Source organism: Geothrix limicola (assembly GCF_030268085.1).
Classification (GTDB): domain Bacteria; phylum Acidobacteriota; class Holophagae; order Holophagales; family Holophagaceae; genus Geothrix; species Geothrix limicola.
In genome coordinates this window covers 1-114029 of record NZ_BSDE01000009.1, presented here as the reverse complement: position 1 = coordinate 114029, position 114029 = coordinate 1, and the positions used below count along the sequence as shown (strand labels likewise).

106 protein-coding genes, 2 tRNA genes, 3 pseudogenes and 1 riboswitch (1 of these 112 running past the window's edge) are annotated in these 114029 nt (G+C 59.4%); of the genes and pseudogenes, 52 read left to right on the top strand and 59 right to left on the bottom strand.

Annotation, left to right across the window (positions count from 1 at the left end; translation table 11 throughout):
• Window positions 1-608, bottom strand: partial view of an FHA domain-containing protein gene (locus tag QSJ34_RS17635; protein ID WP_285577812.1) — the 5' portion only. It extends 424 nt beyond the left edge of the window; 608 of the gene's 1032 nt are visible here — the first part of the coding sequence; it begins with the start codon at window positions 606-608; its stop codon lies off the left edge, out of view.
• A gap of 133 nt (window positions 609-741) precedes the next feature.
• Between QSJ34_RS17635 and QSJ34_RS18650 the strand changes: the two are divergent.
• The 18 genes and pseudogenes from QSJ34_RS18650 to QSJ34_RS17545 form a co-directional block, all read left to right on the top strand.
• Window positions 742-1314: pseudogene (locus QSJ34_RS18650) on the top strand (GTP-binding protein); the annotation flags it as partial.
• Between the two features lie 397 nt (window positions 1315-1711).
• Window positions 1712-3196: a glutamate--tRNA ligase gene (gene gltX / locus QSJ34_RS17625; RefSeq protein ID WP_285577809.1), complete on the top strand. Its 1485-nt coding sequence runs from the start codon at window positions 1712-1714 to the stop codon at window positions 3194-3196.
• A 16-nt stretch (window positions 3197-3212) separates the two neighbouring features.
• Window positions 3213-3557, top strand: a complete 345-nt coding sequence (locus QSJ34_RS17620; protein ID WP_285577808.1) for a hypothetical protein — start codon at window positions 3213-3215, stop codon at window positions 3555-3557.
• Window positions 3558-3854: 297 nt separating this feature from the next.
• Complete coding sequence (gene proC / locus QSJ34_RS17615) at window positions 3855-4670, top strand: pyrroline-5-carboxylate reductase (protein ID WP_285577806.1); 816 nt, start codon at window positions 3855-3857, stop codon at window positions 4668-4670.
• A gap of 184 nt (window positions 4671-4854) precedes the next feature.
• A complete protein-coding gene (locus QSJ34_RS17610; RefSeq protein WP_285577804.1) occupies window positions 4855-6600 on the top strand; it encodes a [Fe-Fe] hydrogenase large subunit C-terminal domain-containing protein in 1746 nt (581 codons plus the stop codon).
• Entirely contained in the window at window positions 6590-7783 is a 1194-nt protein-coding gene (locus QSJ34_RS17605; protein ID WP_285577802.1) for a PP2C family protein-serine/threonine phosphatase, read from the top strand. Before QSJ34_RS17610 ends, QSJ34_RS17605 begins: the two co-directional genes overlap by 11 nt.
• Window positions 7784-7867: 84 nt before the next feature.
• On the top strand, window positions 7868-9589 hold the full coding sequence (locus QSJ34_RS17600; RefSeq protein WP_285577800.1) for a glutamine--tRNA ligase/YqeY domain fusion protein: 1722 nt from the start codon (window positions 7868-7870) through the stop codon (window positions 9587-9589).
• A gap of 273 nt (window positions 9590-9862) precedes the next feature.
• Complete coding sequence (locus QSJ34_RS17595; protein WP_285577798.1) at window positions 9863-12049, top strand: alpha-galactosidase; 2187 nt, start codon at window positions 9863-9865, stop codon at window positions 12047-12049.
• Between the two features lie 193 nt (window positions 12050-12242).
• The gene (nuoH, locus tag QSJ34_RS17590) at window positions 12243-13316 is read left to right on the top strand and encodes an NADH-quinone oxidoreductase subunit NuoH (RefSeq protein WP_285577796.1); all 1074 of its coding nucleotides are present in this window, start codon (window positions 12243-12245) and stop codon (window positions 13314-13316) included.
• Between the two features lie 9 nt (window positions 13317-13325).
• Entirely contained in the window at window positions 13326-13889 is a 564-nt protein-coding gene (locus tag QSJ34_RS17585) for a NuoI/complex I 23 kDa subunit family protein (RefSeq protein ID WP_285577794.1), read from the top strand.
• An 8-nt stretch (window positions 13890-13897) separates the two neighbouring features.
• On the top strand, window positions 13898-14392 hold the full coding sequence (locus QSJ34_RS17580) for an NADH-quinone oxidoreductase subunit J (protein ID WP_285577792.1): 495 nt from the start codon (window positions 13898-13900) through the stop codon (window positions 14390-14392).
• 19 nt (window positions 14393-14411) lie between these two features.
• Window positions 14412-14741, top strand: a complete 330-nt coding sequence (gene nuoK / locus QSJ34_RS17575; RefSeq protein WP_420798881.1) for an NADH-quinone oxidoreductase subunit NuoK — start codon at window positions 14412-14414, stop codon at window positions 14739-14741.
• Window positions 14742-14748: 7 nt separating this feature from the next.
• Window positions 14749-16653, top strand: coding sequence for an NADH-quinone oxidoreductase subunit L (gene nuoL, locus QSJ34_RS17570; protein ID WP_285577788.1), 1905 nt, complete (start codon window positions 14749-14751; stop codon window positions 16651-16653).
• Between the two features lie 8 nt (window positions 16654-16661).
• Window positions 16662-18287 carry a complex I subunit 4 family protein gene (locus QSJ34_RS17565; protein ID WP_285577786.1) on the top strand — a complete coding sequence of 542 codons (1626 nt, stop codon included), beginning with the start codon at window positions 16662-16664 and terminating at the stop codon, window positions 18285-18287.
• Window positions 18284-19783 (top strand): NADH-quinone oxidoreductase subunit N, encoded by a 1500-nt coding sequence (locus tag QSJ34_RS17560; protein WP_285577784.1) that lies wholly within the window; start codon window positions 18284-18286, stop codon window positions 19781-19783. The genes QSJ34_RS17565 and QSJ34_RS17560 overlap by 4 nt, the downstream gene beginning before the upstream one ends.
• Before the next feature lie 109 nt (window positions 19784-19892).
• The gene (locus tag QSJ34_RS17555) at window positions 19893-21458 is read left to right on the top strand and encodes an efflux RND transporter periplasmic adaptor subunit (RefSeq protein ID WP_285577781.1); all 1566 of its coding nucleotides are present in this window, start codon (window positions 19893-19895) and stop codon (window positions 21456-21458) included.
• A 114-nt stretch (window positions 21459-21572) separates the two neighbouring features.
• Window positions 21573-22790 carry an ABC transporter permease gene (locus QSJ34_RS17550; protein ID WP_285577779.1) on the top strand — a complete coding sequence of 406 codons (1218 nt, stop codon included), beginning with the start codon at window positions 21573-21575 and terminating at the stop codon, window positions 22788-22790.
• A gap of 6 nt (window positions 22791-22796) precedes the next feature.
• Window positions 22797-24044, top strand: a complete 1248-nt coding sequence (locus tag QSJ34_RS17545; protein WP_285577777.1) for an MFS transporter — start codon at window positions 22797-22799, stop codon at window positions 24042-24044.
• 51 nt (window positions 24045-24095) lie between these two features.
• Here the strand turns inward: QSJ34_RS17545 and tpx are convergent, their stop codons facing one another.
• Window positions 24096-24593, bottom strand: coding sequence for a thiol peroxidase (tpx, locus tag QSJ34_RS17540; RefSeq protein ID WP_285577775.1), 498 nt, complete (start codon window positions 24591-24593; stop codon window positions 24096-24098).
• 104 nt (window positions 24594-24697) lie between these two features.
• Here tpx and QSJ34_RS17535 point away from each other — a divergent pair, with 104 nt between their 5' ends.
• A complete protein-coding gene (locus QSJ34_RS17535) occupies window positions 24698-25417 on the top strand; it encodes a queuosine precursor transporter (RefSeq protein ID WP_285577773.1) in 720 nt (239 codons plus the stop codon).
• A 46-nt stretch (window positions 25418-25463) separates the two neighbouring features.
• Here the strand turns inward: QSJ34_RS17535 and QSJ34_RS17530 are convergent, their stop codons facing one another.
• The 3 genes from QSJ34_RS17530 to pfp form a co-directional block, all read right to left on the bottom strand.
• Window positions 25464-26303 carry a DoxX family protein gene (locus tag QSJ34_RS17530; protein WP_285577771.1) on the bottom strand — a complete coding sequence of 280 codons (840 nt, stop codon included), beginning with the start codon at window positions 26301-26303 and terminating at the stop codon, window positions 25464-25466.
• A 112-nt stretch (window positions 26304-26415) separates the two neighbouring features.
• Entirely contained in the window at window positions 26416-26961 is a 546-nt protein-coding gene (locus tag QSJ34_RS17525) for a DUF4136 domain-containing protein (protein WP_285577769.1), read from the bottom strand.
• Window positions 26962-27007: 46 nt separating this feature from the next.
• On the bottom strand, window positions 27008-28324 hold the full coding sequence (gene pfp, locus QSJ34_RS17520) for a diphosphate--fructose-6-phosphate 1-phosphotransferase (RefSeq protein ID WP_285577767.1): 1317 nt from the start codon (window positions 28322-28324) through the stop codon (window positions 27008-27010).
• Between the two features lie 171 nt (window positions 28325-28495).
• Here pfp and QSJ34_RS17515 point away from each other — a divergent pair, with 171 nt between their 5' ends.
• The gene (locus QSJ34_RS17515) at window positions 28496-29959 is read left to right on the top strand and encodes an aminotransferase-like domain-containing protein (RefSeq protein WP_285577765.1); all 1464 of its coding nucleotides are present in this window, start codon (window positions 28496-28498) and stop codon (window positions 29957-29959) included.
• A 53-nt stretch (window positions 29960-30012) separates the two neighbouring features.
• On the top strand, window positions 30013-31098 hold the full coding sequence (locus tag QSJ34_RS17510) for a branched-chain amino acid aminotransferase (protein WP_420798880.1): 1086 nt from the start codon (window positions 30013-30015) through the stop codon (window positions 31096-31098).
• Window positions 31099-31164: 66 nt separating this feature from the next.
• On the opposite strand, the gene QSJ34_RS17505 is transcribed toward QSJ34_RS17510, so the two are convergent.
• The 4 genes from QSJ34_RS17505 to QSJ34_RS17490 all read right to left on the bottom strand — a co-directional run bounded on the left by QSJ34_RS17505 (window position 31165) and on the right by QSJ34_RS17490 (window position 33768).
• The gene (locus QSJ34_RS17505) at window positions 31165-32310 is read right to left on the bottom strand and encodes a DUF4382 domain-containing protein (protein ID WP_285577761.1); all 1146 of its coding nucleotides are present in this window, start codon (window positions 32308-32310) and stop codon (window positions 31165-31167) included.
• Window positions 32311-32470: 160 nt separating this feature from the next.
• Window positions 32471-32923: a DUF1569 domain-containing protein gene (locus tag QSJ34_RS17500; RefSeq protein WP_285577759.1), complete on the bottom strand. Its 453-nt coding sequence runs from the start codon at window positions 32921-32923 to the stop codon at window positions 32471-32473.
• Between the two features lie 19 nt (window positions 32924-32942).
• Window positions 32943-33317, bottom strand: a complete 375-nt coding sequence (locus QSJ34_RS17495; RefSeq protein WP_285577757.1) for a YciI family protein — start codon at window positions 33315-33317, stop codon at window positions 32943-32945.
• Between the two features lie 358 nt (window positions 33318-33675).
• Window positions 33676-33768 (bottom strand) — tRNA-Ser (locus tag QSJ34_RS17490).
• An 83-nt stretch (window positions 33769-33851) separates the two neighbouring features.
• Between QSJ34_RS17490 and QSJ34_RS17485 the strand changes: the two genes are divergently transcribed.
• Window positions 33852-33941, top strand: a tRNA-Ser gene (locus QSJ34_RS17485).
• Window positions 33942-34169: 228 nt separating this feature from the next.
• Here the strand turns inward: QSJ34_RS17485 and QSJ34_RS17480 are convergent.
• The gene (locus tag QSJ34_RS17480) at window positions 34170-34460 is read right to left on the bottom strand and encodes a JAB domain-containing protein (protein WP_285577755.1); all 291 of its coding nucleotides are present in this window, start codon (window positions 34458-34460) and stop codon (window positions 34170-34172) included.
• Window positions 34461-34732: 272 nt separating this feature from the next.
• Here QSJ34_RS17480 and QSJ34_RS17475 point away from each other — a divergent pair, with 272 nt between their 5' ends.
• From QSJ34_RS17475 to QSJ34_RS17460, 4 genes are all read left to right on the top strand, one after another.
• Window positions 34733-35761 (top strand): tyrosine-type recombinase/integrase, encoded by a 1029-nt coding sequence (locus QSJ34_RS17475; protein ID WP_285577753.1) that lies wholly within the window; start codon window positions 34733-34735, stop codon window positions 35759-35761.
• Complete coding sequence (locus QSJ34_RS17470) at window positions 35758-37287, top strand: site-specific integrase (protein ID WP_285577751.1); 1530 nt, start codon at window positions 35758-35760, stop codon at window positions 37285-37287. Before QSJ34_RS17475 ends, QSJ34_RS17470 begins: the two co-directional genes overlap by 4 nt.
• Window positions 37288-37538: 251 nt before the next feature.
• Window positions 37539-39290 carry a hypothetical protein gene (locus QSJ34_RS17465; RefSeq protein WP_285577749.1) on the top strand — a complete coding sequence of 584 codons (1752 nt, stop codon included), beginning with the start codon at window positions 37539-37541 and terminating at the stop codon, window positions 39288-39290.
• Window positions 39287-39739, top strand: coding sequence for a hypothetical protein (locus tag QSJ34_RS17460; RefSeq protein ID WP_285577747.1), 453 nt, complete (start codon window positions 39287-39289; stop codon window positions 39737-39739). Before QSJ34_RS17465 ends, QSJ34_RS17460 begins: the two co-directional genes overlap by 4 nt.
• 35 nt (window positions 39740-39774) lie before the next feature.
• On the opposite strand, the gene QSJ34_RS17455 is transcribed toward QSJ34_RS17460, so the two are convergent.
• Window positions 39775-41193, bottom strand: a complete 1419-nt coding sequence (locus QSJ34_RS17455; protein ID WP_285577745.1) for an AlbA family DNA-binding domain-containing protein — start codon at window positions 41191-41193, stop codon at window positions 39775-39777.
• A 293-nt stretch (window positions 41194-41486) separates the two neighbouring features.
• Here QSJ34_RS17455 and QSJ34_RS17450 point away from each other — a divergent pair, with 293 nt between their 5' ends.
• The 4 genes from QSJ34_RS17450 to QSJ34_RS17435 are packed head-to-tail and all read left to right on the top strand — an operon-like array spanning window position 41487 to window position 45908.
• Window positions 41487-42578 carry a patatin-like phospholipase family protein gene (locus tag QSJ34_RS17450; RefSeq protein WP_285577743.1) on the top strand — a complete coding sequence of 364 codons (1092 nt, stop codon included), beginning with the start codon at window positions 41487-41489 and terminating at the stop codon, window positions 42576-42578.
• 10 nt (window positions 42579-42588) lie between these two features.
• Window positions 42589-43611 (top strand): cyclic GMP-AMP synthase DncV-like nucleotidyltransferase, encoded by a 1023-nt coding sequence (locus tag QSJ34_RS17445; protein WP_285577740.1) that lies wholly within the window; start codon window positions 42589-42591, stop codon window positions 43609-43611.
• Window positions 43612-43624: 13 nt separating this feature from the next.
• On the top strand, window positions 43625-45418 hold the full coding sequence (locus QSJ34_RS17440; RefSeq protein ID WP_285577738.1) for a ThiF family adenylyltransferase: 1794 nt from the start codon (window positions 43625-43627) through the stop codon (window positions 45416-45418).
• Complete coding sequence (locus QSJ34_RS17435) at window positions 45411-45908, top strand: Mov34/MPN/PAD-1 family protein (RefSeq protein WP_285577736.1); 498 nt, start codon at window positions 45411-45413, stop codon at window positions 45906-45908. Before QSJ34_RS17440 ends, QSJ34_RS17435 begins: the two co-directional genes overlap by 8 nt.
• A gap of 203 nt (window positions 45909-46111) precedes the next feature.
• Here the strand turns inward: QSJ34_RS17435 and QSJ34_RS17430 are convergent, their stop codons facing one another.
• The 9 genes from QSJ34_RS17430 to QSJ34_RS18640 form a co-directional block, all read right to left on the bottom strand.
• Window positions 46112-46798 carry a hypothetical protein gene (locus tag QSJ34_RS17430; protein ID WP_285577734.1) on the bottom strand — a complete coding sequence of 229 codons (687 nt, stop codon included), beginning with the start codon at window positions 46796-46798 and terminating at the stop codon, window positions 46112-46114.
• 1012 nt (window positions 46799-47810) lie between these two features.
• Window positions 47811-48047 (bottom strand): helix-turn-helix domain-containing protein, encoded by a 237-nt coding sequence (locus QSJ34_RS17425; RefSeq protein ID WP_285577732.1) that lies wholly within the window; start codon window positions 48045-48047, stop codon window positions 47811-47813.
• Window positions 48048-48930: 883 nt separating this feature from the next.
• Entirely contained in the window at window positions 48931-49434 is a 504-nt protein-coding gene (locus QSJ34_RS17420) for a UPF0758 domain-containing protein (RefSeq protein ID WP_285577730.1), read from the bottom strand.
• Window positions 49435-49443: 9 nt separating this feature from the next.
• Window positions 49444-49890 carry a hypothetical protein gene (locus QSJ34_RS17415; RefSeq protein WP_285577729.1) on the bottom strand — a complete coding sequence of 149 codons (447 nt, stop codon included), beginning with the start codon at window positions 49888-49890 and terminating at the stop codon, window positions 49444-49446.
• Complete coding sequence (locus tag QSJ34_RS17410; protein ID WP_285577727.1) at window positions 49890-50393, bottom strand: pilus assembly FimT family protein; 504 nt, start codon at window positions 50391-50393, stop codon at window positions 49890-49892. The genes QSJ34_RS17415 and QSJ34_RS17410 overlap by 1 nt, the downstream gene beginning before the upstream one ends.
• 9 nt (window positions 50394-50402) lie before the next feature.
• On the bottom strand, window positions 50403-50567 hold the full coding sequence (locus QSJ34_RS17405; RefSeq protein ID WP_285577724.1) for a ComEA family DNA-binding protein: 165 nt from the start codon (window positions 50565-50567) through the stop codon (window positions 50403-50405).
• A 264-nt stretch (window positions 50568-50831) separates the two neighbouring features.
• On the bottom strand, window positions 50832-51236 hold the full coding sequence (locus tag QSJ34_RS18645; RefSeq protein ID WP_476620525.1) for a ubiquitination-like system serine protease family protein: 405 nt from the start codon (window positions 51234-51236) through the stop codon (window positions 50832-50834).
• Window positions 51233-52420, bottom strand: coding sequence for a ThiF family adenylyltransferase (locus QSJ34_RS17400; RefSeq protein WP_285577722.1), 1188 nt, complete (start codon window positions 52418-52420; stop codon window positions 51233-51235). Before QSJ34_RS17400 ends, QSJ34_RS18645 begins: the two co-directional genes overlap by 4 nt.
• Window positions 52380-52619, bottom strand: a complete 240-nt coding sequence (locus tag QSJ34_RS18640) for a multiubiquitin domain-containing protein (RefSeq protein WP_420798877.1) — start codon at window positions 52617-52619, stop codon at window positions 52380-52382. Before QSJ34_RS18640 ends, QSJ34_RS17400 begins: the two co-directional genes overlap by 41 nt.
• Before the next feature lie 547 nt (window positions 52620-53166).
• Between QSJ34_RS18640 and QSJ34_RS17395 the strand changes: the two genes are divergently transcribed.
• The 3 genes from QSJ34_RS17395 to QSJ34_RS17385 are packed head-to-tail and all read left to right on the top strand — an operon-like array spanning window position 53167 to window position 57692.
• The gene (locus tag QSJ34_RS17395) at window positions 53167-54093 is read left to right on the top strand and encodes a hypothetical protein (RefSeq protein WP_285577720.1); all 927 of its coding nucleotides are present in this window, start codon (window positions 53167-53169) and stop codon (window positions 54091-54093) included.
• A 45-nt stretch (window positions 54094-54138) separates the two neighbouring features.
• A complete protein-coding gene (locus QSJ34_RS17390) occupies window positions 54139-55938 on the top strand; it encodes an ATP-dependent nuclease (RefSeq protein ID WP_285577718.1) in 1800 nt (599 codons plus the stop codon).
• On the top strand, window positions 55923-57692 hold the full coding sequence (locus tag QSJ34_RS17385) for a UvrD-helicase domain-containing protein (RefSeq protein WP_309568736.1): 1770 nt from the start codon (window positions 55923-55925) through the stop codon (window positions 57690-57692). The genes QSJ34_RS17390 and QSJ34_RS17385 overlap by 16 nt, the downstream gene beginning before the upstream one ends.
• A gap of 30 nt (window positions 57693-57722) precedes the next feature.
• Here QSJ34_RS17385 and QSJ34_RS18635 read toward each other — a convergent pair whose 3' ends face one another.
• From QSJ34_RS18635 to QSJ34_RS18620, 7 genes and pseudogenes are all read right to left on the bottom strand, one after another.
• Window positions 57723-59117 carry a TniQ family protein gene (locus QSJ34_RS18635; RefSeq protein ID WP_420798876.1) on the bottom strand — a complete coding sequence of 465 codons (1395 nt, stop codon included), beginning with the start codon at window positions 59115-59117 and terminating at the stop codon, window positions 57723-57725.
• Window positions 59114-60106 (bottom strand): TniQ family protein, encoded by a 993-nt coding sequence (locus QSJ34_RS18630; protein WP_420798875.1) that lies wholly within the window; start codon window positions 60104-60106, stop codon window positions 59114-59116. The genes QSJ34_RS18635 and QSJ34_RS18630 overlap by 4 nt, the downstream gene beginning before the upstream one ends.
• 1 nt (window position 60107) lies before the next feature.
• Window positions 60108-61034 carry a TniB family NTP-binding protein gene (locus QSJ34_RS17380; protein ID WP_285577714.1) on the bottom strand — a complete coding sequence of 309 codons (927 nt, stop codon included), beginning with the start codon at window positions 61032-61034 and terminating at the stop codon, window positions 60108-60110.
• Between the two features lie 8 nt (window positions 61035-61042).
• Window positions 61043-62473 carry a Mu transposase C-terminal domain-containing protein gene (locus QSJ34_RS17375; RefSeq protein ID WP_285577712.1) on the bottom strand — a complete coding sequence of 477 codons (1431 nt, stop codon included), beginning with the start codon at window positions 62471-62473 and terminating at the stop codon, window positions 61043-61045.
• A 42-nt stretch (window positions 62474-62515) separates the two neighbouring features.
• A pseudogene (locus QSJ34_RS18625) lies at window positions 62516-62686 on the bottom strand (helix-turn-helix domain-containing protein); the annotation flags it as partial.
• Window positions 62687-62912: 226 nt separating this feature from the next.
• Window positions 62913-63536 carry a TnsA endonuclease N-terminal domain-containing protein gene (locus QSJ34_RS17370; RefSeq protein WP_285577710.1) on the bottom strand — a complete coding sequence of 208 codons (624 nt, stop codon included), beginning with the start codon at window positions 63534-63536 and terminating at the stop codon, window positions 62913-62915.
• Window positions 63537-63842: 306 nt separating this feature from the next.
• Window positions 63843-64106, bottom strand: coding sequence for a helix-turn-helix domain-containing protein (locus QSJ34_RS18620; RefSeq protein ID WP_420798878.1), 264 nt, complete (start codon window positions 64104-64106; stop codon window positions 63843-63845).
• Between the two features lie 313 nt (window positions 64107-64419).
• Here QSJ34_RS18620 and QSJ34_RS17365 point away from each other — a divergent pair, with 313 nt between their 5' ends.
• From QSJ34_RS17365 to QSJ34_RS17340, 6 genes are all read left to right on the top strand, one after another.
• Window positions 64420-65361 carry a metallophosphatase domain-containing protein gene (locus tag QSJ34_RS17365; RefSeq protein ID WP_285577709.1) on the top strand — a complete coding sequence of 314 codons (942 nt, stop codon included), beginning with the start codon at window positions 64420-64422 and terminating at the stop codon, window positions 65359-65361.
• 110 nt (window positions 65362-65471) lie between these two features.
• Window positions 65472-66323 carry a RhuM family protein gene (rhuM, locus tag QSJ34_RS17360; protein WP_285577707.1) on the top strand — a complete coding sequence of 284 codons (852 nt, stop codon included), beginning with the start codon at window positions 65472-65474 and terminating at the stop codon, window positions 66321-66323.
• 1168 nt (window positions 66324-67491) lie between these two features.
• Window positions 67492-71310, top strand: a complete 3819-nt coding sequence (locus tag QSJ34_RS17355) for an RHS repeat domain-containing protein (protein WP_285577705.1) — start codon at window positions 67492-67494, stop codon at window positions 71308-71310.
• Window positions 71311-71313: 3 nt separating this feature from the next.
• A complete protein-coding gene (locus tag QSJ34_RS17350) occupies window positions 71314-75462 on the top strand; it encodes an RHS repeat-associated core domain-containing protein (RefSeq protein ID WP_285577702.1) in 4149 nt (1382 codons plus the stop codon).
• Between the two features lie 38 nt (window positions 75463-75500).
• A complete protein-coding gene (locus QSJ34_RS17345) occupies window positions 75501-75992 on the top strand; it encodes a hypothetical protein (protein ID WP_285577701.1) in 492 nt (163 codons plus the stop codon).
• 73 nt (window positions 75993-76065) lie between these two features.
• Entirely contained in the window at window positions 76066-78117 is a 2052-nt protein-coding gene (locus QSJ34_RS17340) for a hypothetical protein (RefSeq protein ID WP_285577699.1), read from the top strand.
• Between the two features lie 66 nt (window positions 78118-78183).
• On the opposite strand, the gene QSJ34_RS17335 is transcribed toward QSJ34_RS17340, so the two are convergent.
• A complete protein-coding gene (locus tag QSJ34_RS17335) occupies window positions 78184-79368 on the bottom strand; it encodes a hypothetical protein (RefSeq protein WP_285577696.1) in 1185 nt (394 codons plus the stop codon).
• A gap of 1028 nt (window positions 79369-80396) precedes the next feature.
• Entirely contained in the window at window positions 80397-80768 is a 372-nt protein-coding gene (locus tag QSJ34_RS17330) for a hypothetical protein (RefSeq protein WP_285577695.1), read from the bottom strand.
• A 461-nt stretch (window positions 80769-81229) separates the two neighbouring features.
• On the opposite strand from QSJ34_RS17330, the gene QSJ34_RS17325 reads away from it, so the two are divergent.
• The 7 genes from QSJ34_RS17325 to QSJ34_RS17295 all read left to right on the top strand — a co-directional run bounded on the left by QSJ34_RS17325 (window position 81230) and on the right by QSJ34_RS17295 (window position 88396).
• A complete protein-coding gene (locus tag QSJ34_RS17325; RefSeq protein WP_285577693.1) occupies window positions 81230-82009 on the top strand; it encodes a recombinase family protein in 780 nt (259 codons plus the stop codon).
• Window positions 81993-84722 carry a toprim domain-containing protein gene (locus QSJ34_RS17320; RefSeq protein WP_285577691.1) on the top strand — a complete coding sequence of 910 codons (2730 nt, stop codon included), beginning with the start codon at window positions 81993-81995 and terminating at the stop codon, window positions 84720-84722. The genes QSJ34_RS17325 and QSJ34_RS17320 overlap by 17 nt, the downstream gene beginning before the upstream one ends.
• Entirely contained in the window at window positions 84719-85759 is a 1041-nt protein-coding gene (gene xerC, locus QSJ34_RS17315; RefSeq protein ID WP_285577688.1) for a site-specific tyrosine recombinase XerC, read from the top strand. The genes QSJ34_RS17320 and xerC overlap by 4 nt, the downstream gene beginning before the upstream one ends.
• Before the next feature lie 364 nt (window positions 85760-86123).
• Window positions 86124-86690, top strand: a complete 567-nt coding sequence (locus QSJ34_RS17310) for a hypothetical protein (protein WP_285577686.1) — start codon at window positions 86124-86126, stop codon at window positions 86688-86690.
• Between the two features lie 147 nt (window positions 86691-86837).
• Complete coding sequence (locus tag QSJ34_RS17305; protein WP_285577685.1) at window positions 86838-87086, top strand: hypothetical protein; 249 nt, start codon at window positions 86838-86840, stop codon at window positions 87084-87086.
• A gap of 191 nt (window positions 87087-87277) precedes the next feature.
• A complete protein-coding gene (locus QSJ34_RS17300) occupies window positions 87278-87997 on the top strand; it encodes an RHS repeat-associated core domain-containing protein (RefSeq protein ID WP_285577684.1) in 720 nt (239 codons plus the stop codon).
• Window positions 87998-88006: 9 nt separating this feature from the next.
• Complete coding sequence (locus tag QSJ34_RS17295; RefSeq protein WP_285577682.1) at window positions 88007-88396, top strand: hypothetical protein; 390 nt, start codon at window positions 88007-88009, stop codon at window positions 88394-88396.
• A 359-nt stretch (window positions 88397-88755) separates the two neighbouring features.
• Here the strand turns inward: QSJ34_RS17295 and QSJ34_RS17290 are convergent, their stop codons facing one another.
• Window positions 88756-89100 carry a ComEA family DNA-binding protein gene (locus tag QSJ34_RS17290; RefSeq protein WP_285577681.1) on the bottom strand — a complete coding sequence of 115 codons (345 nt, stop codon included), beginning with the start codon at window positions 89098-89100 and terminating at the stop codon, window positions 88756-88758.
• Between the two features lie 256 nt (window positions 89101-89356).
• A riboswitch (S-adenosyl-L-homocysteine riboswitch) is annotated at window positions 89357-89444 on the top strand.
• A gap of 60 nt (window positions 89445-89504) precedes the next feature.
• Here QSJ34_RS17290 and ahcY point away from each other — a divergent pair.
• From ahcY to QSJ34_RS17270, 4 genes are all read left to right on the top strand, one after another.
• On the top strand, window positions 89505-90920 hold the full coding sequence (gene ahcY, locus QSJ34_RS17285) for an adenosylhomocysteinase (protein WP_285577678.1): 1416 nt from the start codon (window positions 89505-89507) through the stop codon (window positions 90918-90920).
• Window positions 90921-91015: 95 nt separating this feature from the next.
• A complete protein-coding gene (locus QSJ34_RS17280) occupies window positions 91016-92206 on the top strand; it encodes a S1C family serine protease (RefSeq protein ID WP_285577675.1) in 1191 nt (396 codons plus the stop codon).
• 48 nt (window positions 92207-92254) lie between these two features.
• Window positions 92255-92785 carry a DUF4337 domain-containing protein gene (locus tag QSJ34_RS17275; protein ID WP_285577673.1) on the top strand — a complete coding sequence of 177 codons (531 nt, stop codon included), beginning with the start codon at window positions 92255-92257 and terminating at the stop codon, window positions 92783-92785.
• Window positions 92785-93228 (top strand): NUDIX domain-containing protein, encoded by a 444-nt coding sequence (locus tag QSJ34_RS17270; protein ID WP_285577671.1) that lies wholly within the window; start codon window positions 92785-92787, stop codon window positions 93226-93228. Before QSJ34_RS17275 ends, QSJ34_RS17270 begins: the two co-directional genes overlap by 1 nt.
• Window positions 93229-93259: 31 nt before the next feature.
• Here QSJ34_RS17270 and QSJ34_RS17265 read toward each other — a convergent pair whose 3' ends face one another.
• From QSJ34_RS17265 to QSJ34_RS17255, 3 genes are all read right to left on the bottom strand, one after another.
• A complete protein-coding gene (locus QSJ34_RS17265) occupies window positions 93260-93745 on the bottom strand; it encodes a DUF4199 domain-containing protein (RefSeq protein WP_285577668.1) in 486 nt (161 codons plus the stop codon).
• Between the two features lie 257 nt (window positions 93746-94002).
• Window positions 94003-94746, bottom strand: coding sequence for an SDR family oxidoreductase (locus QSJ34_RS17260; protein ID WP_285577663.1), 744 nt, complete (start codon window positions 94744-94746; stop codon window positions 94003-94005).
• An 85-nt stretch (window positions 94747-94831) separates the two neighbouring features.
• Window positions 94832-95329, bottom strand: a complete 498-nt coding sequence (locus QSJ34_RS17255) for a DinB family protein (RefSeq protein WP_285577661.1) — start codon at window positions 95327-95329, stop codon at window positions 94832-94834.
• Window positions 95330-95440: 111 nt separating this feature from the next.
• On the opposite strand from QSJ34_RS17255, the gene QSJ34_RS17250 reads away from it, so the two are divergent.
• On the top strand, window positions 95441-96352 hold the full coding sequence (locus tag QSJ34_RS17250) for a glutaminase (RefSeq protein ID WP_285577659.1): 912 nt from the start codon (window positions 95441-95443) through the stop codon (window positions 96350-96352).
• A gap of 16 nt (window positions 96353-96368) precedes the next feature.
• Here the strand turns inward: QSJ34_RS17250 and QSJ34_RS17245 are convergent, their stop codons facing one another.
• The 24 genes from QSJ34_RS17245 to QSJ34_RS17135 form a co-directional block, all read right to left on the bottom strand.
• Complete coding sequence (locus tag QSJ34_RS17245; RefSeq protein WP_285577657.1) at window positions 96369-96713, bottom strand: hypothetical protein; 345 nt, start codon at window positions 96711-96713, stop codon at window positions 96369-96371.
• 39 nt (window positions 96714-96752) lie between these two features.
• On the bottom strand, window positions 96753-97214 hold the full coding sequence (locus QSJ34_RS17240) for a hypothetical protein (protein WP_285577655.1): 462 nt from the start codon (window positions 97212-97214) through the stop codon (window positions 96753-96755).
• Window positions 97211-98230, bottom strand: coding sequence for a 23S rRNA (adenine(1618)-N(6))-methyltransferase RlmF (gene rlmF / locus QSJ34_RS17235; RefSeq protein ID WP_285577653.1), 1020 nt, complete (start codon window positions 98228-98230; stop codon window positions 97211-97213). Before rlmF ends, QSJ34_RS17240 begins: the two co-directional genes overlap by 4 nt.
• Window positions 98231-98293: 63 nt before the next feature.
• A complete protein-coding gene (locus tag QSJ34_RS17230; protein WP_285577651.1) occupies window positions 98294-98875 on the bottom strand; it encodes a hypothetical protein in 582 nt (193 codons plus the stop codon).
• A complete protein-coding gene (locus tag QSJ34_RS17225; RefSeq protein WP_285577649.1) occupies window positions 98872-99396 on the bottom strand; it encodes a P-loop NTPase family protein in 525 nt (174 codons plus the stop codon). Before QSJ34_RS17225 ends, QSJ34_RS17230 begins: the two co-directional genes overlap by 4 nt.
• Window positions 99397-99440: 44 nt before the next feature.
• Window positions 99441-99659, bottom strand: coding sequence for a DUF2835 family protein (locus QSJ34_RS17220; protein ID WP_285577647.1), 219 nt, complete (start codon window positions 99657-99659; stop codon window positions 99441-99443).
• 68 nt (window positions 99660-99727) lie between these two features.
• Complete coding sequence (locus QSJ34_RS17215; RefSeq protein ID WP_285577645.1) at window positions 99728-100468, bottom strand: hypothetical protein; 741 nt, start codon at window positions 100466-100468, stop codon at window positions 99728-99730.
• 126 nt (window positions 100469-100594) lie between these two features.
• Window positions 100595-101122: a dihydrofolate reductase family protein gene (locus QSJ34_RS17210; RefSeq protein WP_285577643.1), complete on the bottom strand. Its 528-nt coding sequence runs from the start codon at window positions 101120-101122 to the stop codon at window positions 100595-100597.
• A gap of 39 nt (window positions 101123-101161) precedes the next feature.
• Window positions 101162-101590 carry a DUF3995 domain-containing protein gene (locus QSJ34_RS17205; protein WP_285577641.1) on the bottom strand — a complete coding sequence of 143 codons (429 nt, stop codon included), beginning with the start codon at window positions 101588-101590 and terminating at the stop codon, window positions 101162-101164.
• A gap of 47 nt (window positions 101591-101637) precedes the next feature.
• Window positions 101638-102168 (bottom strand): GNAT family N-acetyltransferase, encoded by a 531-nt coding sequence (locus QSJ34_RS17200; protein ID WP_285577640.1) that lies wholly within the window; start codon window positions 102166-102168, stop codon window positions 101638-101640.
• 40 nt (window positions 102169-102208) lie between these two features.
• On the bottom strand, window positions 102209-102637 hold the full coding sequence (locus QSJ34_RS17195; RefSeq protein WP_285577637.1) for an SRPBCC family protein: 429 nt from the start codon (window positions 102635-102637) through the stop codon (window positions 102209-102211).
• Between the two features lie 233 nt (window positions 102638-102870).
• Complete coding sequence (locus tag QSJ34_RS17190) at window positions 102871-103278, bottom strand: DUF488 domain-containing protein (RefSeq protein WP_285577630.1); 408 nt, start codon at window positions 103276-103278, stop codon at window positions 102871-102873.
• An 83-nt stretch (window positions 103279-103361) separates the two neighbouring features.
• On the bottom strand, window positions 103362-103811 hold the full coding sequence (locus QSJ34_RS17185; RefSeq protein WP_285577628.1) for a cupin domain-containing protein: 450 nt from the start codon (window positions 103809-103811) through the stop codon (window positions 103362-103364).
• Between the two features lie 46 nt (window positions 103812-103857).
• Window positions 103858-104400 (bottom strand): hypothetical protein, encoded by a 543-nt coding sequence (locus QSJ34_RS17180; protein ID WP_285577625.1) that lies wholly within the window; start codon window positions 104398-104400, stop codon window positions 103858-103860.
• 16 nt (window positions 104401-104416) lie between these two features.
• The gene (locus QSJ34_RS17175) at window positions 104417-104905 is read right to left on the bottom strand and encodes a GNAT family N-acetyltransferase (RefSeq protein WP_285577623.1); all 489 of its coding nucleotides are present in this window, start codon (window positions 104903-104905) and stop codon (window positions 104417-104419) included.
• 99 nt (window positions 104906-105004) lie between these two features.
• Window positions 105005-105172 (bottom strand): cupin domain-containing protein, encoded by a 168-nt coding sequence (locus QSJ34_RS17170; protein ID WP_285577621.1) that lies wholly within the window; start codon window positions 105170-105172, stop codon window positions 105005-105007.
• Window positions 105173-105200: 28 nt separating this feature from the next.
• The gene (locus tag QSJ34_RS17165; protein WP_285577619.1) at window positions 105201-105629 is read right to left on the bottom strand and encodes an NUDIX domain-containing protein; all 429 of its coding nucleotides are present in this window, start codon (window positions 105627-105629) and stop codon (window positions 105201-105203) included.
• Between the two features lie 249 nt (window positions 105630-105878).
• Window positions 105879-106310, bottom strand: coding sequence for a 4-fold beta flower protein (locus tag QSJ34_RS18615; protein ID WP_420798873.1), 432 nt, complete (start codon window positions 106308-106310; stop codon window positions 105879-105881).
• 174 nt (window positions 106311-106484) lie between these two features.
• On the bottom strand, window positions 106485-107543 hold the full coding sequence (locus tag QSJ34_RS17160) for a medium chain dehydrogenase/reductase family protein (protein WP_285577617.1): 1059 nt from the start codon (window positions 107541-107543) through the stop codon (window positions 106485-106487).
• Window positions 107544-107648: 105 nt separating this feature from the next.
• Window positions 107649-108182 carry a DinB family protein gene (locus QSJ34_RS17155; protein ID WP_285577615.1) on the bottom strand — a complete coding sequence of 178 codons (534 nt, stop codon included), beginning with the start codon at window positions 108180-108182 and terminating at the stop codon, window positions 107649-107651.
• A gap of 94 nt (window positions 108183-108276) precedes the next feature.
• Window positions 108277-108663 carry a VOC family protein gene (locus tag QSJ34_RS17150; RefSeq protein WP_285577612.1) on the bottom strand — a complete coding sequence of 129 codons (387 nt, stop codon included), beginning with the start codon at window positions 108661-108663 and terminating at the stop codon, window positions 108277-108279.
• Window positions 108664-108737: 74 nt separating this feature from the next.
• Window positions 108738-109127: a DUF302 domain-containing protein gene (locus QSJ34_RS17145; protein ID WP_285577610.1), complete on the bottom strand. Its 390-nt coding sequence runs from the start codon at window positions 109125-109127 to the stop codon at window positions 108738-108740.
• A gap of 264 nt (window positions 109128-109391) precedes the next feature.
• Window positions 109392-110087, bottom strand: coding sequence for a CTP synthase C-terminal region-related (seleno)protein (locus QSJ34_RS17140; protein WP_476620526.1), 696 nt, complete (start codon window positions 110085-110087; stop codon window positions 109392-109394).
• A 367-nt stretch (window positions 110088-110454) separates the two neighbouring features.
• Window positions 110455-111036, bottom strand: a complete 582-nt coding sequence (locus tag QSJ34_RS17135) for a dihydrofolate reductase family protein (protein WP_285577606.1) — start codon at window positions 111034-111036, stop codon at window positions 110455-110457.
• Window positions 111037-111293: 257 nt separating this feature from the next.
• Between QSJ34_RS17135 and QSJ34_RS17130 the strand changes: the two are divergent.
• Window positions 111294-111428 (top strand): annotated as a pseudogene (locus QSJ34_RS17130) (transposase); the annotation flags it as partial.
• Window positions 111429-111603: 175 nt separating this feature from the next.
• Here the strand turns inward: QSJ34_RS17130 and QSJ34_RS17125 are convergent.
• Complete coding sequence (locus QSJ34_RS17125; RefSeq protein ID WP_285577604.1) at window positions 111604-111909, bottom strand: putative quinol monooxygenase; 306 nt, start codon at window positions 111907-111909, stop codon at window positions 111604-111606.
• 1019 nt (window positions 111910-112928) lie between these two features.
• Window positions 112929-113360 (bottom strand): energy transducer TonB, encoded by a 432-nt coding sequence (locus QSJ34_RS17120; protein ID WP_285577602.1) that lies wholly within the window; start codon window positions 113358-113360, stop codon window positions 112929-112931.
• Window positions 113361-114029: the final 669 nt, after the last annotated feature.

Sequence of the window (114029 nt, the reverse complement as noted above, 5' to 3'; positions counted from 1 at the left end):
GGGGGCAGGTAGGCGGCGAGGAAGGCGGGCATGGGGCCGTCGGCCGCGGGCGCTGAGGCCGGCGCGGGCGTCACGGGCTTGGGCGCGGGCGGCGGAGCAACGGGTGGAGTGGCGGGGGGAAGGGGCGGGGTGACGGGCGTGGCGGGTGCGGGGACGGCCACGGGGCCCGTGGCGTTCTGATCCTGCACGGGGAAGGGGCCTTCGCCGCCGCCGGCGGGCTTGCCGACGTGGATGGCCGCCAGGTCCTCGGCGGACATGCGCACGGTGCCCGAGGGGACCGGGGCGTCCTGGATGTTGATGGCCACGGTGGCCGCGACTTCGGGATGGGGATCCTGGAAGGTGAGCTGCACCTGGCCGAGGGTGATGCGGTCGCCGTCGCGCAGGGGCGAGGACTGCACCCGGTTGCCGTTCACGAGCACGCCGTTGCTGCTTTGCAGGTCCTGGATCTCGAAGCCGCCGCCCAGCTTGCGGATCACGCAGTGGTGGCGGCTGATGCTGGGATCGGGCAGCCGGAGGGTGTTGTCCAGCTCGCGCCCCATGTGGACTTCGTTATCGATGATTTCGAATTCTCGGGCGCCTGCGCTTTCGTGGACAAGCAGTTTGGCCATGGAAATCCTCAGGATGTGGGATGGGCGGAAGTGTAGCGCACCGGGGTGGGTGCGAATAGTCCGTGGATCTCGGTTCTTTCTTGACGGGCTGATGCGGACCCGCCACTCTTCCCCCAAGACTTAGGGTGCAGGCATGGTGCTTTTCAACGCGGCCACCAAGGAATTGACGGCCAAGATCGTTTATTACGGCCCTGGCCTGTGTGGGAAGACGACCAACCTCCAGCATGTCTACGACACGCTGCCCGGCGACGGCCGCGGCAAGATGCTCTCCCTGGCCACCCAGACGGACCGCACCCTCTTCTTCGACTTCCTGCCCATCGAACTCGGCACCATCCGCGGGATGAAGACCCGCATCCAGCTCTACACCGTCCCCGGTCAGGTCTTCTATGACGCCACCCGGAAGCTGGTGCTGCGCGGGGCCGATGCCGTCGTCTTCGTGGCCGACTCCCAGGCCCCGGCCCTCGAAAGCAACAAGGAGAGCTTCCAGAACCTCATCAGCAACCTGAAGGACCAGGGGGCCGACCTGGAGAAGATCCCCCACGTGATCCAGTGGAACAAGCGGGACACGCCCAACGCCCTGCCGGTGGACCAGCTGAATCGGGAGATCAACCTCTACGGGGCCCCCACCTTCGAGGCCTGCGCCATGCGGGGCGAAGGGGTCAAGGAGACCCTCACGGGCGTTGCCAAGCTGGTGCTCAAGAGCCTGGCGGAGAAATACGGTGGCGGCGTGGTGGAGGAGCCCCCGGTCCTGCTGGGTGGCGCCCCGCCTCCCCCTCCGGCCCCGTCGGCCGAATCCACCCGGCCCCTGGAGGTCGAGGAGCTGTCCGCCGGTGAACTGCTGGAAGAGATCGAGGAGATCCCCACCGAGCCCGCCCAGCCCGGACAGCCGGCCCATGCCCCCGTGGCCACCCACATGCCCCACAGCAGCGTGGTGGAAGTGCCCGTGGTGCTGGACCGCAGCCTCTTCAGCGGCGATTCGCCCGTGGAGATCCGGCTGAAGCTCTACATCAAGTAGGGCGAAAAACGCCGCGCGTTTTTCGTGATCGCGCGGACGCAGTCCGCGCGCTTGAGGCAAACTGGAGGTTTGGACTCGAGGCCCCACCATGTCCCGCCAGATCGTCACCCGCTTCGCCCCATCCCCCACCGGCATGCTCCACATCGGCGGGGTCCGCACGGCCCTCTTCTGCTGGCTCTTCGCCCGCAAGCACGGGGGACGCTTCATCCTGCGCATCGAGGACACGGACCTCTCCCGCAGCACCGACGACAACATCCGCATCATCGAAGAAGGCATGGCCTGGTGCGGCCTGGACTGGGACGAGGGCCCGGTGGTGGGCGACGCCAGCCAGTGGAAGGGTCCCCACGGCCCCTACCGCCAGATGCAGCGCATGGACCTCTACAAGGCCAAGATCCAGGAGCTGCTGGACAAGAACCTCGCCTACCGCTGCCGCTGCTCCCGCGAGGCCATCGAGGAGCGCCGCAAGACGGTGGAAGCCGCCGGCAAGGTCTTCCAGTACAACCGCGGCCTGGACGCCGGGAAGGGCTGTGCCGCCGCCCACCACGACGCCAGCCAACCCGCCGCCATCCGCTTCCGCATGCCCGAATCCGGCGACATCGTCGTGCCCGACCTCATCAAGGGCGACACGCGATTTCCAGCCGACAGCCTCGATGACTGGATCATCGCCCGCACCGGCGACGGTCCCGGCGAGATCGGCGTGCCCACCTACAACTTCTGCGTGGTGGTCGACGACACGCACATGCAGGTGACCCACGTCATCCGCGGCGACGACCATCTCAACAACACGCCCAAGCAGATCCCCCTCTTCGCGGCCTTCGGCTACGACCTGCCGGCCTTCGCCCACGTGCCCATGATCCTCGGGGCCGACGGCGCCAAGCTGAGCAAGCGCCACGGCGCCACCAGTATCACCGAGTACCAGGCCATGGGCCTGCTGCCCTCCGCCGTGCGCCTGGCCCTGGCGCGTCTCTCGTGGACACCCAAGATCGACGGCAAGGCCGTGGAAAGCGCCGAAGAAGAATTGCTCACGGACGAGCAGATGATCCAGCTCTTCGATCTGGCGGACTGCCAGAAGAGCGCCGCGCGCTTCGACATGGACAAGCTGCAGTGGCTGAACCAGAAGCTCATCCAGCGGTCCACCTGGCAGGAGCTGGAGCCGCATCTGCGCCCCTTCGTCATGGAGGTTTCCAAGGGGGCCTGGGAGGCCAAATCTGACGTCTGGAAGGCCCAGGCCATCCAATGCACGCAAAAGGGCAAGTCGCTCACCGACATGGCCGAGGCCCTGCGCTTCGCCTTCGAGCGGCCCGCCGCCTTCGACGAGAAGGCCGTGGAGAAGTTCATGACGCCCGTCGCCAAGCTTGCCCTCCGCGATCTGGCGGGCCTGACGGACTACAGCCACGAGGGGCTGGAGGCGGGCTTCAACGCCATCCTCGAGCGCCACGGCCTCAAGACCAAGGATCTTGCCCAGGCCCTGCGCGTGGCCCTCTGCGGCAAGCCCGTCAGCCCCGGCATCTATGACACGCTCATGCTCGTGGGCCGGGACGAGGTGCTGGCGCGCCTGGAACGCTGGCTGTGAGGGATAGGCGGCATTGATGGATCTGCAGGAGTTCACCCATCTCACCCTCGCGGTGCTGGAGGACCAGGGCACGGCGGCCTACGCGCCGACCATCCTCGCCGATGAGACCGTCCAGGTGATCCAGGGCATTCCCGAGGGCTTCGACCACCGGAAGGCGCTCCAGGAAACGATCCAGCGCCTCGGCCTCGAGCAATCCGATTTCTACTTCGGCGTGAAATCGGGCCCGGGCGAAGTCACGACCGGCTTCCACACACCCGTCGCCACCCACTTCCAGAAGATTTCCGAACTGCACAAGGGCTTCGTCGTCTCCGACCTGGCCGACTGCGCCTGGTGGACCCTGGGCCAGGGGCGGGACCAGTAGCCACTTCAAAAAAGCTGGAACCGCGAATGGCGCGAATCGCCCTGCGGGCGCGCGAATGAAAGCCGGAAGGTGCTTCCATTGTTTTGTTGTGTTTTTATTCGCGTCCATTCGCGTCATTCGCGGTTTCAACTCTTCTTTTTCTGGGTTCCCGCTATGCTGGTTGCATGATCCGCTTCTCGGCCGTGCACCCGCGCCCTAGCACCTTGCGTGCGGGGGGGAGCTGCAGCCGCTGACCTGGATCCAGGTTTCGACATCCCCCCGCCGCATCCGGCGGGGTTTTTGTTTTAGGGGGCACCCGTGAACCAGCATCCCAAGCTCGCCATCATCGGCTTCGGCACCATGGGCCAGGCCATCTGCGCCGGCCTCGTGGAAGCCTCGGGCTACCCGGCCCAGCAAATCCAGGCCGCCGACTGCCATCCGGCCCACGCGAAGGTCCGCGCCGAGGCACTCGGCATCGGGCTGTCCAAGGATGCCGAGGCCGCCGTCAAGGCCGCCGAGGTGGTGTTGCTCTGCGTGAAGCCGAAGGACCTGAAGGATCTGCTGGCCGGGCTGACGGCGGCGGGGGCTCTGGATCACAAGCCCCTGGTGGTATCGATCGCCGCGGGCACGACGCTCGCCTTCCTCGATGCCCACACACCCGAGGGCACGCCCCTCGTGCGCGCCATGCCCAACACGCCCTGCTCCATCCGCAAGGGCATGACCGTGCTGGCCCCGGGCAAGGGCGTCAGCGAGGCCCAACTGGCCACGGCCCGGGCTCTCTTCGAACCCCTGGGCCGCGTCATGGATCTGGACGAGAAGCACATGGACGCCGTCACCGGCCTCAGCGCCAGCGGCCCGGCCTTCGTCTTCGTCATCCTCGAATCCCTCGCCGAGGGCGGCGTCCAGTGCGGCCTGCCCCGGGCCGTGGCCGTCGAGCTCGCCGCCCAGATGACCCTGGGTGCCGCCTCCATGGTGCTGGAGACGGGCCGCCATCCCGCGGCCCTCAAGGACGAGGTCACCACCCCCGCCGGCTGCACCATCGCCGGCCTGCTGGCCCTCGAAGACGGCCGCATCCGCTCCGTCGTCGCCCGGGGCATCGAACGCGCGACCCAGGTGGCGGCGGGCCTGGGCTGAGGTTTAGCGCCCGTTCGAACGATAGCTGATACAATGGTCGTGATTAATGACCCCAGCGGCGCCGCTGAGTCGGCCGCCCTGCCTGGACGTATCGGAGGATCATCGTGGATCCCTGGGAGCCCCCCGACCTGAACCCCGTCACCGCGGAAGCGACTGGGCCGGGCGGGTCCCGATGAATTCCCAGATGCCGATCTACACCGAGAAGGCCCGCTGCCAGGACTGCTACAAGTGCCTGCGGGCCTGTCCCGTCAAGGCGATCCAGGTGGTGGACGACAGCGCGGCCGTCATGCCGGATCGCTGCATCTACTGCGGCACCTGCGTGAACGTCTGCCCCGTGGGGGCCAAGAAGGTCCGCGACGATCTGGGTCAGGCGCGGCTGCTGCTCAAGCGCAAGGCGAAGGTGGTGGTGAGTCTGGCGCCCTCCTTCCGGGCGGAATTCCCCGACCTGGAGCCGAGCCGGCTCATCCACGCCCTTAAGGAGCTGGGCTTCTGGGCGGTCTCCGAAACGGCCCTGGGCGCGGAGGAAGTATCCGCGGCCTGCGCGCAGGCCCTGGCGAAGGGCGGCCCGGGCGTCTACTTCTCCACGGCCTGTCCCACGGTGGTGGAGCTGATCCGGCGGTACCACTGCGACCAGATCCCCTCGCTCATGGGGCTGATGTCGCCGCTGCTGGCGCATTGCAAGCTGCTCCAGCGGGAATACGGCGAAGAGGTCGGCATCGTCTTCATCGGCCCCTGCATCGCCAAGAAACTGGAGGCCGACGCGCATCCGGACCTGCTCGATGTGGCGCTCACCTTCGCCGACCTTCGCCAGTGGCTGGACGAACGGGGCATCGATGAGACGTCCGAGCCGGTGGGCGAAGCGGATGTCTTCCTGCCCCGGGGAGCGCGGGATGGCGCGCGCTATCCCACGGAGGGCGGCATGAATCAGAGCATCGCTTCCCGCGGGAAGGGCGTCGATGCCACGTTCATGACCTTCTCCGGCATCCCTTCGCTGCAGGCGGCCATCCAGGATCTGCCGGGCCGTGCGATCCCGCAGACCCTCTTCCTGGAACTGCTGGCCTGCCAAGGCGGCTGCGTGAACGGGCCCCAGGCCTCGAAGGCCTGCGGCACCGCCCTGAAGTGGCTGCAGGTGATGAGCCACGCCTCGGAACCCGAAGAACCCCTCCGGGAACCCGCGCTCTCCCTGGCCGCCGTGACCTCGGCCCATCCCGTGCCCCGGTTCAGCCACGCGCCCGAGGCGCTGGCCGGGGCCCTGCTGCGCCTGGGCAAGGCCTGCCCCGAAGACGAACTCAACTGCGGAGGCTGCGGCTATGACCGCTGCCGTCACCTGGCGGAGGCGCTCCTGGAAGGCCGCGGCGAGCCGAACATGTGCGTCTCCCACATGCGGAACCTGGCCATGGACAAGGCCAATGCCCTGATCCGCTCCATGCCCGCGGGCGTGGTGCTCGCGGACGAGCGCCTGGCCATCATCGAATGCAACCGGCGTTTCGCGGAGACCCTGGGCGGGGACGTGCCGGACATCTTCGACGCCAAGCCCGGCCTGGGCGGCGCCGACCTGGCCAGGATCGCCCCGGAGCTGCGGGCCCCCTTCACCAAGGGGCTGGAGCAGACGGTCGACGCGCTGCGCAAGGAAGTGCGCATGGGCGACCGCATCCTGCGGCTCACCGTCTTCACGGTCCAGCCGGGGCGCGTCGTCGGCGGCATCCTCCAGGACATCACCGAACCCGCGGTGCGGCGGGAGCAGGTGCTCCAGCAGGCCCAGGAGGTGATCCGCAAGAACGTCAGCACCGTCCAGCAGATCGCTTTTCTTTTGGGAGAGAACGCGGCGGAGACGGAGATGATGCTCGAATCGCTGTCCTCGTCCTTCCGCCTCGCGCCCTCGCCCCTGGGCGGACCGGCGCCCGACGAGGAAGCCCCCCGTGAGCACTAGTGCACCGCCCTTCGTCATCGAGCTCGATCATGCCCAGGAGAAGAAGACCGGGCAGTCGGCCTGCGGGGACGTCTTCCAGTCCCGGAAGCTGGAGGGCGGGTCGCGGGTGGTTTCGGTGCTGGCGGACGGCCTGGGCAGCGGCATCAAGGCCGCGGTCCTGGCCAACCTCACGGCCACCATGGCGGCGCGCTACGCGGCCGAGGACGCCGACATCGTCCGGGCGGCCCGCACGATCCTGGAAACCCTGCCGGTCTGCAGCGAGCGCAAGATCGCCTACTCCACCTTCACCCTCGTGGACATGGATCGGCGGGGCGAGACGCGCATCGTGGAATACGACAACCCGCCCTTCCTTCTGATCCGCGGGGGGGACGCGCAGGCCGTGCCGTACCAGGAGCACCGCCTGCCGACGCCCACGGCCCGGGACGCGGTCCTCCGGGAGGCGCGGTTCCAGACCCGGCCGGGGGATCGCATCGTCATGTGTTCCGACGGCGTCACCCAGGCCGGCGCGGGCCAACGGTCCACCCCGCTGGGCTGGGGCAGCCCGGCCCTGGCGGCCTTCCTGCATGGACTGCTCAAGCAGCAGCCCGGCATCTCCGCTCGCCAATTGGCCCAGGCCGTGACGAAACAGGCCCTGGCGCTGGATGGGCACGCCGCGAAGGACGATATCAGCTGTGGGGTGATCTACCTCCGCAAGCCGCGGGAGGTGATGCTCTTCACGGGGGCCCCGGTGGACCGGGCCGTGGACAGGGACCTGGCCAAGCTCGCGCGGAGCTTCCCGGGTCGGAAGGTCATCTGCGGCGGCACCACTGCGGCCATCCTCAGCCGCGAGCTGGGACTGCCGCTGCAGATGAACCTGCGGGACCTGGATCCCCATCTGCCGCCGGTCTCCAGCCTGGAGGGTTTCGACCTGGTGACCGAAGGCGCCCTCACGCTGGCCGCCGCCGCCCGGCTGCTGGGGGAGCACGAGCATCCGGAATGGCTCCAGCCCAACGCCGCCACCCTGCTGGCGGGCGTCCTGCTGGACAGCGACGTCATCCACATCGTGGCAGGCACCAAGATCAACGACGCCCTTCAGGACCCCAGCTTCCCCCAGGACCTCGACATCCGGCGCAACATCCTGAAACGCATCCAGCGGGTGCTGAGCGAGAAGTTCCTGAAGGAGGTCCGGGTGCAGTTCGTCTGAGGGAGCTTTCGCTCTGGTTTCAATTGGTTTTGTGGGAGGCGCAAGCGCCGGGGTATCTTAGATGTTTGCCACCTGTGAGCCCCGATGTCCGCTGAACTGCCCACCCCCGAACCCAATCCTGAAACCAGGAGTCTCCACTTCATCGAGGAGATCGTCGAGGCGGACCGCGCTTCGGGCAAGCACGGGGGGCGGCTGCTCACGCGGTTTCCGCCGGAGCCCAACGGCTACCTGCACATCGGCCACGCCAAGAGCATCTGCCTGAATTTCGGCCTGGCGAAGGCCTACGGCGGCGCCACGAACCTGCGCTTCGACGACACCAATCCGGTGAAGGAGGACGTGGAATACGTGGATTCCATCCGCGAGGACGTCCAGTGGCTGGGCTTCCAGTGGAAGGGCGAGCACTACGCCTCGGACTACTTCCAGTTCATGTACGACTACGCCGAGTACCTCATCCAGCAGGGCAAGGCCTATGTCTGCGACCTGAGCGAGGCGGAGATCCGCGAGTACCGCGGCAACTTCCACGTGCCCGGGAAACCGAGTCCCACCCGGGACCGCAGCCCCGAGGAGAACCTGGACCTGTTCCGCCGCATGAAGGCGGGCGAGTTCGAGGACGGCTCGCGCGTCCTGCGCGCCAAGATCGACATGCAGGCCGGCAACATGAACCTGCGCGACCCGCTCATGTACCGCATCCGCCGCGCCCACCACCACCGCACGGGCGACGCCTGGTGCATCTACCCCATGTACGACTACGCCCACGGCGTGTCGGATGCCATCGAAACGATCACCCACTCCATCTGCACGCTCGAATTCTCCGACCACCGGCCGCTCTACGACTGGTTCCTGGAGCAGGACGTCGAAGGGAAATTCTTCCAGCGGCCTCTGCCGCGCCAGATCGAATTCGCCCGCCTCAACCTCACCTACACCGTGATGAGCAAGCGCCGCCTGCTGCAGCTGGTGCAGGACGGCATCGTGAGCGGCTGGGACGATCCGCGCATGCCCACCATCTGCGGGCTGAGGCGCCGGGGCTACACGCCCGAATCCGTGCGGGCCTTCGCCGAAAAGGTGGGCGTGGCCAAGCGCGACATGGTGGCCGACGTGGGTCTGCTGGAGTTCTGCATCCGCGAGGATCTGGAGAAGCGCGCCCCCCGCCGCATGGCCGTGCTGCGCCCGCTCAAGGTCGTCATCACCAACATGAGTGACGCCGACGCCTTCGAGGTGGAGGTGGCCAACCATCCCGAGGATGCGGCGATGGGCACCCGCAAGCTGCCCTTCACGCGGGAGCTCTTCATCGACCAGGACGACTTCCGCGAGGAGGCGCCGAAGAAGTGGTTCCGCCTGGCTCCGGGCGCCGAGGTGCGTCTGCGTGGCGCCTGCCTCGTGACCTGCCGGGAGGTCCTCAAGGACGCCGCCGGAAACGTGGTGGAGCTGCGCTGCGAGTGGGACCCCGCCAGCAAGGGCGGCAACGCGCCGGACGGCCGCAAGGTGAAGGGCACGCTCCACTGGGTGAGCGCCGCCCACGCCGTGAAGGCCGAGGTGCGCCTCTATGAACCGCTCTTCGCGCAGGAAGATCCCATGGATGTGCCCGAAGGGCAGGACTGGAAGGCCCTCCTGAACCCGGGTAGCCTCGAGGTGCTCGCCGAAGCCGCCCTCGAACCCAGCCTCGCGGAAGCCCGCCCCGGCGAGCGCTTCCAGTTCGAGCGCACCGGCTACTTCTCGGTGGATCCGGACAGCCGGCCCGGGAAGCCCGTGTTCAACCGGACGGTGGGGCTGAAGGACAGCTGGAGCAAGATCGAGGCCAAGCAGTAGGTGATTCCCTCCTCGCCGGGTCCCGACTTCGAAGGCTCCGCAGGAGCCTCCTGCGTCACCCGGCGGTCGGGAGGTCGAAGATCGAGGCCAAGCAGTAGGGACGTGAAGCCGCGAATCACCCTCCGGGCACGCGAATGGAAAAGCGGAATTTCCAACCTCAGTTCTCCATTCGCGCCATTCGCGGTTAAAAGCTTTTCATTCAAAGCACCATTCGCGACTGTTTCTCCCGCCCGGACCCGGCTAACCTGTGGCAGCGAGTCGGACGGAGACAAAATGATCGACTACTCAATAAAAACATCTCGATTGCTTTCCAGCCTTGCCTTGGGGCTCATCCTGGGCAGCGCCCGGGTGGCCCTGGGCATGGACTTCCCGGGGCCCAACCCGGGGAAGGCCGTGGCGGCCGAAACGGCGGGCCAATACTTGTCCCTGTCGAACCACGCCCTGTCCGCCTCCTGGGCGATCTTCGGCGGCCGGCTCGTGCCTGCGACCCTCAAGGACAAGCTGTCGGGCCGGGATCTGGAACCCGCGAAGGAAGCCTTCGTGCTGGAGTTCCACGACGGCACCCGCCTGAAGGCGAGCCGCATGAAGGCGTCCAGCTTCAAGGTCCGGACCCTCGCGGCCCAGCCCGGCGCCGTGGGCGAGGCGGGCCGCATCCCCGGCCAGCAGGTATCGGCGGTGCTGATGTCGACCGATGATTCCCTCCGCGTCGAATGGAAGGCCACGCTGCGGGACGGATCGAACTACATCCGGCAAGAGATCCTCATCCAGCCGCTGAAGGGCGACGCCGATCTGGCCAGGCTCGTGATGGTGGATCACTGGCTGCGCGGGGCGGATGTCACGGGGCAGGTGAACGGATCTCCGGTGGTGGCAGGAACGCTGTTCACGGGCTTCGAGCATCCCATGTCCGTGACTCAAATCGAGGCGGGCGGGGCGCCGAAGGTAATCCCCGCCCCGGGCAGCGACGAGGGCTCGCTGGCTTCGGATCAGTACCATGCGGTGGCCGAATCCAAGGGGCTCGAGCCGCGCTGGGGCAAGGCCCATGCCACCAGCTGGCTGGACCTTTCGCTGCCGATCCAGAAGGGGAAGACTTTCCAGGCCTCCTCGGTACTCGGCGTGGTGCCCCAGGGCCAGCTGCGGCGGGGCTTCCTCTACTACGTCGAACGCGAGCGGGCCCACGCCTACCGCACGTTTTTGCACTACAACTCGTGGTACGACATCGGCTATTTCACGCCCTACGACGAAAAGGATTGCCTGAAGGTCGTGAAGGCCTTCGACGCGGAGCTGGTCCAGAAGCGCGGCGTGAAGCTGGATTCCTTCCTCTTCGACGACGGCTGGGACGACACCTCCAAGGGAGGCCAATGGGTCTTCCACAAGGGCTTCCCCCGGGGCTTCACGGCCGTGAAGGAGGCCGCGGAGAAGGCCGGCGCCGAGCCCGGCGTCTGGCTCTCGCCTTGGGGCGGCTACGGTCCGCCCCGCGTGGCGCGGCGCAAGAGCGGCCAGGCTGCGGGCTACGAGGTGGTGTCGGATCCCTGGGAGGCCGATCCCGAGTACGGCCGGCTCTTCGCCCTGTCGGGACCGAAGTACTACGAAAGCTTCCACAAGGCCTGCCTGGAGATGGTGACCAAGTACGGCATCAACCACTTCAAGCTGGATGGCACCGGCAGCATCAACGCCGTCATGCCCGGCAGCCGCTTCGGTAGCGACTTTGAGGCCGCCATCTCGCTGATCCAGGATCTGCGGCAGGCCAAGCCGGGCCTCTTCATCAACCTCACGACGGGCACCTGGCCCTCGCCCTTCTGGCTGCCCATCTGCGATTCCATCTGGCGGGGCGGGGAGGACCACAGCTTCGAGGGCGCCGGTTCGGATCGCGAACGTTGGATCACCTACCGCGATGCCGACACCTTCGAGCGCATCGTGAGCGCCGGGCCGCTCTACCCGCTGAATTCGCTCATGCTCCACGGCATCCTCTACGCCAAGGGCGCCCGCGGCCTCAATGCGGACCCAGGCAAGGCCTTCACCCACGAGGTGCGCAGCTACTTCGGATCGGGCACCCAGCTGCAGGAGATGTACATCTCCCACGAGCTGCTCCAGCCAGAGGACTGGGACGCCCTGGCCGAGGGGGCCAAGTGGTCGCGGGCCAACGCGGCGACCCTGGTGGACACCCACTGGGTCGGTGGGAACCCCCGCAAGCTGGAGGTCTACGGGTGGGCCTCCTGGTCGCCCGAAAAGGGCATCCTGACCCTGCGGAACCCGAGTTCCGAGGCCCAGACCTTCACCCTGGACCTGGCCAAGGCCCTGGAGCTGCCCGAGGGCGCGGCGGACGCCTACGCCGTCAAGGCCGCCTTCAAGCAGCGGGAGCTCAAGGAGCTGGTGGGGGCCCAGAACCCCTACAAGCCCGTGAAGGTTGTGCTGAGGCCCTTCGAGGTGCTGGTCTTCGAGGCTCTGCCCCTTCGGAAGTAGATCCCGGGGGCCCTGGAAGGGTCCCTACTTCGCCGAGGCCCGGATTTTCCGGGCCTCGGCCCGTCTTGGTCCCTGTGACTCAGATCGCATCGGCGGTCCCCGGGAGGTTTCCCGCCGTGTCCGCAAGCCCGCGGCTCTGCTAGTCTCGATGGGTTGGGCCACCCCCGCCGGTGGTCCTGCCGGGAAGCCGCCCATGGATAAGCTCGCGAGCCTGCTTCATATGACCCCCGCCATCTTCTGGATGGTGGCCAAGGTCGTCATCGTCTTTTCAGCCGTCATGCTGCTGGCATCGGTGTGGACCTGGGTCGAGCGCCGGGGTTCGGCGATGATCCAGGACCGCATCGGCCCCAACCGGGCCAAGCTGTTCAACCGCTGGCCCATCCTGGGGCTCTCCCAGCTCCTGGCGGACGGCATCAAGTTCTTCTTCAAGGAAGACCTGGTTCCCACGGACGCCAACAAGAAGCTCTTCTGGCTGGCCCCCTTCCTCGCCTTCGTGCCCGCCCTCATCGGCTTCGCCGTCATTCCCTTCGGCAAGGATTTCGTGAGTGGCGGCATCACCTACCACCTCTCCGTGCTGGATCCCGGCAACGGCATGGGCCTGCTCTACCCGCTGGCCATCGGCGGCGTGGCCGTCTACGGCGTGCTGGTGGCCGCCTGGTCCAGCAACAACAAGTGGTCCATCCTCGGCGGCATGCGGGCCTCGGCGGCCATGGTGAGCTACGAGATCGGCATGAGCCTCGCCGTGCTCACCATCTTCATGACCACGGGCGGCTACGATCCCGCCGAGGTGATCAGCGCACAGGGCGGGGCCCTCTGGCACGTGCTGCCCAACTGGAACATCTTCCACCAGCCCCTGGGTTTCATCGTGTTCTTCACCTGCATGTTCGCCGAAACGAACCGCCTCCCCTTCGACTTCGCCGAAGGCGAAAGCGAGATCGTGGCGGGCTTCAACACCGAATACGGCAGCATGAAGTTCAGCCTGCTGGCCCTCGCCGAATACTCCCACCTGATGACGGCCTCGGCCCTGGTGGCCACGCTCTACTTCGGCGGCTGGCAGGTGCCCTTCATGCCGGATCCGCCGGTGATGCTGTCGATCCTGAGCTTCCTCGTGAAGATGCTGTTCTTCGCCTGGGTCTTCGTCTGGATCCGTTGGACCGTCCCGCGCTTCCGTTATGACCAACTGATGCGTCTGGGCTGGAAGGCCATGCTGCCGATGTCCATGTTCAACCTGGTCTTCCACGCCTGGCGCATGAGCCAGGGCCACTGAGGAGGGGCGATGGGCGTCGTCGTCAAAAAAGTCGAGCTGAGCTGGCTGGACCGCACCTATGTCTGGCCGGTGGCGAAGGGCATGGCCATCACCTTCCGGCACTTCATCAAGCAGCTCTTCACGCCCACGTCGAAGCGCTACACCATCCAGTACCCGGACATGAAGAAGGAGATGCCGGACGGCTACCGCGGCCTGCATGAGCTGAAGCGCTTCGAAGACGGCGCCATCAAGTGCGTGGCCTGCTTCATGTGCCAGGAGGCCTGCCCGGCCCGCTGCATCAGCATCGAGGCCGAGGAGTTCAGCGATCTGAACATCACCCAGGGCTTCGAGGAGAAGCGCCCCGCCAAGTTCAGCATCGACATGCTGCGCTGCATCTACTGCGGCATGTGCGAAGAGGCCTGCCCCAAGGATGCCATCTGGCTCCGCAAGGACTACGAAGTGGCCGCCTACGACCGCCTCTCCATGAACTACGGCAAGTGGGAGCTGATGAACACCTACGCCGAGGCCGATGGCAAGGAGCGCATCAGCCAGGACAACACTCCTTCCGTGCCTCGCCGCACGATCGCGTTGTAGGAGCGGCCATGTTCATGACCTTTGCCCTCATCACGCTCCTGGGCGCGCTCGGGATGCTGCTGCAGAAGAACATCATCGTGGCGGGCCTCTTCATGGTCGCCACCTTCTTCGGCGTGGCCGGCCTCTTTCTGCTGCTGGCCAACCCCGTGGCCGCCGCCCTGCAGATCATCGTCTACAGCGGCGCCATCATGGTGCTCGTGCTCTTCGTGATCATGATGCTGAACAGCCACGAGGAGGAGAAGGCCGAGACCTCCCGGCCCGTCCAGCGCTGGGTCTCCGTGGCGCTCGTCCTGGCCCTGGCCTTCGGCGCCGTGAAGCTCGTGCTGAGCTCCGCCGGAGTGAAGGCCCTGGACCTCCGCGGCGCGGCCATGCCCCAGGCCATGACCCTTCAGAAGGTGGGGACGACGCTCTTCGCCGACCACCTGCTGGGCTTCGAAGTGGCGGGCCTGCTGCTGCTGGCGGCCATGATCGGCGCCGTGGCGCTGACCAAGCGGAACCTGTGAGGAGCCCACGATGACCGGCATGGACGCGATCCTCCCGACCCTCAACGGCGGCCTCCAGGGATACCTGGTGGTGGCCCTTCTCCTGTTCGCCATCGGGCTGGCGGCGGTGCTGCTGCGGCGCACCCTGCTCATGCAGTTCATGGGCGTAGAGCTGATGCTCAACGCGGCCAACGTCGCCCTGCTGGCCTTCGCCCGCTTCCGCGGGGGCGATGCACAGGCCATGGTGTTCTACCTCTTCATCATCGCCGTGGCCGCCTGCGAAGCGGCCGTCGGCCTCGCGCTGGTCATCGGCCTCTACCGCCATCGGGACACCACCGACTCGGACCGCGCCGCCAGCCTGAAGCAGTGAGGATGTGATGAACAAGTATTTCTGGCTCATTCCGATCCTCCCCCTGCTGGGATCACTCTTCAACGGCCTTCTGGGCAAGCGTGCCGGCAAGGGCGTCGTCACCGTCGTGGGCGTGGGCGTCGTCTTCGCCTCCCTGCTGCTGGCCGCCTCCGCCTTCCTGGCCATGAAGGGCATGCCGGACCACCGCCTGATCCTCAACTACGGCGACTGGATGGTCACCGGCTCCATGAGCGTGCCCTTCGGCCTGGCCATCGATCCCCTCAGCGGCACCATGATGCTCGTCATCACGGGCATCGGCTTTCTCATCCACCTCTACTCCGTGGGCTACATGCACGAGGATGAAGGCTACGCGCGGTTCTTCAGCTACCTGAACCTGTTCGTGTTCTTCATGCTCACCCTGGTGATGGGTTCGAGCCTGGTGCTCATGTTCGTGGGTTGGGAAGGCGTGGGCCTCTGCTCCTACCTGCTCATCGGCTACTTCTTCGAAACGGACTTCGCGCCCGATGCCGGCCTCAAGGCTTTCCTCATGAACCGCGTGGGCGACCTGGGCGTGGCCATCGGCATGATGGTGCTCTTCGCCGCCTTCGGCACGCTGACTGTGGCGGACATCCTCGTGCAGGCGGGCCACCTCGCCCCCGAGGTGGGTTTCGGCGTCCTCACCTTCGCCACCCTGATGCTCTTCGTGGGCGCCACGGGCAAGAGCGCCCAGATCCCCCTCTACCTCTGGCTGCCGGACGCCATGGCGGGCCCGACCCCCGTCAGCGCCCTCATCCATGCGGCGACCATGGTGACCAGCGGCATCTACATGATCTGCCGCCTGGCGCCTGTGTTCAGCCTGGCCCCCATCACCATGGACGTGGTGGCCTGGGTGGGCGCGGCCACGGCGCTCTTCGCCGCCACCATCGGCCTCGTGCAGCGCGATATCAAGAAGGTGCTCGCCTACTCCACCGTCTCGCAGCTGGGCTACATGTTCCTGGGTCTCGGCGCCTCGGGTTTCGCCGCGGGCTTCTTTCATGTATTTACCCACGCCTGGTTCAAGGCCCTCCTCTTCCTCGGCGCCGGCAGCGTGATCCACGCCATGCACCACGAGCAGGACCTGTTCAAGATGGGCGGCCTGAAGAAGAAGACCAAGATCACCTTCATCACGATGTTCGCCGGCACCATCGCCATCATGGGCTTCCCGGGCACCTCGGGTTTCTTCAGCAAGGACGAGATCCTCTACCTCGCCTACCTGAAGTCACCGGCCCTCTGGGTGGTGGGCGTCATCGGCGCCTGCTGCACGGCCTTCTACATGTGGCGCCTGATGGCCCTCACCTTCTGGGGCGAGCCGCGGGATCATCACGCCTACGACCATGCCCATGAAAGCCCGCTGACGATGACGCTTCCGCTCATGCTGCTGGCGGTGGGTTCGCTGCTCTGGGGTTTCTGGGGCGTGCCCGAGGCTTTCGGCGGTCACTTCGCCGTGGGCGAATGGCTACGGCCGGCCCTCACCTACGGCCAGACGCACGCGGCCCACGGCCATCATGAAGGCCCCGCCGTCCTGCTCGCCCTGATCTCCACGGGCCTTGGCCTCTTCTTTGGCTTCCTCGGATGGAGGACCTACAAGAATGGCCCCGAGGCGGAACTGGCCTTCGCCGCGAAATTCCCCTTCGTCCACAACCTGCTGCTCAACAAGTACTACGTGGATGAGGGCGTCGAGCTCTACCTCCTGCGGCCCATCCGCTGGTTCGGCAACCTGCTGTGGAAGCTCTTCGACGTGATCATCATCGACGGCGTGGGCGTGAACCTGCCGGGCGCGCTGGCCCGGGTCTTCGGGGATTTCACCGCCCTCTTCCAGACCGGCCGGGTGCGCAACTACGCGCTCAGCATGGCGCTGGGAGCCGCGATCCTCCTCTATGTCTTCCTGAAGTAGGTGGGGCGATGACCTGGCTGAACTCCCATCCCCTCTCCTTCCTGGTCTTCGCGCCGGCGATCCTGGGTCTTCTGATCCTGGCGCTGCCCCACGCGCTGGGCCGGCTTTCCCGCATGCTCGGTTTCATGGGCGCCCTGGCCTTCTTCGCCCTCAGCCTCGCCTGGCTGCTGGGCCACGGCGGCGGTGGCGTGCTTTCGGAGCGCGCGCCCTGGTTCACGCTGGTGGGCCTGCCCGTGGACTACGCGCTGGCGGTGGACGGCCTGAACCTCTGGCTCGTCATCCTCACGACCTTCCTCGTGCCCCTCACCATGCTGGGCACCTGGAACAGCATCAAGGATCGCATCGGCACCTTCGCCGCCATGTTCCTCCTGCTGGAGACGGGCATGCTGGGCGCGTTGATGGCGCAGGATCTCTTCTTCTTCTACCTGTTCTGGGAAGCGATGCTGATCCCGATGTACTTCATGATCGGAGTCTGGGGCGGCGATGAGCGCCGATACGCGGCCAACAAGTTCTTCCTCTACACCCTGAGCGGTTCGCTGCTCTGGCTGGTGGCGCTGCTCTACCTGGCCAACAAGGCCGGCGGCTTCAACCCGCTGCTCATGGGCCAGGCCGCCTCGCTGCTGCCCTTCGGCGTCCAGTGCTGGCTCTTCATCGCCTTCGCCGTGGCCTTCGCCATCAAGGTGCCGCTCTTCCCGCTGCACACCTGGCTGCCGGACGCCCACGTGCAGGCGCCCACGGCCGGCTCGGTCATCCTCGCCGGCGTGCTGCTGAAGCTGGGCGGATACGGCTTTCTCCGCTTCGCCATCCCGATGTTCCCCCAGGCTTCGATGCACTACGCCAAGCCCATCGCCATCCTTAGCGTCATCGCCATCGTCTACGGCGCGCTGGTGGCCATGGTGCAGCGCGACATCAAGAAGCTGGTGGCCTACTCCTCCGTCAGCCACATGGGCTTCGTGATGCTGGGCCTCGCCTCCTTCACGGTGATCGGCACCCAGGGCGCCATGCTCCAGATGCTCAACCACGGCATCAGCACCGGCGCGCTCTTCCTCCTCGTGGGCATGATCTACGACCGGGCCCACACGCGCATGATCGCCGACTTCGGCGGCGTGGCAGTGAAGATGCCCGTGTTCACGGCCTTCTTCTTCATCGTGACGCTGAGCTCCATCGGCCTGCCGCTCACCAACGGGTTCGTCGGCGAGTTCTGGATCCTGAACGGCACTTTCCTCTCCGGCTTCGGCTGGGGCCGCCTCTACGCCTGCCTGGCGACCTCGGGCGTGCTGCTGGGCGCGGTCTACATGCTGTGGATGTTCAAGCGGGTCTTCTGGGGCCCCGAGAACAAGGACGAAGACAGCGGCACCCACCACCTCCACAGCGACCTCAACCTCCGCGAAGTCGCCGTCCTGCTGCCCATCGTCGTGCTCATCATCTGGATGGGCGTCCATCCCAAGACCTTCGTGGCCGTCAGCGAGGCGCCCGTCACGGCCCTGCTGAAGGATGCCAACGCCCCCGCGCCGCGCACCTTCGTGCTGAAGCCCGCCGTGCATGAGGCCGCACCCTCGCATGAAGCCGGGGCCCCGCATGAAGGCGCCCCCGAAGCGTCCATCGAACCCGCCGCCCACGAGGTGCACCGATGAACCTCAGCCCTAGCCAATGGGCGGCCCTGCTGCCGCTGATCATCCCCTCCGTGGGCGCCTGCCTGATCGCGATCATGGCCCTCGACAAGGATCAGGCCACCGCCAAGTGGATCCGCGGCGCGATGTACGGCACGGCCCTGCTGGCCGTGGCCGCCAGCTTCTGGCTGCTGACCGAACTCTGGAAATCCGGCTCCCAGCCCAGCTTCGGGCAGCTTCATCTGGACCGGCTGGCCCAGTTCACCGGCATCTTCGTGCTGGTGGCCGCGGCCCTCACGATCATGCAGAGCTGGGACCACTTCCATCAGGAAGGCTGGGTGAAGGGCGAGACCCTGTGCCTGCTGCTGTTCGCGACGGTGGGCATGATGCTCTTCGCCTCGACCTCGAATTTCGTGCTGCTCTTCCTGGCCCTCGAACTCTTCAGCATCCCGCTCTACGCCCTGGTCGGCACGGTGCGCGCGCGCTCCGAAAGCTCCGAAGGCGGCATGAAGTACTTCCTGACCGGCGCCGTGGCCTCCAGCTGCTTCCTCATGGGTGGTGTGCTGATCTACGGCCTGAGCGGCACCCTGGACCTCAGCATGGCCGCGCCCATCCTCAAGACCCAGGGCCTGGCCCTGGATCCCCTGGTGCTCGTGGGCGCCGCCCTGATGCTGCTGGGCTTCCTCTTCAAGGTATCGGCCGTGCCCTTCCACCAGTGGACGCCGGACGCCTATGAGGCTTCTCCGCACCCCATCGCGGGCTTCATGTCCGTGGCCACCAAGGGGGTCGCCTTCATCGCCCTGATGCGCATCTTCCCCGTCAGCTTCGCGCCCCTGGGCGCCGTGGGCGCCAAGATGCAGTCCGTCGTCGCCGTGCTGGCGGTGGCCACCCTGGTGGTGGGCAACCTCACGGCCCTGGTGCAGACCAACGTCAAGCGCATGCTGGCCTACTCCAGCATCAGTCACGCGGGCTACCTCATGCTGGGCTTCGTGGCGGGCACTCCGGCCGCCTTCAACGGCGTGCTGTTCTACCTCGTCATCTACATGGCCATGAACATGGGCGCCTTCGGCCTGCTGACGGCCTTCGGCCTCGTGGGCGAAAAGACCACCTTCGACGACCTGCGCGGCCTGGGCTGGAAACGCCCGGCCATGGGCGTGGCGGCGGCGATCTTCATGCTCAGCCTCGCGGGCATCCCCCCCATGGGCGGCTTCTACGGCAAGTACATGATCTTCCGCGAACTGGTCGGCACGGGCCACGTGGGCATGGCGATCCTGGGCGTGCTGGCGAGCCTCGTGTCCGCCTACTACTACCTGCGTCTCCTGGTGGCCCTCTTCCTCCAGGCCCCCAGTGCCGAGGCCGAGCGCCTGGCCTCGGACCGTCCCGCCGTCCACGCCCCCTTCGCGGGCGCCACGGTGCTGGTCTGCGCGGCCATCGTGATGGCGGGGGGCTTCATTCAGACCTTCCTGTCGGACGGTTTCACCCGGCGCGCCCTGGTGGAAGGCCTCGGCCTGATCCGCTGAGTGCGAAAATTTGGGTTCAACCGGGAACCCCATCTGGTGGTCCATACATCGTTATGCGAAGGTTGTAGCTGGGCTTGACCTGGCCCTTTGACACGTGGAGCTTGGCACCATGAAGCGGAACACCTGGATCGGTCTCGGCATCGGCATCGTGGTGGTGGGTGGCGGCGCCGCTTACGTTCTGACCCGGCCCAAGGACGAAGTGAAGTGGCGCATGGCCAAGCTCGACCGGGGCAACGTCACCCAGCGCATCAATGCCACGGGCGCCGTGAGCCCCGTGGTGCAGGTGTCCGTGGGCACCCAGGTTTCGGGCGTCATCCAGGCCCTGTACGTGGACTACAACAGCATCGTGAAGAAGGGCCAGCTCATCGCCCAGATCGACCCCGCCGTGTGGGAGTCCCAGCTCCAGGACGCTCAGGCCAGCCTGTTGCGGGCCCAGGCCTCGTACGACTTCGCCAAGGTGGACTACGAACGTGCCCAGCGGCTTTCCGCGGCCAAGCTGCTGGCAGACCAGGATCTGGACACCAAGGCGACGACCCTCAAGAACGCCCAGGGCAGTCTGGAATCCGCCAAGGCCGCCCTGGACCGGGCCAAGACCAACCTCGGCTACTGCAACATCACGGCCCCGGTGGACGGCGTGGTGATCTCCCGCCTGGCCGACGTGGGCCAGACCGTGGCCGCCAGCTTCAGCACGCCGAGCCTCTACGTGATCGCCCAGGACCTCTCCAAGATGAAGGTCCAGATCAACATCGGCGAGTCGGACATCGACGAGGTGCAGGTGGGCCAGCGGGCCCTGTTCACGGTGGACAGCCTGCCGGACAAGCAGTTCCGCGCGGCGGTCAGCCTGGTCCGCCAGGAGCCCGTCACGACGCAGAACGTCGTGAACTACGTGGTGGAGATGATCGTGCCCAACGAACCGCTCCCCGGTTCGGAAGAGGGTGACAGGGCCAAGGCCGCGCCCGACGCCACATCAGGAGCGGGGAAGGGCGGGACCCACGCCGACCGGCCGGCCGCCTCTCACGAGGGTGCGCCCGACCCCGAAAAGGCCTGGGAACGGATGAAGGACCGCCTGCCGGCGGGCATGACCAAGCAGGAGTTCATGAAGCGCTTCAAGGAGCGCATGGCCTCCCGCGACATGAAGTCGGCCCCGGTGCTGTCGGCCACGACAACTTCGTCGAAGGATCCCCAGGTGCTGGCTCACATTCCGGGCGGCGCCAGCGAGCTGCCCGGGCCCAAATTCATGGGCAACCTGGCGCTGCGCTCGGGCATGACGGCGAATGTCACCATCGTTACCAACCAGGTGAAGGACGTGCTGCGCGTGCCCAACGCCGCGCTCCGCTTCAATCCTGCGGCCTTCATCAAGGACGAGAAGAAGACCGATGGTCCGCGCCTGGGCCAGCCCATGATGATGGGCGGTCCGCGTCCCAGTGGCGGCGCCCAGACCGGTACCGGCAGCAAGGGCGGCATGGTGGCCAAGCGCGAGGATCGCATCTGGGTGCTGGAGAACGGCAAGCCCAAGGCCATCGTCGTGAAGGCCGGCATCTCCGATGGCCAGTTCACGGAAGTCACGGGCGAAGGCCTCAACGAGGGCATGCAGGTCCTCGTGGGCGTCGAAAGCGCCAAGCAGGCCAACGGGTCCGCGTCGCCGCTGGGCGGAGCCCCGGGCGGACGGCGCTAGCCGGGGGCGGTCATGGGCGTCCTGGAGTTCCTCAAGCTGGCCATGCTCTCGGTATCGCCTGAGGCGATACGCGAGGCCCCGTTGCAATTTCTTGGGCCTGGTAGGGGGTAGGGCATGTCTCCGATGGAGTTCCTGAAGCTGGCCCTGTTTGCCATCACCCGCAACAAGATGCGGGCCTTCCTCACCATGCTCGGCATCATCGTCGGCGTCGGCGCGGTCATCGCCATGATCGGCATCGGCGAGGGCTCCAAACGGGCCTCCATCGCCCTGATCCAGAACATGGGTTCCAACATGCTGACCATCTTCCCGGGCAGCGGCGGCAACCGCTTCGGCCCCATGGCCATGGGCAGCGCCGACATCCTGCTCGAAAGCGATGTGCCGCTGATCCAGCAGGAGCTGGCCCAGAGCAGCGTGGTGGCCGCCGCGGCGCAGGTCTCGACCACCCGTCCGGTCGTCTTCCAGAACAGCAACTACGTGACCCAGATCCAGGGCACGAGTCCCGAATTCCTCCAGATCCGCGGCTGGGACATGGAGAGCGGCCGCTTCTTCACCGACGCGGAAGTGCGCGGCATGGCCAAGGTCTGCGTGCTGGGCCAGACCGTGAAGGACAACCTGTTCCCCAACGGCGATGATCCCGTGGGCCAGACGGTCCGCATCGGTGCCCTGCCGTTCCAGGTGGTGGGCGTGCTGGAAAAGAAGGGCGCCGGCATGTTCGGCGACCAGGACGACCTCATCGTGGCGCCCTACACGTCCGTCATGCGCAAGATCATGGGCCGCGACAAGATCCAGCGCATCATGGTGAGCGCCCAGGAAGGCAAGGCCGAGCTGGCCGAAGCCGAAGTGACGGCCCTCCTGCGCCAGCGCATGAAGGTGGCCCCCAAGGATGACAACCCCTTCATGATCCGCAAGCAGGACGACATCGTACAGATGCAGACGCAGCAGGCGGGCATCCTCACGGCGCTGCTCGCCGTGGCGGCCAGCATCTCCCTGGTGGTGGGCGGCATCGGCATTTCGAACATCATGCTGGTGAGTGTCACCGAGCGCACCCGCGAGATTGGCGTCCGCCGCGCCCTGGGCGCCACCCAGCGGAACATCCTCTGGCAGTTCCTCGTGGAGGCCGTCGTGCTGGCCTTCTTCGGCGGCCTCATCGGCGTCGGCTTCGCCATGACGGCCATCGGCATCCTCCAGAAATTCCAGGTGCCCGCCGTCACTGAAACCTGGGCCGTGGTGCTGGGCCTCGGTTTCAGCGGCGTGGTGGGCGTGGTCGCAGGCTTCCTGCCGGCCCTGAAGGCGGCGAATCTGGATGTCATTGATGCGCTGAGGTACGAGTGATGTTCAATGGGTGAGCCCGAAGCCTCACACGATCCCTACGCCGTTCTTCGCGATCCCAACTACCGCTGGTTCATCGGCTCCATGGGCCTCATCACCCTCGGCCTGCAGATGCAGGGCGTGGTGGTGGGTTGGCAGGTCTATGAGCGCACGGGAGACCCCCTGGCCCTGGGCCTGGTGGGCCTCTCGGAGGCGCTGCCCTTCCTGGCCCTGGCGCTCTTCGGCGGCCACGTGGCGGACCGGCTGAACCGCCTGCGCCTGTGCATGACCTCGGTCCTGAGCCTGGCCTTCTGTTCGGCCCTGCTGCTGCTCTTCACGTGGCAGGTCACAACTGGCCCCTGGGCCCGCTCCGCCACGCCCATCTACGGCGTGATCTTCCTGACGGGGATCGTCCGAGCCTTCTACCGGCCCGCCAACGTGGCCCTGGGCACGGACCTGCTGCCCAAGGCGCTCTATGTCAACGGGTCCACCTGGCGCACCTCCGTCTTCCACACGGGCATGGTGCTGGGCCCCGCCCTGGGCGGGCTCGTCTACGCATGGAAGGGGCCCGTCGCGGCCCATGCGGTGGTGATGAGCCTGCTGCTCACGGGTTTTGCCGGGCAGATCCCCATCCGCTACGTGCCAAAGGCCCTGCGGCCCCGCGAGGGCTCGATCTTCCAAAGCCTGGGAGAAGGGCTCCGCTTCGTCTTTTCGCAGAAGCTGCTGCTGAGCGCCATCAGCCTCGACCTCTTCGCCGTGCTCTTCGGCGGCGCCGTGGCCGTGCTACCCGTCTTCGCCAAGGAGGTGTTGCAGACGGGTCCCCAGGGTCTCGGCATCCTGCGCGCGGCACCGGCCGTGGGCTCGGTGCTCATGGGCCTCGCCATGGCCCACCGGCCCCCCATGCGCCGCGCGGGACGCACCCTGCTGATCTGCGTGGGGACCTTCGGCGTCTGCATGATCGCCTTCGCCCTGAGCCGAACTTTCTTGTTGAGCCTGCTCCTGCTGGCCGCCAGCGGCGCCGTGGACAACGTGAGTGTCGTGCTGCGCGCCACCCTGCTGCAGACCCTCACGCCCGAGCACATGCTGGGCCGCGTGTCCTCCGTGAACCAGGTCTTCATCGGATCGAGCAACGAGATCGGCGCCTTCGAAAGCGGCCTGGCCGCGCGCCTCATGGGCCTGGTGCCCTCCGTCGTCTTCGGCGGTTGCATGACCCTGCTCGTGGTGGCCTTCACCTCCTGGCGCGTGCCCGAGCTGCGGAAGATGGATCGCATCGGGTAGAGGCAAAAAAAAACGGCCCCGAAGGGCCGCTCCGGTTGGATCTTCGGAGGCCTACAGCGCGGCCAGGGCGGCGTTGTAGTCGGGCTCCTGGGCGATCTCGGGGACGAGCTCGGTGTGGATGACCTTGCCGGCCTCGTCGACGACGACGACGGCGCGGGCCAGCAGGCCCTTCAGGGGGCCGTCGACGAGGGTGACGCCGTAGCCCTGGCCGAAGTCCGCGTTGCGGAAGGCGGAGGCAGGCACGACGTTGTCCAGGCCCTCGGCGCCGCAGAAGCGCTTCTGGGCGAAGGGCAGGTCGGCGCTGATGCAGAGCACCGTCGTGTTGGGCTTCTCATTGGCGCGGGCGTTGAACTTGCGCACACTCGCGGCGCAGGTGGGCGTGTCCAGGCTGGGGAAGATGTTCAGCACCACGCGTTGACCAGCGAGATCCTTGCCGCTCACTTCGGAGAGGTCCGTGCGCACCAGCGTGTAGGCCGGGGCCGCCGCGCCGACCTTCGGCAGGTCGCCGGAGGTGTGGATGGGATTGCCTTTGAGGGTGATCTGGGCCATGGGATCTCCTGATGATGAAAGGCCAGTCTAACGCTCCCGAGCCCGCCCAGGAATGTTCGAGGTCCAGGCTAGGTTAGGCTGGGATCTTCCACCCCGGAGGCTCCGTGCAGGCCCTGCTGCAAAAGATCACCGCGAGGGACCAGCGGCTCGCCGCCTTCCGGCACTACGAGCTGCTGGTCCACATCTACGTCGTGGTACTGATCATCAGCAACCTCGTGGGTCCCAAGCCGACCCAGATCGGCCCCTTCATCTTCAGCGGTGCCCAGCTGCTCTTTCCCATTACGTACATCTTCGGCGACATCTTCACCGAGGTGTACGGCTACGGCGGCTCCCGCCGGGCCATCTGGATCGCCTTCCTGGCCAACGTGCTCATGGGCTTCTTCGCCCTCTTCATGGTGTGGCTGCCGCCCGCGCCCGGCTGGCCCAAGGAGAACCAGCGGGCCTTCGAGATCGTCTTCGGCATGGCCACCCGGGGCATCCTGGCGAGCCTGGCGGCCTTCTGGATTGGCGAGTTCGTCAACAGCTACGTCATGGCGCGCATGAAGCTCTGGACCGGCGGCCGCTGGCTCTGGACGCGCACCGTGGGCAGCACGGTGGCGGGCCAAGCCGTCGACAGCCTGGTGGTCACCTTCGGCCTCTTCGCCTTCACCCTGCCGGTGAAAACCATCCTCGTGATGGCCGGCAGCGGCTACCTCTTCAAGGTGCTCTACGAGGCCGCGGCGACGCCCGTGACCTACGCCATCGTCGCCTTCCTCAAGCGCACCGAGGGCGTGGACGTCTACGACGAGGGCACGAACTTCAGCCCCTTCGTGAAGGATGCCTGAGGGCCCAGTTGGTGGGTGAAGCGGGTGGTGGCGATCCAGAGTTTGATCAAGCCCGGATTTCCGCCAGCAGGGCCCGTCGGGGCCAGGCCGCCAGAACCGGGGCCAGGAAACAGGTGATGAGCAGGAGGCTGAACTCCATGCCATTTTCTCCCGGGCCCACCACGAACCAGTCCGGCGCATGCACAGTCCAGATGCCCATGGCCAGGATGGCCGCGTGAGCCAGGCTGGCGGGGATCGGCAGCCGCCGGGCCACCAGCAGCAGAGAACTGAGAGTCTGGGTGATGAGGATGACCCACACCGTGGCCAGGCCCCAAGGCAGGCCGAGGCTCTCCAGGAACCGGCCGAAGGCGGGGAGCCCGGCCAGGTCGAAAAAGCCGTGAACGGGATGGGCCGCCACCACCAGGGCCGCGGTGATGCGGATGACTTCTAGGCCGTGGGCCGCGGAGGCCGCCGAAGGCGTGGCCTTCCGGTGGACCCAGGCCAGCGTGCCCAGGCAGGCCAGGAGCAACACGCTGTATTCCGCGCCGGGATGGCCGGGTGAGGAGGCGCCTCCCACCACGTACCAGCGTGGCGCATGCACCCACAGGATGCCCAAGGCCAGCACCAGCGCATGGGCGAGCGCGGCAGGCAGCACCCAGCGCCGCATCAGCAGGGCCAGGGAGGCGAAGGTCTGGGTGAGGAAGGTGAGCCAGGCCAGGAGGTGCCCCATGGGCACGTGGTGGCTGGCCAGCAGGGTGGCCAGAGCGGCCCGATCAGCGGGCCGCAGGAGCCCGTGCAGGCCGTGAAGGAGGAGCAGCAGGGCCACGGCCCACCGCACCGAATCCAGCGAGATCCAGGGCCGGAGAAGGGGGCGGGGACGCCAGGCAAGGGCGGGCAGGATCGGCATGGGACCTCGGGGGAGTCTTCAGCCTGCCCGGCAGGGGTGGGGTTTTCCAGACCGTTGGCCCCGCGTTTCACACGGCTCGTCACAGCCGGCCCCGCGGCGAGGGCCCGGAGGCTCACTTGGGCGGGAACTTGGCCAGGATGTCACGCACGGCCTTGGGCACCACCTCGTCGGCGTCCTCGGGGTTGTTCAGGCCCGTGAGGGCTCCGGCGGCGGCGCCCTGCCAGATCATCTGGTTCGATTTGAAGTCCACGATTTCGATGACGATGGTGCCTTCCTTGTAGTGTCGCACCTCGCTGCTGGACACGCCCATGCGCCCGTACATGGGCCGGTAGCCCCAGCCCCAACCCCAGCCCATGTGGGTGGTGGTGCGCACCTTCCGATCATGCACGATGGGGTAGTAGGTCACGAGGAAATCGGGATCGGCCTTCGTCTCCATGACGAAGCCCTTGGCCTGCAGTTCCTTTTCCACCGCGGCCCGCACGCGCTTGTCCATGAGGTTGGTGGTGCCGCCGGTGCCCTTCTTCGAGGTGTAGTAGTCGAAGGTCTTGTAGCGGCCGTACGAGGCGGTGACGTCGTAGTCATAGGTGACGTTGTAGCTGCTGCAGGCCCCCAGGAAGACCAGGGAAAGCAGGGCTGCGGACAGGGTAGCGGCGCGCATGGAACCTCCAGAGCACCAGTATGGACGCCCCGGGTGCTGAATCGGTTTAGTCCGGGCACCCCGAACCCGCGGGGCTGGGGTGGGGTTCCGGTTCCAGGATCAGGGGCGGGGGCTCGGCGGCGATGAGGCCTTCGAATTCCAGGCGGAACTGCTGAAGGCTCAGGCCGACGGTGGCCGCGAATTTCGCCAGTTCATGGGGATCCTCGAAGTCGTCCCTGCGCAGGCGGATCATGTAGCGGCGCGCGATGGCGTAGCGCGTGGAGTGGATGTCCACGAGACGCAGCCTCGCTTTGCCGGTGGCTGAGTCCAGCATCTGCGCAAAGGGCACCGGCACGAAATGGCCGCCCTGCATGGAGACCATGAGGGCGTTGCCGCCCGAGAGCAGGACCTTGGCCGCGCAGTAGCCCAGGTCCCGCGTGTATTCCATGTCGAAGGGGATGGGGTCCGCGCAGCGCAGCTCGTATCCGATGTTCTTTGCCACGATGGTGGACTTGATGCCGAAACCCTGCAGGCGCTTCTGCACCTGGGCCTTCAGGAGCTCGCCCAGGTTCACCTCGGCGAGACGCAGATTCCCGTGGGCGTCGCGCTCGATCTCCTCCAGTTGGGCCAGGTCCTCGGGGGCCAGGGAGAACACCAGGCCCTCGGCCAGGACCGCCACGCCGTCCCGCCGGCCGTAGGACAGCCGCTTGATGTAGGCGCCCACCAGGGTGTCCACCAGGGTCTTGAGGGAGACCTTCTCGCCCGTGAACTCCTCGGGGATCAGGGTCAGGGTGGCTCCGGCGGCCTTCCCGATGCCCAGGGCGAGGTGTCCCGCCTTCCGGCCCATGGCGATGACGAAGTACCAGCGCGACGTGGTCTTGGCATCCACCATCAGGTTCTTCACGATGTCCACGCCGAGGTGGCGGGCCGTTTGGAAACCGAAGGTATCCACCGGGGGCGGCAGGTCCAGGTCGTTGTCGATGGTCTTGGGCACGTGCACCACCCGGATGCGCCCGCCGGCCTTCTCCTCCACCCGCATGGCCGAGTAGGCCGTGTCGTCGCCGCCGATGGTGACGAGCATGGAGACGTTCAGGCGGAGGAGGGAGATCACCACGTTTTCGAGATGCTGGGGATCCCGCGTGGGGTTGGCCCGGGAGATGCCGATGTAGGAGCCGCCCCGGAAGTGGATGCGGCTCACCTCGTCGATCTCGAGGACCTGCACGTGGCCGATGTCGCCCTGCATGATCCACTCGAAGCCGTCGCGGATGCCCAGGACTTCGACACCCTCGAGGTTGGCGCGGATGGTGGCGGCACTGATGACGCTGTTGATCCCGGGTGCCGGCCCCCCGCCGACGAGGATGGCAAGTCTCTTGGGGTGGCTCATGACCAGCCTCCATGGACGGTCTGAGGGTAGCACCGGGGGCCAGGGCGAATGGTCTAGGGTGGTCTGAGAAATCAGTGGCTGCCCATCTTTCGGGCCAGATGGTCTGTTCCGGGCTGTGCTTTGCGTTTCGTTTCTTTGATTTTCAGAGCATTCAGGCCGATCCTGGTGGGGATGGTTCTCGATCCCACCCTCGACCCTGGCGCGTCCAGCCCCCTCTATCTGCAGCTGCAGAGGCGGCTTCGCGGCCTGATCCAGCAGGGCGAGTGGCGGCCGGGCTCGCGCCTTCCCGCCGTACCCGAACTGGCCCAGCGCTGGGGCGTGCACCGCCTCACGGTGCTGAAGGCCATCGCCGGATTGAAGCGCACGGGCTGGATCCAGACCGTGCAGGGCCGGGGCAGCTTCGTGGCGCCGCGGCTTCCAGAAGCGCCAGGTCTGCGGGCCAGCAGCGAGTTCCCCTTCGAGGGCTCGCCCCTCTTGGCCCACGACGGCGAGCTGGGCTCCTGGCTGGGCGAGACCCTGGAACGGGCCCAGGACCGCCACCTCGTGAGCTTTTCCGCCGGCTTCATCCCTTCAGATTTGCTGCCCGGTGAGCAACTGCGACGCCTCACGGCCCAGGTGCTGAAGGATCTGGGATCGGAGGCCTGGGTCTACTCCGCGCCCGCGGGCTACCAGCCCTACCTAGAGGCCGTGGGCCGCTGGCTGGCCTCGGAGGGCGAGCCCATCGATGAGGGCTGGGGCATCCGATCCATTCCGGGCGCCCAGTCGGGCCTGGCCCTGGCCCTGGAATCCTTCACGGTGCCCGGCGACCGCGTGCTCGTGGAAAGCCCATGTTACGTGGGCATCCTGGCGCTCATCCGAGCCCTGGGGCGCGAGGCCGTGCCCGTGCCCGTGGACCGCCAGGGCCTGGATCCCGAGCGGCTGGCCTCGGCCCTGCAGCGCAGCGAAGCCAAGATGCTCTTCACGGTGCCGAGCTTCCACAATCCCACCGGCATGACCCAGTCCAAGGCCCGCCGCGAGCGCGTGCTGGCTCTGACGCGGGCCCACGGCGTGATCCTCGTGACGGATTCGGCCTACGGCGACCTGCGCTTCTCCGGCAATTCCCTGCCGCCCTTCCGGCGCCTCGAGGGCGCGGACCACGTCATCCACCTGGGCAGCTTCTCCAAGTCCCTGGCGGCGGGTCTGCGCATGGGCTACCTCATCGCCAGGGACGACCTGCTGCGGCGCATGGCGCCCATCCAGGAGGTGCAGACCATCGCCCAGCCGCCCCTCATGCAGGCCGTGGTGGCGCGCTTCCTCGACACGGGCGGCTTCCGCCGTCACCTGGCCCGTCTGCGCCGCGCGCTGAAGGAGCGCCGCGACGCCATGGTGGAGGCCCTGGCCGAGCACTTCCCCCCCGGCACCCAGGTATCGGAGCCCAAGGGCGGCATGCACCTCTGGGTGGTGATGCCCGAGGAGTTTTCGGCGCTCGATCTGCACCGCGACGCCCTGCAGCACGGCCTGGGATTCGCGCCGGGCCCCCTCTTCTTCGCCGACGGCCGGGGCACCAACTGCCTCCGCTTGAACTTCTCCACCCACGACCCTGAGACCACCCGGGAAGCCATCGCGCGGCTCGGACATCTGGTCCACCGGGCCTGATCCAGTCATTCTTTTTCAAAGGAGTACCTGTGAGTCTCACCGCGAATGACGCCATGATCGAGATCCGACCCTCCGCCCACCCGGCCAGCGCCGAGGAGCGCGCCGCCCGCATGACCAACCCCGGCTTCGGCCGCATCTTCACGGACCACATGGTCGTGGTGCCCTACGTGGAAGGGAAGGGCTGGGGCAAGGGCGTGCTGAAGGCCTACGGCCCCATCGAGATGGATCCCGCCGCCTCCGTGCTGCACTACGGCCAGGCCATCTTCGAGGGCTTCAAGGCCTACAAGCAGCCCGATGGCAGCATCGCCTCCTTCCGCCCCGACGCGAACTCCCGACGCTTCAACGCCTCGGCCGCCCGCCTCGCCATGCCCGAGCTGCCCGAGGAGATTTTCATCGGCGCCGCCAAGGCCCTCATCTCGCAGGACAAGGCCTGGGTGCCTGGCGCCGTCGGTGAAAGCCTCTACATGCGCCCCCTCATGATCGCCACGGAAGCCGCCCTGGGCGTGCGCCCCAGCAACGAATACCTCTTCGTGCTGCTCGCCAGCCCCAGCGGTGCCTACTTCCCCGCGGGCGTGAAGCCCGTGACCGTGTGGATCTCCGATGACTACGTCCGCGCCGCGCCCGGCGGCACCGGCTTCGCCAAGTGCGCGGGCAACTACGCCGCCAGCCTCGTGGCTCAGCGCCAGGCCAAGGAAGAGGGCTGCGACCAGGTGGTCTGGTTGGATGCCATCCAGCGCGAGTACATCGAAGAAATGGGCGGCATGAACATCTTCTTCGTCTACCAGGAGAAGGGCGAAACCGTCGTCGTCACGCCCGAACTCACCGGCACCCTGCTGCCCGGCATCACCCGCGACAGCCTGCTGCAGCTGGCCCGCGAACAGGGCTTCCGCGCCGAGGAGCGCAAGATCAGCGTGGCCGAGTGGAAGTCCGCCATCGCCGAAGGCCGCATGACCGAGGCCTTCGCCTGTGGCACCGCCGCCGTCATCACGCCCGTGGGTCACGTGAAGTCGCGCCGTGGCAACTGGGACATCAACAAGGGCGAGACGGGCCCCGTGGCCGCCAAGCTGCGCGAGGCCCTCCTGAACCTGCAGCACGGCCTCGCTCCCGACACCCACGGTTGGATGACGAAGATCGTCTGAGCCCGCTTCGACCGACGAAAAGGCCCGCCATCCGGCGGGCCTTTTTCTGGATGGGGATGTTGCGGGCTAGGGGTAGCTCAGCGTGGTCGTGGCGAGGGCGCCGGCGCTCACGGGCACCTGGGAGCCGGCCTTCAGGACCGGCGCCGCCAGGGAGGTGCTGCGCTGGGCGGCCACACCGTAGGTGCCCGGAGCCAGGTTCAGGAAGCCCGCCTGATCCTGTGTGAGGCCCGAGTCCGCGGCTTGGGCGCGCACGATGAGCGTCTGGGATCCCGAAGCGCCCGTCGCGAGGGTCTGCCTCAGCTCGCCCCAGGTGCTCTGGGTGGCGAGGGAGGCGGGTGTGATGGTGAGCGTGAGCGAACCCGGCGTCTGCGGCGCGCTGAACGCGAGGCTGGTGGGGTAGGCGGCGGCGCTCGTGGCGTTCACGGCCGCGGAGGCCTTGGCCCCGTAGCAGGTGCTGCTGGAGGCGGCCGGCTGTGAAACGACGTAGTAGAGGCTGCCGGTGGGGAGCCCCTCTAGCACGAAGGTGCCGGAGGCATCCGCGAAGGCCCGCCGCTGCAGGGTGGCGAATCCGACGCCATCCACGGTTTCGGCGAAGACTTCGGCTCCGGCCAGGGGCGTGCTTCCGTCGGCCACCTGGCCCGTGATGCTGGCGCTCGCCGCCAGATCGAGGGCGCGCCCCACGGCCTGGAAGGTATAGGCCGTGCTCCCCGCGCGGAACTGCACGGGCTGCAGGCCGCTCAGCATGATCTGGGCGGTGACATCGCCGTTGGCCGCCACGGTGACGGGTCCGTTCACGAGGGTGGTGGTGGGCATGGCCAGGGGCTGGCCCACGGCCGCGCCCGTGGGCCACACGTAGGCCGGCTTGCTGATGGGCGAGGTGTAGTTGTCCGTGGCCCAGGTGATACGGAACTGGGTGTAGGTCGCGGGCGAGACGGTCGTGGCGGGCAGGATCACCGTGCTGTGGCCGTTCTGCAGCACCATCAGGTCATAGGTTTTCTTCACGTTGCCGAGGGTCATCCAGTTGCTGCCGTCGGTGCTGCCTTCCACCTTCTCCACGCTGACGACGGCCTGGCTGTAGCCAGGGAAACTGTCCGAGCCCAGGCGGATCGTCAGCTTGCCCGTGGGCGCGGGCTGCGAGGAACTACCGCCCCCGCCACAGGCCAGGGCCAGTCCCAGACCGAGCAGCGCCATTGGAAACAAGGAAACACGCATCAGGAACTCCGGGTGAGTCGACCCCCCAGTCTAGACCCGTCGGGTTTCCCGAGGTTGAAGGGACGGATCGCGGCTTCCGTTTCCAGGGCGTTCCCGGGGGCGATCGTAGATGAGCCGCGAGACCTGCATTTCCAGTTTCATTTTTCGCATGGGTGCCTTCCTAGGCGCCGAATTGCCGCAGGTGGTGGTCCAGGTGCTTGTACATCAGGACCGACCATTCCTGCGGTGTGAGCGGGCCGAAGAAGGTGTGCGGATGCGTGCTGCAGACCTCGGGGCCGCCGGTGGAGAATGTGTCGATCAGCCCCCTGAGCCGCGCGCGCTCCGCCTCGAAGTCCGGTGTCCCCGTCACCACCAGATCCTGCTGGGTCGGGGTGTTCCGGCGCATGGGCTCCTCATTTCCGAGGGCCAGCCGCTTGATGATCCGGCCGATGATTCGGCCCAGCAGATCCCTCGGCGGACGTCTGAATCCCATTGCCATCTCCAGGCCCGCCGAGCAATGCGCCAGTGCCTGAGCCGCGTTCATGCGCCCCCAGAGCCGCGGCTGTTCGGGGGCCAGGCTCGCGAGGCGTGTCTTCAAGCTTTCCACGGCCGGCGCTTCAAACAGGTTCTTCATGTGGAGCTCCTCTGGAGGGTCAGATCGATTCCTGGAGCAGGTGGGCGGGGGCTTCCATGATGGGCCGGACCTCGACGCCGCCGAGCCGGGCCACGGGGATCCTCGAGGCCAGCTGAAGGGCCTCGTCCAGGTCCCGCGCCTCGATGAGGATGAAGCCCCCGATCTGCTCATGGGTTTCGACGAAGGGCCCGTCCATCACCTCCCTCTTGCCACCGCGGAGGCGCAGGGTCGTGGCCATGCGGGTGGGCTGGAGCGGCTGGGCGGCGAGGAAGTGGCCGTGCTCGCGCAGCTCCGAGTTGAACTGGGAGGCTTCCTTGATCAAGGCCCGGGCTTCAGGCTCGGACAGCCGCTCCAGCTGGGTTTCGTCAAAAAAGATCAGGCACAGGTATTTCATGGTGTCCCTCCGGGGCTTCGAGCCCATTCACCAGGTAGTCGTCTGGCCCGGCCCGGAAAGGACACTTCATGTTGCGAAATTTTCGGTGGCCCAGCGGGCCAGAACGAAAGCCGGTGATTCAGTGACTTCGAATCCCCCTCTTCCGAAAGAAGCGAAGCCGCCTTGCGGCGGCTTCGGTGGCGGAGAGAGGGGGCACTCCGGTCCTCCGGCCCTCCGTTCGCACGAATCACGCGGCTTTCTGTCCCAGACGCATCAGCCCGCTGGGCTGCCACGTCCGGGCCAGAACGAAAGCCGGTGATTCAGTGACTTCGAATCCCCCTCTTCCGAAAGAAGCGAAGCCGCCTTGCGGCGGCTTCGGTGGCGGAGAGAGGGGGATTCGAACCCCCGGTACTGGTTTACCCAATACACTCGCTTAGCAGGCGAGCCCGATCGGCCACTCCGGCATCTCTCCAAGGCTTTCCAGATTACCTTTGAGGACCGCTGGACACAAGGCTTCTTGCCGGAAGCCGCCCCCAGCCTTCAAGATGGAGGTCTGGAGGGATGGCCGAGCGGTTGATGGCTCTAGTCTTGAAAACTAGCGTGGGCGGAAGCTCACCGGGGGTTCGAATCCCTCTCCCTCCGCCAACCAGCGCCCCGCGATGCGGGGCGTCGTCGTAATAGGGGGAGAGGGATTCGAAATCAGAGCAGGGCTGGCAGGTAGCCGCAGGCGGAGGCAGTCCGGGGGACTGCCGGAGGCGTGAAGCGGCGTGCCAGCGCTGCCTGCGGCCGGAAGGGACGCCGCGGAGCGGTGGCCCTGGAGGGAATCCCTCTCCCTCCGCCAACCAGCGCCCCGCGATGCGGGGCGTCGTCGTATCAGGCCTTGGCATCCCAGCCTTCGGCGGCGCGGAAGCTGTGGTAGCGGCCGTGTCCGAGGATGAGGTGGTCGGCGAGGGGCACACCCAGGGATTCTCCGGCGGCTTGTAGGCGTCGCGTGAGCTGGGTGTCCTCGCGGCTGGGGGTGGGGTCGCCACTGGGATGGTTGTGGTAGGCGAGGGCCGTGGTGGCGCCGTAGCGCAGGGCCTCGCGGAAGTTAGGTCTAAGATGGACCTGAGTTGTTAGATGTTTTCCGTAATAGATACATAAAAAGGATTTAACAGTCGACATGTGTTACACCTTTTCGCCCTTGCTCAGCCTCATTCTGGTGCATAAAATTCAATACACTTGTTCAAAAAAATGTCAAACATCTATCGTCTTCTGGTCGGAGGCATCGATTGTTTACATGTAGGCATATCATTCATAGCGATGGAGAAAGAGATTCGCTGGTGGCTGATAGCGGCGGGTTGCCCCATCGCCCTTCGAATCAGTGGTTGCTTCTTATCCGTAGGCCACGAGTCCAGGCAAGCACTCTACGTAGGGATGCAGCAGCCTTAGCAAGGATGTACTCCTGGTTCGAAGCCCTCGGCTTGGATCTGGATGAGCGGGTACGAACCGCAAATTTTTTGTACGAGCACGAAGCGCTCGGCCTCCTTGAGGAGTTCAGAAGTAGGCACAGGACGAACTCCGTTCATCGTGGGGAAGTCCTGGCCTCTACCACTTCAGCGGACTTTCAAGTGATTATCGGGTACCTCGATTGGTGGTCCGGCGTTCAGCTCTCCAGGCGTACGGGAGAAATGGCTCGGCATTACCACCTCAAACGGGACCATTTCCTGAAGCGGATGAAGGCCTTACGACCACGTGGGAAGGGTGGTCAGGGGCGCAGTTTGAGCCCTGGTCTACGAAGCCGATTCCTAGAGGTTATCCGACCTGATTCAAGCGAGAACCCATTTTCCCATGATGTGCGAGAGCGAAACTACGCCCTCTTGCTTCTCTTCTTCTTTACGGGAATTCGACGTGGGGAGGCGCTCAAGCTCAGGACCTCAGACCTTGTCCTTGCTCGAAACAATTACATACAGGTGGTTCGAAGGCCAGACGACCCTGAGGATCCTAGATTGATAGAGCCGGAGGTCAAAACGAACGGCCGATTGATCCCACTGGAGGGTTTTGGAACGGCAATATCGGAAGACGCCGGGCTTCCGGGTGTTATGTGGAGGTTTCTCAAAGCTCGTAGCGCCTCCCCCGGGGCCTGGCAAAGCCCCTTTCTCTTTCTATCTCGAGGTGGCCAGCCCATGGCATTGAACAGCGTGAACGCTTTGTTTGCAACATTGAGGAGGGCAATCCCGGAGTTTCGAGAGAGTAGACTTACTCCGCATACCCTCCGGCACACGTACACAGAGTGTTTGATGGACTTTTTTGATGCCAGGGGGATTGGAGATGAGGATGCGAAGCGATATTTGAACTATCTCAATGGGTGGTCGAAAACGAGCGATACCGGAAATAGGTACGCGGACAGGCGGATCGAGGCTATGGCCCAATCGGTCTGTCGAGAGATGCAGAAGAAGTTCCTTTCCATCGTGGAGAGCGAATGAGCCCGATGAAGTCCATCATCTCTAAACCAAATCAGAATGGCGAGGGACCCGAAGCCCAGCTAACGGAGTTGCTAACCAAAGGTGGGGCAAAAGCGATTATCGAAAATGACACTTGGATTCTTCGCGGTGGACGACATGCCATTAGCGTTCGATTGGACTGGACCGAGTTTCCTCTAAGGGGAGAGTTGGCAGAAGTGACCAAGGAATTCATGCGTCATGTCATTAGATCAAAAGCTGATTCCTCCATCAGATCAGTCTGGAATGGCCTGCTTTCTCCTCTTCGGGGGTATGAACTGAATACCGGGGGGGTAGAGCAGTGGAAGAGCTTTGATTGGCCTCAAGTTTCAGGGATTTTGGGATGGGTGAGAACAAAGGGCCTCATTGGCTATTGGCCATTTTGGAAGCTGTTCCTTCAATGGATTGGAGATGTCCGGCCTGATCTCGTCACTGAAGACGTCCTTCACAAGGTTCGATCGATTAAGGTTTTGCGGCCTGCGCTAATGCCGGTGAGGAACATGGACCCGCAGTTGGGGCCTCTCGATGAAGTTGAGTTCGCGAATTTCATCAAAGGGGTATGGAAGAGTTCCACACTTCCACTCGAAGGTAAGGTTGTCCTGATTCTTGTAGGGGCATTTGGATTACGTCCAGCATCGATTGCCATGATTCGGGAGGATGATTTTGTATCGGAAAAAATCGGAGGGAATGAGTGGTTCAGATTGAAAGTACATTTAGTGAAGCAGAGGTACGATGACCCCAGACGCAACCCTCCTATCGAAATTGGGCTAGAGACGGAATTGGCCAGACTGATTGGAGATCTAATCCAACAGAACAGGAATCGATTTGAAACCAAGGTTGGAGACTTTCGACCGTTGATCTTCAGGGCTGAGGCTCGAAGTAGAGTAGAGGACCCGTTTCGCTGGCATTGGAACTATGACCATCTGAGTATGAAGATTCGAGTTTGGTGCAACGAAATTCCTGTCATATCGAGTCGCACCAATACCCGACGAAAGGTAAGCGCTCAGTCGCTTAGATACACTTTCGGAACCCTACTTGCGAATAGGGGTGTTCCGATGACAGTCCTTGCGCGGAAACTCGGCCACACATCCTTGAATTCTGCGAAGCACTATTACCGAATTAGGTCCGACCAGGACAGTTTGTATAATCGGCTTGTCGATCAAAATCTTGGAGAAATTATCGATCGGTACTCTGGGCGATTAGTAGATCAAGTGTCGCCAGCTCGGGCTATTTTTGCGCAATCGAACAAGGCTATCTTAGAAATCGGGGAGTGTGGATCGAAACGGCAGTGTCGCCTCGATCCGCCATTGAGTTGTTATGGGTGTGAGTACCTGGTTGCTTTGAAGAGTAGAAACCACCTGGTCTACCTTCAACAACTACAGGATCGGAAGCGTCGATTACTTGAAACAGGGAGAACGGGATTGCTGTTGGCGGCCCAGCTTGACTCTGCCATCCATGGCGTTCAAGCGGTCGTTGAAGCGATCGAATTGGATGGGAGTGACTCCCAATGAAAAGTAGTAAATCGGTTCACGGGCGGATCATTGATCCAGGCATCAATAACTTGGTGACTAGAGGGTGTCTAGATGCCAAGGAAAATGTAGCGGCGCTTATCAGAGCAGCAAGGACTCATCCACTTGTAAAAATATTGAAATGGGATTCCGCTAGTTGGGACATCCGATCTTGGCTCGATAACTTCCGCGGACATCAGCAGCGCCCAATGATCTCCTTTCGAAAATTTCGCAATAGCAGCCCTTCTGGACAGATGACACAGGTCGAAGAAATCATCAAGGCTTGGATCGTGACTCAGCAGGCTTTGAACCCTATGTCCTATGCGACTATTCAGCGCAGGGTGCTAGTTGGAGCCTATCTCGGGGGAGCTGCCCAGAACGCTCTCGAAGAAGTAACGTCGCTTCATCTGTCTCACTTCGTCAGGGCGGAGGATGAGATAAACCGACGCCAGCCGAAGAGTGCATCAAGTTATAGCTGCGTACTCCGTCAACTCAGTGAGTGGCTCAACGAATTGAGGCTTCTTCGGGCACCCATTCACTACACTCCGAGAGTACTCAGCGTATCGACCCACCTTGATCCCATGTCTGCCGAAGCTGCTGCAGCTCGGAAGGAAAAATTGCCATCGATGTCGGTCCTGGAGGCAATCGGGCGGGAGCGCGATAGGCTCACCGACCCGTATGACAGGGTAATTCTGGCGATCTTCGATATTCAGATGGCAACTGGCTTGAGGATAGGAGAGGTGTTGACCCTAGCGATGGATCCCCTTGTCGATATCGCCAATCAGGGGTTACACCTCCGCCTGCCGGGGGGGCCGGAGAAAGGTGGGAACTGGATTCTAGTCCCCGTAGCTGAGAGGTGCCGAGAGCTGATTTCGAAGGCCGTCACCACCCTCGCCACATTGTGTGCAGAGGCGAGATCCTCGGCTAAATTCATCGAAGAGAATCCCGGGCGAATTCCATGGAAAACAATCCCCCGCTGTGATGGCACCTATCGTCTTTCTCTTGGCCAAATCATCACAGAATTTAAACTTAGACCAGATGTGGAGAAGAAGAAAATTGAAACGGTGACTGCGGTGAAGGTTGCCGCCGATATCCCACGGGGGCAAATGACAATATCGGCTGGCGACATCGAGAGTGGCCACAGGAAGAAGCTGATCGCTCACCCCACAATCTTCCGCGACGGAAGAGCCGTGCTCTCGATGAGCAACTCCCTTTGTGTATGGGGTCATCGAAAGGGTTATCGCCACAAAGCAACGAGAGATATTCAGCATTTTCTTTTCCCCCGTCAGCTTCGGGACCAAGATGTACTGACCTGGTTAGGGCAGACATGCTCAAGATTAAATCTGCTAGACGAGGGCGGGAATAGACCCCATCTTCGCACGCATATGCCGAGGCATCTCCATGTAACGGCGCTTAAGGATGGGGGGGCCTCAGATGCTATGTTGGCCGCCATACATGGGCGGAAGTCTCCCCACCAGAATGCTCATTATGAGCATTCCTCTCCCTGGGAGCTCACGGAGAGGATCACAGGTTTGATGCGCTCTGGTGTGCTGATTGGTCCTAAGGCTGATGCATTTCGTGCGCTTAAGGATTCGACAGTACAGAATGAATTTCTTTTAGCTCAGGTGCCTATCGTTCATCGTACTGCCGAGGGTATGTACTGCACACGGGACCTTCAGCTAAACCCCTGCCCTCATCATCTAGCTTGTCTTCGAGGATGTCGCCACCACCTTGTAGATCCGATGAATCCTTCAACTAAGGAGGAACTCATCAAGGCAAGAGACGAGGCCTTGAAAACGATTTCCTCGATTCTCGATCACCTAGAGGCACGCCGGATTCCTCGGGATATTGCAGAGCGAAATCAGAACATTCTTCATTTCAAAGAGATCGTGGTGCATACGAGCAAGGCCTTACAACACATCGAGGATGCGCTGGTCACTGGTTCAAAAGCGAAGATACGAGTGATTCCTGATGGCATTGATATGTCTGAAAGGGAGGGACTTTGATCAGCAAGAAACAGGTGAAGGGTCGTAAGACAGGGGCTAGACCTCGATTCCGCGAAAAAGATCGTGAGTTAGTGTTTCAGATCCTGGAGAATTGGGAGGTAGGCAATAAGAAAGGGCATCTCACTTGGGATGAACTTGCGAAGTCGGTAGGCTTTTCAAGGGGAACTCTAGAAGCTCGACCCGAAATCAAGGCTAGGTACTGGAAGACCAAGGCTGCCTTGAAGGCAAAAAATTCGCCTTTTACCCGCCCGGAGAGAGCTGCCAAATCGGGGGCTGAGGCATTCCTCCAACGTATCGATCTACTTGAAGAAGAACTGAGGGCATTGAAGGACACCCTCTCCGCCTACGATGCCAAGTGGAAGAGGTACGAATTCAATGCAATCCGATTAGGGCTTGAACCAGAGGAACTAGACCGCCCTCTCCCACCCCTTTCACGCAATCGTCGGTGATGGCTACGGTCCGAGGAATACAGCAGAGCAAGAAACTATACCCAAAACCCGGCGAGCCAATTATCAACTCTTTGCTGGGGCAAGTCTTCTCCGCCGAAAGCTGAGAAGAGGGGCCGAAGGACACTTCGAGTGCGTTCGGCAATCACGCTCCGGTCCGAGTCCATCTTCAATTGGGTGTACGAAACGATTGACTCATCCATTGCCTTGTTAGCGGGCCTAGAAAATCCACCGCCTTCATAATCCGCGAGAAGCCGCCCCTTCAAGCTATCGAACCTGAAGTAGAAGAATAAATTTTCTGGGAGTGGTGCGTCCTGTCCTTTGAAGAGTCCAGCCACAAGGCTTTGGGCTGTGAATAGTCGGTTAGCCACATCACGAACGATATTCCTTCGATCCAATGCTCTCCTGTACCAGGGAGGTGGCCCCCCCATTACCCATGTCTCTCCTCGTGAGACCATTTGTTGGATGCCGAGCGCAGGATGGTCATCCACGTAGCTTCCAGAATGGAACAGTCCCACCGAGAAGTTCCACACTGCGAAGTCCAGGGCGCTAAAGACAATCCCTTGAGCATGGGATTCTGGAATCGCAATCAGACCCTCCCAGGCGCCATCTCTAACGTCGCGCTTGCAATGAGATCCTGGGAAGTCTCTTGGATCCATCCATGGAGGCCAACCTCCCTTTTGGGGGTGGGCCATTATCATCCTTGTAAAATAGTGTTCTGTAGAGTTTGTATCAGGAAGGCGGCCATCCCACGCTACACCAACCGCGAGTTGTCCAGGCATGGGGATTCTTTTTAAATTATGATCTACTAGCCTTTGTCCAAACTTTGAAAGACATGTTCCTACAAATTCGTCTAATCGTCGCTCGGGTGGGCTTTGAAGACTCGATACCTCTCGGGTCAAGTCTTCCCAATGGCGGCGCACGAATGTCCCGATGTCAAGCTCCCGGTTACGCATGCACCTTTCCAAGATCTCCCCCAAATCTCGGTGGTTCGCTTTGACGGAACTCACCTGTCCCCCACGCATTGATCGACAATAAATCGTGTCGCCCTCTAGTAGCTTGGTCACACCAATGGATTTCTTGGTGACAGCAGGATTTTTTACTCCTCCGGGAATTCGAAGAACGGCCACTTCGACGCCATCAACATCGGGGTAGCAAACTTCCACCCCAAATGGATCACTGCTGAATTCAACTATCAACTTGTTGATAGCATCGGCGTCGTAGGACACACGTAGATTGCTAGGTGGGTTTTTCGCTGTCATTCCCGTGCCATTCTCGACACCAATCGCGAGCCAACCGCCATCATTATTTCGAAGCGCTAAAATGGCTCGGATTAATTTAACTTGGTCATCCGGGTTGCTGAGATCCAACCAAGACTTGTGTTCAATACCGAACCCTTCCGAATGCTGAATGGCTACGCGCCGAGCCTGATTAAGCCTTTCATCTTCTGGGAGCATAGATCTTCCTGTATTGCCGAGTGGCTAGATTTTGAATGGAGATTAAATATATTCCAGAATTGAAACTCATGTTCGAAGAACTGATACCTCACCGAGAAAAATTCAGAAATCGAGACTGAGCGAGAAGGAGCAAGTGGCTAGTTGGCAAGGTCTGGCTTTGTTCACTCGGGCATTGTGGATGGAGAGAAGAGAGGTAGACTCATTCTGTTGATCAGCGTCATTTCCTTAACCAAAATTTTTGTAAGAATCCATCATGTGAGGTACGATTTAGCTCTCCACTCATAGGCACTTCATTGACGGTTGACCAATTCTCCAAACCTATACGAGTTCTCACCATTGACGGTGGGGGAATGCGAGGGCTGTACACAGCCTCCTATTTAGACCACTTCGCCACCTACTGCGAAAGTGCTCGTCAGTGTGCCAAGTTAGACATCGGGGCATCATTTGATCTGATCGTTGGCACTAGTACCGGGGCGATCCTGGCTGCGGCCTTGGCCACAGGATGTAAGTTATCTAGAGTTCGCGAGTTGTATAAAAAATGGGGTCCATCGATATTTCCAGAGCCCTTACCGAGTTCCCTTCTCTCCCTGCTCTGGCATGTCAGGAAGAGAAAATCGCTCAACAGGACTGGTGCCGAGGCACTGCGATTAGCCCTCAGTGAGGTGTTTGGAACGACAACGTTAGGCGATGTGTTCGCCGATCGCCGAATTGGAATCTGCATCCCCGCCGTTGAACTGGGTCACCATCATCCACGTGTTTTCAAATCAGCTCACCATCAAGGGTTGGATCGGAGAGACGAGAGGATGACATTAGTCGATGCTTGCCTCGCATCCTCTGCGGCTCCAATTTACCGATCGCTCGCTTCAGTTACGCCGACGCTTGGAAATGGTCCGGCTCAGCTTTACGTAGATGGAGGACTCTGGGCGAATAATCCGGTATTGGTTGGCCTGGTGGACGCCCTGGAGATACGCGGCGATTCCACCAGTAGGCCCATAGAGATCTATTCCATAGGTACTTGTCCAAGTATTAACGGGGGGCCTGTCGGGGAAGCAGATCTTGATTGGGGATTTTCCGAGTGGCAGTTCGGAGGGAGAGCGGCCTCTTTGGGGATCGATGCGCAGGCCTCGGCCTACGATAAGATAGTCGGTAAGATATCCAAATGGTTACCGAACATAATGGTTGCTCGATTCCCAACCTTTGAAGTTCCTTTATCTGTCCAGCCATATCTAGCACTTGACGAAACATCAATGAATGGGACCAATGCCTTGGAAGATCTTGGCCGCAATCACGCAACCGAACTTCGTAGTTTGTGCATGGATCCGAAAGAAGGGAGCATTCAATCTCTGAATCGTCTGTTTATGGAAACCATTCAGCCAGTCAGTTGAGGAGACAAACATGATCGATACATCGAAGCAGATGAAGAAATTTCATGATGAAGAGGTAGATCTACCAACTGATCAACGCAAGAAGATGCAGCAGCGTAGGGATACAAATCGCGACGCGCTTACTTCTGGACTCCAAAAGAAAAAGAACCCCGATCCTAAGGGATTCGCGTCACAAGGATCGTACATGATGCGAACCATGGTCCAAACACCTGAAGATCAAATCGATATCGATGACGGAGTCTATTTCAAAAAATCGGATTTAGTTGGCGAGAAGGGGGCGGATAAAACTGCCCTCGATGCTCGAAAAATGGTCTGTGAAGCGCTCACGAATGGAAGATCCTTTAAGACACCTCCCGAAGTGAAACCAAATTGTGTCCGTGTTTATTACGAAGAGGGATATCACGTTGATGTCCCTGTGTATCGCTTGAGCGAGGGATCTTCTGGTTCGGGAGAGGTCGCCGAACTCGCAAGTACGGACTGGAAGGTCTCTGATGCCCGAGGTGTGACCGCATGGTTTAATGATGTCGTATCTAAACAGAGCCCGTCCGATGATGATGAACAGTTGCGGAGAATCGTGCGTCTGTTGAAGAAATTTTCTGTGAGTCGTTCATCTTGGGTGGGGAAGTCTGCTTCTGGTTTTGCAATTTCAAAATTAGTGCAGGAGAACTACTATCCCTCAGCAGGACGAGATGACGAGTCCCTCAGAGTGACAATGAGAAGGATTCTTCGGCGATTGGAGATAGACACGGTTGTTAAACACCCCATATTGAGTGAAAACATTACCAAGAAGATTCCCGATCCGAAGACGACATTCCTGAAAGACTGCCTCTCTGAAAGGGAAAAGGATCTGGATCAGCTCGAAATATCGGATTGCAGCTTTGAACAGGCCATGAAGGCCTGGAGTGCGATTTTCAATACGGACTTCTTCAACGAGCAACCAGATCCATCAGACAGCGGGAAAAAGAGCTCCGCCTTTGAGACATCAGGAACTCCAGGGGTCGTAATAAAGGGCGGGAATTCAGACTACGCCTAAGGTTCCTTGATCAATGGACCAAAGACTGCATACAGCCTTGTTCGAGGAAGCGATCAGCAAGGTTGAGCAATGGATATCGGAATCCATTCCAACAGCTACTAGGCTCAAGCCGCCTGAGCTTCAATCGGTTAGCCCTGTATTTCGGGCTGGATGGAAATTCCCACAACTTCGAAACCTCCCAGCATGCTCCTTGCTGTTTGAGGGCACGTTTCCATTTAGTCTGCCTCGGGTCCAAATCACAGACAGGGAACTCAGGGAACGGTGTCCCCATGTCGAACATTCTGGGGTGTTATGCCTTTTTGAGCCTGATCAATTCTTCTCAGCAAGTTCTCCACTTCACCTCGTTAAGGCCGTGATGACAAGTGCATCAAGGTTGATACGAAAATATCAAAGTGGCGACATTGAATCAGAATTTGACCAAGAGTGGCCGATTTATTGGACACGTGATGTCAAGCCACTTCAGAGAGCTTATTCTTTGGTCGACCTTAAAAAAGGAAGCCGAAAGATCTTATACACTTCGATTGAGGGAGGGGATCGGTATTTCTATGATGATGATGAGCAATTACGCTACCGAATTCCCCTGAACTCAAGGGGCGTAGCGCCAAGTCGATTCGAAACCAATGCCGCGTTCATCGAGCTGAAGGACTTTCCGAAGCCATGGGATTTTCCAGATTCAGGGCAGCAGCTGGAGAGGTTTATCAAAAAATACGCAAGTAGTACTGAGCTTGACATCCTCGATAATTTGATATCAGAACGACAGAAGCGGCTATCTCTTCTCTTCAAAACAAATGGTCCTGTCGTGCACCTCCTTGCAGGAGCTGTTCTAAGACCTCCAGAACAATTAAAATTCGAGAAGAATGGCCGCATTACCCTAGCGGGCTTTCGATCAGGGAGTATTTCTGATGATGTCTTTCGCTTCTCAATACTCTCAGGTAGAGCACCATTGAAGCGTATTCAGGTCGATCGACTTGATCATGCATGGATCCATGGACGAAGCCTCGACCCTACACAAGGTGTGTTGATGGGGAAACATGTCATTCTGATTGGAGTCGGATCGCTTGGCTCAGGTGTTGCGGAGTTACTAGGAAGAGCCGGCGTTGGCACCCTCACTCTTATTGATGGTGAAACACTCGAGTCTGCAAATATCTCGCGCCATTCGCTTGGGGCACGTGCGATCGGCCAAAATAAGGCCGACCGATTGGCGAAGGTAATTCAGGAAAACCTCCCTCATCTAACGGTCAAAGGTATACCGAAGAACTTTGAAGATCTTCAAACGACGGAGCTCGACTCATTAAGACAAGCTGATTTGATTATTTGCTGCATTGCGGAATGGGCCTCTGAATTAGCTCTTGATCGATTTCAGGCACTGCATGCGGCTGGAGAATTTCCTCCCGTTCTATACGGTTGGTTGGAGGCACACGCACTCGCTGGGCATGGAGTCTTGGTACCTACTGGCTCTGCCCGGTTCAAAGACATGCTGAACCATTCGGGCCAACGCCGATTCCATACCTTCGATTGGCCTGATGGTTCGAACGGCGTTCGGATTGTTTGTGGGGCTATTCATGCGCCGTATGGATCTGTTGATCTAAGTCAGACGCAGGCTCTGATCGGAAGAATTGCTTTGGATACGATCTTGCGGGAAGAGGACGCTACATGCTGGAGATCGTGGGTAGGTGACATTGAACGTGCCAGACAACTTGGCGGTGAACTGACTCAGGAATGGATTGAGTTACACGGAGATACCCCCGTGGGGCAGTACTACTGTGAAACACCGTGGCCACGCCCAGAGGTAGGTGGCCATGCTTAGTTACTGGCTACCAGACAGGGTCCATCAAGTGCATTTCACACCAGAAGCACTGCATACATTGACTGCATTTCAGCAGGTATCGAATGATCCTGAGGCAGGGGGCCAGCTCTTTGCCCGATTTTGTAATGGCAATGCAATGGTAATGAAGGCGACCTCACCAAAGGCGGCTGATAGGCGATCCAAATTTGGGTTTAGGCAGAACAAAACTGCTGCTCAGGCGGAAATTCTTGAGGAGTACGAGAATGGCCTCCATTTCATCGGCGATTGGCACTCGCATCCCGAACCCACACCTCACCCCTCCGGGTTGGATAGAGCTAGCTCGAGGTCTGTGTTCAAAAAATCCAAAAAGGACATCGGGGCATTCCTTGTGGTCATTCTTGGAACATCGCCTTTCCCATCTGGTATTTTCGTTGGCATGGAAGATGGAGATAAATTAGTCGAGTTGACGCCGGTAACCCGGCAACAGCATGATTCTTATTTAATTACATAATAAAAATTTACTTCAATAAAATTAATTAATTGCCAGAAATGAGGCTTTGCTGCAATGCGAGTGGGTTTATAGATTTGGTTTTTTGGGCCCTTCTCAAGAATCACCCCGATTGACTCCGCCCTTCAGCGGAGTGAATTACCCCAAAAAAGCGTCGAGTCATTTTTGGGTAACGGGCGGACACGAGCTAAGTGGCTTTAATATTTTTATGACGTCTTTTCCAATTGCGGTCGAAATACATGTTGGCCCTCGTCGAGCTGGAAGCCACGAAACCAAATCGCCATCCAGAATTGACCGGAAACTGCCAATTCAAGAGACATCACCCTAGCGAAGGGCCGCAGAAGAAGGACGTGCACCACTCGGTGTATGAGCCCGCGTCTCTCGGAATAGAGACCAAATGGATCGATCGTTCGACGCCATCTCATACGAATATCTTCCTTTGTGAATTTGATGACATCCAGGTTCCACCACATGCCCCAACGATGTACCCAATCCGAATTCAACAATGAGAAATGGGTTAGATCGTTGAACGTTACAGTAAATGGCAAGAATTCGTTGCTATCTTCCTGGACAAGTTTCTTTACTGACAACTTATAAGTGTCCCATGTAAATAGGAGTATTCCCTTGTCCGGATTGACATAAAGGAAATCTAGGATCGGAATGTTGGTCATGTTCCTGATGAGGGACTTCTTAGTCACATTGGTCAGAGAGATCGATTCTTGATAACGATTTAATTGGGATTCCACCTCAAGCAGAAGCTCAAGGTGCTGGATGTCCTTGTCAAGCGCCCGCACTTCAATTTTGGGGATGCGTTCGCTTTCTCGGTCCATAGACAATGGGAAAAATAACGAATATTCAAACAACCCTTTGCAGCTCTCCCAGTGGCTTCCCAAGCAGTTCCTTCGATACCAAAGTCGGTGGGATTTTACATAGGTAGGTAAGAAGATCTTTTTCGCTACCCATTCGGAAGGATTCCCAAGTAGGGACAGGACTAGTTTCTTCGCTATCCCTCCCAAACTCTTAACTAGCCAGGTCGAAGGGATCTCAAGTCCTGAAATCATCTCTTCTAGCCCCCTATGTTCTGGCGACTTCTCAGGTCGAATTACACCCTAACCAATCGTGTGACAGCGCGAATGTGTCATGAGTGTAACCAACTGTCTATGACCAAGTGGTCAAGTTAACGGACCCTCGTTCTTCGGCGGGTAGGTGAGTGCCCGCTGAGATAGGGACGCCAAGTCCGGAAAGTTACGGTAGCTCTTCCGGTACTGCGCCCAGTCCGCATTTGAGATCTGAACCACCCCGAAATCGGACAGAATCGGATTCAGTTCGAGCGCTTTGAATATCGCCTTCGTATGCCGCGCTCTCTAGATAGACCCCCTTCCAGAGAATCGAGGATGCAGTGCGTTTCTTCAGCGCGGGCTTTGCCGCCCCCTTCCCCTTGGATTGGCCTGCCGGCGGTGGGCAGAGCGGAACTAGGAGCAGCTTGACATGGCGCCGCATAGAATCTCGAGGAGCAATCGTTCATTTAGACTATAAGTAAAGCAACGGAGAGGCCGTGCGATTCCCCAACCAAGCCACCATCGAGGATCTGAAAGCCCTAGTCGCAGCCCGCGACGACTCTAGCGCCCCTCACCTCCTCTGGATCCATAAGTGCGGGGATGTCTATCTCCATCCGGTCAGACCCCCCCACCACGTCTCCCATTTCCGAGAATGGGTTGCATCCTCGGGAGCTGCCTACATTTTCGGAACACTTGCCGCTGGGGGTGGCTGGGTAGGACCTAACGCAGCCGCCGATTCCACCTGGATGGCTGACCTCCATGCCCACCTCAACCAGGGCTGGCTTTTACACACGAATGCCTGCATTGACCCCCGTCATCCCACGCCAGGAGCTTAAGCGCGCCCGGACTACCTACGCTTCTCAGTTACCGGAAGGAGGAGGTCTGAAAGGGGCACCCCCACAGCCTTTGCAAGGCGCTCCATGGCATCGATGGACACATTCCTTTTCGCACCTTCGACTGAACTCACGTAAGTGAAATGTAATCCCGCCGCCTCCGCCAGCACCATTTGAGACCAACCCTTGTCCAGACGAGCCTGGCGCAGGTTCTCGGCAAAGGCTTCTCGGGCGGATCGGGCTCGGCTCATCTGCCCGAGGCTGAAGGCGCAATGACTTTAGATCTATAGACTTAAAGTCAAGTTCGCTTTCCCCGAAACCCAAATGGATGAGCTCCAAGCAGCCAGGAGCTCTCCCACCGAACACGCAGCTGCGCATCCTATCTCCTATCAGAGGTCATTCATGAAGGTCGAAACTATGGAATCACTGATCTGGGAATTCCCGTGTCTCTTCCGGAACGGCATGTTCTTCGAATGCGGCCCTGGGTGGACCCAGCTCATTCGAGACCTGTGTAGGAGGCTGGAGCCCATCTGCCTCCGACAGCTCGAAGCAGGGGAGGAGTTCGTTCTGGTGGCCGCCCAGGTCAAATCCAAATACGGAGGCCTGAGGTTCTATGTGGACGGTGGAACCCCTGAATCCGACGAGCTGATTGGTCAGGCGGAGCTGCGATCTGAGCAGATTTGCGAGACCTGCGGCGACGACCACCCACAGGATGAATGCACTCGAGGCTCAGTTTTGTGAGCCTCAGGGGAGGAGACAAAGGCGAGAGGCGAGCTATCAATATCCGCTGATGATGAAGAATCTCGATGGATGTGGATTCCGCGAAGCGGAATCCAAGGCCTGTGGAAAGCCCCTCAGGGCTTTCCACCCGCAGGGCAATGGTTGTGGACCCGAAGGGCGGCTGCCTTGCAGCCGTTTCCTGTGGAAAGGCTGGAGGGACCCGTGGATTGGGGGGGTGGGGCCCCGCAATCCATGGGAGGGGCCGGGCTTTCCATAGGAAATCCAGCAGCCGTTGCAGGCCGGCATCCATCGAGATTCTGCCGGGGTGGGTCGTACCCTTGCTTTGAAATGCGACAAAGTCAATTTAAACGCGTTGGTTTCTTTTAAGACTACTAAAACCTTAAAAAACAATGATTAAAGAAAAATAGAACAAATTGATTGCATAGAATCTACGAATTCGCGCGGACTGATGAGGGTGGCCGTGGCGGTGCCCTGGCTGAGGATGCGCTCGGCCAGCAGATCGCCCTTGGCGTTCAGCGCGAGCAGTCCGAAACGTTCCTCGGCCCAGCCCAGGCAGCGGGAAAGCAGGTAGGCGCCGGCGGCCTTGGGGCTGGTGATGCGGGGACGTTCGGCGGTGCGTTGGGAACGACGGGTCAGTTCCAGGGCGGCCCACAGCTGGCCGGCCTTGGCGGGGCCGAGCCCCGGCTGGTCCAGCCAGTCGTGGAACCCCAGGCCCAGAAGGCCCGCGATGCCCCCGGTGCGGCCGAGCACGGCCTGCGCGAGTTCCACGGCGCTCTGGCCCTGGCGGCCCGTGCCCCAGAGCAGGGCGAGGAGTTCGGCGTCGGCCAGGCTTTCGCCGTGGCCGGCCAGCAGGCGTTCGCGGGGGCGTTGATCGGGAGAGAGGTCGAGGATGCGCATGGGGACCTTTCAGCACGCGATCCAGGTGCCGAGCAGGGGGCGGTAGCGCAGGAGCTCCACCGAACCCGTCAGATCCAGCCGGAGGCAGAGAGCCTGGCGGCCGTGATGGAGGAACCAGACGTTGGCCGCGGCCCGGCGATGGGGCATGACGGTGATGGGCCTGGGCCGCCCGCCCCGCCAGCCGCTGTCGGCCAGGCTCGGCGGAAGGGGCACGGCGGCGGGTCTTCCCCATCTCACGCCTTCGGGCAGGCGGAGGGAAATCCGGCCTTCGCTGGCCTTCCGACAGGGATCGAGCACGACCGTCCGGTGGTGGGTCGTCGCCAGATCGAAGGCGAGGCGCAGGCTGCGATGGAGTTCGGTCTGCGCGGCCCGCAGGGGCGGGCAGATCGGGGCCGGCAGGCAGGCCATCAGGATCCGGGTGACGCGTTGGAGCAGGGGAGCGGTCAGGAGGTTCATCAGGCCCTTGTCCATTTCTTGAGGTCCGCGCGCCAGCGCAGCACCTGCAGGTGACCGTGTCCGCTGAGCCGCATGCAGAGCGCGTCGGTGCCATCGTTCAGGAACCAGGCGCTGGCCAGGGTGGTGCGGCGGGGCGTGACGGTGATGATGGGGTGGGATTCGCCGGTGCGGGCGGCCAGGGGATCGGGATCCATGCCCGGCGGCAGGGGGATGGCGGCGGGTTTGCCCCACCGGATGCGGCGGCCCAGCTGCACCGAGAGGTGCTCTCCGGCGCCGGTGGCCTTGCCCAGGGCCACCTTGACATCGGTACCCCGGGCCCGGGCCAGGGTGAAGGCCTGATCCAGGCTGCCGACGATCTCCTGGTGCGCGGCGGCCAGCTCGGCGTTTCCGTTGTCCCAGCAGAGCGGGAGCACGGCCGCGAGGAAGGCCGCCATGCCCAGAGCGATGGTCAGTTCCAGCAGGGACACCCCCCGCTGGGCGGATCGTCGGCAGCCCGAAGCCATGGCCGCCTCCTACTTCTTGGGGGCCGCGGGATGCGGCGCGGGCGTGGTGGCGAGAAAGGGTTTGAGCTTGGCGTAGGACTTCTCGCCGATCCCCTTCACGTTCATCAGCTCTTCGGGGCGCTGGAAGCCGCCGTGCTGCTTGCTGTCGGATCCAAGAATTCCTGCGACTTCCAACAAACCTTGCGAATGCTCGATTCAGAGTTCCCATATTCTTTGGAGAATATGAATATCTGAAGGCACAGGGGTCAGGGGTTATGTCGCTTGGTTAGTGCGCGATACTTCAAATGGAAGGATTGCGCAGGAGGCTTGCTGTCAAGAAAGTTGGAGATCTCGAGGGCCTGTCCAACTTGTTGACCATGGCAACCCCGAATTTAGGTTAGAGCAACCCATCAGCGGATCCACATAGCACGTACTCAGAGTGGAGTTTTCAGTGGCGAATTAGCGTTCAAACCACGATGTGAACCAATCTACGCAGCGGCGTAGGAGAGAAGGTTTTAACTTTCGCTTCTTGTCTTGTTCGACGTGTCGACGTACCTGAGACCGCATGACCCTATCGACTGTCTTCTTAGACCATTGTTGAGCCCATTCCACCTGGCCCCGTCGGATGAAGAAGTGAGATAAACAAGGAGCGTCTGAAACCAGGATAGAAGGGGTGACAGTGGGAAATCCCCCTTCTATAACGAGGTGATGCTGATCAAGTAAATTCAGCATGACTCGATGACCGCAACCACAGGCGCAGGCCAAGGCGGCCATCTCGAAGCGACGGCTGTAATAAAACTCATATGGCCCTACCTGGGGCGGAAGCCGATCACTCTCGATTATGCGATATAATCTGTCGCTCATGTTGTTTCATCAATTGTCATTGCGGCAACATCAAACACAACGGCATGTGAATCTGTTAGGCGGTCGAAGAATCCCATGTACTGCTTGAACCGGATCACCGCCATCGCAGCATTGAGTGCGTTGAGTTCCGCAATCTGAGGTTGATTTCTATATTCTTCATCATGGGCATTTTGTGCGGGCAAGTAAGGCGTGCCATTGAGCTTGTCAAAATCGCCAGGCGCGCCGCCAGCGGTACGAACGAATCCATACAAGCCATTTGTGCCCTTATTCAAACCCATGCCCACGTCCACAAATGGCACTGAAGCGCTGTGGCATGCCTGAACAATCATTTGTCGAGACGGAGCATCATCAACACAGACGAAGATGAAGTGGAAATCAGCCAAGCACGCGACATTGGTTTGATCAACGCGTTCAACATGTGGCTTGATGCCGCCATGAAAGTTTCCATAGGCCTCGGCCAATGCCTCGACCTTGGGCAGACCCAGTTGCCTCTCTCCATGCACCCCAGGGAGTCGAAAGAGCGTGTGCACGTGGACAATGTCGTCATCGAAGAGATGGATCTCCTCAAGATGGGTCTTGGCGAGGTAGTCCAACACGTACGCGCCGGTGCCGCCACATCCAATGATGGCCACTTTCTGCTGTCGTAGTTTATGTGACAGCTCCACCACGCCTTCACGGGCAGACAGCGTGTCAGGGAATTTCAACGGGCTTATTGCTGACTCAATGTGTTTTGTCAGGACCCGTCGAGGGGTAACGCCGGGAAACTTATGAATGGCAGGCGAAGCAATCAGGGCAAGGTACTGGTTGATTTTTTCCTCGATAGAGTGGTACGGCCTCAAGCCTTCCGGCTTGCTGGAGAGCATCCGGGTGCCGACAATTTGATCCGACACTATACGTCGCTCTTCGATCGTACCTGCGTAGACTCTTTGTCCATCAAGGTTGCAAGGGATCTCACCGGCAAAATAGACCTTATGGTCCGATGGACTGCCAATCAGGTATCCCTCGCGCAGATCTATTGGACTGATCATGTCGAGATACTTCAACTCACCCGAGGCGTTGAGATAAGGCACGCCGAAAATGATGAGATGGGCGTTAATAAACCCGATGTCGTAGCCCTGTTTGACGAGAGTTTCGATGAACGGATTACGACTCGCCAGTGCCTGTAATTCGGAAGTCCATGCCATCTCTCACCATAACTTCTCCGCCGGGAGGCAGAGTGCCTGTCAAGTTGTCGGAATTCCCTTTGTAGTATTTAACTATGAAATTCGTTCCAGTCGCACCGGGGAATGCCAGCGCCACTAGTGCCGCATACGAAATCTTTTGGTGAGGTACCACATGATCAACTGTGTTCACTGAGATCGTGACTGTCTTGCTATCCGACATAAGTTTCTCCGGCCAATCTGTGCAGCAGGTTGAAATAAATAGCCAGGTAGGTCAAGGGAGAATCTTGAGGTGTGATACGGACTCATTATCTAAAAATTACATCAGAGATTCTGTGGTATCGGCTCGAAGTGAGCTTCCTACGAGGATTCCAGGGGGAATGAGGACGAGGTGTTCCCTATTTTCGGTCATGTTGGACCAGAAGAAATTGCCATTGCACATTCATAGCTTGCTCAATTCCACTTCCGACTGTCGAAGTCTCTCCCCTTGAGAATTCTCAGTACGACTCATCTTCCAAGGGGATTGGAACCACTGATGGATTGGTGTGGTCATTGGGACCTTCCTCAAATCTCGCGCGAAAACCAGGGGTCATGGGGAAAGCGGGTTTTCAAGAACGAATACATTGCCCAAAATGCCATTGAGCTATTTGCGTACAATCTAGCTGACGTTAGGGGGTAGGGGGCAGATTGGTTGGGGAAAACTAGATTGGATAAAAGAGTTCTTCAGATCCGCGGGTCAGATAAACACATCGGATCATTGTGAGGCGTTGATGATTCCATTTCGAAAATTCACGAATTCACAAAAAATCACCCTTTGGGTGGGAGGAATTGGCGCCATTTTGACGTTCATCCCAATCTGTATCAATCTTTACCAGTTAGGAGCTTCACATCGAGAATTTGTCCGCCAAAATGATAAATTGCTCTATGACAGGGGTGCCGAGGCGCTTAAGAGTATTCACCAAGCATATGGGGAGCTTCTAAGTATCCTCGCAAATCCAGATTTTGGGGTTCCAACGAGTATCTACGATCCTGCCTATCAAAAGATTGGAGAAGCAACTTTCAAACTTGGAGAGTTCAATCAGGATCTCGCCCGCCTCACTGATCAACGGAAAGTCCAAGCAGGAGAAGAGGTCTATTCGTGGGCCCAGGTAATGCTTGTTAAGGCCAGTCTTCACCGTCAACGGATCGAATCCGTAGAAAAGGCCACAACTGAGCTTGTTTCCTGTCAAAAGCGTGAAGGGGCTTTCTACTCCAGACTTCAACGAGAGCTAAACGACAACATCGAAGAATTAATCCGTAGTGAGAATGAACTCTACTTCTCTCTCAGGGATTTTGATCTTGAGGCACTAGGTGCCGTTGAACAGGGGGTCAATATTTCTTTTAAGGAGGCCCTTTCACTCGCGCCCGTTCCATCGATGTATGAGCAGTACGCTCGGCGACAAGTGCTAATGACTAAGGCCAAGGCATATCGATTTAAGGCATCCGAAGCATCTTTTGTCATTGCGCGAGTGCGAGCATATACTGATCCTGAATATCTTAGCCACGATCAGTCGACGCTTAGTCGGGACACAGCTTTCTATCGAAAACTCCAGGTCATGAATAAATTTATTGTGGACGCTCTGAAAAAGAACCCGAAATTAAATCAAAGCCTTCCTCCACATATGCGTTTAAATGATGGTGAGGCTGCATCTCGATGATATTTTAGTTATTCTTTACTGATCAGAGCTTGGAGGGAATCAAGGATGTACATCCGCCGATTAGTAATTCGGAATTTCCGCGCCCTAAAGAATCTAGATATTCAACTCCAACCCGGCCTTACCTGCCTGATCGGTGAAAACAATTCAGGGAAGACAACTCTTCTTCATGCACTGAGATTAGTACTTGATGCCAATCTCTCAAATTATACCCGACAGCTTTCACGTGATGACTTTTCAAGGGGAGTCAATTGTGACGAACCCCAACAAATTCTGATTGCAGTTGAACTAACAGGGTTCGCAGCGCGGCCAGAAGAAGAAGCCCTAGTAAGCGAGTGGGCCACATCTGATGACGTAGCCGCGCTTTGTTACAGGTTCAGACCCGGAAGGTCCGCCCGTCAGGGAGTGAAGGATGGATCCAGATCGCCCAAGTCGCTAAAAATCGAAGACTACGAGTGGCAACTGGCAGGTATCGGAGGGAAAGACCCAACTTTGATTCAGTGGGATGACGAGTTAGGTGCTCCTGCTCGTTTTGATCGGCTTTGCGCTTTTCATATCACTTTTCTCCAGGCGTTACGGGATGTGGAAGAAGACCTTCGGCGTTCCAGGTTTTCTCCTCTTACCAAACTGCTCGATGAAGCTAATCTCTCCGAGATAGAAAAAGAGAAGCTTCTTGACCGCCTCCGATCAGCGAATGATGAACTCAAGAAAGAAGCGGTTGTCACAAATCTAGGTGAGAGCATCCGATCATCCCTGCTGCAAACTGTGGGAGATAGCTTCAACTTCGGAGTTGAGGTCGGAATCTCCGATCCTTCATTTAATTCCTTGGCGCGATCCTTGGTTTTGTTGATCTCATCAAATGGTCTCGCTGAAGCTGATCCATCTAGAAATGGACTTGGGCTTAATAATGCACTCTATATCAGCATGCTAATGGAGGTATTTAGGCAGCGGACATCGCGATCAAATATTGCTGGTCAGCTGCTCCTCGTTGAAGAACCAGAATCACACCTTCATCCCGAGCTTCAACGAATTGTATTTTCGAGCCTGCAGACAAGTGGATGCCAGGTGATTGCGACAACGCACAGTACCCATGTAACTTCCATTTCTCCTTTGAAAAACACAGTAATACTGACTGCAAATAGGAGTTCCCACTCTACCTGCGTGGTGCCTTCCATTGGATGTGGCTTGAATTCAGAGGAAGAGAAGGACCTGGAACGATATCTTGATGCAACACGATCAACTCTCCTTTTCGCCCGGCGAGTCATTCTTGTTGAAGGGATGTCAGAGGTGTTCTTGATTCCGCCTTTGGTCAAGGAACGACTTGGAATAGACCTTCAGATGGAAGGTATAGCTGTCATTGCGATACATGGAACTCATTTCGCTGCATATGGGAATCTCTTTAAAAAAGGTGGTATTGAAAAGCGGTGCGTGGTGATTACCGATGGAGATCTATCACCAGAGACTGAGGCTGAAGATGAGTGTGGCGGAGGTAATGAGGATGGTGGGAATCCTTCAATCGAGGGACTAAAAAAGCTGGAGGGACCTTTTTTCAAGGTTATCGCTTCGCGTACCACTTTTGAACTTGAGCTTGCGAGTAAGGGGAACCTCACGATGCTTCGAAGCACAGCCACTAGGCTTGGGGCCGCCAAAACCGCTGCACTGTTACAAGGGGCCGATAAAAAGAAGTCTCTCAGCCAAACTGAACTGAATTCAGTGGGCCAGGCAGTTCTGCGAACTGCGAGAAGGTTTGGCAAAGCCAGATTCGCTCAAGTGGCCTCTGAGTTTGCAAACCAGGCGAACGATTTGCCTGCCTACATCGAGGAAGCTGTTGCTTGGGTGCGAGGTTGAAACTTACACAAGATCAGCAGAGCGCTGTTTCACATCCGACACATCTATCGCTAGTTTCGTGCCCAGGAAGTGGGAAGACGCGTACTCTGATTGCTAAAATTGTAGAGATTTTGCCGGAAGTGACATCATCCACTCGCCTCGTGGGATGTATTACGTACACGAACGCTGCTGTTAACGAGATTGAATCTCGCCTTTCCGGACTTGGGTTCAGGGAAGGGTACAGCTGCGAAGTTGAGACAATTCACAGTTTTTGTTTGAAGCACATTCTTGTCCCATACGCATGGCACATTAAAGCCTTTTCGAATGGGTTTGAGATCTTAGCCTGTGATGACCAAAGATTTGAAGGTATAGTTACCCATATTTTAAAAAAATATAAGCTGCCTGGTCGAGCGCGTGGTCAATTCGAAAACCTATATCGAGGCAGCGGCCAGCTCCCAGAAGACATTAGCGAAGAAGCTGCAAAGGAATACTGGGCTGTACTAGATAAAAATAATCTTGTTGACCTTAATGGGATCATCTACTGGTCTGCTCGTCTTGTGTTAAAAATTGGCCATATTGCACGGGGTTTGGCGAGTCGGTACCAGTGGTTACTTGTTGACGAATTCCAAGACACTACAGTAATGCAGGTGGAAATCCTACGTGCAATCAATCGATACAAGCGAACCAAGTTTTTTATTGTCGGGGATCCATTTCAATCAATCATGTCTGGCTTTGGTGCTAGACCAGATCTAATGAATGAATTCGGTGCTGAGGTCTCTGCTCGAACTGACATAGAGCTTCTAGAGAACTTTCGGTCCTCGGAGAAAATACTCAAACTCGCCGACAAATTATGCCCTCGGTCAGAACGAATGAAAGCCTCTGGTGAATATGCGGGATTCTCAAGGCGGCCAGAGTGGTACGCAGTTCCAGATATGTCTTTCGGGATTTTAAATATTTTCCTTCCCGCGGTGCAGGAGCATGGAATATCTCTGTCTCAGGTTGGGATTCTGGCCAATAGGTGGACAAGTCACCCGCCACTGGCTCGTGCTCTTCGTGAAAATAAGACTCCCGTGATTGGCCCGGGCGCGCGTCCCTACAGGCGTGGATCATCCTTAATTGCAAAACTTCTAGAAGAAGTTTCGGCTTGTGCGCTCTCACCGACAATCGGTAGTTTTTCGACTGTTCGGAGGGAAGTTAGCACTCTGTTGCGTGAACTCCCTGTTTCGCGCCAGTCAGATCTTGGATTTCAAGGCGACGTGACTGTAGTCAGAATTCTTCGTCACGCGAAGGCGATAGCTGGCTCCAAGAAATCCGCAATTGAGTTCATAGCAGAATTCACCACCCACCTGGCTGAGACTCTTATCGAATCCGAGTTAATCCTGGAGACGGATATTTGTAAGTTGAAGGCCGCGTCCGATCAAATGATTACTGAAATACAGAATCACGAGCGGAGCCATGGATCCAGAGGAACTACTGTGCAGGACCTTGGACTATTCGCTCGAGGTAGTGAGGCAGTAAGGCTCTTAACAATGCATAGCTCGAAGGGGAGAGAATTCGAGGCTGTTGCTCTTATCGATGTGTTCGATGGGCATGTCCCATTCTACAAATGCAAACCTGGTGATGAAATTGAAGCAGAGGGTCGGAGGCTCCTATATGTAGCCATCACCCGAGCCAAAAAACTCTTAATGTTGTTCACGCTTAAGAACCCAGATATTAGAACGAAACCATCCCGGTTCCTGAAGGAAATTTTTCCCGCCGGGCCTTCAATTCGGTAACAGGGTTTACTGGGGCGGTTTTGGGCCGAGTCACCCTGAAGTGCCTGAAGTCTCAGTTGATGGACTGACGGAAGGTAATAGGACCATCTGTCTTCTTCCCCTAACGCAGCACACGGCCAGAGACTTGGTAAAACAGTGGAGTAATCCCTCGCCTTTGGCCAATGCAATCAGCACCGTGCAGTACGGAACCAAGAGCGACGGAGCAGAGTTCGGACTATAGAGTCCTGCGCTCCGCAGGGCATTTGTGAGCCGTAAGGGATCCCCCCATAGCTCGGGATGATCACGGACGAACCGGATGCGACGCTCCTGTGACAAAAGCTTCCTGCTCTGAAGTCTGCGGCTGACGTCGTCATAGGATAGGCTCAGGCCGTCCGGCAGCGCCGCGCGCCGCCACTGGGCTCGCTTCGAACCTAATTGTTCACCCGTTGATTTCCAATACCAGTACGGGGCATCTCGCTGAAGTTCGAGTGTAAGGCGAGTCCCACTCAGCGAAGCCTCTCGGCAGGCTTGTGTGAATCGATGAGGCCAATCCTCCATTAGCCATGCTGCCATTGCCACCAGTTGATGCCGGGTGCTGACGTTTTGGAGCTCAAATAGAACGCGCCCGCCTCGTCCTGGAATGAGTTTCGGGGGTTGATCAATGCCCAATTCTTGGCAAACAGCAGCCCGAAACCGTCCTGACTGCCCCTTTGAGGCGAGGATGGTCACGATAAGGTGAAGCCCTCGAAAGTACGGGATGCTATGAACGAGGCCATGTCCAGGCACATCCATCCAATTTTCCTGGAGGGCTTGAAGCAGGGTCGTCTCGAAATGGACCACCCCCTTGGACGGAGAATTTGAGTTACTAGGGTCGTTACATATGACCCGGAAGTCCTGTCCGCACCAACGGCACAAATGCACGGGTACTGGCTCTGTAGCAGGTCGTTTCCCCTTGAAGAGGGCTAATGGGTTTGGTGCTACACCACATGATGAACAGGTGTCGGATAGAACCCTAAAGTGTTGAGGGCAGGTCGTGACGAAGGCTAGGCGCCAATTCAGACGCCAGTGAGGCTCGATATCCTTCGCGAGGCATTCGGGGCAGTATTGGATGCCATAGGCGGCTCGTGTCCGCAGAAGGATTGGTAGAATCCATTGGACCCATCCAGAGCCAGGTGGAAGGTTTACTAGAAGCCGCCCGACCAATGAACGAAGCACCAACCGCTGAATACTTGCGGCTGGGTGTCCCGAGTGTTTGGCGAGTTCCTCAATGAATCCGGGAGGTGGATGGCGATCGATATCGCGCATGAGCAGGTCCGAGCCCGGCCATGTTTCCCAGCAGAGGCATTGGAGGCTCACCCCATTGGCTTTGGCGATCCGGGTCATCCATGAGGAGAGAAGCTCTCCACCCAGTGGAGGTGGGCGAATTGGCCAGCATGCTCCGCTCATCGATTCCTCCGATCTAATTCAATGCGATAACGAAGCTTTCCGGCGAGGGTCGCTTTATGGATGGGCATCCCTGTCCGATGAGGCCCTAACTCCAACGCCCAAGCTGCTGCATCCATGAATGCATGACGTTTTCGTACAGTGAGGTGCCCGAGTGCCTGACGGGGGTGGCCCGTGGGTGACCACTCACGGTTTGGGCCGTCGCCCGCTAGTGTTTTTAGTCGGTCCTGGAATTGCAAAGCCACAGTGCGCTTGGAGAGCAGATGCTCGACCAAGAAGTGGAGATCTACCGGACTAAGGTTGGCTTCTGCCATCACGGGATCGGGTCGGAATGATTTACGCCTGAGGATGGTGAGAAGCCGATCCTGTAAGCGGATTGCCAATGGGGAGGCCTTTTCTGCTGGCTCTAAAGTGCAAGTGCACGAACCTTTTCTACTCCTAGAAACCTGGGCTTCCTTGCATCGAAGCCATACTGGAAGCCGCCAGCGAGATTCTCTGTGGCAGTTCCAACACCATTCGATCAGTAATCGCCCATGACAACTGCAAGCCGTTACTGCGCTCAGCCGCCAGCTTCGTCGGAAGTAGGGAATAGGATCAGTAGCAAGACAATCCGGGCAAAACTGGTTTCGATGAGAGAGGACGCTTCGAAGTGCTCTAGGTACGTAATCGAGGCGCTCTTGAATTTTTCTAGGGTTACTTTTGTAGATTGGGTCAATGAGTTCTGAGAGCACCAGGTGGTGTACGTGTTCCGGTGGTAACCCTGACCGCTGAGCGAGAACTGAAAGGATCTCAGAAGGAGGATCAACCTCGAGGAGTGGCCCTGGGGTTTTCTGTCTTGGCCATATCTCACTAAGGACGCACTTGAAATCCACTCCATTGGCTTGAGCAATTCTAGCTATCCAAGAAGAAAGAAGCTCATCGGGATAGGGATGGGGACGAAGGGGCCAAAGGTTGGCCGCTGCCGCGGACTGGTAAAGAGTTCCAAGTCCCATTTCAGAGATCATCTCGTAGGGTGCGCCGACGATATGCCGGAGCGATATCCTGGATCTGCGTAATGACACCTTCGTCGATGCACTCCTTTCCAGAGCGAATGGCCTCGACCGTTGCGGCAACGAGAATGGTCAGGAGCTCACCGATCTTGCCGTCAGAGAGGATGGCGAGGCGCTTTGCCATCACGGGCCTCTGAAGAATTGACGGCTTCTTCAGGGGAAGAATCATCTCGATACTGGCTAACAGACGGCGGAAGTTGACCCCATCTATCCAGCGTGGCAACTGCATCGGCTTGAAGCGGTTTTCAAGCTGGGGATCGATGACGCCGAGCGAATAATGAGCGTCGCTGATACCTGCGACCACGATTGAGAGGCGAAGCTCGTTTGCCAGGTATTTGAGGGCGTTGAGGCAAATTCGATGCTGGTTGGTGCTTCCCGAAATGAGGTGATGGATTTCGTCGATTACAAGCATCCGGGTTCCGATGCCGGAAAGCGTCGTAATCGTCGCAGTGAAGAGTGCAGAGCGGGTTCGCAGACTGGCTCCGAGGCCCCCTACTCTGTGGAGGATCGCGGTATACAGGCGCTTCTCATCTGCGACTGGAGGGGCTTGGATAGTAACAACGGGCCATTCGGACCCACTTCCATCTCCACGTTCAATCCGTACTTGGGAGTTCGCGAAGCGTTGAAGAATACTGGTCTTGCCATTATTGGTGTCGCCTAAAATGACGAGACATTCGGGTCGGTCAACGCGTGGTGCGTCCAGTAACTCTTTCATCCGGGCAAGGATGAGGTCTGCTTGTGCATAACCGATCCAATGAGTTTCCTTGATGAAGCGGATTCGAGCTTCAAGCCCTGCATCGATCACCGCTCGTGCGGCATCGCCGAGGTGGGGATAAAGCCTGGATTCGTCTGGATCCTGAGTCATGGTCATGGGAGGTCCTATTCGATGACGCTGTATGGGGCGACTGGGATCCAGGCCGCTTCGTCCTGCAGATTCGGCTCACCTAGTCCTGTGTTGGGACGAGTTGGTAGTGGAAACCGGGATGTGTCTTGCTCAATTTGTCGGTGGATATTCTTGGTGCTATGTTGCTTGGCACGAGCAAAATCGCGACGGATCTTTTGTGTCGCTGCCTTAGCCCCTTCTTGGGTATTGCGCATAGCGGTTCTGCTCTTGCGTATGGTCGCTTTGGCGAGCGGGTCTTCGGATGGCCTTTCTTGAGTTTCGCGACGGCGTTCCCACAGGCTCAATGGCCTCTTGGAACTATCTTTCCAGGGGATAGGTACGTATTCCTCAGATACCGGATGCCAGAAGTAGATGATCGAAATATCTCTGGGGTCATACGCAAAACGAAATTTACGCCCCTTTTTGGGATTCTCCGGGTCCTTCTCCTTTATGAATGGACGGAGAACGTCAGCGAAATAGGAAATTCCGTGGTGCATCTCCACTCCGGACCGCTGGATGGTCCTTTCTTCGAATGGAAGGAAATCGAGGCGGAATCGATGCTGGTCATGTGGCAATGGAGCGCCAGTAATTCCGAGGTTTTTTCCGTGTTCCTGGAACCAGGACTCGTACCGCTGCCTGGGGGATTGCCGACCAATACCGCGGTGGGGGCGATTGTGGTACACACCGAGGATGTACTGAGCGATCCAGATCTCGAATTCTTGCAGGGTCATGCAGGCCTGAGCCGTAGAGTCGTAGTCACCCTTTTCGGCGACATTTGAGTAGGTCGTTCCTGGAAGCTCGTGCGTCTTTCGCATGAGCGTTCCGATTAGCCGCTCGACGTGTCCGCCGAAATCGGGCTGGCCGAGTGGGCGGTTCTGAAGATCGATCCCGTATTCTTGGCAGCCCCTTTTCATCAGTGACCCATTCAAATCGAGACCCGAGTCAACGTATGCGCATCCGAGGAGCCCTTGGCATGCCCAAGCGAGGTCGATGCCGCGCTCGGCCAACCAGGACTCCTTCGGAAGCACCGCATGTGCGATAGCTAGGCCCACGGAGAGTGCACTGGGTGGGTCGAGGCTGACATAAAAACCCAGAATCATCCGTGAGTAAATATCCTCAACTACTGTGATCCAGGGACGCCCGATTGGAAGTCGCAACTCCTCGTCGAGTAAAAGAACGTCAGCTTTGGTGTGGTCGATCTGGACCAATGCATGTGGAGCGCTGGCCCCCTTGAAGGAACTGGGAAGATCCCCGAGCTTTTCTCTCGCGACTCTTGCACTGTAACGACGTTCCAGTATGAGATGATCATCCAGACGTTTAATACGATTCCAAAGTGTATTAATGCTGGGCGGCTCTAGACCTGCAGCCTGACATGCGTCATCCAGGTCGTCCCACACACTGGTGACTTGCCTTCTCGGTTGTTCCAAGAAGTACTCGTCAACGGCCTTAGTTACGAGATCTTCAACCCTCGGATCGAGTCGGGAATAGCTTTTGCCCCCGCACTTTTTAGGTGCGAGCGCTGATAAACGTCCACCTCCCTCCTGGAATCTTGAGAGCCATCGGTACAGGGTTGACACATCAACTCTGTACCTTGCTGCGACTTCCTCAACAGCGTCCTTTCTTGCTGGTGCTGCGACCATGTCACGAATGGCCTGTCCGCGAAGAACAGCCTCCTCCCAGGCTCTTTCTTTGAGAGCACTGATCGGGGGCTCAGGGGCAGCAGGGGTAGCCGCTGCTAAAATGTCGCGTATTGATCTGGATTCCCGCCTCGTCACTCGCATCAACGGCGCTGAGGGTGAGCTAGTGATATCGGGTCTGAGCAGATCCCTTGGGTCTACTGGAATCGATTGAAGATGCTCTCTCAGCCTAGACATGGGCAGCTCCTTCATTCAGGGGCCAGATCCGGGTGCTGGGATGTCCGGCTGCGATGAAATCCGCGTGGATCTTGGCTGACGCTATTAGTCCCCAGGTCGCACGCCTCACGGACTCAGGGGCCGCCTCCTCTTGGAGTGCAGTTACTAACGCTTCGACAGTCGTCTGCCCCATGCTCTGGAGGCGGCTGAGAATGAGTGTTTCCATTGCTGGGTCGACGGGCCCTCGAAGGAGTGCGCGAAGGGCGTTCACATGGTGGTGGTGATCCGGATCTAGGTTCTGCTCAGTCCAGAGGGTGAAATAGAGGTCGTTGGCCTTCGCGAACTCCAGACCCGCTTGAAGCTTTGGCTGGAGGCGTCTCCACTTCCTTTCATCCATGAGTTCCCTGCTGTATTTGAATTCCGCAAGAAGTGGAGGGAGGCTGCAGAGTTCTTGGTCGTAGGTTACGAGTACGTCTGGGGTGTAGCTGCGCTCGATCCCTTCCGCGTCGGTATAACTGATGGAGACAGGCTGCTCACAATAGTTCAGCACCAGTGGATCCATCTCCAGAGCCAGGAATACTCGCTTCTCGCCGAAACTCTCGAATCCAACGTGGCGCTGGTTCTTTGCTGACCACATCTGTCCAGTCACACTTCGGTAGGTCGGTCGGATTTTGCGGACAGGTCTCCTGGGGACAGGGTTTCCAGAATTTTCAGGAAAGCCTTGCTTGGCCCTGGGTCGGGGCTTATTCTTTTTTCTACGCATAGAGCCTCTCTGTGTGTCCAAAGCCATTGCGGGTGGAGTCGAAACCTATCGCGTTGGCTGAGGTGAATGGCAAGGCGGATCCTCGGGTCCGCCTTATGTTTTGTTAGGTCGCCGGTTCGAGGTCCGGAGAAGTTGGGGAATGCTTTTGTTGCACCTCCTGTATTGAAATCCAGTGTGGCGTTAGCTTTCGGCTATTGAAGTGTCTGGCACCTTCGAGATGTCAGGCTTGCCTTCCAGTTCAGTGCCAGTCGGTGGGTACCGATAAGGCCAGATATCACGCGGGTCGCAGGTGAGGAGTCTACCGACTAGCTCCCTGAGGGCCGGAGAGGATCCGGTGCGTAATGCGGTCGAGACTGCGCCACGGGTTAAGCCAAGTTCCTCGGCTATACGCCGATGGGAGTACCCCCGAATGCGAAGCTCGCAGTTCAGACGGTCTGGGTGCATGGGGAAGCGCATCCTGTGGTCTCCAGGCGATAAACACAAGATATTCCGAATAATGGTCTGAATCAATGCCTCAACTGTATTATTTTCAGTGATTTTTCATTTATAATTTTACCACCTGAGAAAACAAATCGATAAATGTAGATGCAATTTAAATTGCTGTTGAAAATTAAGGTATCATCCTGTTGTTGGTCGTGTGTAAAGGATGTTGTTCGAGGTTTGAGCAATTCCTCGCCACTCTTGGTCTGAAATGGACAATTACTGACGCCTCAGTCGCTCGATGATGGTGATCCAGACTTCACGAGGGAGATCATCCATGCGTTTGATCTGCATCTCCGACACGCACAACGCGCACAAAGGGATGCAAATCCCAGATGGGGACGTCCTCATTCATGCAGGCGACGCCACTGGGCAGGGACTCAGCCAGGAGGTGGATCGTTTCCTCACATGGTTTGGTTCCCAACCCCATCAGCACAAGATTCTCATCGCCGGGAACCATGACTGGCTCTTTCAGAAGCATCCCGAAATGGCCGCTCAGCTTCTTGCTGCACACCCTGGCATCACCTACCTCCAAGATTCTGCTATCGAGATTGATGGCGTCAAATTCTGGGGATCTCCCTGGCAACCCTGGTTCCTCGATTGGGCCTTCAACCTGCCACGTCTGGGAGTAGGCCTCAGGGAGGTGTGGAGCAAAATCCCTTTGGATACGGATGTTCTCATTACCCATGGGCCACCCCACGGGGTGCTCGACCAGGTCCGTGGTGGCACTCACCTGGGGTGCGAGGAGTTGAAGGCTCGACTTGCCACCGTTCGGCCTCGCATCCACATTTTTGGCCATATCCACGATTCCTATGGCGTAGCCCAGTCCAGCGCCACGACCTACATAAACGGATGTAGCTGTGATGAGGACTATCGCCCCACGCAACGCCCAATTGTGCTCGACATATATCCCGCGTCCATTAAGATTCACGGGATCGAACCAAATCTCCGTCTTGAACGCCTAGAGCGTATCCAGGCGTTCCTCAATCGCTCAAAGGATGACCCCCGAGAGGAGGCGGTGTACCAAATCATGTCGGCTTTGAATGCCGGGATGCGGGACATGGCAGAGATCAGAGGAACCAGCGCGGATGACCTCCTCCAAGATTACTTGTCGCGTGGGCTGCAATCGGATCTGGCGAAGCAGATTCGCTCCGAGAGCAAACCAAGTAAACGAGCAATCCCCTTCACCAAACTAGGGGATGTTCGCGCCGAGGAATAGGCCCCACTATCCCACTATCCCACTATCCCAATGTCCCACTGTCCCAATGGCCCAATGATCAGGAATATCCTTCAGTAATTGATCTCTCGGCGATCATGGGAGTTGCCAAGATGGCGCACATGATCAGGACCAACCTCGGAACACCCAAGGACACGCTCCCCGAGCACCGAGGGGGGCTTCTGTTCTATACCACTCCCAGCGGCGCGAAAAATATCCATGTCAAATTGCAGGGAGAAACGACGTGGATGACGCAGAGGGCCATGGCGAACCTGTTCGGAGTTGAAATTCCAGTCATTGCCACGTACCTGAAGGACCTCTTCGATTCCGGTGAACTGGACCGAAAGACAACGATTTCCAGAGCGGAAATGGATCTTCATTTCGAAGAACTAATAGGGGAGTCTTACAGCCTAGACGCCATCATGGCTGTCGGCCTTCGATTGAACACACCCCAGGTCATACTGTTCCGATCATGGGCCACAAAGACGTTGGTGAGCCTAGTCGTAAATGGCTTTGCCCTGGACGTCGAAAGACTGAAGCAGGACTCAGATGTAATAGGGCAGAACTACTTCGACGATTTGCTGGAGCAAATCCAGGAGATACGACTCAGCGAGCGGAACTTCTTTCAGAAGATCCCGGACATCTACGCTCTCTCCGTGGACTATAGGAACGACGCTCAGATAACCACGGATTTCTATACGGCCGTCAGGGCCAAGTTAGCTTGGGCGATCAAAAGTAAGTACCTGGGATTTTTGAGCGATCTGAGCGTTCAAGCCTTGCACCGACTTGTCTCAGCCTATTTGGATCTAGTCGAAAGGAGGGCCAGAGGGGCGGTCTATTCGACGATGGAGGACTGGGCAGGATTCCTGGAGGAATTTCTCGAATGTGCAAACCATCCAGAGATGCTCGACCAAGAGCAAGTGGTGACCATCGAGGCTAAGGTCCACGCAGTAGGTGATCTATGACCAAATCGGAACAAGCGACTTTATATGAAGCGAAGGCCCGACTATCCAAATTCTGCCAACTGGCGGCGGATGGATGTGATGTCGTGATCACTCGGCATGGACAGCCATGGGTGCGAATCACCGCGCTCAAGCCCCTGAAGAGGGAGGTCCGATTCGGATTACTTAAACATGAAGTTCACATTTCTGAGGGATTTGATGAGCCCCTTCCAGACGATCTGTGGTGATCGTTTGAAGGGGATTCAGCTTCCTTGGAGAGCCTTCTAGATCTGAGGAATTGGGAGGCTCGAGGATCCATTTTAGGGTACGCGGTGGTGGGCGGTGCCATTTTGTTCGAGGACGACGGTGCCGAATTGCGCTAGGGGTTAAGGTGCACCGACCACACATCCGCAACGAGTACATGCCAGGCAAGTTACATTGGGATCCTACCGTTCGGCGGCCATTCGTTACCGTTCGGGTGGTTTTGTTGGACAAGATGTGGATTCAGGCTTTTCATTGATCTGATGAAATGTGATTAATGGGGACCTTATGGGAGGATAATTTCCGCGTAGCTCAATTTCGGAAGACCAACATGCTCATGTTTATATTGAAAAATCGCTTATTCGAATAGTGGGTGTATTGGTGAAATACATATATTGGTTGAAAAAATCAAGGTTCTAGAAGGATAAATACGATTATTGAAGCGAGCCCTGAATACGTTAACCCACGATCAATTCCCCTTGGAGAGAGTATGTTTTGGCACCATCTTCGGATCTCATTGACTGCGAGCCTAATCGGGGTTGGGGCTTTTGCTCAGAGCTTCAACTCGGCCTTCACAGAGGTGAAGTTCGATCGTGCCAAAACACCCTCCGTGATTCATGGAGGGGCATCTATTGATGTCCCCTCAGGGGCTATCAGTTTTGATGTCCCTATGGGGCCCGGCATTGGGGCGCGAGGTGTACGGTTTACCCCCCGATTGGCGACTAGGTTCGCGCCTCAAACAACTCCAGCGATGGCATTCGGTACTGAGCCTCCGACTCAGATTGCTACCGGTGGGTCTTCTTGCGTTTGCACTCCAGGCTATTTTGTTCGGGCTTCCATTGCGGTCGACTCTCTCTCGGATCAAAACGAGTTCCTGCTCCCAGATGGATCCTCTGGTGGTTTGGGGTTTGGGGTGGCAGCAGGGGCACCTGTGGATCCTGATCGCGCCATGAGGATGGTGAATCAATTTGGAATCACAGGTGTGACTTCTGCGCAATTAATGGGCATCGGAACTCACGGAGAATTGTTGATCGATCTATATGGAGCTGCAGGGACCCCCTATGCACCGATCACTCTGTACACTTGGAGGCCAACCTCTGATTACCCTGATCCGGATCTTCAGACCGTACCAGGCGGGATGTTGGTCGTGAGCGGGGATGGCTTGACGTGTACGGAATTCCGTTATTTGAACCCCCAGTATAGTGCGTACTGGAGTGGATCACCGTCACCGGCTGGCAGTGGCTATGTGGCGTATCGGTCGAAATCGCCATCAGCGGGAAGAACGGATTACGAACGTCCGGTACTTTGTGCAATGACATTGGCCTTACCAATTGCTCCTCCTCCACAAATTAATCTGACGGCCATTCACTATTTGCCTTTCTCCTGGCGAAATCGTTTTGGAGATGTGATTGCCTTCAACCACAAGCCGAATGGTGGTTCAGGTAACGGTGTAGACTACGATGCTACCTGGACGCGAAACGGCGGATCTCCGTTGGCGTCCATCCAGGTTCGGCTGCAGGGGATGCCTGCTGTCTCAGCCGTTCCAGCGCTCAACACCGGCGGAGGGGTAAACTCGCAAGCCAATCCTGGGGGTCGAATCCAGGTTAGCTATCCAGGTACCACGACGAGCACTTATTCCCTTGATTCATATGTGACGTACGGAACCTACGTAGATATGACAGGAATTTGTGGTTGGGGAGGCGTGTGGACCAAGCCTTGGGATGCATTCAGACGGCATCTTCAACCGTACCGACTCACAGTGGATAACACGGGTGAGTACGTCCAATTCGACTACGCAGTGGCATGCTCAGACCCAATCAATATGTTCATACCGGTCACGCTGAAATCCCTAACTTTTCCGAATCGCAAGCAGACTTTCACTTGGCAGCCATACAAGTATCGGCGACCTCCAGCGGTGATGGCATACCTTATCGATCCTGTCTTAACGGACATCTATACGGCTGGTGGCGTCTCTCTGGTGGCCGATCAGGACTTGACGATGGGTGGGCAGACACGAACCACCTCATATGAGCGGGTGGTACCTATTCCTGATTCGAGCCGTCCAAGCGGCCCGTTCTGGACCAGCACGGCATTTTGGGTGGCGGTTACACATCCGGATGGACACGTGATCACGACACGGTTTGCGGAACCAATTAATGGAACTCAGATTAGTCTCTCGACCCCTTCGAATAATTATCAATCCCTCGCCCACTTGAAGCATCAACCAGTGGATGAACGTACCTATTCTCCGGGTATGGATTGGAGATCGGATCTTACCGCTGTTCCAGGGCAGAGCACGGCCTACAGGGTGACTCAGTTTGGAGCCCCCTTGGTTGGAACTCCTGGAACCCCTGATGGGGAGGCTAGTCGCTTTGCCGTAGGATCAAACTGGGTCAACCCTTATTGGAATTTTGTGACTGCTTATAGTCCAGCTGCCACTTTGGGGAATGCTCCTTATTCAACTAGGCAAGAGACCTGGGAGAAAGATGGCCCTAATTGGGCGGTGCGCCATCGAATTGAATCTCGCGGAGATTGGGATGCGAGCGGCGGTGGATGGAAGACTCAAACTCTTACTGCTGATTTCGGTGATTCACCGTTAATTAGGACTATCAGCCGGTCCTATGAATCCGATTGGGCGAATTGGTTCCTGGGCCGCAAGCTTAGCGAGCAGAAGCCTGGACAGCCTGCAGTGAATTTCACATACAATGCTGACAACAGCCTCCATCAGGCAACTGTGAATCAAGGAGGAACACCAGAAGTAGACACCTCTTATGTCTATACGGGAGGTCTTCCAGATCCTACAAGTGTCACCCAGACCAGTTCGAACTTGGCACTATCTGGCCAATATGGAATATCTCACGAGTTTGATACTTACGGGCTTGTTAATAAAATCACTCCTCTGGGGGTGAATTGGTCAGTGGAAGAAATCCATGATTCGTTTGGTCGCCCTACTCAACAAACCGGCGCCAACTCGGAAACCACGTCCATTCAGTGGGACGCCGTCGGAAGGCTTTCCTCTGTCCAGGTGGTTCCAGAGGTGTCGACGGAAATAACTTATCCGGATTTACTCACGGCTGTGGTTACACATGGTGCGCAACAGATGACGTACCACTACAACGGGTTTGGTGAGTTGGTTAAGACGGATCGGCAGGGGGGCAGTCAAACATTCCAGTATGACTACGAAGGTAGAAAACTCCTCGAATCCGTATGGGGAGGAACGAGTGGCACTCAATACCAGTACGATAATCAGGGCCGCGTTGGCACCGTAACAGATCCAAACGGCGAAGTGGTGCATTACTATTATGAGGGGCCCAAGAAACGTGTAGTCCATGGCGGTATCGAAACCCAGTTTATTTATGATGGATTGGGTCAGCTAGCTGGTGTAACAGATGCGCTAGGTCAAGGTACAAGCTATTACTATGACCAAGCCGGGCGCGTCACCAAGGTGACACAAGCGGGAACCTCTGGAACACAGGTTCGTAATTGGGCCTATAACGGTATGGGTTGGTTGTACCAGCTGACTCAACCAGAAAGCGGTACGACGACCTATTCCGATTTCACGATTCACGGGAAAGCCCAGACCACGGATTACAACGGTCGATCTGTAACGACGAACTATGACTCTCTTGGGCGTGCCACAAGCATCATCAGCGCAGATGGGACGGTAAATTTCGGTCTTGCCTACGATGAATTAGGGCACGGATCCTCTAATGGAAAACTGACGACGGCGACGGAAATGATACGCGGCGTAACGAGATCCCTGCACTATCGGGGTCTCAATGGACGCCTTTCGGATCTCAACTACACCATCGATGGACTGCCACCATTCACACAAGGAATTGGGTACGACGCAAATAACTATGGTTTTATCGCGAGTCGTACTTATCCAGACGGCAGCACGCAATCATTTACCTACGATGAAGCGAAAGGACTCCCAAACTGGACGGGGTTTGGAGGCAGTAATCTGGCCTCACTATTTTACGACCCAATCCACTGGGGCCTTACCAATATTACGTACGCAAACAATGCATTCAGTACCTATGGTTACGATAGTGATCAGGTGCGCCTGAAGACCATGTCTCATGTCATTCCTTCTGCATTTACAAAAACGTGGACCTACACCTACGATTCTGCCGGACGAATGACGAATGACACAGAAGATTGGTTCTTCTATGACGCTCTCGGGAGACTCACAACTGCGTACGTGCGCGATCCATGGGATACATCCAGTGGCCATGAAAATCACGGAGTCATGCAGCAATTTGCATATGACTCGTTTGGGAATCGAACCGGCCTGAACTCAAAGATGGTTCTTAATTGGGCGGCGGGTGCAACTCCTCCAGATGTGAATCAGGCCACGACGGATACTACGTCGAAAGCTCAGACCTATACTTTTAATCCGTTGGATGCCGCTTTAAGCGGAAATAATCAACTTCCCGCGTATGCAAGCAACGGCGCAGCGACGGGTGCGCAGTACGATCTCCAAGGGAATCTTACCGGTTTATACAAATTAATCGGAGATAGCACCCAGGCACTGAGTATGACTTACGACGCCCTTGGGCGAGTGAAGACGATGTCGGATTCCATTCTGAATACGACGGAAGTCTACACATACGACGATCAGGGGCTTCGGGTCATGGTGGAAGTCTACCAAGGACCAGTGGCCATTCAGAATCTGCAGAAAAAGAAGTACCAAATATATAACGAGGCACGGCAACTCACGTCCGAATACGAGCTGGAGGCGGAGTAGACCATGACCATGCATTCAATGATCAAGGCGCTCCGGAATCTTGTGTGTGTGGTGAGTCTCATCACTGGGTCGCTATGGGCGAGGCCAATCAATTCCCCACCAGCAGGGGCGTCTATTGGATACCCATGGACCAACCAAACCTACTGGACGGGCCAAACGATTAATTTCACCGGCAACACGGACATGGGGACATCTTTCACCTGGACCTTTGGTGATGGTGTTTCTTCGTCTTTGCAAAACCCCGCCCATGCTTACTCATCACCTGGGACATATCTGGTGACCTTTAAAGCCAGCGGTACTGGGTACTCCACTTCGACTGCTCAGATCACTCTGTATATTGTCGCGCCCCCGACCATTGGGACCTTCACTGCAACCCCAAATTCGATCAGAAATGGAACCTCAACGACGCTTGCTTGGTCCACGACGAACGCCACAAGTTTGAGTATTTCCCAAGGCGTTGGTTCCGTCACTGGTGCCACGTCGAAGGTGGTCAGCCCGACCACAACAGCTCAGTATGTGCTGACGGCCTCAAATGCTGGTGGAAGCGTGACAGGCTCCGTGACGGTCAATGTCTACACGGTGAGTGTCTCCGTCAGCCCCACATCAGCGAGCTTGTTGCTAGGGGAAACGAGAACCTTCAGCGCAAATGTGACGCCTGCAAATCAAGGAGTGACCTGGTCTGCGTCTGGAGGATCCATAAATAGCGGTGGATCTTACACGGCAACATCCTCTGGGAATTTTACCGTATCTGCACAAAGCATTGAGGACCCAACTAAAACAGCCGCGGCCTCGATCACTGTTGCTTCCGTATCCGTGGCAACACCGACGCCGGTCAACGCATCTGTGAATGCCGGAAATGCTCTTCAGTTCACATCCACTGCGAGTGGTGCGGTGAATTCGGGCGTGTACTGGTCTGTTTCGGGTGGTGGAAGCATCAGTGGCAGCGGACTATTCACCGCGGCCACGGCAGGCACATACACCGTGACGGCCACCAGCGTGGCGGATGCTTCGAAAAGCGCGAGCACGTCGGTGACTGTCAATTCCGTGGTGACAGGGGTATCCATCAACCCGACCACTGTGGCGCTTAGGGCTGGTGAAGGAACCACCTTCACGGCTTCCGCCAATGGGCTCGGAGGGAACAATACCTCTGTGACCTGGAGTGCCACTGGGGGCAGCGTCAGCAACGGAGCTTACACTGCGCCAATTGCTGCGGGAACATACTACGTCACCGCCACGAGCGTGCAGGATTCGAGCAAGTCAACAAGGGCGACCGTGACCGTTTCTCCGATTGTCGTCGCGACCCCCACTCCCACAAATGGATCCGTGAATGCCGGCAACACCCTTCAGTTCTCCGCGGTGGTAACCGGAGCCGTCAACACAGGTGTGACTTGGTCCACGAACGCAGGGTGCACCATCAACGGAAGCGGGTTGTTTAGTGCGAACTCCGGAGGCACTTTCACCGTGACGGCCACCAGCGTGGCGGATCCCTCAAAGAGCGCCAGTACCCAAGTGACGGTCAATTCCGTTGTCACGGGCGTGAACCTCTCCCCAACCACGGTGAATGCCTTGGCAGGTGGTAGTTACACCTTTACCGCGTCGGCCACAGGAATTGGGGGCGTCAACCCCGCCGTAACTTGGAGCACGACGGGTGGAAGCATCAGCAATGGCACGTACACGGCGCCCATTGCTGCAGGGACCTACAACGTCACTGCGACGAGCGCGCAGGACGCGAGCAAGTCGGCAACAGCCAGCGTGACCGTTGCCACCATCGCAGTCGGGACCCCGACACCGGTAAACGGCAGCGTGAACGCTGGGAGTTCCCTGCAATACACCTCCTCAGTGAGTGGAGCGGCCAATGGGGCCGTGACCTGGTCCGTCTCAGGCGGCCAAACCATCAACGGAAGCGGTTTATTCTCTGCCACAACCGCAGGAACATACACGGTGACTGCCACCAGTGCGGCGGACCCGACAAAGAGTGCGAGCACGCAGGTGACGGTTAATTCAGTCGTCACAGGGGTAAACCTCTCTAAGACCACCCTGAACCTGAAGGCGGGAGAGTCAACCCCTCTGACCGCCACGGCTGTCGGGCTTGGTGGTGTGAATCCGAGCGTGACGTGGAGCACCACGGGTGGGACTTACAGCAATGGGATCTACACCGCCCCTGTTGTGGATGGGAATTACACCGTGACGGCCACCAGTCAACAGGACCAAAGCAAATCCGCCAGCGCCACCGTGGTCGTATCTCCAATCACAGTTGCAACCCCGACCGCTCCGAGTGGACCGGTTTATGCTGGCAATAACCTTCTGTTCTCCACGAGCGTGACCGGAGCCGCGAATACCTCGGTGACATGGTCTGTTTCGGGTGGTGGAACGATCGATGGCAATGGTCTTTTCACGGCTACGACTGTAGGTGGTCCATATACGGTGACTGCTGCCAGTGTGGCCAATCCCCTGGTCAGTTCGAGCACCCAAGTAACAGTACTTAGTCTGAGTGGGAATCTGGCGGGTGCCACTACGGTTGTCAGCGGTGGCTCAGCCACCCTCACCCCGAGTTTTTCTGCGGGTAATGCCGTCTTGAATCCGGGTAACCGCCCCGTGACGAGCGGAGTAGGAGTGACTGTAGGTCCCTTGAGCAGCACCACAACTTACACCCTGACGGTTACGAATGGTGGGTATACCGAGCCGACAAAGAGTGCCACGGTAACCGTCGTCAGTGTTTCTACTCCGGGTCCTCAAGGTTCTACCGTAAATAACGGAGGTCAGCTCCAATTCAGCGCGACGGCGAATGGGGCGGGGAACTCGGCTGTGACTTGGTATGTTTCAGGTGGTGGAACGATCGATGGCAATGGCCTTTTCACCGCTACGACGATTGGTGGTCCCTACACTGTGACAGCCACCAGCGCGGCGTTCCCTCAGGCCCAAGCGAGTACTCAGGTGACCGTGGTAGGCCTTAGCGTGAGCTTGGCGGGTGCAACCACGGTGCCTTCGGGGCACATGGCGACCCTTACTCCGTCCTTTGCGGCTGGTACGGGTGTGCTGAACCCTGGAAATATCATCGTGAGAAACGGCGTAGGTGTTGTCGTAGGCCCCGTCACGACCACCACGGATTACACTTTAACCGTGACGAACGGGGCCTATCAGGAATCGGCCAGCGCTCGCGTGACAGTGAAAGCCTGGGTGTTGAAATGGAAAAAGGACATCCTCTACGTCGGTGCCAAGGAGGTGGCGGAAGTTGACACCCAGGGGACACACGTCACCATGGTTGATCACCTGGGAAGCCCCAGGTACCTTGTTGGACCAACCGGGGCCCTCGAAGGCGAGCAGAAGTACCTTCCTTTTGGGGAATCACTCATGTCTCCTGCGGATGCTTCCAAGTTCGCGAAGGGCTTCACCAATCACGAACAGACGGATCCCTCTGGGCTCATCTACATGCAGGCTCGCTTCTACGCCCCCTGGTATGGCAGGTTCCTAAGCCCTGACCCGGCGCGAGACCAGCATTTTGAAGAGACGCAGAGCTGGAATATTTACTCGTATGTTCAGAACAACCCGACTATGAACTTTGATCCGAATGGAATGGAAATTAAATACGCGACTGTTATTAACGGAAATTCCGTTGCCTTAGCAAAGAATGACCCTCTTGTCCAAAGAACAGCTGGCGCGGCGATTAACTATCTGAATAAATCTGATGTCTATGCGAAGGCAATTCAAACTGTCGAATCTTCGAAGCAAGTCACCTGGGTTTTTATCGAAGAGGGATCTACGCGCGGTGACCAAGGTGGAAAGAGCATTGCCTGGGACCCTACTAATGGGACCATGCTCCAGAATGATCGTGGGCAAGATACAGGTCAGATTCAGTCTCCAGCTGTCACCTTAGGGCATGAATTAGGTCATCGAGCTGAAGAATTAGAGCACCCAAAAGAGTATGATAAGAACGCGCAAACAGACCTGCCCAATGCTTATCAAAGGGCAGAGGAGAAGCGTAATATCACTCAGGTAGAAACACCCGGTAATAAACAGCTTGGTGAGCCAACTCGAACCAATCATCTCGGTCGTGATGTAAAGGTTAAAGGACCGACTAGTCGAACGCCTGTTCGCGGAAAAGAGCAGGTTGATGCCACAAGCAAGAAAAAGCTGGAGGACAAGGGCAGGTAGTAATCGCTCTATAGTCTCAATCCTTGAGGGAGGGGAAAGTGAAAAAACTCAATCTCTGTTCACCGTTTCGAGCTGGGTTCATATTTGGATTGATTTTGGTTTTTGGGGGAGGGGACTTAACCGCCTCTAGCAAAGTAAAAGTCGATTCGTTTGAAAAAGTGATTGTTGTTCCATTTCATGTAATGTTCAGTCACTCTCCAAGTCCTGAAAAAATAGAAAAAATGGGCGTTGTGGTTGAGGTTGCATCCGAAGAAAGAGAAAGGCTCCTGACGCTATATAATGAGTCGGATTTCCAAAGCGTTTCTAACGCTTCTATGGATGGTCGATTGGTGATTATTGGGGTAAAAAATAAATCAAAAATTCTCATTATGATGGATAGACCACTGGACCGGGTTTCGGTTGGCGGAAGAATTTTTAAGCTAAAGCGTCATGCTTTTTCGGATGCTATTAAAAACATTTTGGAGTTACAAAAAGACGCGATAGAAGCGGCTTTTCAGAAAAAAGCGTATCCGACTCCAAAGGAAGAATAGGGCTTCATGTCCTTTGCATGAACAAAGCACTGCATACTGCCTGAGCATTCGGTCCCTTCGATGAGGTCCCACCATGGCTCTTGAAACGAACCTCAAAGGTCGGCTTCGTAACACAGACCTACCTAAGAGCCATGGCTTGATGCCGCTCTTCGAGGCGGTCGTGAACTCCATCCAGGCTCTCGAAGAGGCAGAGATCCCGACTGATAAGGGAGAGATCACGGTTGAGATCATCCGGGATGACCCACCATCTTTGCCATACGATGGAAAGCCAAAGAAGCGCGGTCCTGATGCCACCGCGAAAATCCTCGGTTTCCGGGTGGTCGATAACGGCGTTGGGTTCGATTCAAAGAACTATGTGTCCTTCGAAACCTTGGATAGTGAACACAAAGCAGCACAGGGATGCAGGGGCGTTGGACGCCTGCTATGGCTGAAAGCCTTCGATAAGGTTTATGTCGATAGCGTCTACCTGGACGGGGAATCGAAGAAGCGACGAAAGAAGTTCAGCTTCGATGATAAGAACGCGATTTTCGCGCATTCCGACAATCCGGCAGGGGATGCTGACGAACGGAAGACCGCAGTTCACCTCCACGGGTTCGAGAAGACTTATAGAGAAGCTTCCTTCAAGACCATCGACACCATTGCACGGGCGCTCTTCGAGCATTGCCTTTGGTATTTCGTTCGCCCCGGTGGTGCCCCATCGATTCGAATCATCGATGGTGATGAGTCTATTGGACTCGAAGAAGTGTATGAAGCCCACATGGCGGATTCGACGAAGGTAGAGGACATCCAGATCAAGGGGATCGACTTCGAGTTGACCCATGTGAAACTGCATGTCAGTTCAGCTCAGACCCACAAAATCGCCTACTGTGCTGCCAACCGGGTAGTGAAGGAAGAGCCGATCAACGGCAAGATCAATGGGCTTTACGGCAAGATCACTGACGAAAATGGCACCTTCATCTATGGCTGCTATGTGCGGTCCGAGTTCCTTGATGCCAATGTCCGAGCTGATCGCACGGATCTGACCATCGATGAGGTCCGTGATGGAATGTTCGCTGATGTCGAAATATCGATGGGTGATATTCGGAAGGCGATCCTTGGCGCGGTGGAATCGCACCTGTCCCCGTTGCTTCAAGAGAACAAGCGCCTTGTAAGAGAAAGGGTTGATGAGTTCGTCAACACCAGTGCCCCGAGGTATAAGTCAATCATTCCGAGATTGTCCGCCGACAAGCTGAACATCGACCCTGAGATGCCCAACAAGGATCTTGATGTCCACTTGCACAAGTGCCTGACTGAGATCGAGAACAAAATGCTCGCCGACGGGCACGACATCATGATCCCGAAGGACATCGAGAGCCTGGGCGACTACCAGCGGCGAGTTGATAGCTACCTAAGCACGATAGAGGACATCAAGAAATCCGACCTAGCAAGCTATGTCTCCCACAGGAAGGTGATTCTCGACCTGCTGGAGAAGGCGATTGCCCGCAAGGAAGACGGAAGTGTGGCTCGTGAAGAACTCATTCATAAGCTCATTGTCCCGATGGGGCTCGATTCGACTGAGATGGACCCCAATCAGTGCAACCTTTGGCTGATTGATGAGAGGCTGACCTTCCATAACTACCTCGCGTCTGACAAAACCATAAGCTCCATGCCGGTCACGGGATCTGAGGCAACAAAGGAGCCCGACATCCTTGCATTGAATGTGTATGACAACCCGCTCCTAGTTGCAGAAGGTGCAAGCGTCCCACTCGCAACCATCACTGTCATCGAGTTGAAGAGACCATTCCGGAACGATGCCCGCGAAGGCGAAGACAAGGATCCTATCGAACAGGCGTTGGGCTACCTGGAACGGGTGCGGCGCGGAGAAGTGACGACAGTGAAGGGTAGACCAATCCCGAATTCTGAACTGATTCCCGGCTTCTGCTATGTGATCGCCGATCTGACGCAGACGATGCAAACTCGCTGCAAGATGAAGGGCTTGAAGGTCACGAGCGATAAAATGGGATACTTCGGTTACAACGATAACTACAACGCCTACATCGAAGTCATCTCCTTTGACCGGCTCGTGAACGCGGCGAAGGAAAGGAACCGCGCCTTCTTCGACAAGCTTGGACTGCCGACGACCTAACAACCCCAGAGGCTTGGTGTCCCCTGGGGTCGTGGTCTTCCTGAGGCATAGCCCTCATGCCTCGTATCAGGCTGCGCCCGAAGCCCCCGTCTCGGGATCGTGCCCGGATGGACTGGAGAAGCCGCCGATAACGCATCCCTTGATCTTCAGGAAGTCCTTGAAGAACCGAGAGTGAACACCTGAACCCATCGGCTTACCCTGTGGCTGCTGGACTGCCAACTCAGCGTATTCGCCGACTTCTTCGGCGCTCCAGTGCTTCGTGTCCATGGCGACGGTGCGGAGAATCCGCTTCACCTCAAGGGGCATCAGGTTCCACTGCTCGGGAGTGAAGGTCGCTACAACCTCCAGGCGGCTTTCGTTAGGCTCTACGGCATCGCAGTTCCAGAAGCCGCACGCGCCGAACCACCCCGTTCCCTTCATCGAAAGGAAGAATTCCGCGAACTCATCTGGAGCCAGGGCGCTGCAGAGCCCATCGTCTTTTGCAAAGCCGTTCGTGATCTCCTGGAAAAGATCCCAGTTCGAACCAGTGACTCCATAAAACCCTACATCTCCTTCGCCCTCATTCTTAACCCAGTTCCATCGCCAAGAGACGGTTCGCTGTGCCCCAAGGACCGCAAGGCTGTGAGCTTCAATGTAGGCTCGGAACACGGATTCCATCAGCTCAAGCAACCTCTGATGTGCCTTCCTGTCCGTCCCCCGAAAGGTGTAGACGAACTGAATGTGCGGATGAGGTCCATACTTCTTACCCATCCCCGTTGTGCATTCGATTGCAAAGAACCCTCCAGCAATCGCTTGGCTTACTCCTGGCATCATATGGAATTTCTTGTGGGCTCCTTTGAGAAGCGCTACCAGCTCGGCAATGCTGTCGCCTTTCCCATGCCCACAAGTGAACATCCCAAAGTAGGTGGTGGTGTTCTCCAATTGCCCCGACTGCTTTAGCTCCTGGAACCGCGCATAGAGGCGGTCTTGCTCAGCCTCTACAAGGTCCCCGTTGCAAAAGGGGCAGACTGAGACCCCGCACTTGTTGATCCCATCAATAGTGCCGACCTCCCTCCCATAGCTGTTCTTCCATCGCAGGGCTCTTACCTGTGCTGTAGCGAGCGAACCGCATCGTCGGATGATCGCTAGAGCCTCTGCCTGATTGGGGTCGGAGGACTCGATTTCCAAGTCCACGATCAGGCGCTCAGCCTGAAGGTGAATATCGAATTGGTCCCTGACTGCTTTCCTTCGGGTCTTCTTCTTGTAGCTCAAGACCTAACTCCAGTTGATGACCCTTCCGAAGGCGGATGGTCATGGTAGTGGTTGTTGCCCACGGCGATGCCTCACCGCATCACCCTTGTGAGCAGCGTTGTGCAATCAGCCGATCCAGTGGGCTGTTTGCTCGATTGATCTTAAATGCAGCAGTAGCCTGGCTTCTGATCTGTGTGAAATTCACACAAAATCAATGTTTAGCGACTGCTTCCTGCTGAGGATTACCGTTGAGAATGCTTGCAGCGGCTTGCAATTTCATTCCCCCTAGAACCCTTGTTCCTCCCTTCCTTATTGCTTACCACCAGCCTTCAACTCATGACCCTCATGCAGTGGATGCGTCTAGTCGCTAGTCGCTTGTTGCGGATGGGAGATTGAAGGTAGTTTTGAAGCCGCCTCCTCGCTCCTGCTAGCGCCCGCTCGTCGCTCAGGTGGTAAGTAGTGTTCGAGGTCAGATGTGTATGAGTCGATACACTTATAGCCCCGAGAGGAGTTCCGCATCGTTTTACTGCGCTAGGCGGTTTGCCGATACCTAGCTCAAAGCGGAGTCCCACGCCTTACCGGCGTCCAACGCTCTCCCTGTGGTTAGCCTTTCGACACCCACAAGTTTCGGGTCTGATTCCCTCAATCGTTTGCTCCTTGACTCTCCGAGGTCCCGATCAGGTGCTAGCCGCCGGGAGGGATGAGAAGTCCCCTCAGTTTGCTGCTGTCTCCTCAGCGTGCTGCCTCTTTACCTATTACCACCGTCTCTTTTCACCTGGGAATCGCGTGGACAACCAAGCTGCATGGGCAGTGGGGTAGGCTTACTACTATGTGCGTTCAAAGATAAAACCAATCATTTCAATACCACCCTCACTGGGCTCCGCTAGGGCAATCTACGCCTCATTTTCGAAGCACTTTTGCGCCCGAAAACGGCGTTGGAGCTACCCCTGGTGCGCTGGGACACGCCGGAAGGCTAATTTCGTAACGAATGGATGCTTGATTTGATCGAATAGCCTACTTTGCAAAGTTGGATATTCGTCATGAATGAATCAAGTTTTCTGAACGATTGCGGCAACGGACGCGAGCCGTTCAATGTATGGGACGACATGACTGGGTATGCAGCGATCAGCAGCCCATCCCCTCAAACGAGTTGCCGGAATCGTTTCGCCCATCACGATGGACAGCGCCTGACTCAATCGATAGTCGCTTCCGAAGTGGTCCTTGCGGCACTTCTGAAGGCACTCAACCAGCGCCTCCTGGTCAGGCGGTGGTGGCATCCCCATGGCGCTTCTAAGTAGGGCTTCCACCACTTCACCCTTCTCCATCCCCTCTTCCCTGCACCTGACTTCTAACGCTTCGATGAGGGGTTTGGACAGTCTGAAGGTCTGCTGCTCTTTTCCGTGAATGCGTGGGCGTCCCATTTCATGTCTCCGCGAAGCCGATCCCTCATGATCTCGTGTCTGAGATGAAGGCGCATTGGTATTGATTCCGCGTGACCTCGGAATCAATGCAGAGTGCCCCCTGTCCTACAGAATTCAGAAGACAACAGCGGCAAACACCCGCCCCATGCAGGTTTGCGGGTGATGGCATCTCTTCCACATCCTTCCCGTCACCCCGGATTACATTCGTGCGACTGGGATACTAGAAGTGTCTTCGACCTTGCGGGGTGGAGATGGCTGAAGGGTGGTAATCCAACACAGGGGCTTAGAAGGCTCCATGTAGGACTTCAGAAGAGAGAGGCAGGGGTAGCGGTCCATTGGGACTGCGGCGGATGCTCTGTGCCTTGAGTGAGAAATGGGGCTGAAAAGTGGGCTGCATCCCCGTTACGGCGGGTCGCTCCCGTCACCAAGGGACCCCGCTGTGGTCAGTCAGGAGAGCATCAATGAACGCAAAACGGATCAGACAACACCTTCGAGCCATCGGCTACTGCCGTGTCAGCACCACGGATCAGGCTGACTTCGGCGTGAGCCTGGATGCACAGACGGAGAAGATCCGTGGATGGTGCCTCGCAAACACCTATGAACTGGTGGAAGTCCTGGTGGATCGTGGGCTCAGTGGTGGGCGTTGCGATAACCGTCCTGCGCTTCAGGAAGCCCTCAAGGCTGTAAGCCGTGGTGACTCGCTCGTTGTCTACAGCCTGAGCCGCCTTGCACGCTCTACAAGGGACACGCTGATGATTGCGGAGACCTTGGAGCGGAAGGGCGCGGATCTGGTGTCCCTATCTGAGCGGATCGACACCACTTCCAGCACGGGGAAGATGGTCTTTCGGATGCTGGCGGTCCTGAGTGAGTTCGAGCGGGATGTCATCTCCGAGCGCACTTCCATGGCGATGGCGCACATGAAGTCATCGGGTAGATATACAGGCGGCTTTGAGCCCTACGGCTTCCGATGTGTGGATGGCTTGCTCCAGGTGGTGCCTGAGGAGATGCAGACGGTGAGCCTCATCCACCAACTCAGGAAGGAAGGTGTATCCCTTCGCGCCATAGGCAAACGGCTATCCGAAAGTGGCATCACCACGCGCACGGGGAAGGCGTTCCTGCCCGTCCAGATCGCTCGAATTCTCAAGGGAGGTAATCCCTGCATGGATGCCAGCACAGACATCCCCACGAGCCTTACTGACCCCTCTACGGCTGAAGGAGAAGCCCATGCCGCGCACGACTGAAGCCCCCATCTCCTTACAGGCAGAAGGACAGACCCTTCTAAGGCAAGTCGTGGAGTACTACCACGAGACCCTGAAGACCTCACCTGAAGCCATGGACTACCTGAAAGCCCGTGGCATCCACCATCCAGAGGCTATTGAGCGCTTCCGCCTCGGCTACGCCAATCGGTCTCTTGGGCTGACCTTGCCCGTCAAGCAACTCAAGGCGGGGGCTGAGATTCGCGGGCGGCTGGCTGAGGTCGGGCTTTACCGTGAAAGCGGGCATGAGCATTTCAATGGCAGCCTCGTGATTCCGATCCTCGATGAGGCGGGGAAGGTGGTCCAGGTCTATGGGCGGAAGCTCTTGGACAACCTGCGGAAGGGGACTCCGCTGCATACCTACCTGCCTGGACCTCATCGCGGGGTGTGGAACCTAGACGGGCTCAAAGGCGCTGAGGAAGTGATCCTGGCGAAGTCCGTCATGGATGCTCTGACCTACTGGTGTGCGGGGTATCGCCATGTCACCGCCGCCTATGGCGTGGACGGATTCACCGAAGACCACCTGAGGGCGTTCCAGCGGCATGGAACCCAGCGGGTGCTGATCGCGTATGAGTCGGATGAGGCAGGGGAGCAAGCCGCTCTGAAGGTGGCAGCCCAGCTTTCAGTCCATGGCATCGCCTGCCATCGCATCCGGTTTCCCGAGGGCATGGACGCCAATTCTCTTGCCCTGAAGACTCCTCCAGCGGCTCAAGCCTTGGGGAAGGTCATTCGTGCCGCAGAGGAGATGGATTGCCCTAGTTCAGGCACTCAAGCGGTTCCCCGGTTTCCCTCCCAGGCGTATTCCCACCCTTCTTCCCAGGAAACCAGGAAGCCGGATTCCCGGGAAACCATCAAACCAGGAACCAAGGCACCCACTCACTCGCCCACCCAGGCACCCGCCCAGGCGACTACCCAGGCGACCACAATTGCACCCACCCAGCCCCCCAAGCCAACCACGCCTCACGCGGCTTATACCCCTGGTGATGACCTCCCCCACGAGATCCAAGGTCAGGACTTGCTGCTGCCCATGTCGGGTCGAACCTATCGCGTCCGGGGCTGGCAGAAGGCGCTCAATCCCGAGTTCCTCAAGGTCAACCTCATGGTCTCCATGGAAGACCGCTTCCACATTGATTCCCTGGATCTCTACCACGCCAAGGCTCGAACCGCCTTCATCCGGCAGGCAAGCTCGGAGCTGGGAGCCAGTGAGGATGCCCTGAAACTGGAGCTGGGGAAGGTGCTTCGGAAGGTGGAGGGGATGCAGGCTGACCTTCTCGCGGAAGCCCTGCGAAAGAAGGATCAGCGCCCTGAAGTCAGCGAGGAGGAGCGGGCGGAAGCTCTATCCCTTCTGAAATCGCCAGACCTCATGCGCCGGGTGCTGCATGACTTTGAAGCCTTGGGCGTGGTGGGCGAGGAGTCGAACAAGCTCACGGGCTATCTGGCGGCAGTGTCTCGGCTTCTGGATCGTCCTTTAGCCCTGCTCATTCAATCCGCGAGTGCTGCCGGTAAAACGAGCCTGATGGATGCCGTGCTCGACTTCATGCCCGATGAGGATCTGGTTCGGTATTCCGCCATGAGCGGGCAGTCCATCTTCTACATGGGAGACCGCAATCTGACCCATAAGGTGCTGGCAATTGCGGAAGAGGAAGGGGCGAGACAAGCCAGCTATGCCCTGAAACTCCTCCAGTCCGAAGGTAGGGTCACCATGGCTTCCACCGGCAAGAACGCCACCACGGGGATGCTGGAGACCCACGACTACACGGTAGAGGGTCCGGTGATGCTGTTCCTGACCACCACGGCGGCTGAACTGGATGAGGAACTATTGAACCGTTGCCTTGTCCTGACTGTGGATGAGAGCCGGGAGCAGACACGAGCCATTCACGGAAGCCAGCGCTCCAGAGAGACCCTGGAAGGGCTTCTGGCAAAGACAAGCAGGGATAGCCTCATCGCCCTTCATCGCAACGCACAAAGGCTCCTGGAGCCCCTGGCGGTCGTGAACCCCTACGCCGATCAACTGAGCTTCAGGGACGATCAGACCCGATCTAGGCGGGATCATGTGAAGTATCTGACCCTCATCCGGTCCATCGCCCTGCTGCATCAGTTCCAGCGCGAAGTCAGAACCCTCACCCATCAGGGCAAACCCCTTCGCTACATCGAGGTCACCCCCGAAGACATCGCCCTGGCGAATGACCTTGCTCAGGAGGTGCTGGGGAGAACCCTGGATGAGCTGCTGCCGCAGACCCGGAAGCTCCTGGGGCTGCTGTATGGATGGGTTCAGGGTGAATGTGGGCGGCTCTCCCTTCCTCAGGCTGACTTCCGCTTCACCCGCAGGCAGATCCGTGAGTCCCTCGGATGGGGAGACACCCAGCTCAAGGTTCATCTGGCGCGGTTGGTCGAGATGGAATTGCTGCTGATTCATCGAGGCAGGCAGGGAAAGAGCTATGCCTATGAGCTGGTGTTTGAGGGAGAGGACGCGGACGGGCGGGCGAAGCTCCTGGGTCTGATTGATTGCGGGCGGATTCAGGCGGTCACTGGTCGGGGTGTGGTCGGGGATCAGTCGGGGGATGGTCAGGGTGCGGCTGAGGTGAAGAAAGCCAGTTCTGACGGGCATCTAGTTGGTTTTTCCTTCGCTGAGGCTGAAAAGGCACCTCATGGGGTCTCCCTCGCGGAACCGTCAAATCTCGCCGGGGTGGTTCGATGAAGGCTCATGGAGGAAGGAAGTCGGTTCTGCCTCCCCTCAGCGGCATGGATGACCCAGACAGCCTCTACCACCACATGCAGCGCTACCTGACGCACATGGGCGTGAAGGGGCAGTCTCCGCATTCGGTGTCCTCCAGCAAGGCGGGGCTCATCCGGTTCATCCGCTGGTGTGAGGAACGCAGCCTGACCAAGCCCAGCCAGATTGACCGTGCCCTGGTGGAGCGATTTCAGCGCTTCCTCTTCCATCACCGCAAGAAGAACGGAGAGCCCCTGACCGCCCGGAGTCAGCAATTCCTACTGATCCCCTTGAGGCAGTGGTTCAGTTGGCTTGTGAAGCAGGGGGTGCTGGAGCATAGCCCCGCCGCTGAGCTTGAGCTGCCCAAGGTGGCGCGGCGGCTTCCGAAAGCCATCCTCACCGCCAAGGAAACGGAAGCCGTTCTAGCCGTGCCTGACATCAGGACAGCCGTAGGGCTCAGAGACCGGGCAATCCTGGAGACCTTCTACAGCACGGGCATCCGGCGCATGGAGATGACCAAGCTGTCCATCTCGGATGTAGACCGGGAGCGGGGAACGCTCTTCATCCGGGAGGGCAAGGGGAAGAAGGATCGAATGATCCCCATCGGGGAAAGGGCGCTGGCGTGGATCGCAGCCTATCGGGACCGTGCCCGTCCTGAGCTGCTGGGAGACAAGCCCGATGACGGAACCCTCTTCCTGAACAACCTCGGGAATCCTCTCAAGCCGTTCCACCTGACCATGCTCGTGAAGAAGCATGTCACCAAGGCAGCCATCGGGAAGGATGGTGCCTGCCATCTGTTCCGGCACACGATGGCAACGCTGATGCTGGAGAACGGGGCAGACATCCGCTACATCCAGGACATGCTGGGTCATGCCAGCTTGGAGACAACCCAGGTCTATACGAAGGTCAGCATCCGGGCGTTGAAAGCCATCCACACTGCGACCCATCCGGGGAGGATGCCCGTAGCTGGCAAACACTCTCTTGACGGAGAGGAGCTAGAGCCAGGAGCGGGCAGAACCTAATGCCTTAGGGGGGGGGGTCTCAGCCCCTGCACCCAGGACTACCGGGATAACCAGCGACAACCCAGGAAGACAGATATACGGGAATACAAGGGGCGCTTGGCGTAAGTTTATTTATTGCAGATGATGTGAAAAATGTATTACACGATTTCGTGCATTTGACTTGTTTCACTTGCCGAAATCCATACATTTCAAAAGGGCAAGATGCATGGGCAAGTTCAGGGAGTCGCCAGGAATAATAATCTAGGTCATTGAATTACAACACTTGCGACACGAGCATTGTGGTGGGGCTCAACATGGGATTTGCGCGACCCGTGCGGCTCAGACCTCCAAGCTTTGAGCCATGAGCCCCCTTTCTGGAGAACCTATGAATGTGAAGCAGAGGGCAGCACGGCGAAACAAGATGGAAGACAGGGCTGCTCAGTATCGTGAGGAGCTTTGGTCCGAGGTCAACGAGGAGGATCTATGGCACCGGACGGAGCATGGTTGGGTTGTCTCCCCCAGGACAATGCCTCTCATCATCAACATCATCGATGCGATGACGAAGGAGGCTTCTGCAGGCTACACATTCTTTTGCTTGTGGTCCCGGAGCCTTGCAGAACAGGTGGTAGAGATCTCCACACCTTTAGAGCTGGCTACTGAAGCCGGGTTTTCTGGCGGCAGGAGCGTGTATACCTGGCGGAAACGGATGAAGTCACTGGAAGAGTTGGGATTCATTAAGTGCAGCAAAGGAACCCATGACTACCAGTTCGTGTTGTTGCTCAACCCCCATCGGGTAATCAAGAAGCTGAAGGCGAGAATTCAGAAGGAGAATCCGAGCCTCTACGCTCAAATCCTGAAGCGGGGTATGGAAATGGGGTCGAAAGACTTCTTGAAGGATGAAAAGGACGAGAAGGACAAGAAGGGCACGGGGGCAAAAAAGAAGGGGAATTGAATTTTCGAGCAGACCCCTCAAGCCGTTGTGCAATGTCGTTCAGAGTCAGAAGTGAAGGTCATTCAAAAACTAGATATTTAGATTCACGCAGTAAGTCTTAGCCCAGATCAACTCATTAACAACCTCAATTCTCCAAGGGAGTCAAAGATGACGAAGAACAATAAACAGTCCGGGGCGAAGGTCACTCACCAAGCCGCCAAGACTCTTTCCGATCCCAACGCCTCAGCGACTGCAAAGTCACTTGCTGCCTCTGTTGTTTCTCAGGCGCACACCGGCAAGGAAACCGGAAAGGAGATGGAAGCCAAGGCTTCTAAGGTGCTCCAGAGTGACAAATTTAGTGATGCCACCAAGTCCCTTGCTGGTTCTGTCCTGTCTCAGTCAAACAAGAAGCGATAGCTACAAGCGCCAATTCTGTTCAGGCTCTCCTGCCATCTGAGCCCGCATGAGGGGAGATGGTTGAGGTGAGCAAACCCTTGGAAGTCGCACCTCAGGGGGTCTCTTCGTAGGACTTCGGTCTAGATCATTGAAAATCCATGCGGCATCGATGAATCAGGGCTATTCGCGTAGATAGCCAGTTGATGCCATACATGCAGGCTCGTTTCTACGCGCCGCAATACGGCAGGTTCCTAAGCCCCGACCCAGCACGGGACCAGCATTTTGAAGAGACGCAGAGCTGGAATATTTATAGCTACTGCCAGAACAACCCGGTGATGAAGATTGACCCGACTGGAATGGCACCAGACCCCGTTCCTACTGATAATCCGATCACCGAGCATGCATTTAGAAACGAAGCCGATAAGGCTGCTTCGAAAGCCCAAAAGGACGCGCAAACTAAAAAAGAAGATCTAGGAAATAATATAAAATTTGAAAAAACAGGTATCCGCAATGAAAACAAGGTAAAAGCTGCAGTTAAAAAAGCTATGAATACAAAAGTTGTGGAGAAAGCACATAATCGCGGCCAAAAAGCACAGAATGGTCGCCCGTTAATTGTAAGAGCCACTGATAAAACTGGTGATAGAGCTGCATACTGGGATCCAAAGGACAACAGCGTGAACATTAACCCAAATGGAACATTCTATTTGATGACTGCTAACGGCCCAGCAGCTACGCCTTTAGATGTTGTTGCAGCTCACGAAATCGGACATGAAGATGGAACACGAGATGTTGGAGGTCCAAATCTAATGGATAATGTTAACAAAACAGAAAATCCTTATAGGCAAGTAATGGGGATAAAACCGCGCACTTCTTATAAAGGGGGTGGTTTTGTTTCAGAAGCCTCAGCAACTGTCGTTGTAACAGCTCAATAAAGGATGGTTATGTTGAATGTTCATCAGCTTAAAAAAATATTATTAATATGGGCGATACCTTTAACTCTGCAAGCAGGAGAGGCGACTATGAAAATATGGTATCTGCCTTTTAGAATTGAAACTATTACTGCCGTGATGATGGAAAATATGGAAAAGTGTGGAGCTGACATGATTGTCATAAGCGACACTAGAGATATAAATAGAATCGAATCGATCTTAAGGGAATCTAAAAATAATAACAAAATCATTTTTAATGAGGGTCGAGTTCGGGCAAAAATTATCTATAACTCTGTTGTGTATTATATTGATTCTGAAGGTAATTTTTTAAGTTCAGAGTTTTCTCATGGGAAGGTGGATAAATTAAAATTTGAAAAAATAATAGAAAAATATGAACGATAATAAGGCTTTCTACTAGCCGCAATTCTTGCTTTTCAAAGCTTCATCCAGGTTGTTGATGCAAGCAAAGCCCACAGCGATGGTGGGCTTTGCTTTGTGTGTTGTAGAGACCTCCTACCGTTCGGCGACCCATAGCCTCAAGGCTGAACAGCCCTGTTGGCGACGACACCTAGCAATGTATGGGTGTTGACTGCATTGTAAAAGGCAACAAATTGATCTGGGTTGGTCTTAAGGCTACCAAGGTCAGGGGCATGGTCTACCTCGACCAAGCAGGCTTCGGCTTGAGCCTGGAGGCACAGGAGGAACGCATCCCGGACTGGTGCCTGAGGGAGCCTTAACGGCTATTTGTCGACATGCAGAGTTCAAGGAATTGGACTGGTCACAAAATGTGACTGGTCCAATTGTGTGATTAATAGTTGTTTATGCAGAGGTGGATCTATTGGGTGATGTTGGATATTTGCATAACGTAATGGAGAGTCGCATCCATTACTGATCATTCGCAAAGAATCTTGGATCCGACACTTGCGGAAGGCGATGATCCGTTCCGCCGTCTTCTGCCCGATGCGAGGCAGCTGCATGAGCTCGGTCACGCCGGCGCTGTTCAAATTGATGGGGCGCTGGGGAGCCCGGGTGGTGCCCGCGGGAGCCGCGGCGAGGGGGAGGGCCAGGGCGAGCGCCAAGGCCATGGTGGTGAAGGGGTTGGACATGGTTGCCTCCTTTCAGGCAAACCAATCCAATCGAGAGTTGTGCCGATTTGTAAGTTCTATTATGGTTTGTCTTATAATTTTAATAAATAAAAATAAGTCATAATTAAGTGACAAAATTTTCAAAATTTATAATAATTATAATTATTTTAATAATTAAAAAATGTAATTTAATTTTAAATTATTTATTAAACATGACAGATATGTGAACTTGAAAAATCCCGCCTTCGAATCCCTGTCGGAACCGATTAATCTGATGGCGTCCGAGGAGCGCTGCAGGACCCGGCAGATGGGCTGTTTGGGATCTCAGGCTCGGGCGCATCGACCAGGAACGGCGCTCACCTCAACCCTGAATCGGGTCGATGAGGTGGCTCCCCATCCGTCGCCCGGCCCTTCGAGGAGGTCCCATGACCGTTGCCGCCACCGACTTCATTGTCGCCGATCTGTCCCTTGCCGCCTGGGGCCGCAAGGAGATCGCCATCGCCGAGGGCGAGATGCCCGCCCTCATGGCCATCCGCCAGCAGTACGCCGCGAAGCAGCCCCTCAAGGGCGCGCGCATCGCGGGCTCGCTGCACATGACCATCCAGACCGCCGTGCTCATCGAGACGCTGAAAGCGCTTGGCGCGGAAGTCCGCTGGGCCAGCTGCAACATCTTCAGCACCCAGGATCATGCCGCCGCCGCCATCGCCGCGGGCGGCACGCCGGTCTTCGCCATCAAGGGTGAGACCCTGCCGGACTACTGGGATTACACGCACCGCATCTTCGATTTCGAAAGCGGCGCCAACATGATCCTCGACGATGGCGGCGACGCCACCCTGCTGCTGCACCTGGGCGCCCGGGCCGAGCAGGACATCCACGTGCTCGATCATCCCGACAGCGAGGAGGCCACCGTGCTCTTCGCATCCATCAAGAAGCGCCTGGCCGCACAGCCGAACTGGTACTCCACCCAGCTGGCCAAGATCCAGGGCGTGACGGAAGAGACCACCACCGGCGTGCACCGTCTGTATGAGATGGCCAAGAAGGGTGAGCTGAAATTCCCCGCCATCAACGTCAACGACAGCGTCACCAAGAGCAAGTTCGACAACCTCTACGGCTGCCGCGAGTCCTTGGTGGACGCCATCAAGCGCGCCACCGACGTGATGGTGGCCGGCAAGATCGCCGTCGTCTGCGGCTACGGCGACGTGGGCAAGGGCAGCGCCCAGGCGTTACGAGCTTTGTCCGCTCAGGTGTGGGTCACGGAGATCGATCCCATCTGCGCGCTGCAGGCAGCGATGGAAGGCTACCGCGTGGTGACCATGGACGAAGCCTGCGACAAGGCCGACATCTTCGTCACCTGCACGGGCAACTTTCACGTCATCACGCACGACCACATGACGCGCATGAAGCACAACGCCATCGTGTGCAACATCGGCCACTTCGATAGCGAGATCGACGTCGCGAGCCTCGAGAAGTACCAGTGGGAAGAGATCAAGCCCCAGGTGGACCACATCATCTTCCCCGCCTCCGCCAAATATCCTGGGGGCAACCGCATCATCCTCCTGGCCAAGGGCCGCCTCGTGAACCTGGGCTGCGGCACGGGCCATCCGAGCTACGTGATGTCCTCATCGTTCGCCAATCAGACCTTGGCCCAGATCGAGCTGTGGACCAAGAAGGGCGAATACCAGGTCGGCGTCTACACGCTACCCAAGCACCTCGACGAGCAGGTGGCGCGGCTGCAGCTGCAGACCCTCAACGCCAAGCTCACGGCCCTTCGCCCCGACCAGGCCAAGTACATTGGCGTACCGGTGGAAGGGCCCTACAAGGCCGACCACTACCGCTACTAAAAACCCATCATGTCTTGAAGGCAGGGCGCCGCGAGGCGCCCTGCTTGTATCTGGGCGGGCATTGACCTCAGGATGGGGGCATCTTCGAGGGCCCCATGGCCGAATCACGCACGACCTTGAACACCCTGATCCTCCTCGCGGGCGTGGCTCTCGCAGGCGCGGGCGGTGCGGGCCTTGTGCTGTGGATGCAGGGGCGCAGGGCCGCGCCTCCGCCGCAGGCCCCTGTGGCGGTCCCGGCGCCCATGGCCAGCGAGCCGGTCCCCGGACCCGCCCCTGTCGCCAACTTGGCTTCGGCCCCATCGACCGAAGACATCCTCGCCAAGGCCATGCCCGCCGTGGTGGTGGTGGAGACTTCGGCGGGTCGGGGCAGCGCCTTCTTCATCAGCCGGGATCGCCTCCTCACTAACCATCACGTCATCGCCGGCCAGAGCTACGTGAAGCTGCGGCTCTCCGACAACAGCCTGCTGGATGCGCGGATTCTCGCCACCTCTCCGGACTACGACCTCGCCGTGCTGGGCCTCATGGCCTCGGGTGCCGCACCGGCTGCCGACCGCTCCTTCCTCGAGCTCGGCACCGTTCAGGAGGTTCGTCAGGGGCAGGAGGTGCTCGCCATCGGCACGCCCCTCGGCGTCTTCCAGAACACCGCGACCCGCGGCATCGTCAGCAGCCTGCGGCAGCTGGACAAGGTCGTCGTGCTGCAGACCGACACCGCCCTCAATCCCGGTAACAGCGGCGGCCCCCTCCTCAATCGCGCAGGCCGGGTGGTGGGCATCAACACCATGGGATTCCGAGGCAGTCAGGGCCTGAACTTCGCCGTGGCCATCGACCATGCCAAGGCGCTGCTGGAAGGCCGCCCCCTGCAGCTGGCCTTCGTGGCGCCGGCCTCGAACGAGGAAACGACGGGCCTTTGGAAGGGGAAGGGCCCGAGCGAATCCGACCAGACACGGGAGGAGGGCACGCGGCGCTACGCGGCTCAGGTGGCCGCGCTCGCCCGCTCCGCCGATCAGATGGAAGGGGCCTTCGCCCGCTTCCTCACCTACTACTGGGACGGGAAGGTGGTGGGCACCTTCGATCGGAATTTCTATGCGCTGTGGGAGAAGGGGGCTCTCCAAGGCATCCCGGTGAAGGGACACGAATCCAAACTGACCGACCTGCGCCAGGCCCTGGAGAATCTGCGCAGCCGCTCGCGGGACATCGAGGACGAGGCCCGGCGCGCCGATGTCTTCCCCGGCACACGCCGCGACCTCCGCCAGCGCTACCACCTGGACGACCGTGGCTGGGAGTGAACGGCCAGGCCGCCTTTTGTATGATCATGGGTTCGGAGGACAAGGCCCATGGCTGACGACAAGAAGGAACCCTGGCTGAACCTGCTGGCCCTCACGACGGTCATCCTCGCGGTGTGCGCGACGCTGGCCACCTTCAAGGGGGGCGGCTATTCGACGAAGACCGTGCTGAACCAGGCCATGGCCTCGGATGAATGGGCCCACTACCAGGCCAAGGGCATCAAGGGGAACCTCTACGAAGTGGAGGCCCTGCGCCTGAAGCGGGAGATCGAACTGGCGCCGAAGACCGCGCTGCCCGTGCTGGAGAAGAGCCTCGCCGACGTGGAGAAGAAGGTCGCCAAGTACGAGGGCGAGAAGGCCGACATCGACAAGAAGGCCCGGGGCTTCGAAGACGCCAAGACCGATGCCCAGAAGCACGGCGCGCCCTTCGGACTGGCCGTGATCTTCCTGCAGATCGCCATCCTGCTGTCGTCCATCGCGGCCCTGATGAAGAAGCAGCCCGTCTACTGGGCGGGCCTCGTGGTGGGCGTGGTCGGGATGGTCTATTTCGCCAACGGCTTCTTCCTCTTCTTCCGCGTCTGATGTGGGCCCTCACGGTTGCCGCGATCATCGAACGCCGGGGCCGCTTCCTCGTTGTGGAAGAACCTGACAAGGTGACGGGGCGGCCCGTCATCAATCAGCCCGCGGGCCACGTCGAACCCGGCGAATCGCTGCTGGATGCCGTGCGCCGCGAGGTGCGCGAGGAGACGGGCCTCGCCTTCACCCCTCAGTCCATCGTGGGGCTCTATCCCCTGAAGGCCGCCAACGGCAGCGACTACTTCCGCGTGTGCTACCGGGGCACCGTGCCCGAGGGCTTGGACGCCGTGCCCGAGGATCCCGACATCCTCCGCTGCCACTGGCTCACACCCGAGGAACTGGGCGCGGCGCCCCTGCGTTCCGGCTGGGTGCTGCGCTGCCTGGAGGACGCCCTCGCGGGCCGAAGCTTCCCGCTCGATCTCGTGGCCGATATCCGCGTAGAGCGGTGAGGCCTCTCTACGGTCTCCGCGCCTTCTGCGGTTAACGAGTTCCTTTTTTTCGCAGCCACACCGCCGCGAGGATGGAGGTGAGGGCGCCGGTCACGACGGTGCCGATGGCGCCGGCCATGGCGCTGGCGCGGGGGGTCTGCATGGGTGCGCTGGCGCGCACGGCGGCTTCGATCTGATCGGGGCTCAGGCCCTGCCTGGCCATCATCTGGCGGCCCAGGGTTTCGAGTTCCTGGAAGTAGTGGGGGAAGACGACGGTGGTGAAGAGCAGGCTGGCGCCGTAGATGATCATCGAGGCCAGCAGCGAAGTGCTCACCCCGTTCCAGACCTGGCGGCCGTAGCCCGCGCCCGGGGCCGTGCCGCGCAGGGTCCAGAGCAGGATGCCAATCTCCAAAGGGATGACGAGGAAGAAGAGGCTGTGGAGCGCCGGATGCTTGTACCAGCCCGTGAGGCCCATGACGAAGGTCCAGGCGGCCACGGAGAGGCCGAGGATCAGGCCGGCGCGAAGGGTGGGGGGCATGGGCACCTCGAAGGGACGTTCAGTGTGCTGCCCCTCGGGGCCTCGGAGCAATCCCTCGGCATGATCCAGTGAGCCGGGTGGCCTGGAACCGCATCATATTTGTGGATTGGGTGGGGCTCGGCCTTTCCATCACCGTCCATCACTGGCAAAAGAAGAAATCAACCGGTGATGGACGATGATGGACAGTGATGAAAAGAGGGGTGATTCAATCGTCGCTTCGTTCCATATTCGGAGGGCGTGAATCGGTCCACCCCGTTTCAGAAGACGCTGCTGCCGCCATTCACGGGCAGGGTGGCGCCGGTGACGAAGCGGGCCCGCAGGAGACCGAGCACCGCTTCGGCCACATCCTCGGCCTGGCCGTTGCGGCGCAGGGGCGTGTGTTCGGCGGCGGCCTGCTTGTGCTTGGCGGGCAGGCTGGCGGTGGCGTCAGTCAGTGTGAGGCCAGGCGCGACGGCGTTCACGCGGATGCCCATGGGGCCCAGCTCGAAGGCCAGGGCCCGCACGAAGCCCTCCAGGCCCGCCTTGGCGGCGCTGTGGGCGCAGAAGCCCCAGCCGGGATCGCGGGCCAGGCCGCTGGTGATGGCGACGATATCGCCGTCCTTCCGCTCCAGCATCTGGGGCAGGACCGCGCGGCAGCCGTGGAAGGCGGCGCCCAGTTCGCCGAGGATCTTGGATTCGAAGGCCTCCCAGGGGTAATGCTGGAAGGCGGCCATGGGAAAGCCGATGGCCGCGTTGAGCACCAGGATGCCGATGGGCCCCAGCTGCGCCTTCACGGTGGCGGCCATGGCCTCAACCTGGGCCTGATCGCGGGCGTCGGCCTTCACGGCCATGGCCCGGCCTCCGGCGGCCTGGATGTCGCTGACGACGCCGAGCGCCGCGTCCTCGGATCCGAAATAGTTCACGGCCACTGCGGCACCCTGGGCCGCGAGGGCCTTGGCGACGGCCGCACCGATGCCGCGGCTGGCTCCGGTGACGAGGGCGACGTTTCCTTGAAGCGGCATGGGTCCTCCCCGGAGCTGATCCGACGAATGTCTCCGATTCTGCGCCCGCCGTGGGAGCGCCTCAAGGGCCGGCGGCGTCGCCTGATCAGTCCGCCAGTTCCTGGATGCCCATGCCTCCGGTGGCCCCGGCCTCCCCTGTCAGCGCGCGGCGCAGGTAGCCCGCCTGGCCCAGGTGGAAGGCCAGGTGCGTCGAGACGTGCATCAGGAAGCGCGCCGTGGGCGGCTGGAGGCCCATGAGTACCTGGGGGTAGGGTTGGGCCAGGGTCTCGTCCGTGAGCGCCTTGAGGCCGGTTTCCACGTCGCTGAGGGCGGCTTCCAGCAGGCTGACAACCTCGGCGCGGGTGCCCGCCCGCTGGGCGAACTCCTGGTCGCGGTGGCGCGCGTAATCCGTGCCGCCGAGCACGGCGCCCAGGAAGTGGCGCAGGTTGCCCACGACGTGCAGGGCGAGGTTTCCGGCGCTGTTGCTGATGCCCGGCAGCGTGCGCCAGAGCGTCGCGTCATCGGGGAAGCTCTCGACCTCGCGGACGAAGCAGCGCAGATCGCGGCGGAGCAGGATGAAGAGGTCGGCGGCGAAGGGGGTCATATTCACTCCGGGTGGACACAATCAGCCCCAGATGAACACCGATGAACACGGATGGGCAAGGGGCGTCTTCATCTGGTTCATCCGCGCCGATCCGTGGCTTATGCTCCTTGCATGGACCTTCAAGCGCTCCTTGACGACATCGCCTCGGAATCCGCGCCCTTCGCGGCGCAGGGGAAGGTGGCCGACTACATCCCGGCCCTGGCGGCGGTGCCCGCCACGCACTTCGGCATCGCCCTCGCCACCATGGACGGGGGCACCTACGGCAGCGGCGACTGGCGGATGCCCTTCTCCATCCAGAGCGTGTCCAAGGCCTTCTCGCTGGCCCTGGTGCTGGCGCGGGACGGCGAGGCCCTGTGGACCCGCGTGGGACGCGAACCTTCGGGCAATCCCTTCAACTCGCTGGTGCAGCTGGAATACGAAAAGGGCATCCCGCGGAACCCCTTCATCAATGCCGGCGCCCTCATCCTCATCGACCGCCTGCTCTCCCTGACGGGCGATTCGCTGGGCACGCTGCGGGATTTCCTGCGGGCGGAAAGCGGTCAGGCCGCGGTGGACCTGGATGCCGAGGTCGCCGCCTCCGAAGCCGCCCACGGCCACCGAAACGCCGCCCTCGCCCACTTCATGGCCAGCTGCGGCAATCTGGAGAACCCGGTGGAGCGCGTGCTCGACCACTACTTCAGGCAGTGCAGCCTGCGCATGAGCTGCGCGGACCTGGCGAAGGCGGGGCTCTTCCTGGCCAACCACGGCCTGCGGGCCGACGGTTCGCGCCTGCTCAGCCGCAGCGAGGCCAAGCGCATCAATTCGATCATGCTCACCTGCGGCACCTACGACGCCGCGGGCGACTTCGCCTACCGCGTGGGCCTGCCGGGCAAGAGCGGCGTGGGCGGCGGCATCCTCGCCGTGCTGCCCGAGCGGGGCGTGCTTTGCGTGTGGAGTCCCGCCCTGGACCGCCACGGCAACAGCGTGGCCGGCGTCGAAGCCCTCGACCGCTTCACCACGCGCACGGGCTGGTCCGTCTTCTGATCTCCGGGGATCACCGCTAAGGCTGTTCGTCGGCAGGCGTCGAGCCCTTCGCACGCAGCAGCCAGGCGGCCCAGGCGGTGAAGAGGGTCACGGCCCCGAAGATGAGGACGAGCCGTCTCCAGGGCTGTCCGCCGGCCAGGCGCTCGTTGGCGCGCAGCCAGGCCATGCCCAGCCAGGCGAGGACGCCGCCCCAGAGCACGGCGCCGAGGAGCGTCTGCATGAAGCGCTTCGGGATGAACAGCAGCACGAGCAGGGCCAGCGTCAGCGGCCCGGTCACGAGGAGGCTCAGCCCCAGGCGGAGGGAGAGGGCGGCGAGCATCAGCAGGGCGAAGAAGGCGGGCAGGCGGCGCAGCACGAACATGGGGCCTCGGTGACGGTTCGGAGTCGGTGGTTCGGGCGGCTACTTCCGCGCCATGAGCGCGAGTCCCGCCAGCACCAACAGGATGCCCAGGACCTTCGAGATGGAAAAGGTCTCCCGGAACAGGTAGACCGCCAGGGGGATGAGGAAGACGGCGCCGGCGCCGTTGACGGCCACGCTGGAGGTCTGCAGCGAGCCCCCGGCGCGGTAGGTCAGCAGGAAGCCCATCTCGATGAGCAGCACGCCCACGCCCAGCACCAGGGCCACGCGCAGGCCCGGGCCTGTGGCCATGGCCGCAAAGGCCTGGCGCCAGGGGCCCGCGGCCTGCGACGCGCCCGCGGGTTGCAGCAGGGGCAGGGCCAGGGCCGACAGGGTGAAGGCCACGGCGTAGGCCGCCATGAGCACGGCCATGGGATGGGCCGTGGGGGGCACGAGCTTCTGGCCCAGGTGGTAGATCACCGAACCCACCGTGGCCAGGGCCAACGCGAAGAGCAGGGGCTTCATGAACGCTCCTTCGGGAGGGCGGCGCCGGCCGCGCGGAGGCTGTGCCGCGCTTCGGCATCAAGGAAAGTCCAGGCCACGAAGCGGCTCTGCTTCTGGCCCTGGACCATGGCCACGGTGCGGATCTCCCGGGCCTCGGCTTGGCGCAAGGCGCGGTGGATGGCAGGCAACGAGGCGGAGCTGGAGACGAGGCTGGTGAACCAGGTCACGCGATCGCCGAGCGTCGCGCTTTCAGTGATCATGCGGCGGATGAAGCCCGCCTCGCCGCCCTCGCACCAGAGCTCGGCACCCTGTCCGCCGAAATTACGCGCGGGGTTGCGCACGGGCCACGCGGCCTCACGGCCGAGCTTGCGCCATTTCTGCTGGGCGGCCTCCCGGGCTTCGTGGGCCGAAGCGTGGAAGGGCGGATTGCAGAGGCTCAGGTCGAAGCGCTCGCCGGGTTTGATCACGCCCGTAAAGATGGCCTTCGCATCCCGCTGCCGTCGCAGCTGGATGGCCTCGGCCAGCCCGGGATTCGCCGCGAGGATGCGCGCCGCCGCGGCGAGGGCGGCCTCGTCCAGCTCGGAACCCACGAAGGACCATCCGTATTCGCAGTGCCCGAGGATCGGGTAGATGGCGTTGGCGCCCACGCCCACGTCCAGCACGCGGATCGCGGGACCCCGCGGGATCGCGCCGTCCGCATCCGCCGCCAGCAGGTCCGCGAGGTGGTGCAGGTAGTCGGCCCGGCCGGGGATGGGCGGGCAGAGGTAGCCGGGCGGGATGTCCCAGCCCCGGATGCCGTAGGCCTCGGCCAGCAGGGCGCGGTTGAGGGCCTTCACCGCCGCGGGATCGGCGAAGTCGATGCTGAGCCCGCCGTGGGGGGCCTTCCGCACGAAGGGGGCGAGATCCGCGCTGGCCTTCACCAAGGCCGGGAAATCGTAGCCTCCGGCGTGCCGGTTGCGCGGATGCAGACCCGGCTTGGCGGGACGGCCAGGCTTGGTGGGTTGGTTGGGGCGGGGACCCCTGGAAGGCGCGGACATGCCTCCAGTGTCCGATGAATGGCCTTCCTTTCGCGGGTTCATCTTTCTCGATGCGGAGGGTCGTCAGTCCTTCGTCGTCGTGGCCCGCAGATCCGCCAGGGCGCGGCGGCGGGCCACGAGCCAGAAGCCCAGGGCCGCGAAGAACGTCAGCCAGGCGAGGGTGTAGGCGAGGTTGCGCCCCTGCCAGAGGCCCTCCCACCAGCGCGTGAATTCGGTGGCCAGCACGTTGACCTTGCCGCCGTAGAGCTCCAGATCGCGCAGGTATTTCTTCGTGTCCTCGGGCTCATAGCCCAGGGGGTTGGCGCCCTTCGGCATGGTTCTCAGGTAGACGATCGTCGCGGCGCCGAGGCCCGTCGCGAGGATGCCCAGGGTGATCTGGCGGACACGGCGCAGGCGCGTTGCGGGGTCGCTGCCGAGGCGGGTGACGAAGGTTTGATCCAGGTTCGCGTGGGCGGCGGCGTCCCGCTGGGCGAGGTCGTGGCGGATCCGAGCCAGGTCCTCGGGCGCGGGTGCCAGGCCGCGACGGGCCAATTCGAGCAGGGCCGCTTCCACCACCTCGGTTCGGTAGTGCAGGGGTTGCTCAAGGTAGGTGCGCAGATCGGCGTCGGAAAGGCCAAGGAGGCGCGAATGGAAGGTATCAGTCATGAAGGCTCTGTTCTGTGGGCCGCCAAAGCCTCGATGAAACTCGGCCCGACGGGCTCCCGGACCATCTGCTTCGGTCCACCGTAATTCTTGAACAACGTCTGATGCGCGTCGAGCGACAGATCACCTTCCCGCACGTAGTAATCCCGTACCCAATCGAGCAGGAAGGCCAGCTTTTCGTCCTGGTCGGCTTTGGACGCATATTTGTGCGGTTCCCAGGGCCGGTTGCGGCAATGCGACAGGCAGACTTCTACGCCAGGTTCGAGAAACAAGAGCAGGGGTGAGGCCTTGAGTGTGGCTGCGATGAGGTTCGCGTAGCAGCCCTCGATCACCCATTCTGGATGATGCGTGCAGAAGGTCTCGACATCGTTCAGTGCGGCGGCGGGGTCGCGGGGAACGGCGATCTTTCCCGGTTCCCAGGCGAAGCCGTCCAGGTCGAGGGGCTCTACGCCGTAACGGGCTGCGATGCGGCGCGCCAAGGTGGACTTGCCTGAGCCAGAGTTGCCGAGGATGGCGATGCGCATGGTGGAACCTTTCCCGGCCGGGTGTAATTGAGTTCAGGGCTCCTTCAGCGCCGCTGCAGGCGCGCACCCTTGTTCGCGTCGTCGCAGGTCAGCACGAAGTCGCCGTGGATGCCGGTGGTGGTCACGAAGGGTTGCAGCAGGGCGGCGGGAAATTGGACCGTCTGGCCGTCGGCGCAGCGGGCGACGACGCTGGTCACGGCCCCCCGGTAGTAGTCGAGGTAATGTTCGGAAGACAGGCTGAGGTGGAATTCGAAACGCTGCATGGGCCCCGCGGACTCCCAGAAGCGTCGCGCAAGCGGGTCCCCGCCACAAGGCTTCCCGCGGGCCGTCTTCAGATCAGGCTGAGATCCACCACGGTCTTGGTCTGTCCCTTTTCGCCGCCGCCGGAGCCGCTGCTTTCGTCGACGTGGTGCACGACGACGAGCCGGTTCCCGGCGCGGACATAGCGGTATTCCTGCTTCTGGTTCTGCTCGAAGCTGATGACGAGGAGGGCGCGTCCCTTCATGTGGACCTGGGTTTCGCTCGCGAGGGGCAGGCCATCGGCGCCGATCCAGATCTTGGCCGTGGCTTCGAGTTCTTTGACGTATTTCTTGTCCCGCTGGCCCAGGCGCGGCGTCACCTTCAGGCTGAGCAGGCGGGCGGGCCGGCCCTGCCAGGTCTCGGCCTTCTCCTCGATGAGCTGGGCCTGGTCCAGGGTGCGCAGCAGCTCATCGCTGCCATTGAGGTACTCGGCGACGTCGATGGCCTTGACGCCTTCGATGGCGCGGCGCGTCGGCGTCTTCTTCTCGGGGTCGAGGGCCTTGGCCCGGGCCTCCTGGGCGGCGGTCTGGATGAGGCTGCGGTTCCAGCAGATCTTCAGGCCCTGGGGGCCATCCTCCACCTGGCTGTTGGCGCGGCCCTCGGTGACGACGGGCTGCTTGTCGTCGCCCTGCTGGCTCCAGAACTGGTAGACGAGGTTCGCCTTCACGGGCTCCTGGCCGTTGAGGCGGGCCAGCGCCCCGCGCAGGTCCGACAGGGCGTCGGCGTGCATCACGGCGCAGACGAGCAGGCAGGGCATCCAGCGAAGGTTCATGGGGACTCCGGTGTATTCAGGGATGAGGCGGCCCCAGGAAAGGTTCAGGGCAGGCGGCGCCGAAGCCAGGGCTACGGCCCCCGATCCCCCGCGTTTATGCGGCCGGGACGGGGGCGAGGTTCATGATCACTCCGGAACCTTCGGAGCCACGGCGTAGACCAGTTGCAGGATGCCGTTGGGCAGGGCCTGGCTGCTGAGCAGGTTCAGGACCTGGGCCCGTCCCTCGGGCAGCAGGCGGATGCCGCCGCCCAGCAGGATCGGGATGACGGAAACCTCCACGCGATCCACGAGCCCTTCATCGAGGAGGAGGCGGAAGAGCTGGGCGCCGCCAAACAGCCAGACATCCTTCTGGACGGCCGATTTCAGGGCCCGCACCCGTTCGGGAATGGCCTCACGCACGATCTGGACGCCGGGGAGATCCGTCGGGGGAAGGGTGCGCGAGACCACCAGCACGGGGCGGCCCCGGGTGGGGTTCGCCTCGCCTTGGGCCAGGACCACCTCGAAGGTCTTCCGGCCCATGACGAAGGCGTCGAATTCCGCGAACAGGGCCTCGAAATCCACGCCGGGATCCTCTGGAATCCAGTCGTACTCCCCATTCGGACCGGCGATGAAGCCGTCGAGACTCATGGCGACGTTGTAGCGGAGCAGCTTCATGGGAGGCCTTGGCGCGGGGTCAGGGGACGTTCGAGGGCTTCAACGGCGAAGGAGAAGGAGGCTGAGCACGCCCAGCGCGAGGCCGAGGCAGAGGGGCGAATAGAGGCCGGTGTCGAGGGTCGCGAAGGTGGTTCCACGCTCGCGCTTGAAGAAGCCGACCCATTTGAAATCACCGATCGCCCGCAGCAGGAAGAGGGCCGCCACGGCGAGCCCGAGCAGCCTCAGAGCCCGCATGGACAGGGGCCAGGGGATCCATCCCACCAGGACGGCGACGAGGGCCGCGCAACCGAAGAGGCCGAGCGCCACCAGAAGGGTCGCCTGTTTGGAAGGACGGAAGAGCGGCTTGCCCGCTTTCTCGGGGACGGCGGCCGTGATGCCGAGGGAACCTCCCCCCAGCCAATAGACGTGCAGGATCCCCAGCGCGGTGAAGGCCGTGACGAGGGTGGCGGAGAGCAGGGGCAGGAGCATGGGATCAGGATTCCACAGGGTGGGAACGGGGATCGAGGCTTGCGCGTTCAGCGCGGCGACAGCTTGAGCCTGAAGCCGAAGACGGGCAGCTCCTGCTGCATGAAATCCAGATCCTCGGAACGCAGGAAGCCCAGGCGCTCGTAGAGCTGCCAGGCCACCCGCATGGCCTGGGTCGTGTGGAGGATGACTTCGGCGTGGCCCTGCTCGCGCGCCAGGTCGATGCACGCGAGGGTCAGGGCCCGGCCCGCCCCCAGCTTGCGGAAACGCGGACTGATGCCGAGCAGGCGGATGCCCGAGGCGTTCTTCACCGTCGTGGCGGTTCCCCCGGAGCCGTATTCGGCCATGTCGCCGAAGTAGACGACCCCGCCCACCAGCTCGCCTTCGGGGGTGAGGGCCACGAGCACGCGGGCATCCTTCTTCTCGGCGAAGCGGCCGATGTGGGTGAGCAGCTCGTAGTACCGGGGCTGCTCTTCGGGCGTGGGAAAGCCCTCCAGCCCCGAGTACACCTCGACCATGAGCCGGCCGAGGGCTTCGGATTCAGCCTCCTGGAGATCGCGGATGGTGAGCGGCATGGTCATGGAATCCCTTTGATTCGATTCCAGCGGTGGCGGTCCGGCTTCAGTCGCCCACGTGGATTTTCAGGTCATGAGGCGTGGGCCGTCCTGCTCCCGTCTCCAGCCAATCCCGCAAGCTGAGGAGGAAGGCGGCCCACTTGGTGCTGCAGTGGTGCATGAATTCGACGGGCTCCCGCCAGTTCCCGTGGGTGAACAGGATGAAGGTCTGGCCCTCCTTCCAGACGAGGTTGAAGATCATCTCGGTGCCCACCCATTCTTCTGGGCCAGCGCTGCATTTCCAGTGCACCAGGCCTGCGGGATCGGATTCCAGCACGGTCATCCGGCAGAAACCGAAGTCGAGGGTGTGCCCTTGACTGGGATCGCCCGTGGCGTCGCCGATCCACCAGTGCCGCAGGCCCTCCAGGCTGGAAAGTGCGTAGTAGACCCGGGCCAAGGGAGCATCCACGCCCACGCGATGAAGGATGTCGGCCATGGTTCCTCCGGTCGGTCGGGGCAGCGGGATCCAGGCTACCGGACCGCCGACCCCAGAGCATCAAGGGAGTTCCGCGCCTGGATTCAGTTCCCTTCGCGACAGGCGGGACAGGCTCAGGAGACCGAAGCCGACCACGAGGAACGCGAGGAGGAGGCCCGTCCACGCCACGGCTGCGAAGGTGGCCCTGATGAAGCGGCCGGGTGTGCTTGTTGGCAGGGGGCCTTCCTCAGGCATCATTCGCCCACCGGACCCTGGCCTTCCACCTGCGCGCCCCTTTCGAGGAGCAGCGCGCGCAGCACCGAGCGGTGGCAATGCGCCTCGGAGGCGCAGTAGCACCCGACGGACACATTCGTCTGATGCGACAGTGCGGCGAGCAGGTCGAGGCTGCGGCTGGCCTCCGGCGCCCCCATCTCGGCGCGGTACTTCCGGCTGAAGGCCGCCCACTGGGCCGGGGTCGAGGCTTCCTGCCCGAGCTTCATGGTGTCCACGCTGGGCGCCAGGTTGGGATACCAGACGTCGTACCAGTTCTGGGATGCGAATTCGGATTTGGGCACGCCGCGCGGGGGGCGGCGCACGGTGCCGATGCGCAGGCCCTCGCCTTCGGCGCGCGGACTTCCAAGCCTCACGATGCGGATGACCATGGTCGACTCCTGGCGGGAAGGCCTCATGGTCAGGCTTTTTCGAACGGAGGCCAACGGGAATTGAAGGGCCCCGGCAAAGCCGATCAGTGTTCGCCCGGCTTCGAGGCGTCCTTCAGGATCGACAGGGGCGTCCCCTTTTCGCCCGTGTAGACCACGAGGATCTTGAGCGGCGCGGTTCCCACATTCACGCCGCGATGCCAGGTGTTCACCACTTCGGCGAAGGCCTCGCCTTTCTGAAAGGTGCGGGTGGTGCCGTCCTCCAGCTCCAGCCGCAGGCTTCCCTCGAGGATGTAGGCGATGTTGTCCATCGGATGCTTGTGCCAGGCGGTGGCAGCACCCGGGGCGATCTCGACGAGGACCGTTTGGATTTCGGGATGTTCCAGCCGGGGATAGACCAGGGGCGCGCCGGTCCAAGCGGTGCCGGTTCTGAGGAGGGTCGTCGAGGCGACCGCCGGTGCCTGGGCGTGCAGAAGCGTGAAGGCGCCCGGAAGGAGCAGGGTGGCTGCGAGAGAAAGGCGGTTCGTGAAGGTCATGTCCTCACTCCTGTGGGTCCATCGGTCGGGGCCGGTCGGCTCGGTGTCACCGGCCCTGTTTGTTGGAAACGAACGCAGCCCGGATTCGGCGCAGCCACATGGGAACGACCATCATCGCCCCGAGGATGATGAGGACCGTCGTGTTCGGGTTTTTGATGTAGGCGTTCAATCCCAGGGTGCTGAGCGCGATGACGGCGTAGTACAGCATGTCCCCCGTGATGGCGAAGGCCCAGCCCGCGAGGAAGCCGTGCCCGGCCGCGAGCGCGGTGGTTCGGCCAGTCATGGGATCCAGGCCGAAGGCGATCATGACAAGCGCGAAAGGGCCCACGCCCGTGCCGCCCACATGGGCGACGCTGCGCGCCATGGCATCCTTCATCGCCTCGCGGAACCGTGCCAGACGGGGCACCTTCCGGCACCACGCGACGAGCAGGCGCAGAATCGGCTCGAAGGCGAGGGCGAGGATCACGTCTGAAACGAGGTAGAGACCCGCGGTCAGGGGCCAGGGCAGGCCTTTGGCGCGCGCGAGCAGCACGCCGGCAGGGATGCCGCCCCCGACTGGAAGAAGGAAGAGCATCAGCACGGGGAGCATGCCCGATGTTAACCGATCAGGCGGGCCCGGCGCCTGAGCCCTCCTCGCGCGGGAGCCGCCGGGTCATGAACACGCTGTTCGGGTCTTCGCGGTAGTCCGCGAAGGGGGGACAGCGCTGGAATCCGAAACGTTCGTACAGGCGACGGGCCGGTTCAAAGGCGGGCTGGGCCCCGGTTTCCAGGCTGAGCCGCGTGTAACCCCGGACCTCGGCCTCGCGGAGGATGTGCTCGAGCATGGCCTGGGCGACGCCCTTGCGCCGTTGCGAGCTGGCCGTCCGCATGGATTTGATCTCGCCGTGGGTCGGGTCGAGTTCCTTCAGGGCGCCGCAACCCAGCAGGTCGCCCCCGGACCAGGCCGTCCAGAAGGTGATGTCGGGCTTGCGGAGCGCGCCGAGATCCAGGGCATGCACGCTTTCCGGCGGGGAGATGCGGTGCATGTCCTCCAGGTGTTCGGCGAGCAGGGCGTGGATTTCGGGGCCAGACAAATCGTCGCGCTGGATGTGCATGGGAGATGGTCATTTCACAAGGGAAGGTGGTTGAATGTCGAGCCGGGTCGCCTGAATCTGTCCTTTCGTCATGGGGACAAGACCCGTGGCTGGCTGGGTTCAGGGGGCAGGATTTCCGATCAACGGCTCGCCCCCCTGCGGGCCCCAGAACACGACCCAGGTGGAGAAATCCTCGCTGAAAGTCTCGAAGCGATGCGCCACGCCCGCCGGCACGAAGAAGCAGTCTCCGGGGCCGAAAGGATGCCGTTCGCCATCCACCGCGAACACCCCCGTTCCGGAATGTACGAAGTAGAGCTCATCCTGCGCATGGGGCGACCTTGGAGGGCGATGGATTCGCCTGCTGGAGGGCCACTTGAACGATCTGGGCCGTGAGTTCGAGCGGCCCGAAATCAAAGGCCCCGAGTTCAGACGAGGACAGCCGTTTGAATTCGCTGATTTCAGAACTGGGATGGATCTCGCCGGATGCACGAACGAGATAGGCGATGATCAACTGGTTGAACTGCGCCAAGGTGAAATGACCCAGGAATCGAACCTCGGACACCCGCACACCCAGCTCTTCCTGGGTCTCGCGGGCCACCGCATCCTCTGGCGATTCGCCCTTCTCGAGGAAGCCGGTGATCAGGGAGAACATGCCTTCGGGCCACTGAGCGTTCCTGGCCAGGACATAGTCATCGTCCATTCGAACGAGGGCGGCGACGACGGGGATGGGGTTTCCCCAGAACACGAATCCGCACGGCGTCGATGGACATGCCAATCGCACGACGCCATCGATGGATCGCTGGGTCAGTTCTTCTCGGCAGGCCGGGCAATAGCGCAATGGGCAGCTCCTGTCGCAACAGCCTAGCAAAAAGAGGGAACTCCATCGGAAGTCGCCGAACCATCTGGCGGGACGTTGGGATGAAGCGGTGGCACGGCGGCATCTGCAACCGATCCCAAGGGAATCGATTGCGCTCAAGCCGGGGCCCGGCAAAGCCTATGGGAAGACCCGGTCCGGCTCAGGTAGATCCTGAGCTGAACCATGAGCTGAGCTGGGGTCGGAGTCGGTGGCACCTGCCCTTAGAAGCTCCGACAGGGTCCGATCACCTTTCCCTGTTTTTCGCAGCGGACGGGGGAAGGGCTGGACCTTGGGGTGCTTGGCGTCGCGCACGATCTTCGACAATTTGGGAGGCTGGGCCCGGGAAGGGCTCGGGTGTTTGGATTTCATGAAGCCGATGGCCTGGCCCAGGGTGTCGAATAGGATCCCATCTTCCATCCACCCCAGGTGCCGCCCATTCCATCCGAAGCAATTCAGATGGTCATCAATGTAGGCGACGGCATGGCCGTTCCAGAGGCAAATCGTCCTCTGCCCGTCCTCGGCAATGTAGGCGATCGGGCAATCCTGGGAGTCGTATAGGACCCGCTCCATGGCGATGATTCTCCTGTCGTGGCTCGAACGGAAGAATGGGATCCCCCATGGAACTACGGGTGTGAGGCCGGATCGACCGAAACAGCCGAACGGTGGCTGATCGGGTGCCCAACGGTCATGGCCGGGCGGAAGGATCGGAGGGCCGCGGAATGAAGTGGGCCGGGATATCCGGGGTCAGATGGGGCGGGCTGCTTCGTTCATCATGAGGACGACCTTCCCGACCACACCGCCCTTCTCGAGCCATTCTTGCGCCTGTCTTGCCTCGGCAAGTGGAAAGCGTCGCGCGATGAGGGGCTTGATCTTTTCCTGTTGAAGCAGGTCCAGCAAGGTCATCCAATCCTGGCGGAATAGTCCCGGTTTCAAGCGCTTCAGCGTCTGGATGCTGTAGGGGATGATCCGTTTCCGGCCCGGGAGAAGCCAACCTCCGAGGATGTACCACGCGAAGCGGGCGGTGCCGCGGAAGCGCTGACGACGGCCCGGGCGGCTTGAGGCCAGGCCCTCTCCACGGATGGACGAGATGAGTCCGTAGCCCACCACCTTGCCGCCGGGGCGGAGGGCTTTGCGGGATTCCCAAAGGTGGGGACCTCCGAGGGGATCGAACACGAGGTCCACGCCCTGACCCGTGAGGCGATGAATTTCCTTCACAAAATCCTGGGCACGGTAATCAATCGGGATGCCGCCCAGATCGGTGACGGCCTGCGCACCCCGGGCTGAACAGGTCCCGTACATCTCCAGGCCCGCCAGGCCCCCGAGCTGCAGGAGGGCCGTGCCCACGCCCCCTGCCGCGCCGTGAATCAGGGCCCTTTGTCCCGCTTTCGCCGCGGCGGAATGGTGCAGCATCTGGTAGGCGGTGATGTAGTTCAATCCGAGACTGACCGCTTCGGCGGGATCCAGTCCTGAAGGCACCGGAATCAGTTCGTGATGGGGAAGGCAGATGAATTCCGCGTAGGCGCCGTGAATCGGCAGGGCAGCCACCATCTGGCCCGGCTCGAATCCTGAGACCCCTGTGCCCATCCGGTCGATGAGGCCGACCAGATCCCAGCCAGGCGTGAAGGGCACGGCGGGGGTTTCCGGATGAATGCCCTCCCGCGCCATGACGTCGGGCAAGGCTACGCCGGCCGCCAATACCTTGACCCGCACCTCACCGGGATTCGGTTCGGGGCAATCCTCCTCGACGGCCTGAAGCGTCTCAGGCCCGCCATAGTGGCTCACGACGATACGCGTGTGTCTCATAGGCCTCATCCTTTCCTGGAGGGCAGTTGAACGCGTGCTGCCGAAGGATAGCAGGAAGGCAAGGTCTGGTTTGGTTCGACTCGGCCCGGTCGAAAAGGGTTCAGGCTAGCGATCCTTCAGGATGGAGAGGTACTGCCTCCAGGGGCCTACGGCGCTGGTATGCACCTTGGCCATGGTTCGAGCGATTTGACTGAGGTGGTCAAGGTCATGAACGGCCCAGGTGGCCAGCAGCTGTCCCAACCGGACCTCACCGAGGTCTGGATGGAGCCCGACGCGCTCGAAATCGGTGCGCGTCAGATTCATTCCGGCCAGGACGCTCAGGTTGTCCCGCCTGAGGGTTTCAAAGGTTCTGAGCAGGTCCGCCAGCGATTTTCCTTGGCTTTGCCTGAACTGAGCCGTCCGGTCAAAGGGATCGAAGGGGCGGGTTTCACCCGACAGGATATGCCGTATCCGGGGGACCCAGTTGACTTGCTCGCCATAAATGAGATGCCCCACCACATCGTAGGGGGACCAGGTCTGCTCGCCTTCGGTGGCAGTCACCAGGGCCTGGGGCAAGCCTTCGAGCAGGGCAGCCAGGGTACCGGGCGTGCGCGCCAGAATGGCCACTAGGTCATCAAGGGAGGGCTGATGAGGATTCATGGGCACCCTTCGATCTCGTTAAGGTTGGATTCGCATGCAGGAGATGGCTGCCTGAAGAGCTGCTCTGCGCCGTGCTTCTGACGATGCCGAGCGTTCATTGCCCTGCGGGGGGCTGCCACAACTCCACTTTGTTTCCCTCGGGATCCATGACCCAGCTGAACAAGCCATATTCGGAATCGTCAATCTTATCGAGCACATGACAGCCTTCCTCTTTCAAGGCCTTGACCAAGGCGTGAAGGTCCTCGACGCGGTAGTTGACCATGAAGGGCGAGGAGCTCGGAGCAAAGTGGTCGCTATTCTGCGAATCGATCATCCAGGCGGTCGTGCCCGCCGCTGGCTTGCCCTCGGCGTCGACCCAATCGAAGGCAGCTCCGCCCCAGGCCTGGACATCGATTCCCAGGTGCCGCTTGTACCAAGCCCGCAGGGAAGGCGCGTCTTTGGCTTTGAAGAAGATGCCGCCGATACCAGTGACTCGTTTCATGGGACCTCCGATGCGGGGTGGCGTGAAGTGGGATGCCCATCTCGCATGGAACGCGTAAGAGGGGTCGCTTCGGGCTACACCTTATGGAGGGCCCGTTCGATGGCGGCATCACCTTCCCGGGCCAATTCGACAAGCCGTGAGTCGCCAAGGATCTGAACCATGGCTGAGGGTTTGACGATCTCGACCGAAATCCTTCCGGGCGCGATTTCACGAACCACGGCATTGCAGGGAATCAAGGCGGAAATGTCGCTGTTGAGCGAATAGCCTTGAAAGGCAAATTGAGGATTGCAGGCGCCAAGAATTACAGTCGGGATCATATCCTTGCCGAGCTTCTCTTTGATCTTGGCATGCATGTCCACGCGGGTGAGGATGCCGAAGCCTTCCGAACCAAGGGCTGTTGTGGTTCGATCGATGGCTTCATCGAGGGAAGCCTGGATCTCCCGCTTGACATTAATACCGTTCATGGCGAGCTCCCTTCGATGGGTATCCCCCATGTTCGCATGGGGTGCAATCAGGTCGGACGGCACTGGGCCGCTGGGTGAAAAGCCGATTCGCTTCGCCGGCGAATGATGATGCCGTCGCGGTTCTGGTCGGGCGGAAATCCGGCCGGATCGTCAAGGGAAGGGCTTCAGCCAATCGCTGCGAAGGCTGACTCTGTTGTCTAAGGGATAAGAAGATGGTGCAGAAGGCAATGCCGGTGGAGTCCGGCTTAAGCGAAAAGCTGAGTGTTACGAGGCGCAGGCTTTTAGGAACGCGAGCGCTAATGGGACCGACTCCCCTTTGAGAGCGCTACGTTCTGGTTGGAAGAGTGTCGCAAGGTAGAACCGATGATTGTCTAATTCCACCGCACGCACTTCTCCACTTTCATCGATGGCAGAGGCACGGAGCGGACCAGTGACGAGTGCCGCTTGGAATTCAGGGTTTAGCCCGTACCGACAACGGTATCCCTCGGTGGTTTCGGTCGTTCCATAGGCCGAGGCAATGCGAGTGCCGGGAAGTAGCTTCACCAGGCCAGTTGTTTCGACCAGTGAGCATCGAAGGGCTGAGATCACTGCGCGTCCCGTATTCGGTGAGGTTTCGGCATGCTCTGCATCAACCCACCCCATCACATTCCGAGCGTAATCAACAATGGCGTGCTGGAATCCGCCACAAGTCCCAAGAAATGGGATGCCATTTTCACGAGCATGCCGAATCGCAAGCAAGGCGCCATCCATGCTGCGATACGGGCTCGCGGGCACACACCACAGCCCATCAAACTCGGAAAGACGAGAGGTCGAAGTTATCTCATGAGTGGGAACCCACTTGATATCGACTTCAATGTTTAGCGCGTCTGCGGAATTAAGCAAAGCAGTTGGGATAGCAAGATGAGCTGGCACAGCTTGGCTGTAGTCGCCAACCAATCCAACCGTTACTTTCTTATTCATCATCTCTACTTTCAAAGTGACGCATGAGGCATGAGGCAAACCGACCGCGCCTCCGCTGAGGCGATGAGCGAAGACAAAGAGACTGGAAGATGACTGAGAGAAAATGCAGGCAGGGTTCGAATAGAAGGGAGGGGTAGAGCACGCTTCGACGAACCTCAAAGGAATGACAAAACCAAATGCAAGATGGGATGAATTACAGATCTAGGGTACCCCCGACCAGGAGTGCCTGTCGGCTTGAGGATAGCGGCTACTTTCTGATGACGAGCCTGATTCATCCGCCAATGACCATCGAATCTGTGAATGTCGAAAGCTGGTGCGCTCCAAGCTCTGGCCCCATCTTGGGGGCACCAGGGCCTGGGACGGGGATCTATCCTTCTCTTAATGGCCCGGCGGCCTTGTACGTAATGAAGATGAGGCCGGACGGGAAGGTATTCGTGCTGACAAGTTCGAATGACCGCGGCGGGGTCCCTTCCGCAAAGAGGCGCTTCCCCATGCCCAACAGGACCGGATAGACGATCAACAACACTTCATCGGCGAGCCCCTGTTCGAGCAGGACCGATGTCAGTGTGGAGCTACCCCAGAGAATAAGCTCAGGGCCATCCTGCGACTTGATGCGGCGAATGTCCTCGACGATATTCGGCCCAAGGCCCTCGAAGGGACCCCATTCAAGACTTTCCGGTCGGTGGGTTGCGATATATTTCGTAGCTGCATTAAGGCTGTCCGCCATCGGGCTGGACGGCGCCTTTGGCCAATAGCCCGACCAGATATCGTAGGTCCGACGGCCGAGCAGCAGGTCAAAGCTCTCCCCCTGGGCAGCGATGATTGCCTCCAGGCCAGCGGGTGTTCGATAGGGTCCGGTCCAGTTGCTGTAGGGAAACCCATCCCCATCGGCCGAATGCTGGATCACGCCGTCCAGCGAAATGTGTTCTATGATTTTGAGCTTCCTCATTCGAGTCTCCTATGGATTGGTGCGTCCACTAAGACGACGAATGGCGAGTCATCAAATCGACACGGCCTCCAAACTATTTTTCGGAGTTCCGAAGCTAATGGATCGCTCAATGCCGACTGAGGCGCTTAACGAATGTGGCTAACCAAGTGGGATAGGCCCCCCGCTATGCGGGGGAGACAGTAGTCGTTTGACAGATACGGAAGTCCACCGCAGAACTCTTACAGGTGAGCCGCCAAGCACACAAGAGGAGAACTGAGATGGACCCAATGGAAAGTCTAAGCCACACAAAGTGGCAGTGTAAGTACCACGTGATATTCGCACCTAAACGAAGAAGGAAGGTGATCTACAAGCAACTGAGGCAGCACCTTGGAGAGGTGTTCAAGCGGTTAGCGACCCCGCTTAGCCGCTTTGAGCGGCTCACCTAATAAGGCCTCCGGCTTTGCCGGGGGATACTTACCGGCCCCGCCTGCACCGAGACGACGAACGAAGTCGAGGAAGCGAGAAGTTGAGAGAGAGCGGAAGGGGAATGCAGGCGGGGGCCGACTTGAGCGAGGGTTAGGCCGTTGGTTACTGCCCGGATAACTTGGCAGCAAGGATTGAATGCTTTTCAATGGATGGCGGGCAGGAAAGCATTTCTGACCATGTTGCTCTTAAAATGTCGGCAACTTTCCCTGCGATGTGAGCGTTCCGACCTTCTTCATGTGGGAACGCATCAAAAATTCCGAAGGTGGTGGGACCAAATTGAACGGCAAACCAAGTCGTTGTATCGATTTCTTCGAGAATCAATGGAAGGGCGTTTATGAGGAAACTGGCAACATCTGCTTCTTTGCCAGGTTTGGCTTCTAAGCGAAGGAGGAGGCCAACCTTTACCATTCATTTCTCCGGTGGGTTGTTGTGGTAGGAATGAACTATAGCTGATGGAACGGCCTAAATTTCGAAATCGCTGGCGATGCCGCATAGCGGCAGCGTCCGCTCGCATTGAGTGGTTAGGCTGGAGGAGAAGTAGAACTTGAACATGGGATATTCCGAGACAAAAGAAGCTGCCATGCAACAAAGCAGACACTCGCTGCCAAAAGGGCGACTGGAAGTGACCAAACTCCGACGTGTGACCTAAGGGGTTTTGATCCAAAGGAGACAATGCAAATCGAGGTGATGATTCCGGCATTTGCGATTACCTTCGATGGGCGGGATGCACTCCCGCAAGAAATGCACACATACCTCGGAGAACCCTTCAGGGCTTCGAGCAACGGGAGTGGGGTTTACATGCAGGGCAACTGTTCATATCAACGGCCTAACGAGTGAGCTAAGCGGCCACGCCTGCACCGAGGCGACGAGCGGAGCCGAGATAGCGAAATGCTGAGAGAGAGCGGAAGGCAATGCAGGCGGGGTCCGACTTGAGCGAGAGGTTAGGGCGATCGAAAACTTTGAAGGGGAAATTATACTAATGAAATGAGTTATTGCTTCGGCCTAGTCCGATTTTTATAGACCTTTTCAACCGTGCTGCCGAGCATTCCGAGCACAGTAGCAAGGTAAAAATAGATACCGCTAGCGTGCAGAATCTCAGTCTTTTTCATAAAGAAAAGGCGGCCAATTGCGAATGCCAGAACGCAAATGCTTGATGTGTAAATGAATTTATACGTTGTGTTGATTTCGTGATTTCTTTCGGTATCAATGCACAGGACAACCACGCACGCCGCGAGAATAATGAAAGCAATGTTTCCATTGTGGAAGTTCATTGGAGCCCTAACGAATGAAGCTCACCGGCCACGCCTGCACCGAGGCGCTGAACGAAGCCGAGTTAGCAAGATGTTGAGAGAGAACGAAATGCAATGCAGGCGGGGTCCGAGTGCAGCGGAGGGTTAGGTTGCCAGTTCGAGAGAAATACAAGTGAATTAGGAAATAGTTTCAGGTTCAAATTTTTGGATCCGAGCCTTGATGATTACCGTGTTTGGGGCAATGAGCTCTGGTTGTAGCTCCTTTTCAGGGAAATCGGGTGGGTATAGGTGGAAGACAAAGTACACCACTGAAGTCCGAATTGTATCGTTGAGCACGGGCGGGTATTTCCACTGCAGAACAGCCTCATGGACTGCTGGTCGAAACCGATCAGCCACCCGGTTATGACGACTGCCAAACATGGTGACGTTAGCTATCGACCCATCCGGTCTGATTGAAAGAGCAGCACTCACCACGCCGGATTCTTCAAATTGTTTTGCAATGATGGGGTATTCCGGCGCAACCCACTTGTTTGGAGCCAAGGTCTGACTGAAGAGGAACTGCGATGAGAGTAATGCAATCGTCAACGCTAGTTGTATTGTTCGCATCATGATTCTCCAAGATGCATGGCCAACCTAACGAATGGGGCTAACCGGCACCGCCTGCACCGAGGCGCTGAACGAAGCCGAGGTAGCTGGAAGCTGAGAGAGAGCGGAAGGCAATGCAGGCGGGGTCCGAGTTGAGCCGAGGGTTAGGCGTTAGTAGGTAATGGGCGGATAGTATTTGGCGTAACTGAATTTAATTGTACGAAAAATGCCAAGGATGATCAGGGTAGATGCCAGAACCAATAGTCTGAGCCAAAGCGAATGAAAGAATATCGAAGGAAGAAGCCAGAACATTGAAACGAGTGTGAAAGGCCATCCGATTTGAAGGTAGATATGGCCACCACACGTAGAGCAAGTTGTGGGACGTAGGCCAGTGTCTGTGAATTTGCCAAACAAGGACTTGGCCGGCTTTTCGCAATGTGGGCAAATGCGCGAAGAGTGCATATGAAACGCCTAACGAATGAAGCTAAGCGGCCGCGCCTGCACCGAGGCGATGAGCGGAGCCGGGATAGCGAAATGCTGAGAGAGAGCGGAAGGCAATGCAGGCGGGGTCCGACTTGAGCGGAGGGTTAGGCAGCCTGAGATGTTCATAGGTTACCGGTGTATTTCCAACCTTCTGAGACTAATTGATGGATTCTGTGGGTGGATGAAGACTCGATATATTTTTCAACTTCG

Coding starts and splice junctions, on each gene's coding strand:
- gltX (WP_285577809.1), top strand. CDS start 1,712: ATGTCCCGCCAGATCGTCACCCGCTTCGCCCCATCCCCCACCGGCATG.
- QSJ34_RS17620 (WP_285577808.1), top strand. CDS start 3,213: ATGGATCTGCAGGAGTTCACCCATCTCACCCTCGCGGTGCTGGAGGAC.
- QSJ34_RS17610 (WP_285577804.1), top strand. CDS start 4,855: ATGCCGATCTACACCGAGAAGGCCCGCTGCCAGGACTGCTACAAGTGC.
- QSJ34_RS17600 (WP_285577800.1), top strand. CDS start 7,868: ATGTCCGCTGAACTGCCCACCCCCGAACCCAATCCTGAAACCAGGAGT.
- QSJ34_RS17595 (WP_285577798.1), top strand. CDS start 9,863: ATGATCGACTACTCAATAAAAACATCTCGATTGCTTTCCAGCCTTGCC.
- nuoH (WP_285577796.1), top strand. CDS start 12,243: ATGGATAAGCTCGCGAGCCTGCTTCATATGACCCCCGCCATCTTCTGG.
- QSJ34_RS17585 (WP_285577794.1), top strand. CDS start 13,326: ATGGGCGTCGTCGTCAAAAAAGTCGAGCTGAGCTGGCTGGACCGCACC.
- QSJ34_RS17580 (WP_285577792.1), top strand. CDS start 13,898: ATGTTCATGACCTTTGCCCTCATCACGCTCCTGGGCGCGCTCGGGATG.
- nuoK (WP_420798881.1), top strand. CDS start 14,412: ATGGACGCGATCCTCCCGACCCTCAACGGCGGCCTCCAGGGATACCTG.
- nuoL (WP_285577788.1), top strand. CDS start 14,749: ATGAACAAGTATTTCTGGCTCATTCCGATCCTCCCCCTGCTGGGATCA.
- QSJ34_RS17565 (WP_285577786.1), top strand. CDS start 16,662: ATGACCTGGCTGAACTCCCATCCCCTCTCCTTCCTGGTCTTCGCGCCG.
- QSJ34_RS17560 (WP_285577784.1), top strand. CDS start 18,284: ATGAACCTCAGCCCTAGCCAATGGGCGGCCCTGCTGCCGCTGATCATC.
- QSJ34_RS17555 (WP_285577781.1), top strand. CDS start 19,893: ATGAAGCGGAACACCTGGATCGGTCTCGGCATCGGCATCGTGGTGGTG.
- QSJ34_RS17550 (WP_285577779.1), top strand. CDS start 21,573: ATGTCTCCGATGGAGTTCCTGAAGCTGGCCCTGTTTGCCATCACCCGC.
- QSJ34_RS17545 (WP_285577777.1), top strand. CDS start 22,797: ATGGGTGAGCCCGAAGCCTCACACGATCCCTACGCCGTTCTTCGCGAT.
- tpx (WP_285577775.1), bottom strand. CDS start 24,593: ATGGCCCAGATCACCCTCAAAGGCAATCCCATCCACACCTCCGGCGAC.
- QSJ34_RS17530 (WP_285577771.1), bottom strand. CDS start 26,303: ATGCCGATCCTGCCCGCCCTTGCCTGGCGTCCCCGCCCCCTTCTCCGG.
- QSJ34_RS17525 (WP_285577769.1), bottom strand. CDS start 26,961: ATGCGCGCCGCTACCCTGTCCGCAGCCCTGCTTTCCCTGGTCTTCCTG.
- pfp (WP_285577767.1), bottom strand. CDS start 28,324: ATGAGCCACCCCAAGAGACTTGCCATCCTCGTCGGCGGGGGGCCGGCA.
- QSJ34_RS17515 (WP_285577765.1), top strand. CDS start 28,496: ATGGTTCTCGATCCCACCCTCGACCCTGGCGCGTCCAGCCCCCTCTAT.
- QSJ34_RS17510 (WP_420798880.1), top strand. CDS start 30,013: ATGATCGAGATCCGACCCTCCGCCCACCCGGCCAGCGCCGAGGAGCGC.
- QSJ34_RS17505 (WP_285577761.1), bottom strand. CDS start 32,310: ATGCGTGTTTCCTTGTTTCCAATGGCGCTGCTCGGTCTGGGACTGGCC.
- QSJ34_RS17500 (WP_285577759.1), bottom strand. CDS start 32,923: ATGAAGAACCTGTTTGAAGCGCCGGCCGTGGAAAGCTTGAAGACACGC.
- QSJ34_RS17495 (WP_285577757.1), bottom strand. CDS start 33,317: ATGAAATACCTGTGCCTGATCTTTTTTGACGAAACCCAGCTGGAGCGG.
- QSJ34_RS17480 (WP_285577755.1), bottom strand. CDS start 34,460: ATGTCGACTGTTAAATCCTTTTTATGTATCTATTACGGAAAACATCTA.
- QSJ34_RS17475 (WP_285577753.1), top strand. CDS start 34,733: ATGTACTCCTGGTTCGAAGCCCTCGGCTTGGATCTGGATGAGCGGGTA.
- QSJ34_RS17470 (WP_285577751.1), top strand. CDS start 35,758: ATGAGCCCGATGAAGTCCATCATCTCTAAACCAAATCAGAATGGCGAG.
- QSJ34_RS17465 (WP_285577749.1), top strand. CDS start 37,539: ATGACACAGGTCGAAGAAATCATCAAGGCTTGGATCGTGACTCAGCAG.
- QSJ34_RS17455 (WP_285577745.1), bottom strand. CDS start 41,193: ATGCTCCCAGAAGATGAAAGGCTTAATCAGGCTCGGCGCGTAGCCATT.
- QSJ34_RS17445 (WP_285577740.1), top strand. CDS start 42,589: ATGATCGATACATCGAAGCAGATGAAGAAATTTCATGATGAAGAGGTA.
- QSJ34_RS17440 (WP_285577738.1), top strand. CDS start 43,625: ATGGACCAAAGACTGCATACAGCCTTGTTCGAGGAAGCGATCAGCAAG.
- QSJ34_RS17435 (WP_285577736.1), top strand. CDS start 45,411: ATGCTTAGTTACTGGCTACCAGACAGGGTCCATCAAGTGCATTTCACA.
- QSJ34_RS17425 (WP_285577732.1), bottom strand. CDS start 48,047: ATGAGCCGAGCCCGATCCGCCCGAGAAGCCTTTGCCGAGAACCTGCGC.
- QSJ34_RS17420 (WP_285577730.1), bottom strand. CDS start 49,434: ATGCGCATCCTCGACCTCTCTCCCGATCAACGCCCCCGCGAACGCCTG.
- QSJ34_RS17415 (WP_285577729.1), bottom strand. CDS start 49,890: ATGAACCTCCTGACCGCTCCCCTGCTCCAACGCGTCACCCGGATCCTG.
- QSJ34_RS17410 (WP_285577727.1), bottom strand. CDS start 50,393: ATGGCTTCGGGCTGCCGACGATCCGCCCAGCGGGGGGTGTCCCTGCTG.
- QSJ34_RS18645 (WP_476620525.1), bottom strand. CDS start 51,236: ATGAGCGACAGATTATATCGCATAATCGAGAGTGATCGGCTTCCGCCC.
- QSJ34_RS17400 (WP_285577722.1), bottom strand. CDS start 52,420: ATGGCATGGACTTCCGAATTACAGGCACTGGCGAGTCGTAATCCGTTC.
- QSJ34_RS18640 (WP_420798877.1), bottom strand. CDS start 52,619: ATGTCGGATAGCAAGACAGTCACGATCTCAGTGAACACAGTTGATCAT.
- QSJ34_RS17395 (WP_285577720.1), top strand. CDS start 53,167: ATGATTCCATTTCGAAAATTCACGAATTCACAAAAAATCACCCTTTGG.
- QSJ34_RS17390 (WP_285577718.1), top strand. CDS start 54,139: ATGTACATCCGCCGATTAGTAATTCGGAATTTCCGCGCCCTAAAGAAT.
- QSJ34_RS18635 (WP_420798876.1), bottom strand. CDS start 59,117: ATGAGCGGAGCATGCTGGCCAATTCGCCCACCTCCACTGGGTGGAGAG.
- QSJ34_RS18630 (WP_420798875.1), bottom strand. CDS start 60,106: ATGGGACTTGGAACTCTTTACCAGTCCGCGGCAGCGGCCAACCTTTGG.
- QSJ34_RS17380 (WP_285577714.1), bottom strand. CDS start 61,034: ATGACCATGACTCAGGATCCAGACGAATCCAGGCTTTATCCCCACCTC.
- QSJ34_RS17370 (WP_285577710.1), bottom strand. CDS start 63,536: ATGTGGTCAGCAAAGAACCAGCGCCACGTTGGATTCGAGAGTTTCGGC.
- QSJ34_RS18620 (WP_420798878.1), bottom strand. CDS start 64,106: ATGCACCCAGACCGTCTGAACTGCGAGCTTCGCATTCGGGGGTACTCC.
- QSJ34_RS17365 (WP_285577709.1), top strand. CDS start 64,420: ATGCGTTTGATCTGCATCTCCGACACGCACAACGCGCACAAAGGGATG.
- rhuM (WP_285577707.1), top strand. CDS start 65,472: ATGGCGCACATGATCAGGACCAACCTCGGAACACCCAAGGACACGCTC.
- QSJ34_RS17350 (WP_285577702.1), top strand. CDS start 71,314: ATGACCATGCATTCAATGATCAAGGCGCTCCGGAATCTTGTGTGTGTG.
- QSJ34_RS17340 (WP_285577699.1), top strand. CDS start 76,066: ATGGCTCTTGAAACGAACCTCAAAGGTCGGCTTCGTAACACAGACCTA.
- QSJ34_RS17330 (WP_285577695.1), bottom strand. CDS start 80,768: ATGGGACGCCCACGCATTCACGGAAAAGAGCAGCAGACCTTCAGACTG.
- QSJ34_RS17325 (WP_285577693.1), top strand. CDS start 81,230: ATGAACGCAAAACGGATCAGACAACACCTTCGAGCCATCGGCTACTGC.
- QSJ34_RS17320 (WP_285577691.1), top strand. CDS start 81,993: ATGCCGCGCACGACTGAAGCCCCCATCTCCTTACAGGCAGAAGGACAG.
- xerC (WP_285577688.1), top strand. CDS start 84,719: ATGAAGGCTCATGGAGGAAGGAAGTCGGTTCTGCCTCCCCTCAGCGGC.
- QSJ34_RS17310 (WP_285577686.1), top strand. CDS start 86,124: ATGAATGTGAAGCAGAGGGCAGCACGGCGAAACAAGATGGAAGACAGG.
- QSJ34_RS17305 (WP_285577685.1), top strand. CDS start 86,838: ATGACGAAGAACAATAAACAGTCCGGGGCGAAGGTCACTCACCAAGCC.
- QSJ34_RS17300 (WP_285577684.1), top strand. CDS start 87,278: ATGCAGGCTCGTTTCTACGCGCCGCAATACGGCAGGTTCCTAAGCCCC.
- QSJ34_RS17295 (WP_285577682.1), top strand. CDS start 88,007: ATGTTGAATGTTCATCAGCTTAAAAAAATATTATTAATATGGGCGATA.
- QSJ34_RS17290 (WP_285577681.1), bottom strand. CDS start 89,100: ATGTCCAACCCCTTCACCACCATGGCCTTGGCGCTCGCCCTGGCCCTC.
- ahcY (WP_285577678.1), top strand. CDS start 89,505: ATGACCGTTGCCGCCACCGACTTCATTGTCGCCGATCTGTCCCTTGCC.
- QSJ34_RS17280 (WP_285577675.1), top strand. CDS start 91,016: ATGGCCGAATCACGCACGACCTTGAACACCCTGATCCTCCTCGCGGGC.
- QSJ34_RS17275 (WP_285577673.1), top strand. CDS start 92,255: ATGGCTGACGACAAGAAGGAACCCTGGCTGAACCTGCTGGCCCTCACG.
- QSJ34_RS17270 (WP_285577671.1), top strand. CDS start 92,785: ATGTGGGCCCTCACGGTTGCCGCGATCATCGAACGCCGGGGCCGCTTC.
- QSJ34_RS17265 (WP_285577668.1), bottom strand. CDS start 93,745: ATGCCCCCCACCCTTCGCGCCGGCCTGATCCTCGGCCTCTCCGTGGCC.
- QSJ34_RS17260 (WP_285577663.1), bottom strand. CDS start 94,746: ATGCCGCTTCAAGGAAACGTCGCCCTCGTCACCGGAGCCAGCCGCGGC.
- QSJ34_RS17255 (WP_285577661.1), bottom strand. CDS start 95,329: ATGACCCCCTTCGCCGCCGACCTCTTCATCCTGCTCCGCCGCGATCTG.
- QSJ34_RS17250 (WP_285577659.1), top strand. CDS start 95,441: ATGGACCTTCAAGCGCTCCTTGACGACATCGCCTCGGAATCCGCGCCC.
- QSJ34_RS17245 (WP_285577657.1), bottom strand. CDS start 96,713: ATGTTCGTGCTGCGCCGCCTGCCCGCCTTCTTCGCCCTGCTGATGCTC.
- QSJ34_RS17240 (WP_285577655.1), bottom strand. CDS start 97,214: ATGAAGCCCCTGCTCTTCGCGTTGGCCCTGGCCACGGTGGGTTCGGTG.
- rlmF (WP_285577653.1), bottom strand. CDS start 98,230: ATGTCCGCGCCTTCCAGGGGTCCCCGCCCCAACCAACCCACCAAGCCT.
- QSJ34_RS17230 (WP_285577651.1), bottom strand. CDS start 98,875: ATGACTGATACCTTCCATTCGCGCCTCCTTGGCCTTTCCGACGCCGAT.
- QSJ34_RS17225 (WP_285577649.1), bottom strand. CDS start 99,396: ATGCGCATCGCCATCCTCGGCAACTCTGGCTCAGGCAAGTCCACCTTG.
- QSJ34_RS17220 (WP_285577647.1), bottom strand. CDS start 99,659: ATGCAGCGTTTCGAATTCCACCTCAGCCTGTCTTCCGAACATTACCTC.
- QSJ34_RS17215 (WP_285577645.1), bottom strand. CDS start 100,468: ATGAACCTTCGCTGGATGCCCTGCCTGCTCGTCTGCGCCGTGATGCAC.
- QSJ34_RS17210 (WP_285577643.1), bottom strand. CDS start 101,122: ATGAAGCTGCTCCGCTACAACGTCGCCATGAGTCTCGACGGCTTCATC.
- QSJ34_RS17205 (WP_285577641.1), bottom strand. CDS start 101,590: ATGCTCCTGCCCCTGCTCTCCGCCACCCTCGTCACGGCCTTCACCGCG.
- QSJ34_RS17200 (WP_285577640.1), bottom strand. CDS start 102,168: ATGACCATGCCGCTCACCATCCGCGATCTCCAGGAGGCTGAATCCGAA.
- QSJ34_RS17195 (WP_285577637.1), bottom strand. CDS start 102,637: ATGGCCGACATCCTTCATCGCGTGGGCGTGGATGCTCCCTTGGCCCGG.
- QSJ34_RS17190 (WP_285577630.1), bottom strand. CDS start 103,278: ATGGTCATCCGCATCGTGAGGCTTGGAAGTCCGCGCGCCGAAGGCGAG.
- QSJ34_RS17185 (WP_285577628.1), bottom strand. CDS start 103,811: ATGACCTTCACGAACCGCCTTTCTCTCGCAGCCACCCTGCTCCTTCCG.
- QSJ34_RS17180 (WP_285577625.1), bottom strand. CDS start 104,400: ATGCTCCCCGTGCTGATGCTCTTCCTTCTTCCAGTCGGGGGCGGCATC.
- QSJ34_RS17175 (WP_285577623.1), bottom strand. CDS start 104,905: ATGCACATCCAGCGCGACGATTTGTCTGGCCCCGAAATCCACGCCCTG.
- QSJ34_RS18615 (WP_420798873.1), bottom strand. CDS start 106,310: ATGGAGCGGGTCCTATACGACTCCCAGGATTGCCCGATCGCCTACATT.
- QSJ34_RS17160 (WP_285577617.1), bottom strand. CDS start 107,543: ATGAGACACACGCGTATCGTCGTGAGCCACTATGGCGGGCCTGAGACG.
- QSJ34_RS17155 (WP_285577615.1), bottom strand. CDS start 108,182: ATGAATCCTCATCAGCCCTCCCTTGATGACCTAGTGGCCATTCTGGCG.
- QSJ34_RS17150 (WP_285577612.1), bottom strand. CDS start 108,663: ATGAAACGAGTCACTGGTATCGGCGGCATCTTCTTCAAAGCCAAAGAC.
- QSJ34_RS17145 (WP_285577610.1), bottom strand. CDS start 109,127: ATGAACGGTATTAATGTCAAGCGGGAGATCCAGGCTTCCCTCGATGAA.
- QSJ34_RS17140 (WP_476620526.1), bottom strand. CDS start 110,087: ATGAATAAGAAAGTAACGGTTGGATTGGTTGGCGACTACAGCCAAGCT.
- QSJ34_RS17135 (WP_285577606.1), bottom strand. CDS start 111,036: ATGAGGAAGCTCAAAATCATAGAACACATTTCGCTGGACGGCGTGATC.
- QSJ34_RS17125 (WP_285577604.1), bottom strand. CDS start 111,909: ATGGTAAAGGTTGGCCTCCTCCTTCGCTTAGAAGCCAAACCTGGCAAA.
- QSJ34_RS17120 (WP_285577602.1), bottom strand. CDS start 113,360: ATGATGCGAACAATACAACTAGCGTTGACGATTGCATTACTCTCATCG.